Here is an 82895-nt window from a genome sequence, read left to right on the forward strand (position 1 = left end):
AACCTCACATTCATGGTTTGTCATAAAAGTCTCAAACCATTGTCTCATTGAATCAGATTTTGTTTCTTTGTACCTTCGTTTAAGATTTGGAATTACTCCTTCAAAATTTCTGGAAAATTCATAATGCGAATTTGCACCTCTGAAGTCATAGTCGATTTGAATGGACTCATCTCCATATAAAATGACCTCTTTCACTTTTTCAGATAATTGTTTCCAAGGAGTATTGATATTAAATTTTAACTTTTTACTAATGGCGGTGATTGTTGCCATATACCAATAGCTATTTGATTTTGAGCCTCCCCAAGCCTCGATACATCCATCGGCAAGACTTGCCTCTTCATCAGAAATGAGAAGCGCTTCATCAAACTCCAATAGTGAACCAAGACCATCGCAATGTGCACATGCTCCAAAAGGAGAATTGAAAGAAAACAACCTAGGCGAAAGTTCAGGGATAGAGACATCATCACATTTCGGACAGGAGAGTCTTTGCGAATATAAATGTTCTTTTTCACCATCATGAGCGATCACAATCCCGTCCCCAACTTTAAGACTAGTTTCCACGGAGTCTGACATTCTGGATTGGATACCCTGCTTCATGACCAATCTGTCTACTACGACTTCAATATTTGCTTTTAAGTTTTTTTTGAGATTGATATCCTCATCTAAGCTTAAGACTTCCCCATTCACGCGTACGCGGTTAAAGCCTTCTTTTTTATATTTTTCGAATACTTCCTTGTGCTCACCCTTTTTACCCTGAACAACAGGTGCTAGTAACATTAATTTGGTGCCCTCTGGAAATAGATTGATCCGATCTGTGATCTGATCTACTGACAGAGAAGTAATAGGAGTTCCACACTTAGGGCAATGAGGTTTTCCTACGCGAGCGTATAACAAACGCAAGTAGTCATAAATTTCTGTGACAGTTCCTACTGTAGAGCGCGGATTTCTGTGGGTTGTTTTTTGCTCGATAGAGATTGCTGGTGACAGACCTTCAATCAAATCCACCTCAGGTTTTTCCATCTGTCCGAGAAATTGTCGCGCATAGCTAGAGAGAGATTCAACATACCTTCTCTGGCCTTCTGCATATATGGTATCAAAGGCTAAACTTGATTTTCCTGAACCGGAGAGACCAGTGACTACCACCAATTTATCTCTCGGGATATCCAAATTCACATTTTTAAGGTTATGTTCTCGGGCGCCGCGTATACGAATGAAAGATTCCACATCTCACAGCTTGAATTCCTCTTTCATTCTGAAAAGAATTTTAAGAAATGACGTAGGTAGGGTACGCACTTTGTTCCAAAGATTCTTTCAATTTTTCTTTTTCCCGATCCGACTTTTTTACTTTCTTTTTCTTCTCTTAAGGAGCACAAGGCTCAGAAAAAAAAACCGGATACACTGGGAATTTCCAACCGAATTTGAGACTTCCGAAAAATCATTTTTTGTGCGCAAATTCCAAGGCAAACCTAGCAATCCCAACCGTATCGAATTTTTACATCTGTTTCAAATCTTATACCATCAAAACCATATCCAAGAGATCAAAATTTCTTTGCCGCCAATCCGCTGGACTTTAGCCGATGTTTGGGAAGTAAGAGAAGAAATTGTTAGATTGAAAGTCGAAAAACAAATCCGGTTCTTTGGTTTCGCCAAAGAAGGTGGACTGGCAAGTCTTTTACTTCTTTCTGCCTGCGATGAAGTGTATCTAAATGAGAATGCCGAATTTCAGCTATCCCTTCCCTCCGCCGAACCTTCCTTTTACGGTGATTTTTTAAAGACATGGGGTATTGAAATAGAAGCATTTGCAAGTGGGCCATTTAAGTCATTTGCGGAAAGTTTTACTAGAAACTCATTCAGTAAAGAAGCAAAACAGAACATTTCTCAGCTCATAGAAGAGCTGCAGTCAAAGATTCTCAAGGCATTGCAAGAAAAGATATCAAACCATGAATCTATCTTTTACCAACCATTTTTATCTGCCTCAAGTCTTCTTGCTTGTGGATTTGCAAATGGGATCGCAAAGGAAGAAGACTTCTTTTCTGAGGAGAAGCCTTTCACCGATGAAAGTGCCCTCCCTCGATGGAAAGCCGCAAGTGACTTCCGATTTTTCCCGAAACGAAGAGCTTTCCTTAGCATTGTCCCTTTAGAAGGAGGGATAACCGCTGGAGACTTCCAAGAGGAAAATCGTGAGCTTGGAAAGATTAGTGCATATCCGAGCATCAAACTTCTGCAGTCACTCAGGGAAGATGCAAATGTGAAAGCGGTAATCTTAGAGATTGATAGCCCAGGTGGTTCTGCCTTTCACTCTGAGCTTCTCTACCAAGAGATCAAACAACTCAGAGAAAAAAAGCCCGTCTTTGCCTACTTTCGCAATACAGCCGCAAGTGGAGGATACTACATAGCCTCGGCGACGGAAGCGATTTATGCCTCCCCAATATGCATTACGGGTTCCATTGGTGCAGTTTCCATAAGAGCCAACATAAAAAAATTGTACAACAAATTCAAAATCAAAAAAGAACCCATAGGATTTTACCCATTCCGTGAGATCCATTCGGAATACACTCCCTTAACAACAAAGTCCAAACAACTCCTACACGAGGAAATCCGAAGGGTGGAGTTACAGTTTTATAATCGTGTGAAAGAAGGTCGAGGATTCACAGATGCTGACCTAAAATCTTTAGGTGGTGGCAGGGTTTACTTACCCAAAAAAGAAAATAAGGTCGTAGATGAACTGGGAGGTATCTTTCAGTTGATCCAAACCATTAAGACAAAGCTAGGAACAGAAAGAATGTTTATCTCTTATGAATTACCGATTTACCATATACGTTCCGAAATTCCCTTACTCGGTCGTTTTTTCCGTAACCAGAGGCATTTGCAAGAGAGCTTCCAATTCCTGGAATCGCATTTATTGAATCGGGTTTTGTATTATTTGCCAATCCGTATACAATACTAAAGGAAGCCTACCTTTGGCTATGATCTGGCGATAGCCTTGGTAATTCGATTCAATATTGCTTTTGCATATTCATCCGGTTTGGGCATTTCACATATAACTCTTTTTTTTCCAAGCAAATCTGCATCAACCAAAGTACTATAGAGTTTTTTCATATAATCATTGTTATTCTCTAATAAAACATCACCTTTCTTTGGACTTGAGATATGAAAACCGAGGAATAGATCGTTCGTCTCACCTTTAGATTGAAACTCAAGGAAGGCATCCTTGGGAAGAAGGATTACCTGCGCATCTGGAGCATAATGCCTATACTTCATACCTGGGCTTAATGGTTGCAAAGAAGTTCCCTCTATTTGGTTGATTTTGGATACTATCCCTTCTGTCTTTAGATAATTTTCTATCCTTTCTACACTCAGCATTCCTGGCCTCAGAAGTACGGGATGTTCGGAAGTTAGGTCGAGCACTGTGGATTCAATTCCGATCTCTGGGATCTCGCCTAATAAAATTCCCTCCACCTTACCATCAAATTCCCGAATCACATCCTCAATCCTAGTCAAACTGGGCCTCCCACTTAGGTTCGCAGAGGGCGCAGAGATGGGGACCTTTGCTGCTTCTAAAAGCGAAAGTGCCCCTGCATGGTTTGGGATCCGAACAGCAAGGCTTGGAAGTCCACAAGTAAAAATGGGTTTTTCTTTGGTCGGTAAAACAAGTGCCAAGGGCCCTGGACTAAATTTCTGGAACAGTTGTTTGGCGATTTTCGGAATTTCGCAATATTCTTCTATAGCTGACCAATGCCGAAAATGGGCGATGAGAGGGTTGTCTTTAGGGCGTTTTTTGATTTCATAGATCTTGGCACAGGCGGAAGCTTGAGTGCTATCGGCGCCAATGCCAAAGACGGTTTCAGTTGGAAAGACTACCAAGCCCCCCTCTCGGATCAGCTGTCCCAGAGGAACTGGATCTTCAGTGATGAGGGTCTTCATATAGTTTTTATAAAGAGACTTTTTTCGTCTTTTCCTTGTTAGTAGAAAGCTTTAAGCTTGTCTTTTTTTCTTCTGGTTTTGCCGTCTCTTCAACTTCCACTTCCTTAACCTTTTCAACGGCAGGGAGCTTTCCTTGGACTAAGAGAGCAAGGTAATCATTGATTTCAGGATCATTGTCAGTTACGAGTTGCCAAAAAGAGAAACCACCTAAGTCATACTTACGAAGGAGAGTCATCTTCTCTTCAAAGGCCTTACGGTTCATGTAAAAAGCAACTCGGTCGCAACCACCACTTGAATACCAGAGTGTCGGATCTTCATAGGCGCGGTTTTTATGTATATCCGCGAATTTGGAGAGGTTTCTCCAATTGGCTACTTTGTTCTCGGTCAAAAGGATTTGGTTGATATCTGTGGGTTGGTGCTTTTTATGGGCGCCACTTCTGATGCGAATCACATCCGAGTGGTAAACAGCCTTTGCTGAGGCCTTACAATTCAAAGCCCAATCATAACCATAGGTTGGAATGGCCATGTACAATTTTTCTGTGGGAACTCGTTTTTTGGCATAGGAGATGATCTCTTTCAACCAAACATTTGGTGCTTGTGGGCCAGGGCCTGGGTTATGGTACTTCCTTGGGTGGAGCTCATAAGCCATGATCTTAACTCGATCAGCGTGCTTAGCCAAGAAGGCATAGTCATGAGTCGTAGGTCCACGCCAATTTTCACGGAAATCCATTTCGATGGCCTTGGAAAGCCCTTTGCATCGGAGTTCTTTTTTCTTGTCGCTCGGAGTCTTGGGGTGAACGGCAACGGAGATGAGTTTTCGACGTTTATGCAATTCCTTTGCGAGTAAAACAAAGAACTCTTCAAACTTTTCTTTCTTTTCGCAACTCATGCCTTCGTAGTCGATGTCAATTCCATCGTATCCGTAGGTTTCTACCTCGTTTACAATCACCTGGATGTGGTGGTCACGGATGTCCGTTCGCCCACCCATTCCTATGTTTTCGTTTATCTTTTCTTTTGGGTTTTCCCAACGAAAGATCGTGGGAATGATCTTCACTTTAGGATTGATTTGTCGCATCTCTTGGACTCGTTCCTTCCTTGCGGTTTGTGACCAAGAGGAAATCAATTCCCCATTGTTGGAGAGCCCACCACGCATCGTATAAATGAAGGGGTGGATTTCATTGTATAGGTGCACCGTTTTTCTCATGGCAGACCAGTCTGTTGACCAGGCTGAGGCACGGAAACTCACATCCTCTTTGGCTAGAAACTCTGGAGCCTTGTCTGCTTCTTCTTGCACGGTGGTTTGGGAAGGTTCTTTTGTTTCATCAAGGCTAGATGGATTCACTTCCTTTTCTACCTGTTCCAGTGCTTCCTTTGCACTAGCAGAAACATTTTTCAATTGGATGGATTCGGAATCTCGGTTGGACATCAGATTCATGCCGAGATAAAAGGAGAAAGCGGATAAAAAAACCCAGCTAGCAAATAGGAAGGTATACTTCGCTCTGGGAGAAAGTGTTTTTTTGGTCTCGATTGGGCTGTTTTCAGACATATATTTGTATCATTATCGTTCTAATTTGATTAGAACTAAAAAGAAATTAAAGTAGAGGAAATTCTCTCTCTGACCATATTTTTGAACTAGGAATTCTCTCACAGTATAAAAACCTGTAAAGCGAGAGGGATGGATATGCACCTATTCAAAGATAAAGCCGTTGTTCTTTACTGTGTTCTACTTAGTCTTTTTTTGACCTTTCTTTTGATGGCAGAACTGACAGGTAGTAAACTTTTTTCCGCATTTGGCTTCACTATGACGATGGGTGTGATACCCTTCCCTGTTACCTTTATCATCACAGATCTGTTAAACGAATACTTCGGTCGCAAAGTAGTACGTGCTACGACCCTTCTTGGAATGATCATGATCTCTCTAGCCTATCTTTTGATCTTTATCGATATCCAAATCCCCGCGATCGAGAACTCACCTATCGATGACCATTCTTTTCGAACTGTCTTTGCAAATTCTGGCCGGGTAATCATAGGTTCGGTGATTGCCTATCTAATAGGGCAAATGATTGATATCCATGTGTTCCATTATCTAAGACAAAAAACAAAGGGAAAACACATCTGGCTCAGAGCCACAGGATCCACGGTTATCTCACAACTCATTGATTCCTATGTGGTGATTTTCATTGTGCTTTGGTCAAGCCATAGCCTTGGGTCTATGGTTTCGATATCCAATACAAACTTCGTATACAAGATGGCAGTTGCCTTACTCATTACCCCTCTCTTGTATGCAATCCATATGTACATAGATCGTTTTTTGGGAGAGGAAACCAAACAAATCCTTTTGCGTCAAGCTATGGAAGAGGAAGGCTACGAGAGAAGCCTTCCGGCAGGCTGATGATGGCTTCCCCCAGAAAGAAACAATTGGAGGAACTCCTCGGGCCTGGGTTTGTTTGCTTTGGCCATAGAGGTATGCGAGAGCTAGTGCCTGAGAATACCTTAAAAGCCTTCCAGCTTGGTTTGCAATCCACTCGCTACTTTGAGTTAGATACTATGCTCACAAAGGATGAAGTATTGGTTGTGATCCATGATGAAACCCTTAACCGTACGACCAATGGAGAGGGCTTAGTCAGAGAAAAAACCTTCGAAGAAATCCAAACCTTAGATGCTGGCTCTTACTTTTCACCTAAGTTTGCAGGTACTAAGGTACCGAGTTTAGAATCCCTTTTTTACGAATTGCCAGTTAGCACTATCTTTGATATCGAAGTGAAATCCAACGAAGATGAAAATGAACGAAAGCTTCTCGCCAAACACCTGGTAACTCTTCTTAGCCGATGCAAAGCTAACCATAGAGTCTTCATTACATCTTTTGATCCTTTTTTATTGGAAGCAGTCAAGAGGGAAAATCCTGCACTTCTCAGAGGCCAACTCTTAGAGGAAGGGGATTCCCTTAAACAGGATTTTGTTTCAGAACCAGACCTTTTTCTACCAAATTACAAAGGTTTAACGAAAGATACAATGATAGAACTTTCCTCTATGTCTTACTCAGTCATACCATATACAATGAATGATCCAAAAGATTGGGAAAGGATGCTTCCTTGGGGATTACGAGGACTGATCACTGATAGACCTGATCTATTTTTGAACTTTCGTAAGGCTTAGTTCTTGAGAGATATACAGCCAGATGCGGTTATTCCATGGATCTAAAAACGACCAATACGTTTCAGTCGCTTTTGATTCTATCTGGAACTCTGATAGCCCTTCCAAAAAAAAATCCTTACATAGCAGAGTCAATGTCCCGGGCTCCACAGGGCAGAGTTTCTTGGGTCTAGAAAAAATGAGCCTTGTCCCTGTATGGATCTCTAACTCGGCATGGCTTTCGTTTGCCATTAAAATGGGAAATCCAAAGATGGAATGATAAAGCTCTGCCGCTTTTCGGGCATCTGGATTTGCTAAGAGGTTAAAAGCATAGAATTGAAAGGAATCCATTCCCTTATATCCTGGTTCCATACGAGAAAGGGCAATTCAATTCCCGAGCAAATACTGAATTTCTTGTCTTTGGGCACGACCTTACTCTCTTTATATGTATTTCTCCCTTTTTTATTTTATCCAGAGCTCTTCCATGCTGACCACCTTTACTTATTCTTACTCGCAAAAGATCTTTTGCATGCGGTACCTATAGCGGATTGGAATCTTCCTCCTTCCCTTTACTTTTTCCCTGATCTTTTTTTGGTTTGGTTTCCTATGCATTGGGAAAGTCCAGGAGCTCAAGTCCTCGGTGCTTCCTTCACTCAGGCTTTTGTTTTATTTTTTGTCGTATATGTTTACATAAAAAGGCATAAGGGAAGGACAAAGGCTTTGGAAATCCTAAGGCTATGGTTTCTTCTCCTTCTCTTTAGCTTTGCAATCGAGTTGGTTTGGCCAAGCCAATACCATCCATTTCTCTACCTCTTCCTAGTTGGTCACCATGCCAGTCTACTGCTCTTTGTATTGTTAAGCTTTTTCTTTCTTGAGAAGCAGAAGAAAACTATTTTAGCTTGGCTGACCTATGTCTTCTTTGGTCTTCTCTTTTATCTCTCTGATAAAATGATCGTTTTGAGTTTTCTGTTTATCTGGCTTCGACCCAAAAGACTTCAAAGTAAAATCCAGATCTCCTTTGCTTTCTTGTTTATTATTTTATTCTCAGAAATCATCCTATTCTCTCTCTCCGATGTCCTTAGGCCGCAAGCCTCCTTACAAATCCTCTTTCTGAAATTAGCTTCCTCCTCCTTCTCTCAATTGGGACATTTAGTCCTCCATTATGTTTATGATTTCGCAAAGATCCTTTTGTATGATGGTAACAAAGTCTACATATTTGCATTTGCCTTAGGACTCATCCAACAAATCTTCTTTCGAGATCCAAAGCAAATCTTTCCAAACTTAGCTTTGTTATTTTTCATTCACTTTGCCTTTCTGGTCTTCGTAGGAAGATTTTTATACCCCCATCCATTCCCGATTCGGTATCTGACCTTACCCTTATGCCTGTTCAGTTTGGAATTTGTTTCTCATGGCAAGGCTCTTCGGAGTACAAACCACATCCGGTTTTCCATCACAGCTCTACTTTGGACCTTCCTTTTCCTTCTCTCCCTATCTTTTCTCCGAGATAGGGACCACTACCTTGACTTCCAATCGGAGCGGGTCAAACAAATCCTTACCTATCTAGAAAACCAAAGAAAGCCCATCCTAAGCAACTATGAGACAAGCCAAAAAATCAGGTTCTACTCAGATGGAAGGATTTCCGCAGAGAGCATCGGTGTAGATGGGAAAGCCTACAATTGGATCGGGCGCCGAGAAGACAAATCTCTTCCCGAATCTCCTGAAGAAAGGGAGGCAAGGAAATGGATACCGAACTCCTTGACAAAGGACTTCTAAATATTGTGCTGGAAGGAGATGGAAGATTACGTACGCATTTTTGACACAACCTTACGAGATGGAGAACAGTGCCCAGGTGCGGCCATGAGCGAAGATGAAAAGGTAGAAATTGCCTTACACCTGGCCAAGATGAATGTAGACATCATCGAAGCCGGATTCCCCATTTCATCCCCTGTCCAATTCCAGGCTGTGTCTCGCATTGCACGAGAGGTTGAGGGCCCTACCATCTGCGCTCTTGCCCGTTCCCTTCGACCAGACCTGGAGTCGGCGCGAGATGCCATCAAAGCCGCAAAGAAACAAAGGATCCATACCTTCATTGCCTCATCCCCCATCCATATGAAACATAAATTGGGTAAGAGCCCAAGCGAAGTCTTACAAATGGCCAGGGAAGCAGTTCGCATGGCCAGAGGTTTTGTGGAGGACGTGGAATTTTCACCTGAGGATGCAACTCGTTCGGAATGGGAATTCCTGAGAGAACTTGTAGAGGCCGTCATTGAGGAAGGTGCAACTACCATCAACATCCCAGATACCGTCGGTTATACGACACCTCAAGAATACTTTGAGCTCTTCAAGTTCCTAAAAGAAAAGGTAAAGGGTGCCGATGCAGTCATTTTTTCAGCTCATTGCCACAATGACCTCGGATTAGCGGTCGCGAACTCTCTCTCGACTGTGCTTGCCGGTGGACGCCAAATCGAATGCACCATCAATGGCATTGGAGAACGGGCGGGCAATACGGCGATGGAAGAAGTTGTCATGGCCCTTCGGACACGGAAGGATACCTTTAAAGTTGAAACAAAAATCGATACAAGCCTCATCACCAGGGGCTCGCATTTGGTCAAAACCATCACCGGGATGGTAGTACAACCTAACAAAGCCATAGTTGGTGCCAATGCCTTTGCTCATGAATCCGGCATACACCAGGATGGAGTGATCAAAAATAGACAAACCTATGAAATCATGACACCGGAGTCTGTTGGTTTAAAATCCAATCGTATGGTATTGGGTAGACATTCTGGCAGAGCTGGTTTTAAAGACCGCATCATTCGCCTCGGCTTTGATCCTCGAGAAGAAGAATTGGAAAGTGCCTACCAGAGATTTTTAGAGATTGCAGATAAAAAGAAAGAAGTGTTCGATGAAGACATTTCAGCACTCTTCCAAGCACAAACACGAAAAAACCAAGTAGAAGGGAAATACCAACTCCTTTCCTTTGAACAAAACACAGCTTCTCAAAAAACGCCAAAAGCAAAGGTTAAGATTTTAACCAACCAAGAAGAAAAGGAATCAATCGCCGAAGGCGATGGTCCCGTGGACAGTATCTTTAAAGCCATCGATCAAGTCACTGGCTTTCAACCCTTACTCTCAAGGCTTTTGATCTCCCCAGTTACAGAAGGGACGGACGCCATGGCGGAAGCATCTGTCACTTTGGAATATGCCGGCAAACGTGTTGTCGGTAAGGGAGATTCAACAGATATCATAGAAGCTTGCGCACTTGCATATATAGATGCGCTCAACCGTCTCTAATATGAAAACAAGCCAAATCAGTCCCAGAAAGGAAGTCTTAGGATTAAGCCCCTACACGCCAGGCGAGCAACCCAAGGTTGGGGAAAGAGTGATAAAACTCAATACCAACGAAAATCCATACCCCCCCTCTCCAAAGATCAAAGCCGAAATCCAAGAAATCTTGGATAAAGGATTTCTTAGGAAGTATCCACATTACAACTCTGAGGCTCTACGGAATAGCATTGCAAAAAAGTACAAATTGCACCCTGACCAAATCCTAGTGACCAATGGAAGTGATGAGGCACTTCGTTTGCTATTTCAAGCAGTATTAGGTCCAGGAGATAGTATCCTTGCACCCGAGCCTACCTATTCACTCTATCCCGTTCTCGTAGAACAGTTGATGTGTGGAGTACGATTTGAAACCTCCCCTCTATTGTCAAACCTCCATATGAATCTTGAAGATCTACAATCTAGGCAAGCTAAACTACTTGCTTTCGCTCATCCTAATGCTCCAACAGGTATTAAAGAAGCAAAATCAGATCTTATATCACTCATCAAATCCTTTCCTGGTTACGTACTGTCCGATGAGGCTTACATTGATTTTGCGGAGGATGGCGAGAGTTTAATTGATGAAATCCAACACAACGCAAATCTCATAGTAACAAGAACTTTTTCCAAATCCTATTCCCTAGCAGGACTGAGAGTTGGCTATTTGGTCGCGTCGAAAGAATTGGTCGCAAACATTCAAAAATTGAAAGACTCTTACAATGTTGGGATGTTGGAACAAAAGATCGCTCAAATCGCCTTTGAAGATGAGACTTACTTCTCGGAATCAAGAAAAAAAGTAATCGTAGAAAGACAAAGACTGAAACAAGCACTCGAGGCTTTGGATTTTTTTATCCCAGAAAGCCATACAAATTTTTTGTTTTGCAAACCGTTAGGCGCTACAAGTCCCGAAGAAATCTATATTCGCCTAAAAGACCGCAATATCTTTGTGCGTTACTTTTCTAAAGGTATTTCTAGAAACTACGTTCGGATTTCAATAGGGACAAGTGAGGAATCTGATTTGCTTTTGGAAGCCTTACGAGAGATTTTATAAACACTCACCCCTTTCGAGAGGTGAGTGTTCCAATCCTTAGGATTGTATTGTGATCTTTGTCTTTTTCGGTTCTATTTTTGGTAATGTGAGTTCCAAAATGCCCTGTTTCATTTTTGCTTGGGCATTTTCCACATCTACAAACTTTCCGATGGTGAACTTTCTTGCATACCGCCCTCCTCGGAATTCTACAAGAGATGCCTCTTCTCCGTGGGAATGATCGAATTGAACGTTTCCTTCGATGCTTAGGACATCTTTTTCAACGCTCACTTCAACAGAGCTTTGGTCTATGCCAGGCATCTCAACAATGAGAATAAAGTTTTCCTTGGTCTCGTAGATATTTACGTTAGGCGAATATACTTTTTCTTCTTTTTTAGTCTGCTCTACAGTTGCTGTCGAATTTGTATTTTGGTTTGTCAATGCAGTCATGGCACTTCTCCTCTTATCCAAAATTAATGTTTATCTTTTTCGGTTTATCTTCTTCTCTTCTGGGCAGAAGGATTTGGAGCACACCGTTTGTATACTTTGCGCTCACCTTATCCGAATTAACTCGGAACGGAAGTTCAATGGTGCGAGTAAAATCTCCTGAGAAGATCTCTCGACGGTGCACTTCAGTTCCTTCTGCTAATTCTTCCGAGTTCTTCTTTCCGTGGATGGTGAGTAGATTGTCTTTCACCGAGATATCAATGTTTTCAATGTCCATACCAGGTACGAGGGCAGTCACTAGAGCCTCCTCCTCCTTAGTAAAGATATTCACAGGAGGGAAACTTCTTAAGTTCCCAAACTGTGCATCAAGAATCGATCTCGTGATCTCTTCATTGAAACGATCGAAATCCCTCCAGAATGGGTTATGTCTATGTGGGTTGTCTAAGATTCGGAATAACATCTGATCCTCCTATTGGCACTCATATGTTTTAACTGCTAATTAATTTAGCACTCTGTGTCTTAGACTGCTAATTTCAATCTTTTTTTTATTTTCTTAGGAAAAAAATAGATTTTTCCCCAGAAAATCTTGGAAAATGATGCTAACATGCACCCCCTCGAGAGATTAGAATCCTTAGGACTTAAGCTTCCCGCCGTTCCCCAAGCCCTTGCACTGTATCTACCCTCGCAAAAAGTAGGAAATTTGGTCTTCACCTCGGGCCAATTGCCTTTGGTAAACGGCGCTCTTGAGGCCAAAGGGAAAGTAGGAGAATCCGCGAGCCTTGAACTTGCCAAAAAGCAAGCTGAGATTTGTTGCCTGAACGCCCTCTCTACTTTACTCATGCATATCAAGGACTTAAGCGAGGTTAAAAAGATTGTAAAACTGGGTGTCTACGTTGCCTCCCATCCTAATTTTACAGAACAGCATTTGGTTGCGAATGGTGCATCTGAACTCTTGGTCTCTCTGTTTGGCGAACAAGGTAAACATGCTCGTTTTGCGATAGGAGTCAGTTCCCTGCCTTTGGATGCAATTGTTGAATTAGAATTGGTTGCGGAAGTATAATGGAAGTTTTGCGTTCTACGATTGCATTTATATCCTTTTCCATTCAACTCATTCCGCTAGTTCTATTAGGTTGGTTAGAGCTTTTCAAATCTGGATTTCTTTTTTTATACCGCTTCTGGGAGCAGAAGTTTCTTCTAGATAAACTTTTGTTCTTGGCCTTGTTCTTCCAGGCAGCTCTCAGCTTTGTCTCATGGTTCCAATACGAGATCCAGTTCTATGAGCAATCAGAAATCGTGAGCCTTTCGCCGAAGTGGAATTTCTTCTTTATTTTAGTTTCTGTTTTGAACTTTTTCTTTTTAGGTTTTTGGAAGACAAACTGGAACCGGATGTGGTTTTTTTCGAGCCAAATGCTTTTGTTGATCCTACTCTTTTGGGGCTACTTGGAACCAGAAAGGTATTTTTATGAATTCTTAAAACACACCGATGTCAAAACAAGACCGATCTTCTACTTGTTTGCAGGTTTTTCCCTATCCTCTTTTGTCTTGGCCTACTTTACATTCCAAGAAGAGGATAGAAAATTTGAAATTAAGTAAGTTTACAATTTAACTAAGTCCAAGGATTCATTGGGCTCCGCTTTCAATCGCACCTCGTAACTCTGTTTCTTTCCATCTTCAAAGAGAAGAACCTTTGCTAGTGGCTTTCCGATTTCAAGGTCTATCAATCTTTGAATAGGCCTTGCTCCCATTTCTTTGCTATATCCTTTCTTTGCAAGATATCCTCGGGCTTCGTTGCTCAATTTCAGTTCGATGCCTTTTGCTTTTGCTTTTTCAGATAGCTCACCAAACATGCGCACTACTATGTTCTCGACAATGGCAATCGATAAATGATTGAACTCAATAATAGAAGTCAAACGATTCCGAAATTCTGGACTGAATGTCCTCTCGATTGCTTTCATGCTTCTATCATCATACTCATGAGGCTCAAAACCCAACAAAGGTTTAGCTCTATCGGTTGCCCCAGTGTTTGTAGTTAGGATGAGGATAACCTGACGAAAGTCTGCTTTTTTACCGGTGCTATCCGTTAAAGTTGCATGGTCCATAACTTGGAGAAGAATATTGTAAATATCCTCGTGTGCTTTTTCAATTTCATCCAAAAGTAGTACACAATGCGGATTTTTTGAGATTGCATCCGTAAGTTGGCCGCCTTGGTCATATCCAACATAGCCTGGTGGAGATCCAATGAGTCGAGACACCGAGTGTTTTTCCATATATTCACTCATATCAAATCTTTGGAAATGGATTCCCAAACGATTGGCAAGAGTCTTTGCCACTTCAGTCTTTCCTACACCCGTAGGACCTACAAATAAAAAGCTACCAATTGGTTTTGTCTCTTCGGAAAGACCGGAACGAGAATACAATATGGCATCTACCACTTGTTCGATGGCTGTATCTTGGCCAAACACATGGGCTTTCATCTCTTCGGATAATTGTAGGAGTTTCTTCTTGTCGTCTGTTTTAACTGTTTTTGCAGGTATTTTTGCTATCTTAGCTACAAGCGTTTCCATCTCTTGGGTACTGACAATCCGCTTAGTATCCTCTTTGTGCGTGTCTCGAAGTTTAACCAAAGCACCAGCCTCATCCATCAGGTCAATGGCCTTGTCAGGTAGCTGCCTCTCTCTTAAGTATTTATCTGAAAGTTCTACGGCTGCTTTGAGTGCATTGGCACTGTACTTTACTGCATGAAAGGTCTCATACCTTTCTTTTAAACCTTGGAGGATTTTCACCGCATCATCTAAACTTGGTTCTGCTACTTCAATTTTTTGGAACCGTCTGCTAAGGGCATGGTCTTTTTCGAAAATAGATTTGTACTCCTTGTAGGTAGTTGTCCCGATGCACTTCAATTCCCCATTCGCAAGGGCCGGTTTCATCAAATTAGATGCATCTAAACTGCCACCTGACACAGCACCAGCTCCTACAATTGTATGGATTTCATCAATGAATAATACTTTATGGGAGTCACCTTGTACTTCTGTGAGAATGCCTTTCAATCTCTCTTCAAATTCACCACGAAACTTCGTACCAGCCATCACAAGGCCCATGTCCAATGAGTAGATTTGTGTATCCAGAAGACTCTTCGGAACTTTGGCTTCCACAATCCTTTGTGCTAAGCCTTCTACGATGGAAGTTTTGCCCACGCCGGCTTCTCCCACAAAGATAGGATTGTTCTTTCGTCTCCGGCTCAGAATGTGAATGGTTCTTTCAATTTCATCACTGCGGCCTATACAAGGGTCCAACTTACCAGCCCTTGCTTTTTCTGTTAGGTTGACACAAAATTTCTCCAATGCGGATTTGCCTTGGTCTGCATCCTCGGTTTCATTTTCCTCGTCTGTAAAAAAATCATCCTCTTGTTTTGACTTTTTTGTACCGTGCGAAATGTATTTTACGACATCTAGTCTAGTGATATTTTGTTTTGCTAGGAGATAACAAGCATGGCTATCTTCCTCACGGAATAATGATACAAGAACGTTTGGACCTTCCACTTCTTCTTTTCCATGATTTTGCACATGGAAAACTGCAAATTGGATTACATACTGTACCCCAACGGTATACTTGGGCTGTGTTTTAATATCAGGTACGGAAATAGAGGAAAGGTCATCCGCAAAGTATTGGTTTAAATCTGATCTGAGTAAATCTAAATCACAACCTACATTCAGGAGTATTTCTTTAACTTTTGTATTGAAACTCAGTCCATATAACATATGTTCCAAGGTTATAAACTCATGGTTAAACTTTTCTGCTTCTTTTTTGGCGATTTCGAGAGACTCTTCTAAATCTGTTGATAATTTCATCTATTCCTCCTCTTCTTTTGCGAGACGGCATTGGAGTGGATGGCCCGCTTCCTCTGCATATCTATGAACTTCTTCTACTTTTGTTTGGGCTACATCCAATGGATACACCCCACAGACCGCTGATCCAGTGGTATGTGCAGTCCACATAATCTGCTTTGACTCTTCCATGGACTTTCGGAATACCTTTGCTAAAACCCAAACCACAAACTCTTGGGGAGTAAAATCATCATTGATTAGGATTACCTTGTAACGACTGGGTTTTTTTAGTTTTACTTTTTCCTTTTCCAGTAATCCAACATCACTATCTATCTTTCTCTTTGTATCTGCCATACTAAACCTGCCTTAAGGCCTTCAAAGGAGAGTGCGCATTGTAGCCTTCTATATTTGCTCTCTCCATTTCAATTTCCTTTTCCAAATAGCGGTAAATAGCCTCACTCCCTGATTCATGGTAGATATAATGAAGGCTATGCATGGGAACTGCTTCATATCCGCGTAAAAATTTATGCTCACCCTGGGCACCAGCCTCTACTCTCTTCAATTGGTTTTGGATGGCATAGTCGATCAACTGGTAATAACAACACTCAAAATGCAAATTGGGGACATAGCTAAGAGCACCCCAATAACGACCAAATAAGTACTCTCCTCGAAGGAAATTAAAACTCCCCCCCAAGGGCTCTCCTTGTGGAGATTTTGCTAGGACCAAGTGGATTCTATGCTTCATAATCTTAAAAATCTCGCGAAAAAATTCTCGATTCAGATAGGCCTGACCCCATTTTTTGGAATGAGTATCCATATAAAAGGAATAAAACAAATCTGCATGTGCCGCTTCGATCTGTTCACCGACTAAGGTTTCTAATAAGATTCCTGATTCTTTGATTTTTTTTCTTTCTTGCCGAATGGTTTTTCGCCTTTCTTTTACCAATGAAGAAAGAAAGTGTTCAAAATCATTGTACCCCTGATTCAACCAATGGTATTGGTGCGATAGCCTAGGGTGGAATCCAACGGACACTCCCAAAGATAGCTCTTCTTCTTTGCAAAAAAGAATATGGACTGATGAAATTTGAGATTCCTTCCCAAACTCTTTTGCATACTCTAACAGTGATTTTATGATTTTTTCTTTTTTTTCCTGGTTTAAACTTCCGCTAATAAGTACTCTCTGTCCAGTAACAGGAGTAAAAGGGACACAGGAAGTAAATTTGGGGTAGTATGAAATGCCTGCACGATGGAAGGCGTTGGCCCATTGGAAGTCAAAGATGAACTCTCCGTAGGAATCAGACCTCTGGTAGAGTGGAAAAGCAGCAACGAGTTGTGAATCCTGCCAATAGGCAAATATGAATATCTCCCAATCTCTGCCTTTCTGTATACAACCTGTTCGTTCTAAAGTAGAAAGAAAGCCCCACTCTTGGAAGACAGAATCATCGGGAACGAGGGCATTCCATTCCTCTTCCCTAAAATCGAAAAAACTTCTATGGACTTTGATCTCTTCAGCCAAAAAGGAACCGCTTCAACCTTTAGACTTTCGGCTTAGAGGCTCGGGCTCTGTTTCTTCCGCACATGCTCTAAAAGTTTTTCCAAACTAGGATTTTCGGAGTCGAGAGCCCAGGCTGCATTCAAAATGATCTCTGCTCTTACAAAATTTCTGTCCGCGAGGTAGGCTTGTCCAAGGTTTAAGAGATTTTTCACATGCTGTGGGTCCCGTAGCCGAACCCTTTCGCCAAAATCGATTGCGGTTTTTAGATCCCCAACCTTTCGTGCGGAATACGCGGTCACATACATAATCTCAGTATCCATTGGTTTGATTTCGGAGTAATCTCGAGCAATCCGCTTTACCTTTTCAAAATCTTTGTTTTTGAGATACAATTGGATGAATTTCTTTTTGATTTCTGGAATGTTTACCTCTAGACTGTGTGCCTGTTCCAGATAGGAAATAGCTTCTTTCAGATCTTTTGATTCCGTGGCCTCCCGAGCCTTCAATAGGAGAGATTGTACTTCCTTTAACCTTTCCCTTTCCACACGGACTTTTTCACGCTCCTCATGGAAGGAAATACGGAGAAGTGACAGGTCATCTGTAAAACTTCCAATGGCGCGAAGTTCTTCGTAAATCAATTCCAATTCGCCTTTTCCTCGTTCTACGACTTTTAAAAAGAGCCTTTCATCCTCATTGATAATTCTCTTTCCGTCGGCAGTTAGTGAAATGAGGAGATCATCGCGTCCATCAGATCCAGCAATCACAACATCTCCAGGTTCTAATTGGAAAGTACGTATGAATATATCTCCTTCCACACCTGATGTACCCAATTTTCGAAACATCAATTCATTTTCCAAAAAGGAAGCAATGCCATCTCGGTACAGCACCATCCATGGGTGCTCAGCATTGATGAAATAGAGAAGGCCCGTTTCGTTGTCAATGAGTCCCAATACCAAGGACACCAACATACTTCCATCAAAACCTTCAAAAACCTTGTGCAATTCCACAAAACTATTTTTGATCCATCTCTCGGGGTAGGAGCGTCTTGCTTCTGGTGAGATTTGCGTCCTCGTGATGATCGATTCAAACACAGAACCAAGTACTAAAGCTCCGCCTGCGCCCTGCATGGATTTACCCATGGCGTCAGCATTCAAAAAAACTGTATAAACTTTATCATTCAGAAGGATTTGGTTTGCTATGTTTAAGTCTCCACCGATCTCTTTGGCATGTTGGCGGAATGTAAATTTTTTCTTTTGTTCTAAGAGGAAGTCAATTTGCACTTTATCCGAATGCACATGGTTAGCTGAGAAAGGTTGCAAAAGGAGTGAAGTTAAGAAATAATCTCCATCCTGCTGGTCTTTCAAGGCTCTCACCTCTTGTAAGGTGTTTTCCAATTCCTTGGTCCTCTCCTGGACTTTTTCTTCCAACTGACTCGCATATTGTTGAAGTCGTTTTCTTGCTGCCTGGATGGAACGCACCATTCTATTGAAAGACCTAGCCATAAAGCCAATGTCATCCTCCACATGGATGCTGAGCCGGTAATCCAAGTTCCCAGAATTCACTTCCGTTAAGCCATCAATGATCTCTTTGATCGGGCGGATGAGTGCTCGGCCAAAGAAGAATCGAAATCCAAAGATCACAAGCACAGCCAAACCCAAACCACCATACATCCAAGGTAAGGTGACTTCATGCTGGAAATCTCTATACCTTTCGTATGGGAACCCTACTTCGTGGACCTGCGAGGTAGATAAGTCAGGTACAAAATAACTGATATAAAACTGCGCTTTTGGATTTGCTTCAGTAAACTTTACCTTGCCTCTGTAATTCCTTTCTCCTAAATAAGGAACGGGTGCTAACATATGATCGATCTTGGAATAGAGGGCTTCATCAGCTTCGCTTCCATCCAAGAGCTGTTGGATATAGAGGTGAAAGCCGCTATGCTTTCCCTCTTTTTGGGAAAAAAGAGACCTTCCCTTGGTTCGAATCTCTGCTGGCTGCAGTTCTCTCCATTTATTCCGTGTATAGATGATTTTCTTTTGGATAGACTCAAGATACCGGACCAAATCTTGGGCGGTCTGACATTCACCTGCTTGGATTGCCCTCCTTAGCTCTGCTTGGTAGGCATTGGTTGATTCAGGAAGGCTTTGAAAGATCCTCCGCACACTCGTATCCAAGGAATCTGTTTCAGAAAGGTTGGAAAGTGAGGCAAGCATCCATACATTCCAAAACTCTTCCACATACTCATTTGGGGAAAATTGACCACCTTCCGGGTCTTTCAATGACTTACCTGTTTGCGATGCGAGGGAGTACGAAAAATAAAAACTCGTATCATTCGGAATCTTATTGCTTTGCACAACCGATTCGGATTTTTGAAAGTAGATCATATCAAAACTACTCTCTGTTTGGTGGATGGAAAAATAAGCCACAAGCTGGATCACCAAGAGAAAGGTAGCCAAGGCAATACCTATAATGCGTGATAGGATTGTTGTTTTGTCCTTTGTGCTATTGATGTATAAGACAGTAGATAAAAATAGTCCAACAACTAATAACAAATCTGTTATGGTTTGGTAGAGTCCCCTTTCGAAGGCTCCATCACGTGATTGGATATTCAAAACTCCTGGTATTATGGTTAATAATGCAAAAGACATCATAATCCCAAAGGAGGCAATCCTCGACTCTTTTGGCATTTTTCTGAGTTGGATAAAGTCTAAAATGATAAAGGTTACAAAGTACAAGACAACCATGATCCCATACATTTTGTAAAATTTTGGAACGGGAAAATCCCAATAATGCCCTGAAAAATAGAAAACTCTTCCGGAAGGGAAGCTAACAAAAATAAAGTAGAGAGTTGTGATCAAAATGATGAGCAACAAAACTCTTAATACTATTTTTCGAGTCTTAAGGTAGTATTCTTCTGGAAAAGATAAAAAGAAAGCACACAAAAATGTAGCACCTAACATTGCATTTGGCATGACTAGCCAGCGTAAATAAGCGGAGCCAGGTCCCATGAGGGAAAAGCCAATCAGATAAGCGGTGTGAAACAAACCCAGAGAAAGTGTGGCCATTCCTAAAAATAATGTGGCCTTTGACTTTTCCTTCACTGTTAAAAAGAATTGCGCATTGAAGAAGGTGAAGATCACACCCACAAGCGAGCCAAACGAATAAAAATCAAATGCGATCGGACCCCAAGAACCCATAATGCGGAGAAATCTAATCGGTTAAGTAAGAATTGTCAACTTCGAAGTTTTTTTCTGGAAAAATATATGCCTAGAAAGAGCAAAACTATAAAGATAATAAAAATGCTTACAATTCGATTGTAGATCGATAGACTAACAATAATTTGATCCCATCGGTCACCCAAAAAATAACCTGCATAAATGAGAAGGCCGCACCAGAGAGAAATCGCAATGGTGTAGTAGAAGAGAAAGGAAATGGGTCTCATCTGGCTCATTCCCGCAATGATGGCAACAAAGAATCGTATCCCAGCTGAAAACCGAGACAGGATGATGAGTAGAACGGAATAGGATTTAAACCAAGCAATGGTCTTGTGAAAATTGTCCTCTTCGTATACATTCCGTAGCCAAGGAAAACGAGAGACTTTCATCCAATCCAGGATCTGTTTTCCAAAGAAAAACATCGTGAGTGCCCCCACCCAGTTTCCGAGTAAAGTCGCAAGGAGGAGCTGCCATACATAAAAGGGGGCATCCAATTTCGAGACTAGAAAGCCAGAAAACACGACAAAGGTATCCCCGGGCCAAGGAGGAAAAACATTTTCAAAAAAATTGGAAAAGGCAAAGAAAAGCAAAAGAGCCCAAATTGGCAATTGAGAAAACTCACGAACAAATTCACCCAAGGAGCCTAAAACGTCCACGTGGGAATCAGAACCTCTTTTACAGAATGTGCAACAAAGTTTTAAAAAAATGGATGGAAGGATAGACCTCTCTCTCATTTGCTTTCCCTATGCTTAGAATTTTCTTTTGTCTGGCGCTCTCGTTTGCTGCTTTTTCTTGCCAAGGAAATGGCCAGGAAACAGAGGATACCTTTTCCTTTGATCGACTCAGCCTGAGCAAATACCCTACAAAAGTACCCACTTCGTTGCCGAGATCATTTCTGCCACAAAATGCAAAGTATGTGAATGCAATTGAATTGAGATCTGGATTTTCCAATCCCAAGGAAGCCTACCTCTCACTAGAATCGCAGGACAGTATGGAAGAAATCCAAAAGGTTTTGGAAACTAGAAGTAGCTTTGGAGATTGGAAATTGGTCCAGAAAGAGAAAGTTGATACCAAGGTCGTGTATCTCTTTGAAGGATTTATAAAAAAATCTATGACAATTATTGTTTATAATAAGGGCGACCATCGTCTCTTAAAGTATTACTTTAAAAAACAAACAAATTATTAAATCACGATGCCAAATTGGTTTGAAAATAAAAATGAAATCTTCGTATACCTTCTATTAGGTTTACTTTCCTCCGCAACTTTATACTTATTATTTTTTGTATTTAAACCTTACTTATGGGCATTCTTTCTCTCAGTTTTGTTTTATGTAACCACGCGAAAGTTTCATAACCGATTGCGAATTTTCTTAGGGAGCCGCTTTGGTTCCGTCAGTCCTTATATCATGATCTTACTCATGCTAGCTGGCGTGGTCATACCGTCGTATTTGATCCTCTCCTCCATCATTCTTGAATCCCTAAATTTTGTGAGTTATATACGAAACCAACTCTCCGAGGAATCTTTAGTTGCTCTCTTGTTAAATTCTCCTTTGCTCACAGATTTCTTTTCCGAAAATGAATTTTTTTGGATCAAATTGCCTGGGATGTACCGCGAATATGTGGGAGCACATATGGATGTACTCAACCTAGACTCGATTTACAGTATCTTAAAAAATTCTTCTGGATTTTTATTTGGATCTTTTGAAGTACCGGGCACAATTTTTTTCAACGTATTTTTTACCTTTATTTTGCTCTTTTTCTTTTATAAAGAAGGTCATAGAATAGAGAATGCTATATTTAACAACTTACCATTCCCTGAGGAAATTGAAGAAAGGCTCGGCAAACGGATTGAAGATGCCATTCGTACGGTTATGCTTGGTAATTTTTTCGTCTCTCTACTGCAAGGTGTTGCTATTTACATCATTCTCATCTTTACACCGATTCAAAATAAAATTCTTCTCTCGAGCATTGCCACTATATTTTCTTTGATACCTGTCGTTGGTACTTCTGTTGTATGGGCACCTGTAGGGATTTACATTGGACTTGTACAAAATGCCTGGACAGTTGGTGTCCTTGTGATGATCTTTGGTGCCGCTGCTTATTTGATTCTAGAAAATTTTGTAAAACCTAAAATCTTAGATAAAAAATTAAAAACTCATCCTTTCCTAATTTTTTTGTCTTTAATCGGAGGATTGCAAGAGTTTGGTTTTGCAGGGATTGTCATAGGTCCCATGGCATTGACGTCCATAATCATACTCTGGGATTTCTGGAAAATATTCAAAGAAACGAGATTTAAAGACAAGAATGCCTAGCCCAGACCAAAGTTTAACAGTCTCAGAGCTCAATCGCTTAGTAAAACAAACATTATCCGAGGAAGAAGGTTTAAAAAATATTTGGGTAAAAGGAGAAGTTTCCAACTATTCCCAAACTGCTTCCTCCGGACATATGTATTTCTCTTTGAAGGACCAGGCAAGCGTTATCAAGTGTGCCTTTTTTTCTTTCCAGAGCAAGCACTACAAAGGACGACCCATCAAAAATGGTATGGAGCTGAGAGTATTCGGCTCCATATCTGTATATGAACCAGGTGGCTATTATAGCTTTTCCGTCCAAAAAGTAGAGGAATTAGGGGAAGGTGATATTCTCTTACAAATCGAAAAGCTCAAACAAGAGCTAGCTACCCAAGGGATTTTCAATATGGAGCACAAAAAACCTCTTCCGAAATTCCCGAAACGATTGGGGATAGTTACTTCGCCCAAAGGAGCTGCCGTTGAAGATATCATTCGAATCGCGACAGACCTTAACCCTACCATACAAATATTAGTATCTCCTTGTATAGTCCAAGGTGATGAGGCACCGGCTTCCATTTGTCAGGCGATCGAAGCTTTAAATGATCCAAAATGGGATGTTGATGTCATCATTGCAGGTAGAGGGGGTGGAAGTTTTGAAGACTTAATGGCCTTCAATACAAAAGAAGTCGTACTCGCCTATTACAAATCCCGCATTCCCATTATCAGCGCTGTCGGACACGAAATCGATCGAGTGCTTACAGATCTGAGTGCTGATGCCACAGCCCCTACACCAACAGCAGCAGCAAAGCTAGCCATACCCAATCTCTCTGAAATTTTATTAAAGATTGAAGAAACCGAAGAAAGATTGGATTACGCATTAAAAAATCTCACTCTACTATACAAAGAAAAGTTAACAGGCGTTTATTCTAGAAGTGTTTTTCAAAATCCTCTTGCTGTATTAGAACCACGGTATATAGCCACCGATGATGTCATGAACCGAATTATGCTTCTTGGTAAGAATTATATCATGCAAAAAAGAAATAACTTCCTACGCCAAGACACCATCCACGAAAAAATGAGTTCAGCCTTCCAAAAGAAGATACAATCATTTGAACTCCTGCATTCTAGAGTGGAACACTTTTCGCCTCTAGGAACTTTGAAGAGAGGATTTTCAGTGATTCGGAATGAGAAAAAAGAAGTAATCCAATCCATTGAGCAGACAAAGGAAGGTGAGCTTTTGGAAATTATATTAGAAAAGGGCAGACTCCAAGCGCAAGTTAAAGAGAAGATGGTGAGTAAATTATGACCGATAAAAAAAACATTTCATTTGAAGATGCACTGTTAGAACTAGAAACCATTGCTGAGAAATTGGAAAAAGGCCAACTCTCCTTGGAAGATTCCATCAAGGCATATGAAAGAGGTATGGAATTGAAAAAAATCTGCTCGGACCGTCTCGCCGAAGCTGAAGCAAAGATTGAATATTTGGCCAAAGGCCAAAATGGACAGATTGTTAAGGAAACAGTCAAAAAGAAAAAAGGCGAGACTTCTGAGAAAAGTGAGGACGATCTGTTCTAAATGATGGGTTCATATGGAATATATGTATTCCTATATTTGATCATTACTGTTCTCATTGGTATCATAGCGGCACGACGCGTTAAAAATGCAAAAGACTTCATATTAGCAGGTAGAAGTCTTCCTCTCCCTATCTCCACGGCCGCTCTCTTTGCAACTTGGTTCGGAAGTGAGACCATTTTAGGTTCTTCTGTCGAATTTGCAAAGGGCGGCTTTCTTGCAGTTATCCAAGACCCTTTTGGTGGCGCACTTTGCCTTCTTTTACTTGGGATCTTCTTTGCAAAATCACTCTACCGTATGCAAATCCTCACGTTTGGAGATTTTTACCGAGACCGCTACGGAAAAAAGATGGAATTCATTGCTGGGATTTGCCTTATCTTTTCCTACTTCGGTTGGGTTGCCGCACAATTTGTAGCATTGGGAATCATGATGCAAATAATCTTTGGAGTCTCGCAAGTTGTAGGACTCAGTGTGGGTGCTGTCTTAGTTGTTTTTTATACATACCTAGGTGGGATGTGGTCTGTATCACTGACTGATTTTTTTCAATCGATCAGTATTTTGGTAGGATTGGTTTTTGTTTTTTTCCAAATCAATGAGGTAAAATCAGTTTGGGCAAGTTTACAAGAAACACCGCCAGGTTTTCTTAATTTTTTTCCTGAGGCTAGCTACGATGCTTGGGTAAAGTATCTAGCAGCTTGGATGGTCGTAGGCCTAGGCTCCTTACCTCAACAAGATATCTTCCAGAGAGTGATGTCAGCAAAATCTGAAAAAGTCGCAGTCCTTGCTTCGTATCTCTCGGCCATCATCTATTTGAGTTTTGCCATGATACCCTTGTTACTTGGTCTATTAGCTCACCAGCTACTACCTGAACTCTCACTTCATTCCGAGGATTCACAACTATTAATCCCACGGCTTGTATTACACTTTGCAAGTCCCCTTGTTCAAGTTCTCTTCTTTTCAGCTTTGATCTCCGCAATCCTTTCAACAGCCTCCGGAGCGATTCTTGCCCCCTCTTCTATTCTTTCTGAAAATATTTTAAAGTACTTTTTAAAAACTAAAACGGACAAAAGTTTACTGAAACTATCTAGAGTTTCTGTATTGGTCGTTGCCATTATCTCCTATGCCCTAGCAGTTGGAAAACCTTCCATTTACGCCCTTGTGGAAGATTCTAGTGGACTATCTCTAGTTTCCATTTTTATCCCAATGGTTTTTGGATTGTGGAGCCAAAAAGCAAGCGAACAGGCAGCACTGCTATCTTTGTTCACAGGAATCGCCACCTGGGTTGTGTTAGAAGCTATGGATCTAGAGATGACTAGTCACTTTTATGGAACTTTGACAAGTCTTATGGCAATCCTTCTTGGGATGAAACTATTCCCTAAAGTCCCAGAGACTGCAGCAATAACCAAGTAAAGACATCTTTCATTTGTATACCAAGCGCCTCAGCTTGTTGGGGGATGAGACTAGTACCTGTCATGCCTGGTAAGGTATTTGTTTCTAGTACATAAGCTGTATCAGCTTTGATGATAAAGTCAGAGCGTGAATATCCTCTGCAATTCAAAATTTTGTGGCAAAGCAAAGCGTATGTTTGTAAGGTTTTAGTCATCTCTTCCGAAACCTCAGCCGGTGTGATTTCAATACTGCCACCCTTGGTGTACTTAGCGGTATAATCAAAAAATTCTGATTTGGGTCGAATCTCTGTCGGAACGAGAGGGAAAGGCTCCCACACATTTCCATTCTTTTTTTCTAGAACACCTATGGATACTTCTTTACCAGATATCAACTCGGAAAGAAGAACTCTTGACTCAGTCACAAAGATTTTTTCAATCAAGGTGATTGCTTCTTCTGGAGTTTTTGCAGGTCCTGTATTTACACTAGAACCACCTAATGTTGGTTTAATGAAAATAGGAAATCCAAAGGGTAAATTCAAGACAAAACGCTTTACGTCTTCCTTTCCTTTTTCGAGCTCTACAAATTTTGCAACGGGAATTCCTGCGAGTCCAAAGAGTTGGTTCGACCTAAGTTTATCCATAGCTAAAGCCGAAGCCATAACTTGAGACCCTGTATATGGGATTTGGTGGATTTCCAAAAATCCTTGTAGGGAGCCATCTTCTCCTTGTCCGCCGTGCACACCCAAAAAAGCAGCGTCCAATTTCAAAACCGAAAGGAGGTGTTTATCACTTGTCAGATCGATTTCATTCTCTCGTATGAATCTTTCGGAAAATATCTCTTCTGTCATGCCTTCCGGATGGGGAAATTTTGCCTCAAACTGATTCGGGATGTACCACTTTCCCCTAGTACCAATGTAGATCGGAATGACTTGAAAGTCGTTTCTATCAATGGTTTGGTAAATGAAAAAGGAAGAACGGATCGAAATCAAATGCTCCGAAGAAATCCCTCCAAAAATAAGCCCAATTCTTTTTTTACTCATGAAATCACTTGATTGTTCTGATTATCATTTTCACGATAAGCAAGTGTCAATTGTTTATATGCGGAAGGTCCTTTCGGTATTTCTTTTTCTTGGATTGACACTGTCCCTAGAGGCAAAACTCCCCAAAACATTTTCAGAGGACCTTCCTTCGGATTACTTTCAATTTTGGTTTTTGTATGAATCGGAAAAAAGGGGTGCACAAAATGGATTTTGGATCCGCCCTCTCTATGGGTCTTGGCAAGACCCAAGCACCGCCTACCGCTTCAAAACTATCCTAAGCCCTATTTTTTTTAAGGAAGAAACAAACCATTGGTATTCCTGGTCCTCCCTCTTCTTTTTCACTGGTACTGGCTTCAAACACGAAGAAGGTGATGATGAAGAAGATATCTTCCTAAGCCCTATTTTTTTCTGGGGCAAGGGAGATACTCCGAAAGAAGAATACATAAGCATCTATCCGTTTTATGGAACCATGCGAAATAAAATTTCCTACCAGAAAATTCGTTTTTTCGGATATCCACTCCTTCTATTTCCACTCTATTCCGAATGGTCATATAAAACGTATGAAGCAAAGTCTATCCTTTGGCCACTCACATTAAGTGGAAAATCGGAAACAAGAGATGAATTCCGCATTTTTCCCTTCTATTCTCACAAGGAACATTTAGGGAAGTACAAACGTTATTCGATCCTATGGCCTTTCTTCCAATGGGGCGAAGATCGCATGGACAAGAGAGAGCCTACTCAGTATAAAGTTTTTTTTCCTTTTTACCTCTCAAAGGATACAGAATCTGGTTCAATGAAAAGCCGAGCTTTTCTTTGGTTTCCCATTCTAAATTCATTGTTTTCTTACGGCTTTGACAAGAAGACAAAGCAGAAGAACCTTTCCTTTCTTTTCTTCTTTTTCCAATTCACTAGCTCGGAAAAAAAAGATACAGAGAAGTTCGTAATCTTTCCTTTGTATGGATATTCATATTTTGCCAATAAAGAAGCAGAGTTTATCACACCTTTTTATATCTCACTCAGCCAGAATACAAATCACTTAAAGGCAAAATCTTACTTTGTATTCCCAATTTTTTCGCATATGAAGCAAGAATACCCAGGAACCGGACGAGATGATTTGTACTGGAAAGTATGGCCGATTGTTCGCTACCACAAGGACAGTGAAGGAAATACCTCATGGAATACCGTTTCCCTCATTCCAGTTCGTTTTGAGTCCATGGAGGATATGTGGGAACCAATTTTCTCCATCATTGAATATAAAAAACTAGTGAATGGAGAAAAACGACTCCACCTCATATCTAGGCTTTATACCCAACGTTGGACAGAATCTGAATTTAACCTCCATATCCCTTTGTTAGCTGAGTACAAAAAATCCGAGAAAGGATTTAAATATGACTTTTTGTATGGCTTTTTGGGAATTGACACACAAAAGGAAAAGAATACCTTTAAATTGATTTGGCTAATTGAAATATGAAACTCTATTTTTCGCAAAAATTTATTCCTTATATCGAAGCCATAGGATTTACCGTTTTACTTTTGTTTCGTGCCTTTTCTCAAACGCCACATGTCGTTTTTAAGCGCAAAGAAATCATAGAACAGATGTACATTTCAGGAGTCGGTTCTCTGTTTGTAGTGAGCATAGTTTCTGTATTTACGGGGATGATTATGGGATTAAATACCGGACTGGGTCTGCGTGATTTTGGAGCGGAAGGTCAGATTGGTTTACTACTTACGATCACACTCACGCGAGAGATGTCTCCTTTTATGACTTCCCTCATTTTAGCTGCCTCAGTTGGTTCAGCAATGGCAGCAGAGATCGGGACAATGAAAGTATCAGAGGAGATTGATGCCTTAGAGGTGATGTCCATCAATCCTGTGCGATACCTTGTAATGCCTCGCATCTTTGGATTTTCGATTATGGTTCCCGTATTGTGTATTTACTCTTCTACATTAGGCATATTAGGTGGCGCAATCGTAGGTCATTTCCAACTGGGTATAGATATTCTTTCCTACTTCCAGGATGTGAAGGATCGAGTTTCCTCCATTCCAGGCCTAAAGGATCTCTACGTTGGAATTTTTAAAGGCTACGTATTTGGTTTACTCATTGCCACAATATCTTGTAGCCAAGGCCTTCGTACAGAAGGTGGTGCGATTGGAGTTGGGCAAACGACAAGGAAAGCTGTTGTCATTTCCTTTTTAACGGTCATTTTCTTTGGTTATGTGATAACGGCGATTTTTTATAAGTGAGCAAAACAATGGAAACTTATGCCATCGAAATGAAAAATGTACATAAAGCATTCGGACAAAGAAAAATCTTAAAAGGTATGAACCTGCAAGTAAAAAAGGGTGAGACAATGGTGATCCTAGGTCCATCTGGTACTGGTAAGTCGGTGAGTCTCAAACACATCACCGGATTACTAGACCCCGATCACGGGGCATGTTTTGTTTTTGGCGAACAAATTAGCTTTGCAGAACCCAAACAAAAAGAATCCTTACGTGCAAAACTAGGTGTGTTGTTTCAATCTGGAGCCCTCATCAATTGGTTGAGTGTCTATGAAAACGTTGCTTTGCCTCTTCGTGAACACAAAATTGCAGATGGAGAAGAGCTCGATCGCATTGTCATGGAAAAATTAAGGTGGCTAGATCTTGTTCCAGCCAAAGACACTCTCCCGAGCAATATATCTGGCGGTATGAAAAAAAGAGTGGGACTTGCACGTGCCCTCACCTCGCAACCTGAAATTGTCTTATATGACGAGCCCACATCAGGCTTAGATCCTGTCATGAGCAATGTGATCAATGAACTTGTCATCCGCATGCAAAAGGAATTAGGTCTAACGAGTATTGTCGTAACACATGATATGAACTCAGCCTATATGATTGCCGATCGCATTAGCTTTTTGTACGAAGGGGAAGTACTCTTATGTGGTACTCCAGAAGAAATCCAAAACTCTCCCAATCCCATCATTCAACAATTCATCCATGGTCGAACCCATGGACCAATGGTCCTAGACCATTCTGAATTGAAGAAAGTAAAATCCAATTGACGCAAGGTAAGGAAAGTTAGAAGGTAAGGGTATACCAATGAAATCAATCCGCCAAACCATAATCGTTGGCATTCTATTCTTACTTTCTCTGCTAGTGATTGCCTATTTCACGATCATCACTGAGGGCGGACCTTTCCAAAAATCGGGATTTCCTTTGGCAGTTTACTTTCCTGATGCTGAAGGGATTAAAGTGGGAGGAAAAGTTACCATCCATGGCGTTCCCTTTGGCTATGTATCCAAGATTCGATTGGTCCAGATAGATGAGCGAGGTGAAGTTTTGGCAGACGGAACCGCAGGTATAGGAACCAAGGTAGAGCTTACCTTACTCTTGAAAGCACCAATCAACCTATTTGACAATTACCAGATTACCATCAAAAACGAGAGTTTACTCTCCGGTCGAGTGGTTGCACTCGACCCAGGCTCCAAATACAACATCGATCCCAAAACCAAACAGTTTGACATGGGCTCCCCTTTACATGACCCTATCCTACTCCAACCCAAAGCAGGAAAGATGGTGCCTATCCAAGGAAAAGTGACCCAAGACCCTCTCGTTTCCCTCTCAGAGTTGATCGCCGAAAATAGGGCAGATATCCGAAAGTCCATCCAAAACGTGGCGGAGATCACAGGCAAGATCAACCAGGGGAAAGGAACCCTCGGTAAATTGATCAATGAAAGTGACGTTCACAAGTCCGTCAATACCACCTTAGGTGATGCCCAAGTCGTCTTAAAGGAAATCAGAGAAGGATTAGAGGACACGAGAGAACAAGCGCCTGTTACAAGCTTCATCCGATCGGCTCTCTCCGCCTTTTGATCTGTTGCAAAAGAGAGACACTGTTGCAAAAATGAGACAGTTTTTTGGCAGTGCAAAACAGTCAGGGCTCTTTTTTTTGAGTTCATATTCTGAACACATAGAGAAAGCACCCTACAGCCCTTGTTGGAGGCTCGGGAACCCTCCATTTTAGAGACATTCCAATGGATTGGCATGGATATTGCACTAAGCTTGTAGGTTAAAAAAGGCAAGGGAAAACGACCATGCAGACAATTCACAGAAAAACGATCCGAGAATCACTCACTCTTAAAGGTATCGGCCTACATTCAGGCAAAACAGTGACTCTTAGGATGCACCCGGCAGAAGCAGGCACGGGTCTTGTTTTTTTTCTATATAGAAATGGTTCTAAAGTGCGCATTCCCATTTCACTTGACCATGTCGTTGATACGAGCAATGCCACTACCCTTGGAGATGGTGGTAGCAACCGAGTGCAAACCATAGAACATATGCTCGCTGCCTTGTATACCCAAGGAATTACAGACTGTATTTTAGAAATCGATGCCGTAGAAGTACCGATTATGGATGGTTCCTCACGTCCATTTTGGGAAGGCATACAAGGAACAGGCATTCAGACTCTCTCGGAAACGGTAGAACCCATTCGGATCTCCCATCCAATGTGGGTAGTGGACGGAGACAAATACTTGGTCATCCTACCATCTGATGAATTAAAAGTTACCTACCATATTGACTTTAACCACCCACTCCTCAAAGGGCAATCCTATACAACTGTGTTGGATGATTCCATCCTTGCTACCGATATCCTACCTGCGAGAACGTTTGGGTTTTTGAAGGATGTGGAGGCATTACAGGCCAGAGGTTTGGCGCTCGGCGGGTCCCTCGACAATGCGGTGGTTCTCACTGAAGATGGGTACTTAAATGAAAGTCTTCGCTACGAAAACGAATGTGTACGCCATAAAATTCTCGATTTGATCGGTGACTTAGCTGTGATGGGAAGGCCTTTTTATGGGCATTTGATTGCTTCTAAAGCGGGTCATGCCTTGGATATATCCCTAGCAAAGTGCATCATGAGTAAAGTAACAGGCGATGAGCTGACAAGCTTCAAAAGCAAACGCATCCCTCTCTTTGCCAAAAAAGAAGCTAGCCAGTAATTTAGATTTTTTACTTTCCAAAGGTCCCTACCTCCTAGATACTTTCGCCAAGGGAAAGCATGGTGGAAGAGAAACTCATATTCAAAGGTATATCCGCTTTCCCAGGCATTGTCTATGGTAAGGTCCATAAGTGGATTCCCCACAAACGAAAAAGAGAACCACGCTCTGGCCTTGAGCCAGCCGAAACGCGAGCTGAATTAGAACTTTTCAAACAAAGTCTTTCCAGAACCGAACAAGAATTAGAGGCACTCCGAGAAAAATGCCAAAAAGGGGAAAAGAATTCGGAACTTGCCGAGATCATAGAATCCCAAATTGTATTCTTGAACGACCCACTCTTTCGAGCTAAGGTGGTGGAAAGAATACAACTCAATTTTGAAAATGCAAATTTAGCTCTTGAAACAGCGGTTAGTTCCCTATACGAAGAATTCCAAAATATCCCCGATCCGTTTTTTAGAGAGAGAGCTGACCACCTGCTTGATATAGGAAAAAGGTTAGAAGATAACCTAGGCCCCGAAAGCAACAAATCAGAGGATCTCAACCTTCGTCTTCCTGAGTCCTGCATTCTAGTGGCAAAAGAAATTACCCCCACAGAAATGATCAGCCTAGACAAAACCAAAATCATAGGTATAGCTACTGACTTTGGTGGAAAAACAGGTCATATGGCGATCATTGCACGTAACTTTGGCATTCCCACAGTCGTAGGACTAAAAAACATCACAGCACATGTAGAAGAAGATGATTATATACTTTTGGATTCACAAAAAGGGATCATACATAGGTCACCTAGCTTGGATGAGGTGAAACTATATGGGATCAGTTCCGAAATCAAATCCAATCCTCAAGAGGAGCCAAATCTCCCTCTTTTAAAAACTACAGATGGTGCTGAACTCAAAATTAAGGTTAATGTGGACTCTCTCGAGGAAGTGAGCCTTGCTGAAGAAAAAGGGGCAGATGGGATAGGGCTTGTTAGAACCGAAATTCTTTTCATCAGTTACCAAGACATCAAGCCAACAGAAGAAGAACAATTTGATGTCTACAAACAAATACTTCTGCAAATGAAAGATAAAACTGTCACCTTCCGCGTCTGGGACATTGGTGCGGATAAAATGGAAAATGGATATGAAGAGTCCAATCCATTTCTTGGGAATAGAGGCATACGATATCTGCTTCGACACCCTCATTTTTTTAAAGAACAATTGCGTGCCCTTCTCCGAGCAAGTGAATTTGGTACGATGTGGATTATGCTTCCAATGATCACAACCTTATCAGAAATTTTAGAATCAAAGAGGTTGATTCAGGAATGTGAAGAGGAATTAAAATACCAAGGCCACCAAATCCATAAACAGATACCGTTGGGGATCATGGTAGAGACTCCCGCCTGCGCCTTGAATCTACCCTTTCTGGGTAAACATGTTGATTTCTATAGTGTTGGCACAAACGACCTTTTGCAGTATCTATTAGCCGTGGAAAGAAACAACCACACTGTGAATGATCTCTACAATCCTTGGCAAGTTGTCTTTTTGCTTTTGCTAAAGAATATAGCAGAAGTTGCAAAATCCCAAAAAAAACCTCTTTCCATCTGCGGAGAGATTGGGAGTGATCCTATGTTTACCTCTGTTCTGATAGGTATGGGCTACAGAGATTTGTCCTGTGCTTTGCCTCTACTCAAAAAAATCAAAAAGAAAGTTACAGAATGTTCGGTTTGGAAATCAAAATTACTAGTGGACCAGGTGATATCCCTAGCGGCTGAAGAAAAATATGAAGATATAGAGACTCTCGTGAGCCAAACAATCGGCTAAATGACCTACCTCCAAATCTCACGCATACGTTTTCGCAAAGAAAACCAAATCACCAAAAGTAAAGCTGCACCCAGCCAGGAGCTGTAGACAAAGATCGAAAAGAAATCTGATATCTGAGCCTGTGCTTGCGAAATTCCAGCTAAATATCCTGCTAAATAGTGCCCAAAGGCATTGGAAAGAAACCAAGTTCCCATTAGCATGCCCGCAAATCGCATAGGCGCTGTTTGGTTCACAAAGGAAAGGCCTACCGGTGATAAAAATATTTCACTCAAAGTATTCCAAAAGTAAACAAAAATCAAAATCCAGAAGCTAACTTTGTTTTGTTCCGAGATTTGCGAATCCTTTGTTACCAGAGCAAGTACAGCAAATCCTATTCCTAAAAAAAATAGGCTAAATACAAACTTTAGCATGGGATCAAAAGAGATTGAGCGAGAAGCGATCCTATCCCAGAGAGTGATGCAGATCGGTGCTAATAGAAGAATAAAAAGTGGATTGATGGATTGGAAATAAGAAGCGGGGATTTCCCAACCAAATACAAATCGATCTGTATACCGAAGAGCAAATAGATTTAGGGAACTACCCATTTGTTCAAATGCCATCCAAAAGATAATGCTGAATAAGGACAAAAGTAAAATCAGTAAAATCCTAAATGTATTGCTACCTTCCTCTTCATTCGTTACTACTTTAGAAGCTCGGGGCAAGGTCCATATATCCGGATTGAATTTGTTTGTCCCAAAGTAAAAAATACAAATGCCTAAAGCCATTCCTATGCCTGCGGCTCCAAATCCATAGTGCCAATTCACCTTTTCACCCAAATATCCACAAAACAAGGGACCAAGTAAGCCACCTAAGTTGATACCCATATAAAAAATCGTGTAGGCACTATCCTTCAAATGAGGTTCCTTTTCATACAATCTTCCCACCAAAGTTGACATATTGGGTTTAAAGAATCCATTTCCGAGAGCTAAGAGTACCAATCCGAAATAAAAGAAAGTGAGTCCTGGGATTGCGAGCGATAAATGACCCAACAACATAAGAAATGAGCCTATATAGATTGACCTTTTCAATCCAAGATATCTATCAGCGATCAATCCTCCCAAAACAGGCGTTACATAAACAAAACTTGTATAAAGTCCATACACTTGGCTAGCATCTTTGTCGGAAAAATCCATTGCTTTAACCAAATACAAAACTAACAATGCACGCATCCCATAATAACTTGTGCGCTCCCACATCTCAGTGAAAAAGAGTGGGCTTAGTTTTTGATGAAGAGAAACGTTCATTTCGTACGGCTTCTCCATTCGACTTCTTTTTCTTTACTTTCCATATTCACATAACGTGCAGCTGTAAAAAGATAATCTGACAAACGGTTCAAAAAGATACGAATCTCTTGCGATATATCTCCTCCATTCTGTATGTAAGTGAGTGTCTCCCGTTCGAGTCGTCGAGAAATGGTTCGGGCTATATGTAAACCTGAGGCAAAACTAACACCTGCTGGTAGAATAAAACTTTTTAGCTCTGGCAAAGACTGACTCAAACGGTCGATCTCATTTTCCATCTCTTGGGTATCTTCTGGCCCGATACAGGAGACTCCAGATTTTGCTTGGTAACCGGCAAGTTCTGAGCCAAGCTCGAATAACAGGTGTTGGACTTTTGTCAAATATTCTATGACCCCTGACCCAGATTGTGGCCTAAAGGAAAGAGCAAAGCCTATCCAAGAGTTAAGCTCATCACTGGTTCCATAAAGACCTACCCGTTCGTCTGTCTTTGGGACCTTTTTTCCAGAGGCCAAATAGGTCTCTCCTGTATCCCCAGCCTTTGTATAAATCTTCAAATTCTCATCCTGACCGTCAAAATTTCTTTACAGACACAGTTTCTTGGGAGTAGACTGAAAGGGAAAGGCAATTTCGGGAGAAACAGGGAAGGCAACCCCTCTTCTCTTCTGCTAAACAGAAACGGAAGCGGCCTCTCCTCTTTGTAGGGAAACAAAGGGTCTAGAGACACACAAGGAGGGTGTGACTATGATTATCAATCACAACGTCAGCGCTTTGGTAGCAAAGCGAGCACTGACAAATACCAGTCGTGATATGGACAAATCCATGGAACGTCTCGCCACAGGCATGCGACTCAATCGCCCTGGTGATGATGCTCCTGGATTTGCGGTATCCGAAAAACTAAGAAGCCAAATCCGAGGTTTGGGACAAGCAGAACGAAATACCCAAGATGGTCTATCCTTTCTGCAAGTCACGGAAGGATCATTGGATCAGGTTAATTCCATTCTCCAACGCCTACGAGAACTCTCAGTTCAGTCGGCTAACGGAATCTACTCTACAGAAGATCGAAAACTAGTTCAGTTAGAGGTCTCGCAATTGGTAGAGGAAGTAGAGAGAATCGGAACGACTGCCGAGTTCAACAAAATTCGTCCACTGGATGGTCGATTTTCGAGAGCCGGAAAAAATCCTATGTCGGTGCAGGTGGGTGGCAATGCGGGAGAGAGAGTTGATATATTCATCAATACTATGAATAGTTCAGCTTTGAAGTTAAAAGGTGGACAAGACCGTTTGACTCTTTCGACTCCTGACAAAGCAAATAACTCTTTAAAAGTTTTGGATGATGCGATTTCAAAAGTAAATCAACTTCGTTCAGATTTAGGAGCTTATTACAACCGACTTGACCTGACTCTTCGATCGTTAAGCAACAATTATGTGAATTTGGTTTCTTCCGAATCACAAGTGAGAGATGCTGATATGGCAGAAGAAATGGTTGAATTTTCCAAAAACCAAATCCTTACCAAATCTGGTGTAGCGATGCTTGCACAAGCAAATGTTCGTCCAGAATCCGTTGTTAAATTGCTTACGGATCGCTACTAGATCTTGGCGCTTGGGGGGATTTCAATCCCCCTTTTTTGCAGTTTCCACTTGCCTAAAATCATTTCCTTCCCAAGCTTAGTCCGAAAGATTTAATATTCGAGGATAAAAATGAAACAGCTTGTTTCGGGCACTTTAGCCCTTTCACTTTTAACTAGTATTTCCTGCGGACTATCAGATAACGCTAAAAGATTGATAATGAGTACATCCATAGGTTGTGCTGCTGGTTTGGCTATTGGAGCAGTTTATGATGAATCCCAAAGAAAAAAGGATTCAAAAAATACAAAGAACAATTTCCAAAAACAAATTAAAGACGCACTCAACTTAGAAAAGAAAAAACCACAAAACAAAGGTAAGATTATTGGCCTAGGTGCTGGTTGCCTTGCAGGACTCGGTACAGGATTCTATTTGAATACAATGTATGACAATATGAATGAGCAGATGTCCAAAGAAGGGATTGCTCTGGAAAAACAAACGGGTGCCAATGGTGAAACAGAAGCCCTTCTTGTGAAGATGGACGGTGGCATTTCCTTTGAAGATGGAAAGTCTGACCTCAAAGGGAAAGGAAAGGAAAACCTCGATAAATTAGCAGAGGCACTCGCTGCGTATCCCGAAACCAAAATCAATATCACAGGCCATGCCAACAAAACAGGTGCAGAAGATGTAAATTTAAGGCTATCCCAATCACGTGCAGAAACAGCTAGTTCCGCTATTAAGGAAAGTGGTATAGAAGCACAAAGAATCAATTCTGTAAAAGGACTTGGGTCTAGCACTCCTGCGAAAGGTTTGAAGCCTGAAGATGGAAAGAATAGAAGAGTAGAAGTAGAAATCTTAGCAGCAGGCTAAGCAAGAACAAGGATACCGGTTTTCAGAGGATCCGAAAACCGGTATTTTTATTTACATACCTAAGCCTGGAAAACCTCCCATGGCTTGCATTTGCTTTGCGGCACCTGCCTGAGCCTCGGAAAGAGCCTTGGCATAGGCCTCTTGTATCGATTTTTCTAATACTATCTTATCTTTTTTTTCCAAAAGTTCATCTTCTATCTGTATGGATTTCATTTGGAATTTGCCATCCAAAGTAATGGAAAGAAGTTTATTTTTAGATATACCAACAAAGTTTAAGTTGGCTAATTCCTTCTCCATTGTTTTGACTTGAGATCTCATCTTCTTCATTTGTTTGAGCATCTCAAACTTATTGCCACCTGCTCCACCGAACATATTTACCTCGTTTTAGAAACCTTCCATAACAGAAAAACAAGGATAGAAATTCAGGGCAATAGAAAAAACCCTTCATTTAGAATCCTGTTTCTCAGGTCGATACTCAATCTATGGTCCATCCTGATCGACCCTGGAAACGAATATGGGATCTTCTTATCTTTCTTTGTACGACCTACTTTGCTGTGGAAGTACCGCTTCGGATCGTCTTTCATTACAAGGTAGACCAAGAAATCGTATTCTACGAGCGGATCTTCCAAATCCTTTTCTCGATCGATATTCTTTTAAATTTTCGAACTGGCTTTTTCGAAGAGCGCACTTTAGTGATGAACCACCATCAAGTTGCAAGGAAATATTTCAAGTCCTGGTTCTTTGTAGATTTTCTCTCTGCCTTTCCCTTCGATGTCTTCGGTGGTTTTTTCTATGAATACTTTGGAGTAACGGATACACTTCGGATATTAAGAATCCTAAGGGCTGTTAAAGTTTTCGAACTCTTCAAATCTTTACGACTCTTGGCAATGGGTGGTAACGAAGAATTCCAGTATAGAGTATTGGAGGTAATCAACCCAGTTACCTTTCGTTTGGTCTTTTTTATTTACTGGACAAGTTTGTTTGCACATTGGGTAGCTTGTGGTTGGATAAAACTTACACCAGAATTTTTAAAAGATAGCGATATAATCACTCGTTACATCAGATCTCTCTATTGGTCTGTAACCACCCTAACCACGATTGGTTATGGAGATATCACTCCGAGAACAAATACCCAAACAATCTACACAATGTTTGTGATGATCATAGGAGTTGGTATTTACGGATATGTTGTTGGTAACATCGCAAGTCTTCTTTCCAATGTTGACATTTCTCGTATAAAGTTTCAGGAAAAATTGGACACGATCAATTCATTTCTTAGATACAAAAAGATTCCAGCCGATCTCTCAAATAGGATCCGGTCGTATTATATCAACTTATGGGAAAATCGACATGGAATCGATGAGAGGGACATCTGGGAGGAACTTCCATCTGCCATGAAGATAGAAGTCTCTTTATTTTTACATGCAAAGTTAATTTCTGTAGTTCCCTTTTTTCGTGATGCGACGGAAGAATTAAAACGCGAAATTGTACAACAATTAAAACCAATTGCCTTTATGCGAGGAGACCTTATCTTTCGGGAAGGGGATGTTCCACATAACATGTATTTCATTGCAAAAGGATCTGTTGATATCATCAAAGAATCCTCTGGCACAGTCTTAGATTCCTTGCATGAAGGGAATTTTTTTGGCGAAATGGCATTGATAGACGATAGGCTTAGGTCTGCATCTGTCCGTGCTCGAACATTTTGTGAAACCTATGTGTTAAGCCGAGAAAGTTTCCGGGAGATACTCAGCCACCACCCACAATTTGCAAAGAAAATACGACAAATTGCAATGAGCCGAAAGAAACAATCTAAGCAAACGGGAATCGAAACTCCGGCTCGATAAGTTTAATCACTTCATCCGCCAAACGGTCAAAGGCAAACCATGGGATTGAATCTTTTTTTAATGGTTCATGTTTTTCCGTTTTGGTTTTTATGGATTCTGATTTTGGTATCTCATTCAAGGTAGGTATCTCTTCGATTTGTTTTAATCGATCGATGATCTCTCTATGTTTCTTGGATGTTCCAAATAAGGAGGGTAAAAAGGCAGTCATCTTTTTGGCAGAAAATAAATTTTCAGTGGCAGAGATCTCATCTAAAAGTAAATTTACAGCTCTTATGGCCCACTTACTAGGTGTTACAGGGATCACAACCAAATTTGCAACAAACAAAGCGCTCGTTAACTCATATTTGGCAGCTCCAGGTGTATCAATCACAACATAGGAATATTGGTCTCTAACCTTATCTAGAGTTTTTTTGAATTCCTGGGATATGAACAAAGGGTCCTCTGTGACTCTCACTAGTTTTGAAAGCGTTAGGGTAGCCGGTATGACATCGACTAAAGTTTTTCTTACAATCACATCTTCAATAGAAGATCTTCCGAGAAGAAGAGAAAGGATGTTATGGTTTTCCAAACGCTCTATAGGGTAATCGGGTAAAAAGAAATCTGTCAAATCAGCTTGCATATCCAAATCTATGACCAGGGTTTTCCCCCGTCGTGCAAGTGCAGTGGCCAGATGGATGGCTGTCGTAGACTTAGCACTCCCGCCTTTGATATTGGACACGGTGATGACTTTCATGCCGTCGATTCTAAATAGTTTAGTAGAATTACCAAACAAATTTTTTTTGAAAATTCCTTGGAGAGAGCTAAGAAGTTGAAATCCTTGGCACTCTATGGCTTACTTAGCAAAATTTCGTGTTTGGGACAAAGCAGCAAAAGAATTCACGATCAAAGGCTTTTCGCTCACCTTAGATGGTAAGTTGCTTCGTATGGGACAGCCTGTCAGCAACGATGGAAATTTTATCTTACATGCCTTTACAGGTATGAAGGATAAATACGACAAAGAGCTCTATGAAGATGACGTGATCGAACATACCATTGCCAAAGGTGGAAACCTCACCCAAGAGGTGGGAGTCATCAAATACAACAATGAGCATGGCGCCTTTTATCTAGAAAATGGCCCACCACTTCTCCAATTGTTTTCCATCCGAAAGGTAGGCAATCCATATGAAAATCCTATCCTCTTCGATCTCTATTTCAAAAACAAAGTCCAGTCTTGAAGAGTTTCCCTAGGCAATGGATTTTCATCCTTGCCTTTTCTGGTCTACCGCTTTCGATCCGATCTGAGTCCTTGGACCAAACCTGGGATACGTTGCAGAGATCCAAAGAGTTGTATTCCTTACAAGATAAAGCACCGCAGAGGCTGCGCTTCGGTTTCGGATACGAAGGCCCCCAACAATTGACCAAGGAAGCTATCAGCCATGAGGTCTTTCGGTTTTGCGCTCACTACATCGAACGGTTCCACCCTGAATTCCAAAGCCCAAAGCATCGAGTCAACATTCGCAACCACATCAGCAGTTATTACACGGAAATCTTCAGTCCTCAATTTTTAGGTAAATCCACATTTGTCTGCCACTCTCTTTGGGATAAAGAAAAAGGGAGCCTCAAGGTTAGTTTTTTTTCCAACAGAGACATTTACTTTCCCTTCCGTTGGGAGTATCTAAAGGCCGATGGTAGCCTTGCCTTCTTAGAGGAGGATGAAGAAAAATTAGGAAGAAAGGACAGTTTTACTCGCTTCCACTCCGACCAATGCGTAGAGTCCATCCAAAAAGATAAAAATGGAATTGGGGGCATTGACCAATGGTGGATCTATGATCAATGCCAACTCATACGAATCGAATACGATGAGAATGAAAATGGATTGAAAGAGAGAGTCTGTTTTTTTGAAAACGGTAAACAGAAAAATTGTGAAGGTATCGGAGAAAAGGAAGAAAAAGTAGCGCGGAGCTTCCTTGAAAGAGGAGAATCAGAAAAGGCATTGCAAGCTTTTTATTTTGCTTTGGGCGAATACAAAAAAGAATTCTCTTCACCTACTTCTAGAACCTGTTCCTTGTTACGTGAAATCATTTCCTTGGAATATGCCAAGGAAAACTATCCAAAGTTTGGGAAATACTTGGATGAATTCCTAGCGATTCCTATCTGCGAAAAAAATTCTTTGGAAATGTTGATTTACAAAGCTTACTACCAACTCTACATCTCGCAAAAGTACAAAGAGGCCAAAAAAACCTATAGAAAGGCCTCGGAAGAATACTTTCGAATGAACGGAGAAGAAAACCCCGAGCTGATTCTTAATCTTGCATTTTCGCAGTATAAAGATGAGGATCCCCTTTCTTGCCTCCAAAGTTTAGAACGATTGCGTGAAAAACGTATGTTAGCTGTTGCTAGGTTTTATTTTTTTTACTACAGGGCTTCCTGTTCCTTGTCCCTCAAAAAATATGAAGAATCCATACAAGATTTTCAGAAGGCACTTATAAAGTCCCAAGATCAAAATTACCACGCACTCATCTATTTAAAAATAGCCAAGTCGCTTTATGCCTTGTCTCGGTTTGCAGAGGGAGAGGATTTCCTCATCAAATCACTTTCAGCAGACATTCAGTTGTTTGCACAAGTTAAGGAAGATCCAATTTTCCAAAGTTTTCTCCTAAGCCCTGCGGGACAAAAGTTCCAATCAAAATATTCCTTGCCGAAGAAGTAGAAGTCAGAAAGCATCGAGAGAAATTTAGGGAGCAAACTCGCGGATGAAAAATTTTTCCACTCTGAACGACGTATTTTATTATACAAAAAATCGTTATGGTTCTAAAGAACTTTTCTTTTCCAAAGACAACCAAAAACAATTCAAAGGAACCACATTTGCAGATGCATTTCGCAAGGCCGAAAATGTTGGACTCGCCTTACTACAATTTGGCTTAAAACCAGGAGATAAAGTCGGACTTATGGCGGACAACCGCTTAGAGTGGGCCATTGCCGATATGGCAGTGCTACTCAATGGTGCCGTTGATGTGCCGAGAGGCTCTGACTCCACACCACAGGAGATTCAGTACATATTGGAACATTCCGAAAGCAAATACTGTTTTGTGGAACACCAAAAACTCTATGAATCCCTTAAGCCAATCCTTGGCTCGACAAAAGTAGAAAAAGTAATCGTTTTGGATCCGCAATTTTCCTCCAAAGATCCAAATGTACATTCCTTAGCAGAACTCGTCCAGATGGGCGAAGAATACCGTAAAAATTTACCGTCCTTAGAACTGCGGGCAAAACAAACAAAACCAGACGATCTATTTACCATCATTTACACCTCCGGCACAACGGGAATGCCGAAAGGGGTAATGCTTACCCACCAAAATATGGTATACAATGTTTTGAAAGTTCCACCCAGGGTGGGCCTCGTTAGCGGTGACCGTGCTCTTTCGATCTTGCCTGTTTGGCATATTTTTGAAAGAGCCATTGACTATGCCTTGTACGCTGAGGGCGCAAGTATAGCTTACACCAATGTTAGAGACCTAAGAGATGATTTTACCAAAATCCAACCTACGTTTATGGCCTCAGCTCCAAGGCTTTGGGAAAACCTATATCTTGGCATCAAACAAAAGTTAGAAAAGGCACCCGAAACCAGACGTAAACTTTTTGAATTTGCTTATGATGTTTGCAAAAAATGGAAGGATGCTACCGATTACCTGGCAGGAAATAAATTGCTCACAACGGAAGAAAACCCATTTGAACGTGCCAAAAATACAGCCCTTGCTCTCGCAAATTCCATCAACCTCTTCTTTTTAGCAAAGTTGTTAGATGGAATCGTATTCTCAAAGATACGAGATGTTTTGGGTGGCAAACTCCACGGCACCATTTCTGGCGGTGGAGCCCTACCCGCTCATGTCGATGAATTTTTCAATGTCATCGGAATCCCCGTTTATGAAGGCTACGGAATGACCGAATGTGCACCTATCATTTCTGTGCGCTCCGTTGGAAAAGTAGTCCAAGGCTCTGTGGGAAGTTGGCCGGAGGGAACTGCAGTTAAGATCCTAAATGATGCAGGCGAAATCGTTCCCAAAGGGAAGATGGGAATCATTCATGTGAAAGGACCCCAAGTGATGAAAGGCTATTACAAGAATGAAGAAGCTACCAACAAAACCTTAAAAGATGGCTGGCTGAATACAGGTGATTTAGGTTTTATTTCGTTTAATGACACACTTTCTGTCCGAGGGAGAGTGAAGGATACAATCGTACTATTAGGTGGTGAAAACGTCGAGCCAGTGCCAATTGAAAACCTTCTCTTAGAAAATGCTCTCATCAACCAAGTTATTGTTGTAGGGCAAGACCAAAAATCCCTTACCGCTTTGGTATGGCCGGACAAAGAAAGAATGAAGGAAGCTGGATTGTCTTTTTCAGAAGGAGAAGATTTCAATCAAAACAAAGAGGTGCGTGCATTCTACCAAAACATCATCAAAAAACAAATCTCTTCCGAGAATGGGTTTAAATCTTTTGAAAAACTTACGGACTTTCGTTTTCTTCCGAAGGCAATGGAAGTGGGCGATGAACTCACCAATCTTTTCAAAATGAAGCGAAACGTGATCCATGATAAATACAAAAATTTGATCCAGAGTATGTACAACTAAGATTGGTTATTTTCTAGATCTTTACAAATCTTTCCTGCGATTTCTGCTAAATCGCGGGAAAGATGAGGAAAATCTAAAACGGTTTGCAGTGCCATCAAGGCTAGTCCTTTCCTTTTAGCATCCTGCCATCTCACAGATTGAAAGGTTTTAGCAATCTGAGCCGCTATCTGCGGATTGATTTCATTCAAAAGCAATAGACATTCACACAACCAACGATAAGTAGCCCCATCCTTTCTATGAAAGGAAAGATGATTTCTTGCTAAGCTAGAAAGAACAGAGCGCACGCGATTCGGATTTTTCCAATTGAAATCTGAAGAGCTCACCAATGATTGTGCTCTTTCTAAAGCATCAGGTCCATAACTTACTTGAGCAGAGAACCATAGGTCTAGTGAGAGAACATCAGCTTTCCATTTATTATAGAATAACTGTATGCTAGTTTCTTTTTCTCGGTAAGAGCTCTCACAAAAGGCCCTAAGTACTGCAATTTCATCCGACATATGGTTTGCTTGTTTTTGTTGTTCCAAGGCAATTGAGATCACTTCATCTTTAGCTTGCGGCAGGTAAAATAAAAAGGAGAGAGCCATATTCTTGAGCCGACGTTTCCCAATATTCTCTCTATCTTGCGATGACATACTTCCTAAGTTTTCTTTGTAAACGGAAAATAAATCTGGCCGGAGTGTTGAGCTGATCTCTTGGAGCATCTTATGGCGTATCTCGTGGATTTCTTCAAATGCATAAACTTTTAATTCATCTGCTAAAATAGTGAGACCAGGAAATGCAAGTAAATAGCTTAAGTAGTCTTTGGGTAAAGTCTCTCTTGTCTCAATGAAATGTTTGTATAAGGCAATTGTATCAGAGGTAGAATTCTTTTGATTTTGTTCCCAACGGTTTCGGAACTCGCGAAAAATGATCTTTTGGAATGCAAAAAATTTGGAAAACCCGTCGGTTTCTTGTTTCGCCAAAAAAATCAATTCTCTCTCATCACGTTCAAAGGCTAGATGTACGGGTGCTGAATAGGATCGTAACAAGGAGAAAATAGGTTTGTTTACTAGGCCAGTCCAAACTTTCTCTTCCTGAACTGCTTTCATTTCCCATAACCCAGAGTCTAGGGATTTTGAATCTTGGTCGAACAAGGCATATTGGATGGGAAAAACAAGAGGAAGTTCTCCAGTCTCACTATCCTGTATTTTGATTTGGTAGGTACCTTCCGAGGGATTCCATTTTTCTTCGACTCGAAGTGTAGGAGTACCCTTTCTATGGTACCAATTGCGAAATTGCAGTAAAGAGTGATGGGAGACTTGTTCCATCGATGAAAGGAATTCTTCAAACGTAACCGCTTGTCCATCATAAGTATGCAAATAGAGCTGTAATCCTTTTCGGAAAGTATCTCGACCGATCAGATGCGATAACATTCGGATTACCTCAGCACCCTTCTCGTATACAGTGACTGTGTAAAAATTATTCATCTCTATATAGGATTTGGGAAGGATGGGATGTGCCATGGGACCTGCATCCTCTGGAAATTGGTGTTCCCATAAAATAAGAACATCTTTGATCCTCTTCACAGAAGGATCCGTTTTATCTTCTGTGAACCACTGGTCACGGAATACGGTAAGCCCTTCCTTAAGAGTTAAGTTGAACCAATTTCTAAGTGTGACTCTATTTCCTGTCCAATTGTGAAAGTATTCATGTGCGACAACAGCTAATATGGATTCAAAAGTATCATCGGTGGCAGAACTTTTATCAGCTAACACTAGTTTTGAGTTAAACAGATTCAGGCCTTTATTTTCCATCGCACCCATATTAAAGTCGTCAACTGCTACAATCATATACAAGTCGAGATCATACTCAAGGCCAAAGGTCTCTTCGTCCCAGCGCATTGCTTCTTTTAAGGCGAACATGGCAAAATCAGTTTTTGAGAGGTTCTTTTCTTCGACGTAAATTCTTAGCTCAATGCTTCTACCTGATTTTGTCTTCCATTGGTCGCTGCGATATTGTAAATTTCCGGCTACGATGGCAAAGAGATAGGAAGGCTTTGGAAATGGATCTTCCCAGACCACTTCTTGTCTGCCGTCTTCCCATTCTTGGCTGTGGATGAGATTTCCATTGGAAAGTAAGGTGGGAAACTCCTCTTTAGGGGCTGAAAGAGTCACCTGAAATCGTATTGGATTATCAGGTCGATCAATTGAATAGGTGATCTTTCGAAAGCCTTCCGGTTCATTCTGTGTGCAAAGCATAGACCCAGAATGGTATAGACCTTCTAAAGCGGTATTGTGTTTGGGGCTTAGGCTATTCTCTACCGTTAGGCGAAAGCTTCGACCGGGTACTATGCGTAGGAAGAGGCCATCCTCGGAGACATGGTATTGCAGAGGCTCAGCGATGGCACCATTGATCCGAAGGCTTAAAAAACCAAGCCCCTCTCCATGGAAAAAGACTCCAGGAAGTGCTTCCCCTTCCCAATCGCCTACATATTCTACCAGGTAATCGGTGCGAACTATGGTACGCTCTAGGTCTAAATCAAAGCGTATCTTTGCTTCGGGAGTGATCCAAAGGGGGCTTGTATACTCTTCTAGGAAATGGGGTTTGAGCTCAGTAGAGGAAGACGACACACTCCCTCTATCTCAATGCAAGGAAGAAAGGAAAAGTGAATTTTATACTATTTCTCTTTTCTTTTGTCTTCTGCGAAAGTTACCTTTAAATTTCTACCATCGATGGGCTGGCCATTCATTTGGGTAACGGCATCTTGGGCAGCCTCTTCGTTTGCATAGGTTATGAAGGCAAATCCCCGAAAGTTCCCTGTTTCACGGTCATGGATCATCTTAAGATCTTGGATTGCACCATACACGGAAAAAATCTGACGGATATTCTCCTCTTTGAGAGTGAATTTTAAATTGCCTACATAAATCTTTTTAGAAATCATTCTTGCCTCAATCGCATTCCCTCCTCCTAGGAAAGGAACGGGTCGAGTGAACTTCTTTGTCAAAAAATGTCAATTCCAATAATTCCTTGCAAATATAGAGAAGTTCTAAGTTTACTTTAGAATTTTGTTCCCTGACTGGGCTTTCAAAATACGCCCAAAGGATGGGAAAAAAGGGTCCATTCGATCGACCCTGACGGGGGAAAAATGAAAGATGATACGAGTCCACTACTGTTTTGGGACCACCGCAAACAGTCGCAAAAGGTAACAAATGCTATCTTGGTGGCAGTCTCTGCCATTTCAGTCCTCGTGACCTTCGGCGTCTCATACATCATATTGATGGAAAATGAATCCAATCTTTTTTTGCTTTTATTTATTTTGCCTGGATCTTTAGCTTTTGGCCTCCTTCCCTTTCTCATCATCTTCATTGCGCAAAAGAAAAACAAAAAGATCGAATTCCAAAGATCTTTAAAAAAAATCTATATCTATGAAGGGAAGGTTTGTAAAAATGAACTCTCTTACCACCAAATCCAGTCCATTAAACAATCAAGATATACTTATGTAGTTAAAAATAAGAATAGCTCACGAACTGTTACGGTTTTTACGGTAGTTGCACCTGACTGTATGGACCAAATTTTAGCCGAATCGCTTGACATCTTTCAGATTCGACAATTTGCAGAGACAATCGCCAAAGAATTAAGAGTAGATATCCAAACGGAATCGGGCGAAGTAAGAAAATTTTCCGATTTAGACTTACCTTTGCATGAGCGTATCCCGGAGGATTCTGATTTGGCGACCAGACCTTCTTTTCCAAAAGAAAGTTATCTTTCTTGGACAGAGACCAAGGATTCTCTCAGCATCGTGTCCCAGTACAAACCAACCTTATTTTTATTTCTAGCGGCTCTATTGTCCTTCATTCTCTTTGTCTTCTTCCAATTGCTCATTTCCGATGTTTGGGAGGTATCTTTTTTCTCCTGGTCAGGATTTCCTCCGACTCTATCGGAAAGCATTTATTTAGCTTTGTGTTTTCTCTTATTGGCAGGACCAAGTGGATATGTTCTCTACCAGTTCAGGCGGAAAAAAGAATGGACCTTCGGAAAAGAAAGGATAACGATCGGAAACAAACAAGTTTTTTACAAAGATTTAGAAGAATTGCTCTTGGAGCCTCCTCATCTTATCTTTGTGGGGGACAAATCAGTTTTAAAACTTTCTTTGCATTTTTTCACGCCACTTCCTTACCAAACGGATCTCAAAAAAGCCATCCTCTTTGCCATTCAATCCAAAGCAAAAGAGACAAGCGCTTCTTTCCGAGGCTTCCAAACCGAGTTTTAGGCATTTTTGGTGAGAAAAAAGTAGAGATTTTTAGGGATTCCTTTATTTTGCCAATAGGGCAAATGGGTAAGAAATGAACACTGAAAACCAATCGGATGCATCGCAATTACAGGCGCTAGGTTATACTTCGAAATTTGAAAGGAGTATGTCCTTTTGGGAGAACTTTTCATTAGGTTTTACCTACCTCTCTCCCGTAGTAGGAGTTTATTCCGTTTTTGCAATGGCCATCCAAGCAGGTGGACCACCCATGTTTTGGAATTATTTCCTCGTGGGCCTCGGACAATTCTTCGTATGTCTAGTCTTTGGTGAAGTTGTCTCCCAATACCCCATTTCTGGTGGTATCTACCCTTGGTGTTTGCGTTTGGTGGGCACGCGCTACGCCTGGATTGCTGCTTGGGTTTATGCGTGGGCATTGTTTACTACCATTGCTGCGGTTGCTGTCGGTGGTGCTCCCTTTTTATCCCAACTTTTTTCCTTTTCCTTTGGAAATGGAACCTTAGTTTTCTTCGCCATTGGTATGATCCTAATATCGAGTGCTCTTAACCTAAGTGGAACGAGACTCTTAGCAAGAGTTGCAATGATTGGATTTATCTGTGAGCTTTTAGGAGCTATTTTAGTAGGTGGTTACTTACTTCTCTTTGCAAGGATTCAATCCATCTCTATACTTTGGGACACTTTGTCCTTTGGGGAAGGGATCGATTATCTTCCTGCCTTTGTTGCTTCCTCTGTGGCAGCGATGTTTTGTTACTATGGATTCGAGGCCTGTGGAGATGTTGCCGAGGAAACACCAAATGCAGGTGTGGCGATCCCAAAATCCATGCGGATGACGATTTATGTCGGAGGTGGAGCGGCTACTTTCATTTGTTTAGCACTGCTACTTGCCATTCCAGATTTACCAAAGGCGATTTCGGGTGAAGACAGAGATCCGGTGACAAGCACACTCGTACATGCGCTCGGCGAAACAGGGTATCGACTTGTCATTCTTGTGGTAATGATTTCTTTTCTTTCTTGCATCCTGAGTCTACAGGCAGCTGCCTCAAGGCTACTCTACTCTTTTGCTCGAGATGGAATGATCATGGGAAGCGGTTCTCTTAGCGAACTTTCCGAGGCACATAAGGTACCTGTGAATGCTCTTTTGGTGAGTGGAGCCATACCTGTTTTGATCGCAATTCTTGGATACTGGTTAGAGGATGCGGTGGCTACCATCATCAGTTTTGCTTCTATTGGAATCTACATAGCCTTTCAAATGGTTGTAATTGGTGCCCTCTTTGCAAGGTGGAAAGGTTGGAAGCCGCAAGGAAGTTTCCAATTGGGAAAATGGGGATTACTCGTAAATTTAATTGCTTTGGTGTATGGTTTAGCCGCTGTTATCAATATGGTTTGGCCAAGGGCAAGCGATTCACCTTGGTATGTTAACTATGCAATGATAGTTACAAGCTGTATCGTACTGCTTACAGGTCTTCTGTACCTCGTTTTTAAGAAACCACACCTACATCGACAAGGGTTCTAGTAGAGATATTTCAGAGAGCGAACGGATGCAATAGGTAGCGTGTTCTTGGAAGGGGAAAATACCACTTGGGTCAAGATAGATTGTGGTAGCCTTAGCTGCCTTCCCTGCTTGTAAATCATACAGATAATCACCCACCATCACCATTTCTTGGTCTGGACAAGACCAAAGATTTCTTAGGTGGAGGAGGCCTTCTGGGTCAGGCTTTGGCTTTGCCTCATCTCTACTCAAGATCAATGGCTTAGGGAAAAAAGCAAGAAGGCCCGCTGCTTCCAAGGTGAGAATGGCATTCTCTTTCGAATTTCTGGTAAGTATGGCTAATTGATCTCCTCTCTCTTGCAAGCAAAGAAGCAATTCAAAAGCACTCTCTTGCGGTTTTGCCTTCCTTGCAATTTCCAATTCAATTTGGTTCAATAGGATTTCCTTTTCTTTTCGCCGATCTGGATCAAGCAAACTAAGTCCCGTTAGTATATCTAATTCTAAAGGGAGATCCAGTTCCTTTTTTATGGCAGGAAAATCATGAACGGCTTCCGTCAAGGTTCCATCCATATCAAAGACCCAATGTCGACTGCTTAGTTTCAATTGCATAAAAAATCCAAGTCTTGAAATCTGCGAGATTCAGTAGAAATGAAGTGAAAAGACTTGCCAAGTCAAATTTTACCTTTAGACTTTAGCAGATGGACCAGAAAGTTCAATATCTAAACCAAGTCATTGAAATCATTGATACAAAGGTAACTCTATTTAAAAAAAATAAAGCCACCATGCACAATGCCAATTATGTTGCTGAAAAACAAGTCCTAACCAGGATGATACAGGACGCAATCCAACTGGCTGGCGAAGTAAAACCTGTGCCCTATTCACTCATCAATGATTTAAAATCTCTCATCAAACAACTCTAACATCCTTTCAAAATAATCACAGATGAGCTCGTCTGACCATGATTTTGCAGAAAGACCTTCCAAAAAAGCAATATGAGAGCCACGTTTTAACTTAACAAGAATGGTTTTTGGCAAACGATCAAACCAATGGAGGTTTTCCTCCACATTTTCTTTAACGCATACCGGATCATCCTCTGCATTTAAGATTAGGAGAGGAACATCCACTTCTCCAATCACATGTATGGGGTTATGGTCCCTGTAATAAGAATTGCGGTCCGGATGGTCTGCAATATGGTACAAATTGTCCTGAAATTCATGAATGGTTTTCGCAGAATCCAAAATGCCAAAGCCATATTTGTCTTTGAGGATAGTTTCATGCCGTTTCAAAAAATATTGGCGTAGTCTTAGGGCCATCAGACGGCTATAGGTTGGGTGCACGCGAGGAAATGCTTTTTCAATATCATAGGCAGGTGAAATAGCCATTGCGGCCGAAAAGGCACATTTCTTGCCCGACTCTCCTAGATACCTCGCAAGCAATCCCGAACCAGCTGAGATGCCTAAGCCCAAGAGAGGTGCCTTGGGGAATTTATTTCGGATGTGTTTGATCTGTTCCTGCAAATCTAGAGTCGAACCCATTGTATTGATCGATGGCTTGGTAAGGGGAAGGTTTCCATGACCTCTTCTGATACAAACCACGACGGTGGCATTTAGCCGTTCTCGTATCCTCGAGACCGTGAGCCGCAAATCTTCCGCATCACCCGTGATGGTATGGAGAACGACAACGATTGGAGTCTCGGGAAAGGCCTCTGCATTTTCCAATCCATACCAGGAAAGGCCCACAGTGCCTCCATCCTTCATTTGAAGGATCTCTTCTTGAAAGGCGATCCTCCTAGAAAATCTTTCCTTCCAAAGATAGGCAAAGATCATCAAATGCCGGTTGTATGCAAAGAAAAAGGGCCTATAGACTCTATGCAAACGAGCTAGAGAAGGAATCCATACATCATTCCATGGATTGGATTGGTAGTGTAAGGAAGGGTATTCGGAAATCTCCTTCAAATAATAAAAGAGATAGAGACCCGGAAAGTAGAGAAACAAAACAAAGTAGACCAAGAGATCCAAACTATCCATTTCAATCCCCAAGGATTCCTTCTAACCAGATGGATAAGAGATTGGCAATGGGGAGGTGTTGTGAGGGGGCAATCCATTGTTTTGTCTGGAGTTCACTCAATGCTTGGAGAAAGCTCTCGTATTCAGAATCCGAAGAGAAAAATACATCCTTCAAGGGTTCTTCTCCTACTCGTTCTAAGAGATGCTTTCGCAATCGGTTTCCAAACTCTTCTGCGGTGCTCTGCGCTAGTTTGTCTTTTGCCAATTGATTCCAAACTTCTTTGCCCAATCGGTCTGTCTCTACCCAAGAAGCCTCAGGTGGGTAAGGCCAGTCTTTGACTGGAGCATGTAAGACAAGGCGTAACATATCGGAAAAAAAATGGCTCGTATCGGTAAATGATGATTTATGCAGAAAGCTTGCGATCTTTGGTAAGAAATTGGGCAAAAAAGGCGCTATGAAGGACTTGATTTGTTTGTCGAGGCCTGTGGCTTGAATGACAGAGAACAATGGATTTGTCTTCCGATTGAATTCAATGATGCCACTTTCAATGATAGTTGCGATGATTTCTTGGATTGCCTTTTGTTTGAGTATTTCAATGAGAAGCGACTCAGAGGGAACGAGTTCCAAACTATCCACAAATCGAGCAAGGGATTCAAGGGTAGCTTCTTCCATCCCCATAGCAAGGTTCTCTTTGGGATAGAGATTGGGGATGTCTTGTAGAACCGTTGTTGGGATACGTAGCTTTTGCAAAAGAAGTAGGATGGTTTCTGTTGGGAAAGGAATTTCTAAAAAAGACTTTGTCTTTGTTTCCCAAAAGAGGCGGTTGCTTCTCTCGAAGGTAGCCTGCACCCGATGCGAATCAGTGAGAAAGCTATTGATTTTGTTTTGGTATGGATTTGATGGCATTATGGATTTTTAGGAAGTATGGGGTTTTGAATCAGGAAGGGAAATACCTTTTGGGGGTCTTTCGGATGGAAAATAGGGATAATAGAGACTGCTCACCAAAGATTGGCAGAAACACTCCCATTATCCCTACGTATGTCTAACGTCTCTTTTTCTTCTTAGCTGCTTTTTTAACCGCTTTCTTTTTCTTCGCTGGTTTTTTCTTTTTGGCAGGTTTCTTCTTCTTAGGAGCCGCTTTCTTTGCTTTTTTCTTAGCTGCCTTTTTCTTGGCCGCCTTTTTCTTCTTTGCTACTGCTTTTTTCTTTTGTGGTGCTTTCTTTACAGGTGCTTCTTCCACAGGTTGAGGAGCAGGAACATCTTGTGTTTCCGGGATGATGTTTGTTTCGTTTTCCATTCTCTTGAACCTTAAAAGATAAATTATCTTCCTTCTAGTGAACGATAACAATGAGTACTCTCTTTAAAGTAAATTCTTTTTTCATTGATTTGAGTGAAAGAGTTGTATCATGACAGAAATGAAGGAACTTTCTTATAACACACCTGGTTTGCTCTTCCCTGCTATCTCCCTACTCATGCTTGCATACACAAATCGATTCTTTGCTCTAGCTTCCCTCGTCAGACAGCTGTTAGAAAAATTTCGTGAATCCCAAGATACTCATGTTTATTACCAAATCCAGAATTTACAAAAAAGAATCTCTCTTGTCCGAAGGTCCCAAGCCTTTGGAATTTCTAGTTTAATTGCCTGCATTCTTTCCCTTGCTTGGATCAGCTGGGACAACCAAATTGCTTGGTATTTGTTCGGAATTGCGCTCTTTTTGATGGTTGGTTCATTGGCCTTTGCTCTTTGGGAAATCCAACTCTCTGCAAAGGCTCTCGAAATTGAAATCCAAACTGTTTTGGGTAAATGGGAAAGAGGAAACGCCTAAATTCTGTACAACGGTTTTTACCAAAACACCCTCGGGGAACCTATCCGATTCCCAAAAAGGATTTTAATCAAAGATTGCTAGGTTGACAACCAGATACTTAACGTATGACTTCGAACAATCGTCCTAGTAAACTATCTTGCGTCTGCAAGGTCTTTGAATTCGCTTCATAAGCTCTGTTGACTTCAATCATATCGACCATCTCTGTCACAACAGATACATTGGAAGCCTCCAAAAAACCTTGTAGAATTTGCGGTGCAAATCGTTCAGGAAATGGACTTGGTTCTCCCGATTCCGGGGTGTCTGCGTAGAAAGAATCCCCTTCTTTATCTAAATGCCTTGGATTTTCGACAGTACGAATCTTGAGCTTATCGATGAGTTCAGCTTCTTCATATCTATTTTCACTGACATTGGTTCCATCTTTTGGATCACGGCCTATGCGACCATTGATATAGACTTCCCCATTTTCCTTCACTAAAAAGTTACCTTGGTTGACTCGGATGGGGCCCTTCTCACCGAGTAAAGGAAAGCCTTGAGGCGTGACGACAAAACCATTTTTATCCAAAACAAAATTACCACTTCTTGTAAGACGCTCACCACGGTTCGTCAAAACGGTAAAAAAGGCAGGGTGTTCATTTCCAGGTTGGTCTTGGACCATTAAATCAAAATGGTTGTCCGTTTTCTTGACCGAACCTTGCTCAAAACGTGTGTACACTTCGTTAACCTCAGCACCAAATCCTAGTTTGCCGACGACTGGAGAAGTATCAAAGGAACCCATAGGAGTCTTTCCGATCCCATCCTCAGAAAATCTATGTAAGAGCATCTCAGGGAAGGTTTTAAAGACAGTTGTGTCCCTTTTGAAAGCGGTTTTATCCACATTCGCGAGGTTGTTGGCTACCACATCCATTCTCACTTGCTGAGAAATCATTCCATTTGCACCGGTATACAATCCACGTATCATAATTACCTTCCCTGGAACCTATCGACGGAAACGGGATTTTCCCCAAGAGAAAAAGAGACATAGTCAAAAAAGACTTGAAGTTTTTTTTCTAAAAAAGAAGGATTCGGTATACTATGAAGATATCGATTGGAAACATCCCGCAGTCGCTCACAGAAGACCAACTTAAGGATTTACTAAGCCCTTTTGGATCCACAAGCCATCTAACGATTAAACGAGACAAGATCACAAAAGTATCCTTGGGCTTCGGAAGTGTGGAAATGGACGATACCTCTGCAGAGAAGGCCATAGCTAGTCTCAACGGAAAGGAAATCGATGGAAAGAAGATCGTCCTTGTAAACCAAGAAGTACTAGCCAAAGAACAACAAAGCGCTGGTAACCAAAAAAATGCGCCATTAAACCAAAAATCACCTTTCGGCAAATCCCAAGGCCCCTCTGGCGGGAACACAGGAGTTATGAGGAGAGGTGGACAGAGAGGATCCTAGTTGAAACCTCTGGAAGGAAGTTTTCTATCACTCGGTGCGGGTGTAAACCAGCTCCCACTCATTGATGCTGCCAAAGCCCGTGGTTTGCATGTCATAGCTGTTGACAAAAACTCGGGAGCACCCGGATTCCAAAAGAGTGATATACGAATTCTAGAATCTACATCAGAGTATAGAAAAATCCTCCATGCCATGAGCCGTGTACCCTATACACACGTTTTGCGAGGTGTTGGCTCCCGTTCCTTCGGTCAGGCTATACATTCCACTGCCTATCTAGCAGAAAAATTCAAATTGCCAGGAAATCCTCCGAGTGCCGTTGATCTTTATTTAGACAAAAAGAAACTCAAAAGTTTTTTAGAAGCACGTTCCATCCCAGTACCCAAGTCATTTTCCTTTCCAACAACGGCTACGAAGACCAAAAAAAAAGAAATCCTTTTAGATTTTCCTCTCGTCGCAAAACCAGCATCAGGTCATGCCAAAAAGGGCATCAGGGTCCTTGCCAACGAAGGAGAATGGAAGGCATTCGCTAAGCAGGCAAAACCAGAGCAGTGGATTTTAGAACAAAAGGTGGAAGGTAAGGAAGTCACCGTTTTGGGAATGGTGCTTTCTGGCAAATTTCACCTCCTTTCCCTGACAGACAAAATTACAACAAGTGAACCACCGTTTATCGAAATCGCACACATTAGCCCTTCTTCTTCTATTGAATTTAGCGGCGAACTGAAGATGTTATGCCAAGCTATTATCAGACACACTGGGATTGTCCACGGTCCATTTGTTGCAGAGTTTAAAATCACTGATGGCGGTGAATGTGTTTTGATCGAAGCCGCGCCAGAAGTAGGTGGAGAATTTTTAGCAGACGAACTTTTAAAACAACATTTTTCATATTCCTATTTTGATGATTTACTTTCCGTACTCATTGGTGAAAAACCAAAGTTAAAGTTTTTACAAATAGGACAAAAAGAACGCTCCGCTATTTTTTTTGCTCTCAGCTCTCAGCAAGAAAAGACAGTCAAAAGCCACCCTATCTTAGCATTAGAATCCCATGAAACTTTGTTTTTCCAAAAGGAACTCTTGCCCCTAGGGACAAGCCTAATAGGAAAGGAAGGAAACCAAAGAAGGGATTTTGTCTTTGGTGTTTCTACCAGTGAAAAAATAAAGGCTGAGGATTGGGTGAGAAGTTTACTCCAAAGAATGAATTGATGTCGGAAGTCTGGGACAAACACTACCAGAGGGGAAAATCAAAATTATCCTATCCTGATGAAAATTTAGTCCGTTTGCTTGCACGTATACAAACAACAAAGCCATTGGCCTTGGATTTTGGGAGCGGAAGCGGACGGCATGTACCATTACTCGAAGAGCTCGGATTCCAAGTAGAAATTGCTGATGCCTCCCTGGTTTCTGTGGCAAATCTAAAGAATACTTTTCCAGAGGCAAAGATTTACCATACCCCAAACCCTCCCCTCCCTTTTCAGAGAGAATGCTATGGACTCATTGTATCTTGGGGAGTTTTTCATTATAACAAACGTGATGTGGCAAACCAAATGGTTAGCGAGCTCAAAGAATCATTGGTTCCCCAGGGCTATTTACTTGGCTCGGTGCGGGCAAATACGGACACTCACCTAGCGCTCCAAGATGGCAAGATGCAATTAGAAGATTTACAGGGAGGATACGCAGAAACCTATTCAGAGGAGGAACTGCGGGGCTTACTCAGCGGTTTTGCAGATGTCCAATTGGGTTATTCAGAAAGGACTCCCCTTGGAAAATTGAATGAGAGGATCTGCCATTGGTTTTTTTTGGCGAGGAAAGGATGAATGAGAATCTGGACTTACAAAAAGAATGCCCCATCTCAACATCGTCACCTTGTGATTGGAAGTTTTTGTATCTCTCCACTGGACAATACAAAGACCTAAGCATCTACCAATGTCGAACCTGTGGATTGCAAAGCCAATTTCCAAGACAAATCCAGAACACTCTTTACGATGAGAATTATTACAAAGGCAAAGCAGAATACAGCTACCACGATGAAAGGCAAACAGAAAGATACCATCGATATGTCTGGAAAGCTCGCATAGAGAACATTTTTAAACACAAATCTCTCCCCATACACTTCTTGGATGTCGGCTCCTCCTTTGGAGGATTTTTACAGCAAGCAAAAGATATGGGCTGTACGGTGCAAGGTGTCGAGATCTCAAGTTATGCGGCAACGTATTCCCAAGACCGAGGCATTCCCACATTTTGTGGAACTCTCATCGATGCAAAGTTTCCAGACCATTCCTTTGATGTGATCACAATGGTGGAAGTTATAGAGCACCTAGAACAGCCAAATCTCCATTTTGCCGAGCTAAGCCGAATCGTAAAGCCTGGAGGATTGTTGCTTTTGCAAACTGCAAATTTTGAAGGTTGGCAGGCCATACGAGAAGGTTCCTCATACCATTATTATATGCCAGGACATGTGTATTATTATTCAGAAAGCAATTTAAAAAAGATATTGACCCAACATGGATTTACGCATTTTATCTCTTACTTTGGCGTTGATTTTTCTCTATTTGCTAAATTGAAAAAGTCTAGGGGAAATTTCAAAAAAATCTCGGACTACTTCCAATGGATACGAATTTCCTGGTACCACCTTAAGTCCAAATGGAAGAAAAATGGCAGACCATTAACGTCTAGTTTTGTTTTATACGCTTGGAAAAAAAAGTAGGTCTATATGAAAGCTGTGTTTGAAAATCCTTTCTTAGTTCGGATTACGAAGATCCCCGAGGAGAGAGGTTGGAAACGTAAATTTGTTTTGGCACTTCGTGTGCTTCTTGTTTCTGTCCATAGGTTCAATGTAGATGATTGTTTGATGAAGGCTTCTGGTTTGGCCTACACGACTATTGTAACTTTGGTTCCCACTCTTACCGTTGTTGTTGCCCTTCTCACCGTTGCCTCTGGTATCCAAGGCAGACAGGATGAAATCTATGATGAAGTCAATAGCTTTCTATTAAAGAATAATATCCAATTTGACATCAGTCCCTATTGGGAAACCCTTTCTGACATCATCAACACTGCCTCTCAGATTGGAGCTGTTGGGTTTATCGTCTTTATTTTTTCAGCAACGGCAGTTTTGCGATCCCTGGAAAAGACCTTCCATTCTATCTGGAAAATCGACCTCCACAGAAGTTTCATTAGTAAATTTGTTTTGTATTTTTTTCTCATAAGTTTTGGTCCACTGCTTTTCCTCGTAGGGAAAGGCCTCACAGACCAACTAGCAGATAGTATACGAGCACCTCACTTAAAATCCATCGTTAAGACTGAAATGGGTGAGATATGGGTTGCCGGTGAAAAAGGAAATATCGGAAGATTAAATGATCTAAAATCTAAAATAAAATTCATTCCGTACGATACAATCGATTTTGAAAACCTTCTTTGCATTGACTTCTCAGGGATTGAAAAAGGTACCTGTAAGGTTCCAAATGTTTCCAAAGAGAATTTTTTTCGGATCCGCGCACTTGGCGAGAACCTCTATGCCATGTCAGAAGAAGGAACCTTACTCATCTCAGATGACCATGGAGGTACTTGGGATATACATTCCTTCAAAAATTTAAGCATCAAGGACTTTGGCGTATCCAATGATTCGACTATTTTTATCCTCACAGAGGATACGAGAACCTTACGCTATGATATCGGTTCTGCACTCACAGAGCTTCGACGATTCACAGAAAAGGGCATCAAACCTTTTAAGATCAGATTTTTTGGAGACAAAGATGGTTTTATCTTAGACCGAGAAGGTCGTATTTGGAAGACAGTCGATGGAGGAACCAACTTCACCTTCCAAGTAATCTCAAAGAAATCTTTGAATGATATCTTCTTTTTAAATCGAAATGTAGGATTCGTTGTTGGTGACGATGGTGCCATTTTCAAAACAAAAGATGGAGGGAATAACTGGATAGACCTCAGCCACAAAAAGTTTTCCTATGAACGTGTTTGGGCTTTTTTATCTCCCAAAAAACAAGATTTTGATGTCTTTGTTTTGAATAACGTAGGTGAAATCATCCTCTCCGAAGATGAAGGATTGAACTGGACCATCGCCTATAAGCCTAAAGGTGGAGCAATCCTAGACTTATTGCATCTAAGGTCTGAGTCACTCATATCTGGACTCTCCTCTGATGAAAGTCCCGAAGAAGAAATAGAAGTCACCGAAACCAAAGAGGAACCAGAAACCTTAAGTAAACTCAACGCAGATATGTTGGGTATATTAGGAGTAGGCGAATACAATAAAATCATTCGCATCGAAAATGATGACAATGGAAAGCCAATTTGGAAAAAATACCAAGGGGGCTTACGTTTCTTTTCTCTCTATACACTTCTAAAATTCATAGTGCCATTTTTTGGAGTATGGATTTTCTTTGTACTTCTCTATTCCATCATTCCCAATACAAAGGTGCCTATCAAAGCTTCCTTTTTGGGTGCTGCCATCACTGGTTTGATTTTGATACTCTTTTTCTGGGGGTTTTTGAATATCTACATCACCTCATTTACAGAAAAGACAATGATTATCTACAAAGCACTGGCAGCGATTCCGATCTTACTTCTCACGATTTATTCTGTTGCCTTAATCATTCTGTTTGGAGCAGAGATCACAGCAACCTTACAATTCCCAGATCGTTACCTTCTCCCCCGCCATCCTTTTGAATCGATGGATACCTTTGTAAAACACGAACTTTACCACACGATTCGATTTCTTGGATTGGTCTATTGGGAACAGGAAACCAAAGGTAAGCTAATCCAAACCAAACAGATCCGAAAGGACCTACTTCTTCCTGAAGCGGACATCAACCAAATCCAAACCAGATTGGAGCAAGCCCAATTGATCTCTGTTTCTGAATCAGGAGGCATAGCGCCTGTTAAGCTGAAAGAACAACTCAGTTTATTGGAATTGTATGAAAAGACAGTTTCCGTTTCTTTTTCTGCTCCGACAGAAACAAAAGCCTCCTCAGAAACTTTGGTAAAATCTCTCGTGAGCCTCGAAGAAAAGGTCCGAGACCACTTAAAGGGAATTACAATCAAAGACCTTTCAACTTAAGAATAGGGATTTGATCTTGATTTGGGGAGATGCACAGACATCTGTTTGTAAATCTCCTCTGCAAGGCCAAGAGATTCATTCTTTGAAATATTTTTAGCATACTCATCATAGAGCATATCTTCAAAAATCTCTTCTGCATATCCACCATCGATGAGTTTTTCTTTGTGGACGCTATTCTTCATTTCTTTGAGCATCATTTTCACAAAAACCGATTCAAACTCTACACTCGCGTCATAAAGTTTTTTTCGATATGGATCGCTAGAAATTTCTTCTTTGATATTGAGTGGCACAGAGAGAGAGCTGGACGAAACTTTTCCCATGAGGTCTTGTCTTTCTTTTATCAATGCCTCAAAGTTCGACTGGGTAGTGGGCTCAGAAAACTTCCCTTCTTTGGAAATACTCTTTAAGATTTGGTCTTCCCGAGATCTGGAAATCCGAGAGCTATAGTCATTGATTGAAAATATATCCATACTTTAGTTCACTGAATGATGAGTTCAGCCTTTAGGGCTCCTTGTTTTTTCAAAGCTTCCAAGATCGAAATGATGTCTTTTGTACTTGCCCCAACTTTATTCAAAGCAGCAACAACATCTGAAACTTGGGTTGCCTCTTTGATCATAAACACGGACTCACCTTTCTCTGATTCCGGCATAGGGAAAAAATATCTCATTTTGTTTTGGTTTGCAATTTGGAGTGTCAAACCTGATTGTGAGACCGCTACTTCATCAATAGCGATATTGGCACCCATCACTATTGTTCCCGTCCTTTCATTGATGACAACCCTTGCAACTGATTCTGGTGTAACGGTTAAATTTTCTAGTTTTGCTAAAAACGCCAAATCTATCTTTGGTGCTTGGCCTTCCCTTGCTTGCGGAACCGGAACAATGATTTCTGTTCCCGAAATTACCTCGGGATTGACAGATAAATTGTTTGTGATCGCTTCCACGATGGCGTTTAAAGTAGAATAGTCTCTTTCCAAGAGCGAGACCTTTATTTGGTTCACAATCGGAGGATTATCTAAAGCCTTTTCCAAAATGGCTCCGCCTGGAATCAATCCAGTGTTAGATCCTGATTTTTTATCACCAAGGCCTTTCGATTTTTTATCTTTTCCACCAAAGATCAAAACTCCGGAAGCAACAGCAATGGTGTCCCCATTCCCGGCTTTTAAGGGCGACTGCAAAAGAACTCCACCTTCCAATGAACGTGCATCCCCCACAGAGGAGACGATGACATCTACCTTATCGCCATTTTTGAGATTCACAGGAATGTATGCGGTGATGAGAACACTTGCTGTATTTCTAGCTTCTCGCATCGATTTCTTTGTATTTACCCCAAGACCAGATAGATAATTTTGTAGAGCCTCTTCGGTCAGAGGATTTTTTGTATCACCGGTTCCGTTTAGTCCCACAACCAGACCAAAACCTGTTACCTGGTTTTCTCGAATGGCATTGATTTTCGCGATATCTTTTAATTTGATCTCAACAGCAGTAAGAGAATGCACCGTAAGGAAAAAAAGGATTGTTAGACTGCGTCTTAGGTGGGTCATCGTTTGGGATTTCATGGTTCACTCTCACCTAAGGCTCGTTTAATATTTTTTAAGATAATTTCTTGTTTTTCAGAGTCACTGAGCTCTGCCCTCTGGCTTGTTGTCCCATCGCTATTTGTTATCGTTTTCATTTGGATGTTTGGATTTCTGATTTCTTTAGGGCTTAACGTACCAACAAAATCTATCCGTAGATTAGCGACATGGTCACTACTCACCATTCTATTTTTGTCCAAATCATTGGTAGAAACGGTTCCGGATAAACGCAGATTGATGCTTTCTTCTCCGTAAGAAAAGGTTTTTGTACCTTCCAATTCCAGATTGCCAGATCCCGGGTCTATTCCGACAACAAGCACTGCCATTGTTCCTAAAATTTTCCCATTGGTCTTGGATTTTCCAATTTTTGCTCTCATATAGGTGCTGTTGCTGGTATAGGCAGGTAAATCAGGGACTAATTTTTTATCGGGAACGGTTTTGGTATCCTGGTCAAAGGTTGCTTTGTAGTCTGATTCGTATTCGACCTTCAAAGAAGATTTCAATACGACCTTAATGACTGTACCTGGAGAGATCATCTTTTGGTAAGAATACGGATCTTTGTCTCTCCATAGCGATTCTGCATTCAATGCATTTGCGTGAGTTCTGCCATTTTTGAAATGGATAAAAAAATCTGGAAATAAGCTGACAAGGCTTACCAAGACAACATAGCAAACCTTAAATCGCAATAAGGATCTATACCAAGTGGACATCAGACCTCACTCAAAATACAAACACCAGGTGATTGTACTGTCCCTTTGATTTTCGATTGGGAAGAGAGATTTAATAACAATATTTTGTCGCCTTCATTGCCAGATTCCAGGGCTCTCGTTTTTATTTTTAAATATAAAGAGCCTATGGTGTATACAAGTTGTACTTCCTGACCTCTCTCAACCATGTGAAGAGAGCGTGTCTGTTTTTTTTGTAGCGGCACTCCCGAAGCAAGTGCAATTAATGCTGTTTTGCCAATGGGAGATTCTTCTTCATACTCGATACGATTATCCGAAGTGAAAAAACTTTTTCTTTCTACATCCGTATCCTGTAGTACTGTCTTTGCCTCGATTTCCTTCACCGTAAACCAAGCTTCTTTTTTTTCTTCGATTACAAATGGGATGTGAAGGCTGTGTACGACTCGTCCTTTCCATATCAAGTCCAAAGGGAAAATACGCTTTCCAGCATGGAGCCTTGTACTCCCTCGACGCCATTGGAAACTTACGGATTCTTTTGGCATCTTTAGGCTTGGAAGTTCCGAGTAAAAGCGAAACTTCCCATCTAAGGAAGGACCATTGGCTTCTAGATGTGATAACAAAGAAGTTGTGAGGTCGCTAGCCTTCCATTCCTCTACCATTGGTAAAACTATGGTTTTTCCAGAGCGAAAGGATGCTATGTTTGCATCGACCGAACCTTCTTTGAGTAAGATATCGTTCAACTCATCTGAAGTAAGTTCAAAAGGAGCAGCTGCATTCTGCTTTATGATAAGATCTTTTCCTTTCCAATCAGTTACTAAATGAGAGAGTTTGAGTTCACCAGTGGCCAGAATAGTTTTTGGTTTTAAAAATAAACTTTGTTTTGTTTTTACTTCCTCGCAAAAAAGCGAAACATAGAAAGAAGAAAATAGTAAAGCAAAACAAAACGTACGCATCTTTAACGTTTCAAACCTATTGCCGTAGAAAGCATGTTATCTGATGTTTGAATTGTTTTGGAATTGGATTCGTATGCTCTTTGTGCTACAATCATATTTACCATTTCCTCAACGATTTTTACGTTACTCATTTCCAAAAACCCTTGCAAGACTGATCCGTAACCTTCCTGCCCAGGCATTCCTGGAATCTCAGGGCCAGAGGCCACTGTCTCACGAAAAAGGTTTTTACCAACTGCTTGCAATCCCGCAGGATTGACGAAGCGATACAACTCTAGCTGACCAATGGTTGTTGGTCGAATATCGTTACCGATCTTGACCGTAACCTCGCCCTCTTCTGATATCATCAAAGTATTTAAAATGGCATTTTCTGGAAGGATGATGGGAGGCTCTAAGAGATACCCATTGGAAGTCACTACTTGTTGGTTGGAATCAATCTTAAAAGATCCATCTCGTGTGAAGGAAAAAGTTCCATCTGGCATTTGGATTTTAAAAAAGCCCATCTCTCCCGTAAGCGCTAAATCCAATTTGTTTCCTGTAGCTTGGAAGGAACCTATCTCAAATAACTTTTGTGTGGCAGCGGTTTTTACACCATGCCCTACATTCACACCCGTCGGAATTTCAGAAACAGCAGAAGCAGGTGTTCCTGCCAAAACTTGGTGTTGGTAGACAAGATCTTCAAAATCGACACGGTTCTTTTTGAATCCTGTTGTGTTCACGTTTGCTAGGTTGTTTGCAACCGTATCAATGTGAAATTGCTGGGCGATCATGCCTGTGGCGCCTGTCCAAAGTGATCTCATCATAAGATAGTCCCTCTCTAGGCAATCTATCGACTAAAATGAGAAAAACGTTATGCTCTTTTTCTATGTTTATGTCTTTTCTATTCGGTACTAGCCGGTGCTGCCAAAGCCTAGGTCACCACGCGTTGTTTCGTCCAAATTCTCTTTCCAGACAAAGTGGGCAGTTTCTACCCGTTTGAAGAGAATTTGAGCGATTCGAGTCCCAGAAGTTAAAACAAAATCCTCATCACCCAGATTTAAAAGTGGGATAAAGATTTCCCCGCGGTAATCTGAATCGATAGTACCAGGTGCATTGGGCATCAATATGCGATTTTTGGTGGAAAAACCTGACCTTGGGCGCACCTCTCCTTCATAACCCATAGGGATAGAAAGTGCAATGCCCGTAGGGACTAGGACAACCTTTCCTAGAGGCAAAAGTAAATCCCCTCGCGTCGCCGAGGCTAAATCAAAGCCACAAGCCCCCTCAGTTTTTTTTTCAGGAGGTGTAATCCCTGCTCGTAATGCTTTGATCCCAATCTCTATCATATCTTCGTTTGGATTTTTGAAAAATCCTTCTCCTTCATATCACCTACACAGGATAGATGCAGGTTTTTGACTGAAAAAATATCTCGAGCTAGGTCATTCAGATCTTTTTGGCTAACTCCTTGTAAGGCCGCCATTCGTTCTTTTAAAGAGAAATACCGTCCAAAATATATTTCTTGCAAACCAATATTGTTCATACGGTTTTCAGGAAGTTCATACCCGATTGCCATACCTCCCAATTGATTGGATTTTGCATCTTCCAGTTCTTTTTCTGAAAATCCTTCCGTACGTATCGCACGAATTTCATCCAAGATAAGCGATATACAACGAGCTGCCTTATCTTTAGATGTTGCACAAGAAATGGAAAAAAGCCCAGAAGTTCTGTAGAATGATGGAAAACTGTAAATAGAATAACAGAGACCTTCTTTCTCTCTAATATTTTGGAACAATCGGGAAGCCATGCCTCCACCTAGGATGGTCGATATCAATTGAATAATTGTGACCGTCTTAAAATCTCTAGCAAATCCTTTTGCACCTAACATTATATTAAACTGTTCGATCTTTCTGCGCTCTAAAAATTTTCCATAACTTTTGTTTGGTGATTTTAAAAGAGTTGGTTCGTTTTGCTTTCCTTCTGGATTCTCGAATGGAAAGTATTTATTTGCAAGGTTGATGACGTCTTTCCATTTAAAATTGCCCGAAACGGAAAGAACCATATTCGCAGGAAAGTAATGCTTTTGGTAAAACTTTGTGAGTGAATTACGGGTAATAGACTCGATCGATTTTTGGTTTCCAATAATATCTCTCCCGTAAGGAGATTTTTGAAAAATATTTCTAAAATAAAAATCGTAAACAAAATCATCGGGCGCGTCTTCGTACGAGCGCATCTCTTCGATCACTACATTTTTTTCTGTTTTGATATCTTCTTCTCTGAACTTGGGACGAAAGACCATATCGGAAAGTATATCAAAGGCAAGTTCTGCTTTGTCTTTGATAGCAACTACGTAGTATTGTGTGTATTCACGACTAGTGGAACCATTGAGGATTCCACCTACTCTTTCTATTTCTTGTGCGATTTGTTTTGAAGTGCGCCTTTCCGTATCCTTAAAAAGCATGTGCTCAAGGAAATGAAAATAGCCTAACTCTTTTTGGGTTTCCGCCAAAGAGCCTTCTTTCAGAAATAGACCCACAGCCATGGATGCTGCGTGCTCCATTGGTTGGAATAATAAAGTGAGTCCGTTTGGGAGAACAGTTCTATGGAACGAATCTTCGGCCAATTTTACTTCCTTTCCCTCCTAAACATAGGAGGGAGAAATCATCTAATCGCCTAACAAAACATCCTTTCTAGAAAGGTCTATCTTTCCAGTTTTATCTACGGCAATTACCTTTACTTGGATTTTTTGTCCCTCTGAGACAACATCACGGACAGATTGCACTCGTTTCACATCCAGTTTTGAGATGTGGCAGAGTCCCTCTTTGCCAGGCAAAATTTCAACGAACGCACCGAAATCGGCAATCCGTTTGATCACTCCATCATAGATCTTACCAATTTCTATTTCTTCGAAAAGTCCATCGATAAGAGCAATTGCTTTGACTTTTGATTCTTCACTTGGGGAAGCAATCGTTACTTTGCCAGAGTCATCCACTGAGATTTCTGAACCAGACTGCTCAGTAATGGAACGAATCATCTTTCCGCCTGGACCAATCAATTCTCCGATGCGGTCCTTAGGAATCTGCTTTTGGGTAATGCGAGGTGCATTCTGAGAGAGATTGCCCTTCACAGAGGAAATTGCTTTATTCATTTCCCCTAGGATATGGTCTCTTCCAACTTCTGCTTGTTCGATGGCCTTTTGTAAGACTTCCAAGCCTAGTCCATTGACCTTTAGATCCATTTGGAAGGCGGTGATGCCTTTTTTGGTTCCTGCTAGTTTAAAATCCATATCCCCGAAGTGGTCTTCAATTCCAGCAATATCGGAAAGGACAGCAAAACGACCTTTCTCGTCACTGAAAAGACCCATTGCAATCCCGGAGACTGGCGCCTTGATCGGAACGCCACCGGCCATAAGTGCTAGGGTACCAGAGCAAACGGATGCCATAGAGGAGGAACCATTCGATTCCAAAATCTCGGAAACAACACGGATTACATAAGGAAATTCGGTTTGAGAAGGAAGAACCTTTTTGATCGCTCTCTCAGCTAAGTTTCCATGCCCGATCTCCCTACGGCCTGGGCCAGAATTTCTTCGGACTTCTCCGACAGAAAAAGCAGGGAAATTGTAATGCAACATGAAGTTTTTTTCTTTTTGGCCTTCAAGAGTCTCATAACGTTGGTTATCTGACGACGTACCTAGAGTCACAACTCCCAAACTCTGGGTCTGTCCTCTTGTAAATACTGCCGAGCCATGAGGACCAGGCAATACGTCGATTTCGCAATTGATCTGACGTATCTCATCCGTGCGACGTCCATCAAAGCGTATCCCCTCACCAAGCACGAGTTCCCGAACAACTTCGTATTCCAACTCATGTAAGAAATGTTTGATCTCTTTGGATCTATCGTTTGGAGCATACACTTCTTTGAAGTGATTCACGGTTTCTTCGTTTATCTTTTTAATATCTTCGTTTCGTTTTGCTTTATCTGCATTTCGATTGGCTTGGTTTAGCTTCTCATATGCAAAGTCTCGAACACTTTGTAACAAATCTTTGTCAGGAGCCTTTAACACCACTGGCTTTTTTACTGTGCCATGTTGTTTTGCGAGGGACTCTTGCATTTCCACAGCTATCTTTAATTGCTCCTGTGCAAAGCGAAGTGCGGCCATCATATCTTCTTTGGAAATCTCTGCGGCTTCCCCTTCGATCATTACAATGGCATCTTTGGTTCCAGCCACAACAAGGTCTAAATCCGACCGGCTCATCTCTTCGTTTGTAGGGTTTAGGATAAATTGACCCTCAAGTCTACCTATCCTTGCGCCAGCAATGGGCCCCGCAAAAGGAATGGTAGAAACGCTTAGAGCAGCCGAGGCAGCTGTAATCGCATGTCCTGCTACGCTCACTTGTTTGTCAGCGGAGAGAACTTGCACAAGCAATTGCACCTCAGAGAAATAACCCTCAGGGAACATGGGACGTATAGGTCGATCAATGATTCTGGAAAGAAGGATTTCGTGTTCGGGCGGTTTGGCTTCTCGTTTGAAATAGCCACCAGGGAATCTACCAACCGAGTACATCTTTTCTGTATACTCACAGGTGAGCGGGAAAAAATCCTGGCCATCCTTTGGTTCGTCTGCTGCACAGACCGTCGCTAGTAAAACTAAGTTTCCTGTTTTGTACACGACAGAGCCGTGGGCTTGTTTTGCCCACTTGCCTGTCTCGATGGTGATAGAGTCCCTACCCCAAGAAGCAGTAAATTCTGTAGCCATAGGCTTTATTTCCTGAGGCCGAGTTTTTCGATCAGTTTTTTGTAACTTTCGATATTGCTGCGTTTTAAATAGTCTAGAAGGCTCTTCCTTTGGTTCACGAGAGCGATGAGGCCACGTCTAGAGTGAAAGTCCTTTTTATTGCTCTTGAAATGTTCGGTTAGGTCTTTGATCCGAGAGTCGAGGAGCGCAATTTGTACTTCTGCAGACCCAGTATCGTTAGGTTTGCTACCGAATGTAGCAATGATCTGCTGTTTTTGTTCTTTGGTGATCATATTTCTTCCAAAATCTAAAAAGGTCTTAATTAGAAAACATAATTTTTGCAGAGGGGTCAAAAAATACTTTCCCGTACCGGTAGGGCAAATGGTCACGCTTACCTTGGTACAGGCACCAGGCCACTATCTCCTCAGAGTCTGGCTCCAAAAAGTAAAAACCCCGTTCGTCCGCATTGGGTAAGTGGTCCCAGACATAGCCTCCGTGCACTACGGCCTTTCGTTCCAAACTCGTGAGCCGACGGCTGGGTAGGACGAGAACCTCTTGCCATGGCTTTGCCTCATCCAATTGCAGTGTTTCCAAAGGACTAGCAGTTTCGGCCTTCCAAGAACCAATCTGCTCGCGCACAAGTCGTTTCAGCACGAGAGGTATTCCCATGAGATCAGAGAGATCTAGGACAATCTTTCGTATATACGTTCCTGAACTGACATGTATGCGGAAAGAGAAACCGAATTCGGTATCCTGTAGATCCCAAATCCGAAAGATCTCCATAGGACGTACTTTCGCTTCCACCTCCAGTCCCTCGCGGACATGGTCGGATTGTCTCTTCCCTGAAACCTTCAAAGCCGAAATGGTAGGGGCCGTTTGCACCTTCCATTCTTTCATTCCGAGTAAGTGCTTGCGCCAGGTCTCTTTCCAATGAGGGCACTTTGCCAACCAAGCCTTTAGTTCTATCTCAGACCATTCTTCCGTTGTGAGCCCGTCCACATCGCCCGAATCAGTCCGTTTTCCTATGCTTACTTCCGCATAATAGGACTTATCTGAACCTAGGAAAAGCTGAGAGAAGCTAGTGAAGTCTCCAAAGGGTAAGATCATCAGTCCCTCGGCAAAGCGGTCAAGTGTCCCTGTATGCCCAATTGACTGGAGTCGGAATCTTTTTTTAAGGTTTAGGACTAGATGCGAGGAAGTGATGCCACTGGGCTTGTGGACAAAGAAATATCCAGATTTCATAGAGCATCGGTATCTAATTCATTCTCATCTGAAGTTGGATTGGTCGTGGGGTGGAGTTCTTCATACAAGGTTTTTGGTTTGGATTCATCAATCAATCGAATCACTTCGAGTGATTTGATGTAATTGTTGTCCCATTTGAAATAGAGCCTTGGGTTTGTATGGAGGTGGAGTTGTTTTCCAATGAGTGACGATAGAAAGCCAGAAGAAGAAGCTAGGCCAAGTGTGAGTTTTTTTCTCTCTGCATTATTGCAAAGGGCAGTGAAATGTATGTCCGCTTTTTTAAGGTCATCGGTTAGATCTATGCGGTGGAAGGTGGGCAAAAATACCCTTGGGTCTTTTACCTTACCTTCCAAAATCGCAAGAGAGAGAATGCGTAGGATCTCCGCTTCGAGTTTTTTCTTTCGAATCGGATTCATCCCTGTCTCCTAAAGCTTTCTTGCAATCTCTCTGATTTCAAAGACTTCGATTTCATCACCTACTTCAAAATCATTGTAACCATCAAGTAAGATACCACATTCAAACCCAGTGAGAACATCACTCACGTCATCTTTCATACGTTTTAGGTTCTTGATCTTTCCTTCCCAAAGAATCTCTCCGGATTTGCTGGATATGACTCGCACACTCGCCACTTTAGTGACTTTACCCGACTTCACCATACAACCAGCAATGTTTCCAACTTTGGAAATCTTGAACACATCTCGCACTTCCACTTTACCGATGATATTCTCAACCTTTTCAGGCTCGAGCATACCTTCCATGGAAGCTTTGACTTCGTTTACAACATCGTAGATGATACTGTAGTATTTGATTTCCACTTTTTCTTTTTCCGCTAAGGAAACAGTCTTTGGGTTGGCTCTCGTATGAAAGCCGATGACGATTGCATTTGACGCTGAGGCAAGGATGATATCGGAATCAACGATTGCACCAGTACCCGCATGGATGACATTGAGTCGCACATCAGGAGTCGAGAGTTTTTCTAAAGCCTCTTTCACAGCCTCTGTAGAACCTCGAACGTCTGCTTTGATGATCACTTTGAGTTCTTTTAAAGCACCTTGTTTGATGATTTCACTCATATTATCGAGCGTTACACGAGTAGCCGTATTTTTGGATTGGCCTAGTCTTTCATACTCTTGTCTACTATGAGAGATCTCTCGCGCTTCTTTATCATCAAGAACAACATCGAAAGGCGCACCTGCATCAGGGACTCCATCTAGACCAGTGACAAGAGCAGGGAAGGAAGGACCTGCTTCTTTGATTGCTTGGCCTAAATCGTTGTAGAGTGCACGGACACGTCCTGAATGAACTCCAGCCACAAAGGCATCCCCCACTCTCAAATTACCATTTTGTATGAGTACCGTAGCAACCGGTCCACGGCCTGGGTCTAACTTGGCTTCTACAATTGTACCCTTTGCCCTTCGTTTTGGATTGGCTTTGAGGTCTAAAAGTTCAGCTTGTATAAGGATCATTTCCAACAATTTATCTATACCAATATTGTTTTTTGCTGATATCTCACAAAAGATGGTAGTGCCACCCCATTCTTCAGGCTGTAGGCCATAATTGGAGAGCTCTTGTCTCACCTTTTCAGGGTTAGCTGCTGGAAGGTCAATTTTGTTGATGGCTACTATGATCGGAACTTCAGCTTCTTTGGCATGGTTGATAGCTTCTACCGTTTGCGGCATCACTCCGTCATCTGCTGCGACAACAAGCACGACGATATCAGTGATCGAGGCACCACGTGCACGCATGGAAGTAAAGGCCTCATGGCCAGGTGTATCCAAAAATGCAACCTTACCTCTTTCGGTAGCTACTTGGTAAGCTCCGATGTGTTGGGTAATCCCGCCTGACTCGCCTTCTGCGACCCTAGACACACGAATGGTGTCCAAGAGTTTTGTTTTACCATGGTCAACGTGACCCATAATGGTAACGACAGGTGGACGAACAATGTAATCATCTGGAGAATCTTTTTCTTCTTCGATGACTGTTTCATCATAGAGAGATACAATCTTCACCTTACAACCGTATTCATCCGCAAGGATAGAGGCAGTCTCTGCATCAATGATGTTGTTGATAGTGACCATCATACCCATTTTCATGAGTTTGGAGATAACTTCTCCAGGTTTTAAATTTAATTTCTTTGCAATCTCACCAACTTGGATATGCTCCAATATGGAAATCTCTTTGGGAACAGAGGCAATGGCCGCTGCCTGCGCCTTCTGTTTGCGGAAGCTCTGTTTGAAAAATTTGTCATTTTCATCTTTTTCATCTCGAGCTGATTTTTCTTTTTCAAAAACTTTCTTTTTATTCGGGGTGCCACCGGCGCCTAGAGGATTCGCTGGTGCGCCAAAAGGGGTATCTGACATTGGCTTTCCGCCACCGCCTCCTCCGCCTTGCCCAATGGGACGAGCCCCTCGGTTTCCACCACTTCCACCTTGTCGGTTTTGACCTGGTCCACCAGGGCCTGTATGGCCTTGGCCTTGTCCGGGCCCTCTTCCACCACGGCCTTGGTAGCCACCGCCACCAGGAGGGCGCTGCCCACCCTGGCCAGGGCCACTATGCCCGCCACTTCTGTTGCCACCACCCGAACGGTTGTCAGTCTGGGGACGAGTAGTCGGTCTTGATACAATTGGATTGCGGTCTTCACGTCGGAAATAGCCAGGTACGGTCTGGCCTTGGCTCTTCCCTTCTGCATTGCGATAACTAGGCGACGCAGTGTCGCCCGAGAGTATAGATTCTGGTTTGCGGTCAGTCGTTCTCTGACCATCTTGGTGGGAATCATCCCGCTTACGCTCTGGCCTTGAAATAATGGGCGAAGCTTGCGAAGGAGCCTGTGGCCCAGACCCAAATCCACCCTGCCGTTTTGCCTCTTCGCGCACCAACTCACTCAGGTCTTTTTTCTTTTCTGTGCCTGGGTTTGCCGCTACGGGCTTTGCTTGTTCGGTGGCCTCTGCACTTGCTTTGCCTTCAGGGGCACCTGGTTTCTTTTTGATGACCAATTTCTTTTTGGTTTTGTCACCTGCAGAACCTTGTTGGAGGGTTTCTTTGATCGACTTTTGTTCTTCCATACTTCTTTACTACTTAGCCCTCTTCTACCCACTCAATTGACTCGCGTAACAAGCGTAAAATCTGCTCTGCGGTGGTCCTTCCGATCCCGGAAATTTTGGATAATTCCTCTGGACTAAAGTCCACAAGTGTTTCTACGTTTTTGATCCCACCGGCTTCTAGAAGGTCTATGATCCTAGGAGTTAGGCCAGGGATTTCTGTGAGCGGTGTGTAGGAATCGTCATCCTCATCCACCCCTTCCTCAGCACCAGAGTCTGCACTCTGTTCCATCGCCTCTTGCTGGGCATTGAAAAGTCTATCTAACTTCTCCCTAGCTTCTGGAGATGCCAATTCTTGGTTGTACTGAGAGACTGTTTTGATGTCAATCTTGTAGCCAGATAACTGAGACACTAGTTTGACATTGGATCCGTTGATGCCGATGGCAAGGGAAAGAGATTCATCGGGAACAATCACAAGTGCATCTCCCCTCTTTCGGTCAACATGCACTTCCACAGGCTTAGCAGGGGAAATGGCATTGGCGATAAAAACACTTGGCTCATCAGAATGGAGGACAATGTCAATGCGTTCATTGCCAAGTTCTCGCACGATTGCCTGAATGCGTACACCCTTCATCCCCACGCAAGCACCGACTGGGTCTACATCCATCTTATTTGTGTGTACGACTACTTTTGTTCGGAAGGACGGAATCCTTGCCACGTCTCTGATTTCCACGATGCCATCGTATACTTCTGGGATCTCCATTTCAAAGAGCTTTTTCACAAAATCCCCGGAGGCCCGGGAGAGAGTGATGACGGGCATAGGCTCACGGGGTCTCATCTCTACCCGCGAGATGATTGCTTTCAGCCTGTCCCCTTGGCGGTATTTTTCCCCAGGGTTTTGGTCTTTTTTGAGCATAATGCCCTCGACCTTCCCTAGATCTATGCTCATGGCATCTTTTTTCCATCTTTGGAAGTAGCCATGGGTGAGCTCTCCCTCTTTGGATTTATATTCTTCAAATAATAGTTCTTTCTCGATGTCTCTGAGCCTTTGGAAGACCATTTGTTTGGCCTGGCTTGACAAAACCCTGGATAGGTCTTGGGGTTTTTCATAGACTCGGATTTGCGAGCCAACGGTGGCACCTGGCTCAACTTTTTGGGCCTCCTCTAAGGAGATTTCCAAAGCACTTTTTGGCTCAGAAGAAACGATGTCACGGAGGACACTGATGACAATTTCGTTTTTGTTGTCTTGGCCAAACTCAACCTGGCAGCGGTTCTCTGGGTCAACATCTAGGCCCACCTTTTTGCGGTATGCTGTCAGTAAGGAATCGCGGATGACTCCTAATACGAGCTCACGGTCCAGAGACTTATCCTGGCAAAATTGTTGGATGGCTTCAAAGAGGCCTGTTTCTTTCGTTACTTGTTTTGTTGCCATAATCTAATATTCTAAAAATAGATTTCCTTTTCGAATTTCACCCAAGGACAGTTGGATGGGCTTTGCCGTCTTTTTTTTGGCAGACTTTCTGTCAAAAGGAGTCAGCTCAATCATCTCATCCTGCCTTGGTCCTAGCCGATATACCAGCTTTTCCCAATTTCCACTCTCACCTCGGACTTCTAATTTGGCTAAAAGTCCTTGGAACCTGTCCAGATCCTCAGGCAAACGTAGCTCACGCTCGGCTCCGCATGAGGAGACTTGCAGGGTGAAGTTAAAATCTTCTCCCCATAAATCCAACTCCTCCTTGAGTCTCTTGGAAACCTCCTCACAATCTTCTAAACTGGCGGATCCAGTTTTGTGATCGAGGCGATCCAGCGAAATCTCAATGAGGGCGTGGTTCTTCCGATTCTGTACGTGGAGCGAAAAAAGCGCTAGAGGTGGAATGAGAATCTTTTCTATCAGTTCTCGAATGTTTTCCTCAGTGTATACCAAACCATATCCAAAAGAACTCAAAGTGATGGAGTTCTTTGCGAGAGACCCAACTCATGTTAAAAAATAACCTGATACTTGTCAAGTTAGGAAAAGCGAGTTGTCCTGTAAATAAAAAATTAGGGAATGGAAGCTATCTATGCGTTTCCTAGTATTTCTCTCAGCCTCCCTCCTCTTGGGAAACTGCCTACGGTTTCGGGTCGATACGCTAAGCCCTGACCTCCTCTTCCGCATCCCTTTGGGTACGAGCTCGGATACTTGGGAGGGGGTGGTCGTGAACCAGGTCCTAACGAATGTGCCCTTGAGCTTACCTGTGACAGGGAATCTTTTGGCCCTTGCGGACAACAAACACTCCATCATAAAACTCTTTGATCGAAATGGCCGCCTCGAAGCTAGCTTAGGAAATCCAGACTTCAAACCAATCTCAGGGATTCCCCATTACCCCTTTCGGTTCGGAGGGATTGGCATTGTGGCACTCACTGAGGACGGGGATCTCATCGTACAAAACCGCATTGCATCTAAGGCGACAGAAACGACTGAAGAGACAGATTCTGTCTTTAAATCCTATAGTGGTAGTTTTTCGACAAAAGGTAGCACCATACTGCCCTCTTTTCTCGTGCAGATTTCCCAAAAAGGTGTCGTCAAGTATCTGTTAGGGGCTTCAGGAAAGAATAGTGAGCCATTTCGGTACATAGAAGCCGTAATCCCTGGGGAAGGAGACAAACTCTTTGTCTACCATAGGATAGCCGAAGAAATGCGTCTTACTTATTTTGATGAGGGCGAGTTGAAAGGGAATATACGAGAGTCATTGCTCCCAGTTTTTACAAGCCCAGAAGCGAAGGACTTTGACATCACTTTGGATAAGATGTTACCACATCCAGAAGGAGAGTATGTTTTAGCTTCTTTTAGTTATTTTTCGAAAAAAGACAAACGATTTAAATATAGAAAAATCTTTCGTTATACGTTTGGTGGGAAAGATGATATTTTTGTAAAGGAAATCCAGGATCCATCAGAGATTCTATTCTCGATTCGCAACAATAACGAATTCTATATTTGGGAGACTGAAGACCAGGGCAATTCTGTACGTCTCCAAGTACACGACCAAGAAGGAAACCATATAAATAACCGAAGACTTCCCTTTGCCCCTCCCAGAGGCCAATGGAGGGAAACTTATACAGATTCGGACGATACCATTTATTCTGTCAGAATCCGTTCTGGCGCTTTAGAGGTCTACCGTTGGATCTAAATCGTTCCATAGCTTTGTATTCGAGTGAAGAATCAAAGGCCATTGAAACCTATACCAAAGAAAAACTACAATTTTCTGGCCAAACTCTTATGGGAATGGCCGCCATTTCCATCTTCCATGCCAATGAAGAATTGTTTGAAACGGCAGATGAGATTTGGATTTTTGCTGGCACGGGAGGCAATGGAGGAGATGGTTATGCCCTTGCCAATATATTGTTTGAAGAAGGACATTCTGTACGCATTTTCTCTTTTGGAGATCCCAAACCTGCAGAAAGTATCTATTATAAAAATCTTTGTGTTCAAAAAGGAATCAGTATTTTTCCTATCCAAGAATTTTTGCACATTAGCCGTACAGCTAAAGAGGAAACCATTCTAGGGATCGATGCCATTTTGGGTATAGGTCTCCGAGGACCTTTACGGGAGGATTGGAAAGATTACTTTGTTGCGATCAATAGCTCCGATGTTTTTTTTCACATGGTATCTTTGGATACAGCGTCTGGGTATACGGGACAAATTGACCCTTTGGAAAGGTTTATATTTGCAGATACCATTGAAGAAATAGGTACTAGAAAGTGGAATAATATTGGTTATACGAATGATGGATCACTTGTACCTCGTTTTTATCAAAGTATAGGATTTCCTCTCCGCAGCATGGGTGAGGCAGTTCTTTTGCCGAAGAGATTCTATTGGGAAAAAAGTGAAATTGATCCTATCCTTTCTAAGCTCAAAAGGAAGGTTACATCCCATAAATACAAGTCAGGTGCCGCTATTTTTATGGGCGGAAGTAGCGGTTATGAGGGTGCCATTCTCCTTAGCCACTCAGCATTCCATACATTGGGTGGTGGAATTTCTAAAATTTATACCAGCTCACCTCTTTTAAAGGAATCCAGCTTACAAGAAGACCCTTCGCGGATGATTGAAGTTGGTGACCTATTGGATTCAGATCCTATGTTTGCCAAGGTTCAGACGTTTGTCATTGGACCGGGTCTACTTTCGCAACCACCTAGCCTGTCTTCTATCGTCTTTCCTGACACATGCCAGATCATTTTAGATGCAGGCGCTATTCCTTCGCATCCGGGACAACTGCCAAAAGGTGGCAATACCATCTTAACGCCTCATGTGGGAGAATTCCAAAAACTTGTAGGTCGGATCTGCAATGATTTGGATGAAGTCTATACTGCTGGTATGGATTATTGCCTAAACAACAAGGTAAATATTCTGTATAAATCTTATTTCAATATTTACTTTCGAAAAGATGGGAACTGTTATGTTTGGGAAAGTCCGAATGAAAAATTAGCCAGCATGGGAACGGGAGATGTTCTAACAGGTGTTTTGGCAAGATTTCTTTCCTTGGGTTGGTCGGATTTGGAGTCGGTGTATGCATCCCTACAGCTCTTGGATTTGACTCGGGAAATGGAAGAATCTTATCCAAGTGCCTTCCAGATTCTTCAATTTTTAGGCGAGCGAGTTTAATGGCAAAAGGATACCACTCTCGATCCCCCGAAGAGTTCCGAGAGTATTTAAAATCACTAGAAAAATCCAAATCAAAATGGAAATGGCGTCAGATAGTTCTATTGTTGGATGTGATACTTCTTATCTTTGTCGTCTACCTTGTGTTTCGCGAATTGAATCCAGGAAGTTTCCAAGACCCAAACCTATCCACCAAACAAGTGATTGATGGTTATCAGAGTTATTTTGCTCTCTCAAGAGAGGCTGATGAACATTTCCAAGGATATTTTTTCTTTCTGGAAAACAAAAGTGAGATTCCTCTGCAGATACCGCTCCCCGATTGGAAGTCTGAATTTAGGATACTTACGAAAGAAGGCATCGAATGTTACCACCAAAAGGTTGATTGGAAGTTGACAGAAGTCCCAGCACGCTCGAAAGGTTTTTTGTACGTATCTATACCACTTTCCGCACTAAAAACATCCAATACGGTCTGTACAAAAGAAATCTTCGATGAGGAGTATAGTTTTTTTAGATCAAAATTCAAGGCGCTCACACTTTATTTCCAAGCAGAATTGAGTATCCAATCCAAAACACAAAGGTATGTCTTCTTATTAAAGCAAAAACCCTTCCGGGTTTCGAAGTAAAGAACCTCAACGGAACTTTTTGGGTATTTTTAACTCATCTTCTAAGGTTTGGCAAACATTGGAAAGAACTTTGATCCTCGCATAGTATTTGTCAATGGCAGGAACTAGGATCCAAGGGGCAAAGTTGGTATCCGTCCGCAAAAACATCTCATTGGCGGCTTCCGTATAGAGCGGCCATTTGTCTCGGTTTCGCCAGTCTTCCTCGGTGAGTTTCCAACGTTTTAAGGGGTCATTTTTCCGAGCTTCAAACCGGGAAAGCTGTTCTTCGCTGGAAATGTGAAGCCAAAATTTTAATATGATCGCACCGAAATGAGCTAATTGTTCCTCAAAAAGAACAATTTCTTCGTAAGCTCTTGACCATTCTTCTTCACTACAAAAACCTTCTACTCGTTCGACGAGGACTCTTCCATACCAAGACCGATCAAAAATACCTACCGAGCCTTTATTGGGGAGTCGTTTCCAAAAACGCCATAAGTAGTGGCGATTTTTTTCTTGGACATCAGGAGCCGAAATATTGTGAACCTCATAGAGGCGAGGGTCAATTTCCTGTGTTAGGCGGCGAATGGCTCCACCCTTCCCTGCTGCATCCCATCCTTCAAACACGAAAATAAGTGGTCTTTCCTTTTCTTTGGCGTATAAAGTTGCTCGCCTGATCCTATCCTTGTATTGTTTTAATAGTGTTTTGTACTCCTCTTTTTCCAAACTTGGGAAATGAAGTATATCATTTAGATTGAGGATACGGTTGGGAGTTTCTTTTTCTTTCATGGCAATAGATCAACTCCCTTCACTACTAACTCTAACTTTTGTTTGGAATCAATACCTAAGGATGATTCCAATCTCTCAATGATGTTTTGGATGAGTGCAATTTTAGCGGAGTATGTATCATCCGCCAAAAGGATAGTCCAGGGAGCGAATTCACTTTCTGAATCCGAGAGAATCTGATTGAAAATCTTCTGAAACTTTTTATATTTCTTTGTTTGGTACAAATCGTAATCATTCAGTGCCCATGCATTTTTTTCTTTTTTGGCCTTCTCGGTTCGACGATCTAACTCCTTTGCAGAAACATGTAAAAAAAATTTATGGAACTGAACTTTGTCTTTAGTAAGAATTCTTTCTGTATGGCGTATCGAAAGCAATCTCCTTTGGTATTCGTCTTCTTTGATTTTATCCATGGCTTGGAGGAAGACCAAACGTCCATAGTATGTATTTAAATAAAATAACATTTCTCCGAATCGAGGTAGGTATTGCCAAAAATTCCAAAGGAATGGATAGCCTCTATCTTCAGATTGGTGGACAAAGGGGGAGTACACTTTGAACTTACGAGGATCAAGCCTTACAGTTAGATCCTTGAGGCTTTCGCCCCTTCCACTCGACGACCAACCTTCCAACAAAAAAATATTGGCAATGCCTTGGTCATAGGCTGTCTTTTGCAAAATAAAAAGACGCTCTTGTAAAGATTCTAGGGCCTCATCGTCTTCCTTTAATTTTTGGGGAGGTTCTATCTTTTGCAATCGATCCATGGGTGCATCATTCCACATGATTTTCAAAAATTGAAAAGAAGAAATTTATGGACTCGGTAAAAAACCGGTCCCTAGAGCTTTGTCCAAATGTGGGATGCCCTTTTCATTACTTTCATACCTAGGAACTATGTGAATGTGGAGGTGAGGTACTTTCTCTGCGATGGCAGCCAAGTAGAGTTTATCGGGCCTTACATCCTCCGATGCAATTTGAGAGACACCTAATTCCATCCCCTTTCCAAAATCAGCCCATTCTTCTGGTGTCAATTCAAACCAAGATTCCACGTGACGTTTGCATTCTAGGTAGAGGTATCCATCCAAGCCTTTCTGAGCTGGGGCTTTTCGGACCAGCCAAAACTCGGACTCTTGGACTACAGCTTCTCGGTTTCTGATACTTTCGCAAATGGGGCAATTTAGCATCTGGCAAAAGAATCCGATATATACTATGTGCTAGGAAAGAACTTTTTATTTTTTTCTCTACTGACCTCTTATCTGCAGGTGCAATCAGTTTTTGCAAACGAGGTACCAGGATTCTGGAATGAATCTGTAGATTGGTTCCGAGAGGAAATCTTTCTTTCGCCCAATGCCGAAGAGGAATCGAATTTAGAAAAGCGAATCCATGAAAAAAACCAAGAAGACCTCTTCCGCTTGCGTACAACCATCAAATCCATCCTCAAACAAAATGCCCTATGGCTAACAACTGCCGAAAAAACGGCCAATACCCAGCCACAAATAGTGGAACGCCTTGAAGGAATTCCAAATTTGGGAGGCATTCTATGGTTGGGTTCTCAAAAGGACGTAAAACTTCGATTTGGTGATTGGAGTGCTTATTACGAAGATGGACTGAGTGCTTCCAAAATTCAAAATGAAGGACAAATCCAGAGCTTTGAATTGGATGGAGAGACTATTTATTATTTTATTAAATACCAGGTCGGTTACTTTCCACATGACTTTCAGTTTATCGGATACAAAACCGCCTTTTATGCGTTTGGTGAAGATGGAAGTTTACGCTATACCAATGATCCTTACCTGGAGAGAGAAATCCGAATAGGAGAGTTCCGAAAACAATTTGAATCCATAAGAGCTGCCTTTGCATCTGCAAAGGAATTGCATGTGGGTGGTTTGGAAGTGTTTTTGGTTCCAAAACAGTCGGGAGGAATTTCATACACATTTTTTCTCATTCGTTCCTTACTCGTTCTCTGGGCTGCCTTACTTTCTGCACAGCTATTTCGCCGAATCTTTCCCTCCCTAAAAAAGCAATTGCCCGTAGAAGACTTAGCAAAAGAATGACCCTATCTCTCTTGCCCTGGTAGTTCAACGGATAGAACATCGGTCTTCGGAACCGACAGTGGGGGTTCGATTCCCTCCTGGGGCACAGTCTAGCTCTTATTACCTAGACCCACAAAATTCACTTCACCCAAACTCAGTAAACTTCTCAATTCAGGAACAAACCTTATATTCCCTAAGAAGCTTATTTCGTCGAGGTAGAGCTGAGAAAATTTGAGACTTACATAACCGTAGCTTCTGAAGGATTGCTTTAAGATATTATTCCTTGCTTCAGCTCCGTTAGAACTCACACCTTCCTTAGTCACCCACCTTTCACGACTTAGGTTATACCTCGAATCATTAGAACGTCTCGAATGATTGACCATTTTGTGGTTAGGTCTATCCCATATAAATGTATAACCTTCATCAGTGTAGAGCGTTACATTCTTAGGAATCTTATCATCTAAGTCCTTTCCTAGGTATTCTTGATTGTTAAGTGGGATCGATTTGTAGAAAGTCATTCCACCATTGATGCCAATAGTATGTATAAGTGATCCTATTTGGTACCCTCCAATTGAGTTTGAAGCATATATAGAAGCTGTTCCTGTTTTGTATCTTCTTGATCTATGCTTATTGGCTCTTAGGCTGGAAGAATATAAAACCACTGAGTCAGCTACAGCTATAGGTTTTTTATCTGATTCTACAGGGTTTTTAAGCTCCACGTATAGATTCCTCTTAAGAGTCTCATTAAGTTGAGAGAAGATAATTTTGAGCCTCTTTTTTAAATAGAAACTTGTCTTATAGGATAGATTTAACTTACGACTGATCTCCATGGAAGTCATGATCTTAGGATACTGATTCACCATGTCCCAAATGATGAAGCTGATGTAGGCTAGATTCGATTTGTATCCCTGGAAAGGTGTATTGGCAGTGAGAGAGACCATCTTATGGCATGAGGAACAACTAGCGATGGATTCCCTTCCCTTCACTTTGAGATAAACTACATTAGGTTTAGAGCATCCACAGGACTTAGGATAGAGAGCGTTAAGGATTGTGAGCGTTTTTCATTTGAAGGACTGATTAAGCTTAGGATCAGATAATATATTGTGCGTTCTTTTTTTTATTTTGTCAGTATCTTCGCATGAAGAAGCGAGCAAACTCTGACTAGCCTTTCCAAAGCTAGAAGGCTTGCTTGGTCGATTCACGCTTTCTTTTGGATGGATTTTTGGATTTGGTGGAAGGTCTTATTTGGGGAATGGTGAGAAGTCGCTCTCGTATCCGAAGATCACTCTATCTAATCAATCACGTTCACCCTGCCCAAAATGTACGCAAACAAAAAGGGATGCTAGCGTCCATCTATCATCCGTTCGGATAGGACAAAGCGCTACATTTCCCAGCATTCAGACAACCAAACGAGTAGAAAGGCTTATAATCAGTGTTTGCCCATCGTACAAACAGAGGTTCATCGATTTCTGGCCAAATTCTAAATAATCATGATTATTTGGAAAATGATTTGCCTTGCCTAGGCGAATTCTTATCTTTAATTCATTTTTTGCTAACTGGGAGTTAGGGGGCGAAGCTATCTCTTTTTCTATTTTTTGGCAATTTTTTACTATACATATGTTAGGTATCCTTTTTCCTTCACTCGATGCCTACAGGTATTCCACAAGTCCACGTTCGATTTCTTCCCGAGATGGGTTGTTTCGAGGTCCTATTTCATTTTGAAACTTCCTTGGTAAACAGGATCAAATCAGTCCCAGGCCGCAAGTTCCGTCCGAAGTCCAAATCTTGGCTTGTCTCCTCTGACCCACAAGTCCTACGAAGCTTGCTAATCGCCTTCCATGATGTCCCTTTGCGTCTCGATCCAAAGGAATTTCCGAAGGAAGCCGGTATCTTTTCCGATTTTTTCGAGGCAATCCGCTTACGGAATTACTCCCGGCAAACCGCGAAATCCTACCATTCCCATTTATTGCAGTTCTGCTCTTACTGCCGAAAGCATCCGAAGGATGTCCTAACAGAAGATATCTTTGCTTACTTACATGCTCTCTTAGCAAAGCAAAGTCTTTCGGAAGCCCATATTCGCGGTATCCAGCAATCGCTTTTGTTCTATTTCAAAGGTATCCGTAAATCATGCCCCGATCTGCGCTTTCCTAGGATGAAACGGAGTCTTAGGCTCCCTGAAGTCCTTTCCGAATCAGAGGTCCTGGCACTTTGCCAAGTCTTGAAAAATCCAAAACACCGCCTCTTACTGCAGCTTGCCTATTCGTCTGGCTTGCGCGTAAGTGAGGTCGTCCAGTTGCGCTTTTCTCAGATAGACTTTGACCGAAAGGTGATCCGAATCAAACAAGCCAAAGGCAAAAAAGATAGGGTTGGCCTTTTGGCTAACAGCCTTTCCCAGGACCTCTCCCAATACAAAAATCTGCTCCGGATGTATGAGCAGTTGCAATCCTCTCGAATCCGAACTGCTAAAGAAAGACCCGCCGATTGGATCTTTCCTGGCCAAAAGGGAACGCAACACCTATCTATCCGAACAGCAGAAAGGATCTTCGAAATCGCCAAAGAACGCTGCGGTATCACTAAACCAGTTTCTTTCCACTCGCTCCGCCATGCCTTTGCTACACATCTATTGGAACAAGGCACAGATGTGCGGGTAATCCAAGCCTTACTTGGACACGAGAGTTTGCGAACCACACAGATTTATACTAAGGTAGCCAAACGACAGTTGGAACGGGTCAAGAGCCCACTCGATCGGATTCTAGGAGATTTCTGAAGAGATAAATACGAAAACACAACGTTTTTTGCATTTACACGCAATTCCAACAAACAACTATTTTATCACATTAAACACAAATCAATGCGATCAAACAGAAATTTTAAACCAATTAATGAACTACCTAACGAGTACAACCGAATTTTACATCTTAACTGCAATACGAACATTAAGAGTTATACGACATGTGGCAAAA

At 41.8% G+C, this 82895-nt stretch carries 81 protein-coding genes and 1 tRNA gene (1 of these 82 running past the window's edge); 41 read left to right on the forward strand and 41 right to left on the reverse strand.

Annotated elements, in window-relative coordinates; translation table 11 throughout:
- Positions 1-1224 carry the 5' portion of an excinuclease ABC subunit UvrA gene (gene uvrA / locus DI060_RS03735; RefSeq protein ID WP_108973807.1) on the reverse strand. 1638 nt of this gene lie to the left of the window's left edge, so 1224 of the gene's 2862 nt are visible here — the first part of the coding sequence; it begins with the start codon at positions 1222-1224; the stop codon falls past the left edge of the window.
- Positions 1225-1444: 220 nt separating this feature from the next.
- On the opposite strand from uvrA, the gene DI060_RS03740 reads away from it, so the two are divergent.
- Positions 1445-2947 (forward strand): S49 family peptidase, encoded by a 1503-nt coding sequence (locus DI060_RS03740; RefSeq protein ID WP_244594263.1) that lies wholly within the window; start codon positions 1445-1447, stop codon positions 2945-2947.
- A gap of 17 nt (positions 2948-2964) precedes the next feature.
- Here DI060_RS03740 and DI060_RS03745 read toward each other — a convergent pair whose 3' ends face one another.
- Both DI060_RS03745 and DI060_RS03750 read right to left on the reverse strand, forming a co-directional pair.
- Positions 2965-3924, reverse strand: coding sequence for an L-threonylcarbamoyladenylate synthase (locus DI060_RS03745; RefSeq protein WP_108973809.1), 960 nt, complete (start codon positions 3922-3924; stop codon positions 2965-2967).
- 7 nt (positions 3925-3931) lie between these two features.
- The gene (locus tag DI060_RS03750) at positions 3932-5470 is read right to left on the reverse strand and encodes a glycosyl hydrolase family 18 protein (RefSeq protein WP_108973811.1); all 1539 of its coding nucleotides are present in this window, start codon (positions 5468-5470) and stop codon (positions 3932-3934) included.
- 135 nt (positions 5471-5605) lie between these two features.
- Between DI060_RS03750 and DI060_RS03755 the strand changes: the two genes are divergently transcribed.
- A complete protein-coding gene (locus DI060_RS03755; RefSeq protein WP_108974057.1) occupies positions 5606-6316 on the forward strand; it encodes a queuosine precursor transporter in 711 nt (236 codons plus the stop codon).
- Complete coding sequence (locus tag DI060_RS03760) at positions 6316-7080, forward strand: glycerophosphodiester phosphodiesterase (RefSeq protein WP_108973813.1); 765 nt, start codon at positions 6316-6318, stop codon at positions 7078-7080. The genes DI060_RS03755 and DI060_RS03760 overlap by 1 nt, the downstream gene beginning before the upstream one ends.
- On the opposite strand, the gene DI060_RS03765 is transcribed toward DI060_RS03760, so the two are convergent.
- Positions 7054-7407 carry a hypothetical protein gene (locus DI060_RS03765; protein WP_108973815.1) on the reverse strand — a complete coding sequence of 118 codons (354 nt, stop codon included), beginning with the start codon at positions 7405-7407 and terminating at the stop codon, positions 7054-7056. The two genes, DI060_RS03760 and DI060_RS03765, sit on opposite strands and share 27 nt — an antisense overlap.
- On the opposite strand from DI060_RS03765, the gene DI060_RS03770 reads away from it, so the two are divergent.
- The 3 genes from DI060_RS03770 to hisC are packed head-to-tail and all read left to right on the forward strand — an operon-like array spanning position 7393 to position 11428.
- A complete protein-coding gene (locus tag DI060_RS03770) occupies positions 7393-8829 on the forward strand; it encodes a hypothetical protein (protein ID WP_108973817.1) in 1437 nt (478 codons plus the stop codon). The two genes, DI060_RS03765 and DI060_RS03770, sit on opposite strands and share 15 nt — an antisense overlap.
- 18 nt (positions 8830-8847) lie before the next feature.
- Positions 8848-10350, forward strand: coding sequence for a 2-isopropylmalate synthase (locus DI060_RS03775; protein WP_108973819.1), 1503 nt, complete (start codon positions 8848-8850; stop codon positions 10348-10350).
- Positions 10331-11428: a histidinol-phosphate transaminase gene (gene hisC / locus DI060_RS03780; protein ID WP_244594264.1), complete on the forward strand. Its 1098-nt coding sequence runs from the start codon at positions 10331-10333 to the stop codon at positions 11426-11428. Before DI060_RS03775 ends, hisC begins: the two co-directional genes overlap by 20 nt.
- Before the next feature lie 36 nt (positions 11429-11464).
- Here the strand turns inward: hisC and DI060_RS03785 are convergent, their stop codons facing one another.
- Entirely contained in the window at positions 11465-11854 is a 390-nt protein-coding gene (locus DI060_RS03785; RefSeq protein WP_108973821.1) for an Hsp20/alpha crystallin family protein, read from the reverse strand.
- A 13-nt stretch (positions 11855-11867) separates the two neighbouring features.
- Positions 11868-12311 carry an Hsp20/alpha crystallin family protein gene (locus DI060_RS03790; RefSeq protein ID WP_108973823.1) on the reverse strand — a complete coding sequence of 148 codons (444 nt, stop codon included), beginning with the start codon at positions 12309-12311 and terminating at the stop codon, positions 11868-11870.
- Between the two features lie 144 nt (positions 12312-12455).
- On the opposite strand from DI060_RS03790, the gene DI060_RS03795 reads away from it, so the two are divergent.
- Together DI060_RS03795 and DI060_RS18885 are read left to right on the forward strand one after the other, a co-directional pair.
- Positions 12456-12911, forward strand: a complete 456-nt coding sequence (locus tag DI060_RS03795; protein WP_108973825.1) for a RidA family protein — start codon at positions 12456-12458, stop codon at positions 12909-12911.
- Positions 12911-13444, forward strand: a complete 534-nt coding sequence (locus DI060_RS18885) for a hypothetical protein (protein ID WP_167836904.1) — start codon at positions 12911-12913, stop codon at positions 13442-13444. Before DI060_RS03795 ends, DI060_RS18885 begins: the two co-directional genes overlap by 1 nt.
- A gap of 2 nt (positions 13445-13446) precedes the next feature.
- Here DI060_RS18885 and clpA read toward each other — a convergent pair whose 3' ends face one another.
- Genes clpA through DI060_RS03825 form a run of 5 tightly spaced genes read right to left on the reverse strand, consistent with a single transcriptional unit; the run spans position 13447 to position 21116 of the window.
- Positions 13447-15699, reverse strand: coding sequence for an ATP-dependent Clp protease ATP-binding subunit ClpA (gene clpA, locus DI060_RS03805; RefSeq protein ID WP_108973827.1), 2253 nt, complete (start codon positions 15697-15699; stop codon positions 13447-13449).
- Complete coding sequence (clpS, locus tag DI060_RS03810) at positions 15700-16029, reverse strand: ATP-dependent Clp protease adapter ClpS (protein ID WP_108973829.1); 330 nt, start codon at positions 16027-16029, stop codon at positions 15700-15702.
- A gap of 1 nt (position 16030) precedes the next feature.
- A complete protein-coding gene (locus DI060_RS03815) occupies positions 16031-17191 on the reverse strand; it encodes a GNAT family N-acetyltransferase (protein ID WP_108973831.1) in 1161 nt (386 codons plus the stop codon).
- Positions 17192-17223: 32 nt separating this feature from the next.
- Entirely contained in the window at positions 17224-20364 is a 3141-nt protein-coding gene (locus DI060_RS03820; RefSeq protein WP_108973833.1) for a SpoIIE family protein phosphatase, read from the reverse strand.
- Positions 20365-20399: 35 nt separating this feature from the next.
- Positions 20400-21116 carry a DedA family protein gene (locus tag DI060_RS03825; protein WP_108973836.1) on the reverse strand — a complete coding sequence of 239 codons (717 nt, stop codon included), beginning with the start codon at positions 21114-21116 and terminating at the stop codon, positions 20400-20402.
- A gap of 11 nt (positions 21117-21127) precedes the next feature.
- Here DI060_RS03825 and DI060_RS03830 point away from each other — a divergent pair, with 11 nt between their 5' ends.
- The 5 genes from DI060_RS03830 to DI060_RS03850 are packed head-to-tail and all read left to right on the forward strand — an operon-like array spanning position 21128 to position 25651.
- Positions 21128-21568 carry a hypothetical protein gene (locus tag DI060_RS03830; protein WP_108973838.1) on the forward strand — a complete coding sequence of 147 codons (441 nt, stop codon included), beginning with the start codon at positions 21128-21130 and terminating at the stop codon, positions 21566-21568.
- Between the two features lie 6 nt (positions 21569-21574).
- Entirely contained in the window at positions 21575-22693 is a 1119-nt protein-coding gene (locus DI060_RS03835) for an AI-2E family transporter (protein ID WP_108973840.1), read from the forward strand.
- The gene (xseA, locus tag DI060_RS03840; protein WP_108973842.1) at positions 22686-23975 is read left to right on the forward strand and encodes an exodeoxyribonuclease VII large subunit; all 1290 of its coding nucleotides are present in this window, start codon (positions 22686-22688) and stop codon (positions 23973-23975) included. Before DI060_RS03835 ends, xseA begins: the two co-directional genes overlap by 8 nt.
- Positions 23969-24244 (forward strand): exodeoxyribonuclease VII small subunit, encoded by a 276-nt coding sequence (locus DI060_RS03845; RefSeq protein ID WP_439956884.1) that lies wholly within the window; start codon positions 23969-23971, stop codon positions 24242-24244. Before xseA ends, DI060_RS03845 begins: the two co-directional genes overlap by 7 nt.
- 3 nt (positions 24245-24247) lie before the next feature.
- The gene (locus DI060_RS03850; protein WP_108974063.1) at positions 24248-25651 is read left to right on the forward strand and encodes a high affinity choline transporter 1; all 1404 of its coding nucleotides are present in this window, start codon (positions 24248-24250) and stop codon (positions 25649-25651) included.
- Here DI060_RS03850 and DI060_RS03855 read toward each other — a convergent pair.
- On the reverse strand, positions 25617-26669 hold the full coding sequence (locus tag DI060_RS03855; RefSeq protein WP_108973846.1) for a D-alanine--D-alanine ligase: 1053 nt from the start codon (positions 26667-26669) through the stop codon (positions 25617-25619). The genes DI060_RS03850 and DI060_RS03855 overlap by 35 nt on opposite strands.
- Positions 26670-26727: 58 nt before the next feature.
- Between DI060_RS03855 and DI060_RS03860 the strand changes: the two genes are divergently transcribed.
- From DI060_RS03860 to ptsP, 6 genes are all read left to right on the forward strand, one after another.
- Positions 26728-28140 (forward strand): hypothetical protein, encoded by a 1413-nt coding sequence (locus DI060_RS03860; RefSeq protein ID WP_108973848.1) that lies wholly within the window; start codon positions 26728-26730, stop codon positions 28138-28140.
- Positions 28137-28913: an MlaE family ABC transporter permease gene (locus DI060_RS03865; RefSeq protein ID WP_108973850.1), complete on the forward strand. Its 777-nt coding sequence runs from the start codon at positions 28137-28139 to the stop codon at positions 28911-28913. The genes DI060_RS03860 and DI060_RS03865 overlap by 4 nt, the downstream gene beginning before the upstream one ends.
- Positions 28914-28921: 8 nt before the next feature.
- Positions 28922-29710, forward strand: coding sequence for an ABC transporter ATP-binding protein (locus tag DI060_RS03870; RefSeq protein WP_108973852.1), 789 nt, complete (start codon positions 28922-28924; stop codon positions 29708-29710).
- Between the two features lie 37 nt (positions 29711-29747).
- Positions 29748-30521 carry a mammalian cell entry protein Mce gene (mce, locus tag DI060_RS03875; protein WP_108973854.1) on the forward strand — a complete coding sequence of 258 codons (774 nt, stop codon included), beginning with the start codon at positions 29748-29750 and terminating at the stop codon, positions 30519-30521.
- A gap of 221 nt (positions 30522-30742) precedes the next feature.
- Complete coding sequence (gene lpxC / locus DI060_RS03880) at positions 30743-31648, forward strand: UDP-3-O-acyl-N-acetylglucosamine deacetylase (protein ID WP_108973856.1); 906 nt, start codon at positions 30743-30745, stop codon at positions 31646-31648.
- 59 nt (positions 31649-31707) lie between these two features.
- Positions 31708-33447 (forward strand): phosphoenolpyruvate--protein phosphotransferase, encoded by a 1740-nt coding sequence (gene ptsP, locus DI060_RS03885; protein WP_244594265.1) that lies wholly within the window; start codon positions 31708-31710, stop codon positions 33445-33447.
- A 5-nt stretch (positions 33448-33452) separates the two neighbouring features.
- On the opposite strand, the gene DI060_RS03890 is transcribed toward ptsP, so the two are convergent.
- Together DI060_RS03890 and DI060_RS03895 are read right to left on the reverse strand one after the other, a co-directional pair.
- Positions 33453-34730 carry a peptide MFS transporter gene (locus DI060_RS03890; protein WP_244594266.1) on the reverse strand — a complete coding sequence of 426 codons (1278 nt, stop codon included), beginning with the start codon at positions 34728-34730 and terminating at the stop codon, positions 33453-33455.
- Positions 34727-35281, reverse strand: coding sequence for a cob(I)yrinic acid a,c-diamide adenosyltransferase (locus DI060_RS03895; protein WP_108973860.1), 555 nt, complete (start codon positions 35279-35281; stop codon positions 34727-34729). Before DI060_RS03895 ends, DI060_RS03890 begins: the two co-directional genes overlap by 4 nt.
- Before the next feature lie 187 nt (positions 35282-35468).
- Between DI060_RS03895 and DI060_RS03900 the strand changes: the two genes are divergently transcribed.
- Complete coding sequence (locus DI060_RS03900) at positions 35469-36317, forward strand: flagellin N-terminal helical domain-containing protein (RefSeq protein WP_108973862.1); 849 nt, start codon at positions 35469-35471, stop codon at positions 36315-36317.
- A gap of 195 nt (positions 36318-36512) precedes the next feature.
- A complete protein-coding gene (locus DI060_RS03905) occupies positions 36513-37160 on the forward strand; it encodes an OmpA family protein (RefSeq protein WP_244594267.1) in 648 nt (215 codons plus the stop codon).
- A gap of 51 nt (positions 37161-37211) precedes the next feature.
- Here the strand turns inward: DI060_RS03905 and DI060_RS03910 are convergent, their stop codons facing one another.
- Positions 37212-37532, reverse strand: coding sequence for a YbaB/EbfC family nucleoid-associated protein (locus DI060_RS03910; protein ID WP_108973866.1), 321 nt, complete (start codon positions 37530-37532; stop codon positions 37212-37214).
- 110 nt (positions 37533-37642) lie between these two features.
- On the opposite strand from DI060_RS03910, the gene DI060_RS03915 reads away from it, so the two are divergent.
- Positions 37643-39007: an ion transporter gene (locus DI060_RS03915; RefSeq protein ID WP_108973868.1), complete on the forward strand. Its 1365-nt coding sequence runs from the start codon at positions 37643-37645 to the stop codon at positions 39005-39007.
- Here DI060_RS03915 and DI060_RS03920 read toward each other — a convergent pair.
- Positions 38973-39740 carry a ParA family protein gene (locus DI060_RS03920; protein ID WP_108973870.1) on the reverse strand — a complete coding sequence of 256 codons (768 nt, stop codon included), beginning with the start codon at positions 39738-39740 and terminating at the stop codon, positions 38973-38975. The genes DI060_RS03915 and DI060_RS03920 overlap by 35 nt on opposite strands.
- Before the next feature lie 94 nt (positions 39741-39834).
- Here DI060_RS03920 and DI060_RS03925 point away from each other — a divergent pair, with 94 nt between their 5' ends.
- From DI060_RS03925 to DI060_RS03935, 3 genes are read left to right on the forward strand one after another with little or no spacing between them, the layout of a single operon-like run.
- Positions 39835-40221 carry a YopX family protein gene (locus DI060_RS03925; RefSeq protein WP_108973872.1) on the forward strand — a complete coding sequence of 129 codons (387 nt, stop codon included), beginning with the start codon at positions 39835-39837 and terminating at the stop codon, positions 40219-40221.
- A complete protein-coding gene (locus DI060_RS03930; RefSeq protein WP_108973874.1) occupies positions 40218-41696 on the forward strand; it encodes a tetratricopeptide repeat protein in 1479 nt (492 codons plus the stop codon). The genes DI060_RS03925 and DI060_RS03930 overlap by 4 nt, the downstream gene beginning before the upstream one ends.
- 43 nt (positions 41697-41739) lie before the next feature.
- Positions 41740-43614 carry an AMP-dependent synthetase/ligase gene (locus DI060_RS03935; RefSeq protein ID WP_108973876.1) on the forward strand — a complete coding sequence of 625 codons (1875 nt, stop codon included), beginning with the start codon at positions 41740-41742 and terminating at the stop codon, positions 43612-43614.
- Here the strand turns inward: DI060_RS03935 and pepN are convergent.
- Together pepN and DI060_RS03945 are read right to left on the reverse strand one after the other, a co-directional pair.
- Complete coding sequence (gene pepN, locus DI060_RS03940; RefSeq protein WP_108973878.1) at positions 43611-46223, reverse strand: aminopeptidase N; 2613 nt, start codon at positions 46221-46223, stop codon at positions 43611-43613. The two genes, DI060_RS03935 and pepN, sit on opposite strands and share 4 nt — an antisense overlap.
- Before the next feature lie 47 nt (positions 46224-46270).
- Positions 46271-46597: an RNA recognition motif domain-containing protein gene (locus DI060_RS03945; protein WP_244594268.1), complete on the reverse strand. Its 327-nt coding sequence runs from the start codon at positions 46595-46597 to the stop codon at positions 46271-46273.
- A gap of 141 nt (positions 46598-46738) precedes the next feature.
- Here DI060_RS03945 and DI060_RS03950 point away from each other — a divergent pair, with 141 nt between their 5' ends.
- Positions 46739-47863, forward strand: coding sequence for a hypothetical protein (locus tag DI060_RS03950; RefSeq protein ID WP_108973880.1), 1125 nt, complete (start codon positions 46739-46741; stop codon positions 47861-47863).
- Positions 47864-47936: 73 nt separating this feature from the next.
- Complete coding sequence (locus DI060_RS03955) at positions 47937-49373, forward strand: APC family permease (RefSeq protein ID WP_108973882.1); 1437 nt, start codon at positions 47937-47939, stop codon at positions 49371-49373.
- Here the strand turns inward: DI060_RS03955 and DI060_RS03960 are convergent.
- Entirely contained in the window at positions 49353-49958 is a 606-nt protein-coding gene (locus tag DI060_RS03960; RefSeq protein WP_244594269.1) for an HAD family hydrolase, read from the reverse strand. The two genes, DI060_RS03955 and DI060_RS03960, sit on opposite strands and share 21 nt — an antisense overlap.
- Positions 49959-50047: 89 nt before the next feature.
- On the opposite strand from DI060_RS03960, the gene DI060_RS03965 reads away from it, so the two are divergent.
- On the forward strand, positions 50048-50269 hold the full coding sequence (locus tag DI060_RS03965; RefSeq protein ID WP_108973886.1) for a hypothetical protein: 222 nt from the start codon (positions 50048-50050) through the stop codon (positions 50267-50269).
- Here the strand turns inward: DI060_RS03965 and DI060_RS03970 are convergent.
- The 3 genes from DI060_RS03970 to DI060_RS03980 all read right to left on the reverse strand — a co-directional run bounded on the left by DI060_RS03970 (position 50243) and on the right by DI060_RS03980 (position 52653).
- Complete coding sequence (locus DI060_RS03970; RefSeq protein ID WP_108973888.1) at positions 50243-51376, reverse strand: alpha/beta fold hydrolase; 1134 nt, start codon at positions 51374-51376, stop codon at positions 50243-50245. The genes DI060_RS03965 and DI060_RS03970 overlap by 27 nt on opposite strands.
- Before the next feature lies 1 nt (position 51377).
- Positions 51378-52262, reverse strand: coding sequence for a hypothetical protein (locus tag DI060_RS03975; RefSeq protein WP_108973890.1), 885 nt, complete (start codon positions 52260-52262; stop codon positions 51378-51380).
- A 136-nt stretch (positions 52263-52398) separates the two neighbouring features.
- Positions 52399-52653 carry a hypothetical protein gene (locus DI060_RS03980; protein ID WP_108973892.1) on the reverse strand — a complete coding sequence of 85 codons (255 nt, stop codon included), beginning with the start codon at positions 52651-52653 and terminating at the stop codon, positions 52399-52401.
- Between the two features lie 118 nt (positions 52654-52771).
- Here DI060_RS03980 and DI060_RS03985 point away from each other — a divergent pair, with 118 nt between their 5' ends.
- Positions 52772-53182 carry a DUF2721 domain-containing protein gene (locus DI060_RS03985; protein ID WP_108974069.1) on the forward strand — a complete coding sequence of 137 codons (411 nt, stop codon included), beginning with the start codon at positions 52772-52774 and terminating at the stop codon, positions 53180-53182.
- 97 nt (positions 53183-53279) lie between these two features.
- On the opposite strand, the gene DI060_RS03990 is transcribed toward DI060_RS03985, so the two are convergent.
- Positions 53280-54140, reverse strand: coding sequence for a flagellar hook-basal body protein (locus DI060_RS03990; protein ID WP_108973894.1), 861 nt, complete (start codon positions 54138-54140; stop codon positions 53280-53282).
- Positions 54141-54253: 113 nt separating this feature from the next.
- Here DI060_RS03990 and DI060_RS03995 point away from each other — a divergent pair, with 113 nt between their 5' ends.
- The 5 genes from DI060_RS03995 to DI060_RS04015 are packed head-to-tail and all read left to right on the forward strand — an operon-like array spanning position 54254 to position 59684.
- On the forward strand, positions 54254-54622 hold the full coding sequence (locus tag DI060_RS03995) for an RNA recognition motif domain-containing protein (protein ID WP_108973896.1): 369 nt from the start codon (positions 54254-54256) through the stop codon (positions 54620-54622).
- Positions 54623-55819: an ATP-grasp domain-containing protein gene (locus DI060_RS04000; protein ID WP_108973898.1), complete on the forward strand. Its 1197-nt coding sequence runs from the start codon at positions 54623-54625 to the stop codon at positions 55817-55819.
- Positions 55819-56430, forward strand: coding sequence for a class I SAM-dependent methyltransferase (locus tag DI060_RS04005; protein WP_108973900.1), 612 nt, complete (start codon positions 55819-55821; stop codon positions 56428-56430). The genes DI060_RS04000 and DI060_RS04005 overlap by 1 nt, the downstream gene beginning before the upstream one ends.
- Positions 56427-57320 (forward strand): class I SAM-dependent methyltransferase, encoded by an 894-nt coding sequence (locus DI060_RS04010; protein WP_108973902.1) that lies wholly within the window; start codon positions 56427-56429, stop codon positions 57318-57320. The genes DI060_RS04005 and DI060_RS04010 overlap by 4 nt, the downstream gene beginning before the upstream one ends.
- A 6-nt stretch (positions 57321-57326) precedes the next feature.
- Positions 57327-59684, forward strand: coding sequence for a YhjD/YihY/BrkB family envelope integrity protein (locus tag DI060_RS04015; RefSeq protein WP_108973904.1), 2358 nt, complete (start codon positions 57327-57329; stop codon positions 59682-59684).
- Here the strand turns inward: DI060_RS04015 and DI060_RS04020 are convergent.
- The 14 genes from DI060_RS04020 to rimP all read right to left on the reverse strand — a co-directional run bounded on the left by DI060_RS04020 (position 59681) and on the right by rimP (position 73832).
- Positions 59681-60154 (reverse strand): rod-binding protein, encoded by a 474-nt coding sequence (locus tag DI060_RS04020; protein ID WP_108973906.1) that lies wholly within the window; start codon positions 60152-60154, stop codon positions 59681-59683. The two genes, DI060_RS04015 and DI060_RS04020, sit on opposite strands and share 4 nt — an antisense overlap.
- An 8-nt stretch (positions 60155-60162) precedes the next feature.
- Complete coding sequence (locus DI060_RS04025) at positions 60163-61242, reverse strand: flagellar basal body P-ring protein FlgI (protein ID WP_108973908.1); 1080 nt, start codon at positions 61240-61242, stop codon at positions 60163-60165.
- Positions 61239-61970: a flagellar basal body L-ring protein FlgH gene (locus DI060_RS04030; protein WP_108973910.1), complete on the reverse strand. Its 732-nt coding sequence runs from the start codon at positions 61968-61970 to the stop codon at positions 61239-61241. The genes DI060_RS04025 and DI060_RS04030 overlap by 4 nt, the downstream gene beginning before the upstream one ends.
- A complete protein-coding gene (flgA, locus tag DI060_RS04035; protein WP_108973912.1) occupies positions 61970-62899 on the reverse strand; it encodes a flagellar basal body P-ring formation chaperone FlgA in 930 nt (309 codons plus the stop codon). Before flgA ends, DI060_RS04030 begins: the two co-directional genes overlap by 1 nt.
- 2 nt (positions 62900-62901) lie before the next feature.
- Complete coding sequence (gene flgG, locus DI060_RS04040) at positions 62902-63699, reverse strand: flagellar basal-body rod protein FlgG (protein WP_108973914.1); 798 nt, start codon at positions 63697-63699, stop codon at positions 62902-62904.
- Between the two features lie 87 nt (positions 63700-63786).
- Positions 63787-64218, reverse strand: a complete 432-nt coding sequence (gene dut, locus DI060_RS04045) for a dUTP diphosphatase (RefSeq protein WP_209451982.1) — start codon at positions 64216-64218, stop codon at positions 63787-63789.
- Entirely contained in the window at positions 64218-65495 is a 1278-nt protein-coding gene (locus tag DI060_RS04050; protein ID WP_244594270.1) for a M16 family metallopeptidase, read from the reverse strand. Before DI060_RS04050 ends, dut begins: the two co-directional genes overlap by 1 nt.
- A 42-nt stretch (positions 65496-65537) precedes the next feature.
- A complete protein-coding gene (gene pnp / locus DI060_RS04055) occupies positions 65538-67628 on the reverse strand; it encodes a polyribonucleotide nucleotidyltransferase (protein ID WP_108973918.1) in 2091 nt (696 codons plus the stop codon).
- A 5-nt stretch (positions 67629-67633) separates the two neighbouring features.
- Positions 67634-67900 carry a 30S ribosomal protein S15 gene (gene rpsO / locus DI060_RS04060; protein ID WP_108973920.1) on the reverse strand — a complete coding sequence of 89 codons (267 nt, stop codon included), beginning with the start codon at positions 67898-67900 and terminating at the stop codon, positions 67634-67636.
- A gap of 25 nt (positions 67901-67925) precedes the next feature.
- On the reverse strand, positions 67926-68849 hold the full coding sequence (locus tag DI060_RS04065) for a pseudouridine synthase family protein (RefSeq protein WP_108973922.1): 924 nt from the start codon (positions 68847-68849) through the stop codon (positions 67926-67928).
- Entirely contained in the window at positions 68846-69265 is a 420-nt protein-coding gene (gene rbfA, locus DI060_RS04070) for a 30S ribosome-binding factor RbfA (RefSeq protein WP_108973924.1), read from the reverse strand. Before rbfA ends, DI060_RS04065 begins: the two co-directional genes overlap by 4 nt.
- Before the next feature lie 9 nt (positions 69266-69274).
- Positions 69275-71911 (reverse strand): translation initiation factor IF-2, encoded by a 2637-nt coding sequence (gene infB, locus DI060_RS04075; protein ID WP_108973926.1) that lies wholly within the window; start codon positions 71909-71911, stop codon positions 69275-69277.
- 13 nt (positions 71912-71924) lie between these two features.
- Positions 71925-73319 carry a transcription termination factor NusA gene (gene nusA, locus DI060_RS04080; RefSeq protein WP_108973928.1) on the reverse strand — a complete coding sequence of 465 codons (1395 nt, stop codon included), beginning with the start codon at positions 73317-73319 and terminating at the stop codon, positions 71925-71927.
- 3 nt (positions 73320-73322) lie between these two features.
- Complete coding sequence (rimP, locus tag DI060_RS04085; RefSeq protein WP_108973930.1) at positions 73323-73832, reverse strand: ribosome maturation factor RimP; 510 nt, start codon at positions 73830-73832, stop codon at positions 73323-73325.
- 115 nt (positions 73833-73947) lie between these two features.
- Between rimP and DI060_RS04090 the strand changes: the two genes are divergently transcribed.
- The 3 genes from DI060_RS04090 to DI060_RS04100 are packed head-to-tail and all read left to right on the forward strand — an operon-like array spanning position 73948 to position 77146.
- A complete protein-coding gene (locus DI060_RS04090; protein WP_108974073.1) occupies positions 73948-75054 on the forward strand; it encodes an LIC_12708 family protein in 1107 nt (368 codons plus the stop codon).
- Entirely contained in the window at positions 75045-76526 is a 1482-nt protein-coding gene (locus DI060_RS04095) for a bifunctional ADP-dependent NAD(P)H-hydrate dehydratase/NAD(P)H-hydrate epimerase (RefSeq protein WP_167836905.1), read from the forward strand. The genes DI060_RS04090 and DI060_RS04095 overlap by 10 nt, the downstream gene beginning before the upstream one ends.
- Positions 76526-77146: a hypothetical protein gene (locus DI060_RS04100; RefSeq protein WP_108973934.1), complete on the forward strand. Its 621-nt coding sequence runs from the start codon at positions 76526-76528 to the stop codon at positions 77144-77146. Before DI060_RS04095 ends, DI060_RS04100 begins: the two co-directional genes overlap by 1 nt.
- A gap of 6 nt (positions 77147-77152) precedes the next feature.
- Here DI060_RS04100 and DI060_RS04105 read toward each other — a convergent pair whose 3' ends face one another.
- The 3 genes from DI060_RS04105 to DI060_RS04115 are packed head-to-tail and all read right to left on the reverse strand — an operon-like array spanning position 77153 to position 79083.
- Positions 77153-77911, reverse strand: coding sequence for a UDP-galactose-lipid carrier transferase (locus DI060_RS04105; protein WP_108973936.1), 759 nt, complete (start codon positions 77909-77911; stop codon positions 77153-77155).
- On the reverse strand, positions 77908-78684 hold the full coding sequence (locus DI060_RS04110; protein ID WP_244594271.1) for a polyphosphate kinase 2 family protein: 777 nt from the start codon (positions 78682-78684) through the stop codon (positions 77908-77910). Before DI060_RS04110 ends, DI060_RS04105 begins: the two co-directional genes overlap by 4 nt.
- A 27-nt stretch (positions 78685-78711) precedes the next feature.
- Positions 78712-79083: an HIT family protein gene (locus DI060_RS04115; RefSeq protein WP_108973938.1), complete on the reverse strand. Its 372-nt coding sequence runs from the start codon at positions 79081-79083 to the stop codon at positions 78712-78714.
- Between the two features lie 27 nt (positions 79084-79110).
- On the opposite strand from DI060_RS04115, the gene DI060_RS04120 reads away from it, so the two are divergent.
- Positions 79111-79953 carry a hypothetical protein gene (locus tag DI060_RS04120; protein ID WP_108973940.1) on the forward strand — a complete coding sequence of 281 codons (843 nt, stop codon included), beginning with the start codon at positions 79111-79113 and terminating at the stop codon, positions 79951-79953.
- Between the two features lie 13 nt (positions 79954-79966).
- Positions 79967-80038 (forward strand) — tRNA-Arg (locus DI060_RS04125).
- 4 nt (positions 80039-80042) lie between these two features.
- Here DI060_RS04125 and DI060_RS04130 read toward each other — a convergent pair.
- Complete coding sequence (locus DI060_RS04130; protein WP_244594272.1) at positions 80043-80918, reverse strand: transposase; 876 nt, start codon at positions 80916-80918, stop codon at positions 80043-80045.
- A gap of 203 nt (positions 80919-81121) precedes the next feature.
- Between DI060_RS04130 and DI060_RS04135 the strand changes: the two genes are divergently transcribed.
- On the forward strand, positions 81122-81304 hold the full coding sequence (locus DI060_RS04135) for a hypothetical protein (protein WP_108973942.1): 183 nt from the start codon (positions 81122-81124) through the stop codon (positions 81302-81304).
- A gap of 357 nt (positions 81305-81661) precedes the next feature.
- On the forward strand, positions 81662-82699 hold the full coding sequence (locus DI060_RS04140; RefSeq protein ID WP_209451980.1) for a tyrosine-type recombinase/integrase: 1038 nt from the start codon (positions 81662-81664) through the stop codon (positions 82697-82699).
- The last annotated feature ends 196 nt before the right edge of the window (positions 82700-82895 follow it).

The sequence above is a fragment of the Leptospira ryugenii genome (assembly GCF_003114855.1).
In the GTDB taxonomy this organism is placed as follows: domain Bacteria; phylum Spirochaetota; class Leptospiria; order Leptospirales; family Leptospiraceae; genus Leptospira_A; species Leptospira_A ryugenii.

Bases quoted from the DNA above. Each gene is read 5' to 3' on its own strand.
- DI060_RS03745 (WP_108973809.1), bottom strand. From the start codon at position 3,924: ATGAAGACCCTCATCACTGAAGATCCAGTTCCTCTGGGACAGCTGATC.
- DI060_RS03750 (WP_108973811.1), bottom strand. From the start codon at position 5,470: ATGTCTGAAAACAGCCCAATCGAGACCAAAAAAACACTTTCTCCCAGA.
- DI060_RS03755 (WP_108974057.1), top strand. From the start codon at position 5,606: ATGCACCTATTCAAAGATAAAGCCGTTGTTCTTTACTGTGTTCTACTT.
- DI060_RS03760 (WP_108973813.1), top strand. From the start codon at position 6,316: ATGATGGCTTCCCCCAGAAAGAAACAATTGGAGGAACTCCTCGGGCCT.
- DI060_RS03765 (WP_108973815.1), bottom strand. From the start codon at position 7,407: ATGGATTCCTTTCAATTCTATGCTTTTAACCTCTTAGCAAATCCAGAT.
- DI060_RS03775 (WP_108973819.1), top strand. From the start codon at position 8,848: ATGGAAGATTACGTACGCATTTTTGACACAACCTTACGAGATGGAGAA.
- hisC (WP_244594264.1), top strand. From the start codon at position 10,331: ATGCGCTCAACCGTCTCTAATATGAAAACAAGCCAAATCAGTCCCAGA.
- DI060_RS03785 (WP_108973821.1), bottom strand. From the start codon at position 11,854: ATGACTGCATTGACAAACCAAAATACAAATTCGACAGCAACTGTAGAG.
- DI060_RS03790 (WP_108973823.1), bottom strand. From the start codon at position 12,311: ATGTTATTCCGAATCTTAGACAACCCACATAGACATAACCCATTCTGG.
- DI060_RS03795 (WP_108973825.1), top strand. From the start codon at position 12,456: ATGCACCCCCTCGAGAGATTAGAATCCTTAGGACTTAAGCTTCCCGCC.
- DI060_RS18885 (WP_167836904.1), top strand. From the start codon at position 12,911: ATGGAAGTTTTGCGTTCTACGATTGCATTTATATCCTTTTCCATTCAA.
- clpA (WP_108973827.1), bottom strand. From the start codon at position 15,699: ATGAAATTATCAACAGATTTAGAAGAGTCTCTCGAAATCGCCAAAAAA.
- clpS (WP_108973829.1), bottom strand. From the start codon at position 16,029: ATGGCAGATACAAAGAGAAAGATAGATAGTGATGTTGGATTACTGGAA.
- DI060_RS03820 (WP_108973833.1), bottom strand. From the start codon at position 20,364: ATGGGTTCTTGGGGTCCGATCGCATTTGATTTTTATTCGTTTGGCTCG.
- DI060_RS03825 (WP_108973836.1), bottom strand. From the start codon at position 21,116: ATGAGAGAGAGGTCTATCCTTCCATCCATTTTTTTAAAACTTTGTTGC.
- DI060_RS03830 (WP_108973838.1), top strand. From the start codon at position 21,128: ATGCTTAGAATTTTCTTTTGTCTGGCGCTCTCGTTTGCTGCTTTTTCT.
- DI060_RS03835 (WP_108973840.1), top strand. From the start codon at position 21,575: ATGCCAAATTGGTTTGAAAATAAAAATGAAATCTTCGTATACCTTCTA.
- xseA (WP_108973842.1), top strand. From the start codon at position 22,686: ATGCCTAGCCCAGACCAAAGTTTAACAGTCTCAGAGCTCAATCGCTTA.
- DI060_RS03850 (WP_108974063.1), top strand. From the start codon at position 24,248: ATGGGTTCATATGGAATATATGTATTCCTATATTTGATCATTACTGTT.
- DI060_RS03855 (WP_108973846.1), bottom strand. From the start codon at position 26,669: ATGAGTAAAAAAAGAATTGGGCTTATTTTTGGAGGGATTTCTTCGGAG.
- DI060_RS03860 (WP_108973848.1), top strand. From the start codon at position 26,728: ATGCGGAAGGTCCTTTCGGTATTTCTTTTTCTTGGATTGACACTGTCC.
- DI060_RS03865 (WP_108973850.1), top strand. From the start codon at position 28,137: ATGAAACTCTATTTTTCGCAAAAATTTATTCCTTATATCGAAGCCATA.
- DI060_RS03870 (WP_108973852.1), top strand. From the start codon at position 28,922: ATGGAAACTTATGCCATCGAAATGAAAAATGTACATAAAGCATTCGGA.
- mce (WP_108973854.1), top strand. From the start codon at position 29,748: ATGAAATCAATCCGCCAAACCATAATCGTTGGCATTCTATTCTTACTT.
- lpxC (WP_108973856.1), top strand. From the start codon at position 30,743: ATGCAGACAATTCACAGAAAAACGATCCGAGAATCACTCACTCTTAAA.
- ptsP (WP_244594265.1), top strand. From the start codon at position 31,708: ATGGTGGAAGAGAAACTCATATTCAAAGGTATATCCGCTTTCCCAGGC.
- DI060_RS03890 (WP_244594266.1), bottom strand. From the start codon at position 34,730: ATGAACGTTTCTCTTCATCAAAAACTAAGCCCACTCTTTTTCACTGAG.
- DI060_RS03900 (WP_108973862.1), top strand. From the start codon at position 35,469: ATGATTATCAATCACAACGTCAGCGCTTTGGTAGCAAAGCGAGCACTG.
- DI060_RS03905 (WP_244594267.1), top strand. From the start codon at position 36,513: ATGAGTACATCCATAGGTTGTGCTGCTGGTTTGGCTATTGGAGCAGTT.
- DI060_RS03910 (WP_108973866.1), bottom strand. From the start codon at position 37,532: ATGTTCGGTGGAGCAGGTGGCAATAAGTTTGAGATGCTCAAACAAATG.
- DI060_RS03915 (WP_108973868.1), top strand. From the start codon at position 37,643: ATGGTCCATCCTGATCGACCCTGGAAACGAATATGGGATCTTCTTATC.
- DI060_RS03920 (WP_108973870.1), bottom strand. From the start codon at position 39,740: ATGAAAGTCATCACCGTGTCCAATATCAAAGGCGGGAGTGCTAAGTCT.
- DI060_RS03925 (WP_108973872.1), top strand. From the start codon at position 39,835: ATGGCTTACTTAGCAAAATTTCGTGTTTGGGACAAAGCAGCAAAAGAA.
- DI060_RS03935 (WP_108973876.1), top strand. From the start codon at position 41,740: ATGAAAAATTTTTCCACTCTGAACGACGTATTTTATTATACAAAAAAT.
- DI060_RS03950 (WP_108973880.1), top strand. From the start codon at position 46,739: ATGAAAGATGATACGAGTCCACTACTGTTTTGGGACCACCGCAAACAG.
- DI060_RS03955 (WP_108973882.1), top strand. From the start codon at position 47,937: ATGAACACTGAAAACCAATCGGATGCATCGCAATTACAGGCGCTAGGT.
- DI060_RS03960 (WP_244594269.1), bottom strand. From the start codon at position 49,958: ATGCAATTGAAACTAAGCAGTCGACATTGGGTCTTTGATATGGATGGA.
- DI060_RS03965 (WP_108973886.1), top strand. From the start codon at position 50,048: ATGGACCAGAAAGTTCAATATCTAAACCAAGTCATTGAAATCATTGAT.
- DI060_RS03970 (WP_108973888.1), bottom strand. From the start codon at position 51,376: ATGGATAGTTTGGATCTCTTGGTCTACTTTGTTTTGTTTCTCTACTTT.
- DI060_RS03975 (WP_108973890.1), bottom strand. From the start codon at position 52,262: ATGCCATCAAATCCATACCAAAACAAAATCAATAGCTTTCTCACTGAT.
- DI060_RS03980 (WP_108973892.1), bottom strand. From the start codon at position 52,653: ATGGAAAACGAAACAAACATCATCCCGGAAACACAAGATGTTCCTGCT.
- DI060_RS03985 (WP_108974069.1), top strand. From the start codon at position 52,772: ATGAAGGAACTTTCTTATAACACACCTGGTTTGCTCTTCCCTGCTATC.
- DI060_RS03990 (WP_108973894.1), bottom strand. From the start codon at position 54,140: ATGATACGTGGATTGTATACCGGTGCAAATGGAATGATTTCTCAGCAA.
- DI060_RS03995 (WP_108973896.1), top strand. From the start codon at position 54,254: ATGAAGATATCGATTGGAAACATCCCGCAGTCGCTCACAGAAGACCAA.
- DI060_RS04005 (WP_108973900.1), top strand. From the start codon at position 55,819: ATGTCGGAAGTCTGGGACAAACACTACCAGAGGGGAAAATCAAAATTA.
- DI060_RS04010 (WP_108973902.1), top strand. From the start codon at position 56,427: ATGAATGAGAATCTGGACTTACAAAAAGAATGCCCCATCTCAACATCG.
- DI060_RS04015 (WP_108973904.1), top strand. From the start codon at position 57,327: ATGAAAGCTGTGTTTGAAAATCCTTTCTTAGTTCGGATTACGAAGATC.
- DI060_RS04020 (WP_108973906.1), bottom strand. From the start codon at position 60,154: ATGGATATATTTTCAATCAATGACTATAGCTCTCGGATTTCCAGATCT.
- DI060_RS04025 (WP_108973908.1), bottom strand. From the start codon at position 61,242: ATGAAATCCCAAACGATGACCCACCTAAGACGCAGTCTAACAATCCTT.
- DI060_RS04030 (WP_108973910.1), bottom strand. From the start codon at position 61,970: ATGTCCACTTGGTATAGATCCTTATTGCGATTTAAGGTTTGCTATGTT.
- flgA (WP_108973912.1), bottom strand. From the start codon at position 62,899: ATGCGTACGTTTTGTTTTGCTTTACTATTTTCTTCTTTCTATGTTTCG.
- flgG (WP_108973914.1), bottom strand. From the start codon at position 63,699: ATGATGAGATCACTTTGGACAGGCGCCACAGGCATGATCGCCCAGCAA.
- pnp (WP_108973918.1), bottom strand. From the start codon at position 67,628: ATGGCTACAGAATTTACTGCTTCTTGGGGTAGGGACTCTATCACCATC.
- rpsO (WP_108973920.1), bottom strand. From the start codon at position 67,900: ATGATCACCAAAGAACAAAAACAGCAGATCATTGCTACATTCGGTAGC.
- DI060_RS04065 (WP_108973922.1), bottom strand. From the start codon at position 68,849: ATGAAATCTGGATATTTCTTTGTCCACAAGCCCAGTGGCATCACTTCC.
- rbfA (WP_108973924.1), bottom strand. From the start codon at position 69,265: ATGAATCCGATTCGAAAGAAAAAACTCGAAGCGGAGATCCTACGCATT.
- infB (WP_108973926.1), bottom strand. From the start codon at position 71,911: ATGGAAGAACAAAAGTCGATCAAAGAAACCCTCCAACAAGGTTCTGCA.
- nusA (WP_108973928.1), bottom strand. From the start codon at position 73,319: ATGGCAACAAAACAAGTAACGAAAGAAACAGGCCTCTTTGAAGCCATC.
- DI060_RS04090 (WP_108974073.1), top strand. From the start codon at position 73,948: ATGCGTTTCCTAGTATTTCTCTCAGCCTCCCTCCTCTTGGGAAACTGC.
- DI060_RS04100 (WP_108973934.1), top strand. From the start codon at position 76,526: ATGGCAAAAGGATACCACTCTCGATCCCCCGAAGAGTTCCGAGAGTAT.
- DI060_RS04105 (WP_108973936.1), bottom strand. From the start codon at position 77,911: ATGAAAGAAAAAGAAACTCCCAACCGTATCCTCAATCTAAATGATATA.
- DI060_RS04110 (WP_244594271.1), bottom strand. From the start codon at position 78,684: ATGTGGAATGATGCACCCATGGATCGATTGCAAAAGATAGAACCTCCC.
- DI060_RS04115 (WP_108973938.1), bottom strand. From the start codon at position 79,083: ATGCTAAATTGCCCCATTTGCGAAAGTATCAGAAACCGAGAAGCTGTA.